The sequence below is a fragment of the Enterobacter sp. A8 genome, from assembly GCF_004296595.1.
Taxonomy (GTDB): domain Bacteria; phylum Pseudomonadota; class Gammaproteobacteria; order Enterobacterales; family Enterobacteriaceae; genus Enterobacter; species Enterobacter cloacae.
In genome coordinates this window covers 167,837-266,753 of the sequence record NZ_SCMF01000006.1, presented here as the reverse complement: position 1 = coordinate 266,753, position 98,917 = coordinate 167,837, and the positions used below count along the sequence as shown (strand labels likewise).

At 53.5% G+C, this 98,917-nt stretch carries 84 protein-coding genes and 1 rRNA gene (1 of these 85 only partly in view); 52 read left to right on the top strand and 33 right to left on the bottom strand.

Going from position 1 to position 98,917, the window contains the following annotated elements; translation table 11 throughout:
* The first annotated feature begins 2 nt into the window (after positions 1-2).
* The 3 genes from rrf to birA all read left to right on the top strand — a co-directional run bounded on the left by rrf (position 3) and on the right by birA (position 2,232).
* Positions 3-118, top strand: a 5S ribosomal RNA gene (gene rrf / locus EQV24_RS20845).
* A gap of 126 nt (positions 119-244) precedes the next feature.
* Entirely contained in the window at positions 245-1,273 is a 1,029-nt protein-coding gene (gene murB, locus EQV24_RS20840) for a UDP-N-acetylmuramate dehydrogenase (RefSeq protein ID WP_130627001.1), read from the top strand.
* Positions 1,270-2,232, top strand: a complete 963-nt coding sequence (gene birA, locus EQV24_RS20835) for a bifunctional biotin--[acetyl-CoA-carboxylase] ligase/biotin operon repressor BirA (RefSeq protein ID WP_130627000.1) — start codon at positions 1,270-1,272, stop codon at positions 2,230-2,232. The genes murB and birA overlap by 4 nt, the downstream gene beginning before the upstream one ends.
* A 101-nt stretch (positions 2,233-2,333) precedes the next feature.
* On the opposite strand, the gene bcsG is transcribed toward birA, so the two are convergent.
* Genes bcsG through bcsE form a run of 3 tightly spaced genes read right to left on the bottom strand, consistent with a single transcriptional unit; the run spans position 2,334 to position 5,759 of the window.
* The gene (gene bcsG, locus EQV24_RS20830) at positions 2,334-4,013 is read right to left on the bottom strand and encodes a cellulose biosynthesis protein BcsG (protein WP_013099223.1); all 1,680 of its coding nucleotides are present in this window, start codon (positions 4,011-4,013) and stop codon (positions 2,334-2,336) included.
* Entirely contained in the window at positions 4,006-4,203 is a 198-nt protein-coding gene (gene bcsF, locus EQV24_RS20825; RefSeq protein WP_130626999.1) for a cellulose biosynthesis protein BcsF, read from the bottom strand. Before bcsF ends, bcsG begins: the two co-directional genes overlap by 8 nt.
* The gene (bcsE, locus tag EQV24_RS20820) at positions 4,197-5,759 is read right to left on the bottom strand and encodes a cellulose biosynthesis c-di-GMP-binding protein BcsE (protein ID WP_130626998.1); all 1,563 of its coding nucleotides are present in this window, start codon (positions 5,757-5,759) and stop codon (positions 4,197-4,199) included. Before bcsE ends, bcsF begins: the two co-directional genes overlap by 7 nt.
* 173 nt (positions 5,760-5,932) lie before the next feature.
* Between bcsE and bcsR the strand changes: the two genes are divergently transcribed.
* The 9 genes from bcsR to EQV24_RS20775 all read left to right on the top strand — a co-directional run bounded on the left by bcsR (position 5,933) and on the right by EQV24_RS20775 (position 21,794).
* Positions 5,933-6,121 carry a cellulose biosynthesis protein BcsR gene (gene bcsR, locus EQV24_RS20815; RefSeq protein WP_013099220.1) on the top strand — a complete coding sequence of 63 codons (189 nt, stop codon included), beginning with the start codon at positions 5,933-5,935 and terminating at the stop codon, positions 6,119-6,121.
* A gap of 11 nt (positions 6,122-6,132) precedes the next feature.
* Complete coding sequence (bcsQ, locus tag EQV24_RS20810) at positions 6,133-6,885, top strand: cellulose biosynthesis protein BcsQ (RefSeq protein ID WP_013099219.1); 753 nt, start codon at positions 6,133-6,135, stop codon at positions 6,883-6,885.
* Positions 6,882-9,497: a UDP-forming cellulose synthase catalytic subunit gene (gene bcsA / locus EQV24_RS20805; protein ID WP_029883686.1), complete on the top strand. Its 2,616-nt coding sequence runs from the start codon at positions 6,882-6,884 to the stop codon at positions 9,495-9,497. Before bcsQ ends, bcsA begins: the two co-directional genes overlap by 4 nt.
* Before the next feature lie 10 nt (positions 9,498-9,507).
* Entirely contained in the window at positions 9,508-11,931 is a 2,424-nt protein-coding gene (gene bcsB / locus EQV24_RS20800; protein ID WP_130626997.1) for a cellulose biosynthesis cyclic di-GMP-binding regulatory protein BcsB, read from the top strand.
* Positions 11,932-11,937: 6 nt separating this feature from the next.
* Positions 11,938-13,041, top strand: a complete 1,104-nt coding sequence (gene bcsZ / locus EQV24_RS20795; RefSeq protein WP_038420784.1) for a cellulose synthase complex periplasmic endoglucanase BcsZ — start codon at positions 11,938-11,940, stop codon at positions 13,039-13,041.
* Positions 13,023-16,502 (top strand): cellulose synthase complex outer membrane protein BcsC, encoded by a 3,480-nt coding sequence (bcsC, locus tag EQV24_RS20790; protein WP_130626996.1) that lies wholly within the window; start codon positions 13,023-13,025, stop codon positions 16,500-16,502. The genes bcsZ and bcsC overlap by 19 nt, the downstream gene beginning before the upstream one ends.
* A 119-nt stretch (positions 16,503-16,621) precedes the next feature.
* Entirely contained in the window at positions 16,622-18,628 is a 2,007-nt protein-coding gene (hmsP, locus tag EQV24_RS20785) for a biofilm formation regulator HmsP (protein ID WP_129327462.1), read from the top strand.
* Between the two features lie 159 nt (positions 18,629-18,787).
* Complete coding sequence (locus tag EQV24_RS20780; RefSeq protein ID WP_013099213.1) at positions 18,788-20,074, top strand: dicarboxylate/amino acid:cation symporter; 1,287 nt, start codon at positions 18,788-18,790, stop codon at positions 20,072-20,074.
* Positions 20,075-20,300: 226 nt separating this feature from the next.
* Entirely contained in the window at positions 20,301-21,794 is a 1,494-nt protein-coding gene (locus tag EQV24_RS20775) for a pitrilysin family protein (protein WP_130626995.1), read from the top strand.
* Between the two features lie 62 nt (positions 21,795-21,856).
* Here the strand turns inward: EQV24_RS20775 and EQV24_RS20770 are convergent, their stop codons facing one another.
* On the bottom strand, positions 21,857-22,786 hold the full coding sequence (locus tag EQV24_RS20770; protein WP_130626994.1) for a sugar kinase: 930 nt from the start codon (positions 22,784-22,786) through the stop codon (positions 21,857-21,859).
* 229 nt (positions 22,787-23,015) lie between these two features.
* Between EQV24_RS20770 and pdeH the strand changes: the two genes are divergently transcribed.
* Positions 23,016-23,789 carry a cyclic-guanylate-specific phosphodiesterase gene (pdeH, locus tag EQV24_RS20765; protein ID WP_130626993.1) on the top strand — a complete coding sequence of 258 codons (774 nt, stop codon included), beginning with the start codon at positions 23,016-23,018 and terminating at the stop codon, positions 23,787-23,789.
* A 66-nt stretch (positions 23,790-23,855) separates the two neighbouring features.
* Positions 23,856-25,898, top strand: a complete 2,043-nt coding sequence (locus EQV24_RS20760) for an AsmA family protein (RefSeq protein WP_061772959.1) — start codon at positions 23,856-23,858, stop codon at positions 25,896-25,898.
* Positions 25,899-25,991: 93 nt separating this feature from the next.
* Here the strand turns inward: EQV24_RS20760 and EQV24_RS20755 are convergent, their stop codons facing one another.
* From EQV24_RS20755 to EQV24_RS20745, 3 genes are all read right to left on the bottom strand, one after another.
* Positions 25,992-27,314: an MFS transporter gene (locus EQV24_RS20755; protein ID WP_013099207.1), complete on the bottom strand. Its 1,323-nt coding sequence runs from the start codon at positions 27,312-27,314 to the stop codon at positions 25,992-25,994.
* A gap of 263 nt (positions 27,315-27,577) precedes the next feature.
* Positions 27,578-28,603, bottom strand: a complete 1,026-nt coding sequence (gene yhjD / locus EQV24_RS20750) for an inner membrane protein YhjD (RefSeq protein ID WP_013099206.1) — start codon at positions 28,601-28,603, stop codon at positions 27,578-27,580.
* Between the two features lie 50 nt (positions 28,604-28,653).
* Complete coding sequence (locus EQV24_RS20745; protein ID WP_020686106.1) at positions 28,654-29,553, bottom strand: LysR family transcriptional regulator; 900 nt, start codon at positions 29,551-29,553, stop codon at positions 28,654-28,656.
* A 119-nt stretch (positions 29,554-29,672) separates the two neighbouring features.
* Here EQV24_RS20745 and EQV24_RS20740 point away from each other — a divergent pair, with 119 nt between their 5' ends.
* Together EQV24_RS20740 and EQV24_RS20735 are read left to right on the top strand one after the other, a co-directional pair.
* On the top strand, positions 29,673-30,431 hold the full coding sequence (locus EQV24_RS20740; protein ID WP_130626992.1) for an SDR family oxidoreductase: 759 nt from the start codon (positions 29,673-29,675) through the stop codon (positions 30,429-30,431).
* A gap of 173 nt (positions 30,432-30,604) precedes the next feature.
* The gene (locus EQV24_RS20735) at positions 30,605-31,207 is read left to right on the top strand and encodes a response regulator transcription factor (RefSeq protein ID WP_130626991.1); all 603 of its coding nucleotides are present in this window, start codon (positions 30,605-30,607) and stop codon (positions 31,205-31,207) included.
* Here EQV24_RS20735 and EQV24_RS20730 read toward each other — a convergent pair.
* Both EQV24_RS20730 and EQV24_RS20725 read right to left on the bottom strand, forming a co-directional pair.
* Positions 31,186-31,512, bottom strand: a complete 327-nt coding sequence (locus tag EQV24_RS20730) for a lysozyme (protein WP_013099202.1) — start codon at positions 31,510-31,512, stop codon at positions 31,186-31,188. The two genes, EQV24_RS20735 and EQV24_RS20730, sit on opposite strands and share 22 nt — an antisense overlap.
* Before the next feature lie 71 nt (positions 31,513-31,583).
* Positions 31,584-32,123, bottom strand: a complete 540-nt coding sequence (locus tag EQV24_RS20725) for a GNAT family protein (protein WP_130626990.1) — start codon at positions 32,121-32,123, stop codon at positions 31,584-31,586.
* Between the two features lie 148 nt (positions 32,124-32,271).
* Here EQV24_RS20725 and EQV24_RS20720 point away from each other — a divergent pair, with 148 nt between their 5' ends.
* Positions 32,272-33,861 carry an STY4199 family HEPN domain-containing protein gene (locus EQV24_RS20720; protein WP_130626989.1) on the top strand — a complete coding sequence of 530 codons (1,590 nt, stop codon included), beginning with the start codon at positions 32,272-32,274 and terminating at the stop codon, positions 33,859-33,861.
* Positions 33,862-33,919: 58 nt separating this feature from the next.
* Here the strand turns inward: EQV24_RS20720 and EQV24_RS20715 are convergent, their stop codons facing one another.
* The 3 genes from EQV24_RS20715 to EQV24_RS20705 all read right to left on the bottom strand — a co-directional run bounded on the left by EQV24_RS20715 (position 33,920) and on the right by EQV24_RS20705 (position 38,019).
* Positions 33,920-35,569, bottom strand: a complete 1,650-nt coding sequence (locus EQV24_RS20715) for an alpha,alpha-trehalase (RefSeq protein WP_013099199.1) — start codon at positions 35,567-35,569, stop codon at positions 33,920-33,922.
* A 183-nt stretch (positions 35,570-35,752) separates the two neighbouring features.
* On the bottom strand, positions 35,753-37,105 hold the full coding sequence (gene gorA, locus EQV24_RS20710; protein WP_130626988.1) for a glutathione-disulfide reductase: 1,353 nt from the start codon (positions 37,103-37,105) through the stop codon (positions 35,753-35,755).
* Positions 37,106-37,176: 71 nt separating this feature from the next.
* Complete coding sequence (locus tag EQV24_RS20705; protein WP_029883697.1) at positions 37,177-38,019, bottom strand: 23S rRNA (adenine(2030)-N(6))-methyltransferase RlmJ; 843 nt, start codon at positions 38,017-38,019, stop codon at positions 37,177-37,179.
* 213 nt (positions 38,020-38,232) lie between these two features.
* On the opposite strand from EQV24_RS20705, the gene prlC reads away from it, so the two are divergent.
* Positions 38,233-40,275 carry an oligopeptidase A gene (gene prlC, locus EQV24_RS20700; protein WP_013099196.1) on the top strand — a complete coding sequence of 681 codons (2,043 nt, stop codon included), beginning with the start codon at positions 38,233-38,235 and terminating at the stop codon, positions 40,273-40,275.
* Between the two features lie 7 nt (positions 40,276-40,282).
* Positions 40,283-41,035 (top strand): 16S rRNA (guanine(1516)-N(2))-methyltransferase RsmJ, encoded by a 753-nt coding sequence (gene rsmJ, locus EQV24_RS20695; protein ID WP_044159163.1) that lies wholly within the window; start codon positions 40,283-40,285, stop codon positions 41,033-41,035.
* Positions 41,036-41,126: 91 nt separating this feature from the next.
* Here the strand turns inward: rsmJ and uspA are convergent, their stop codons facing one another.
* The gene (gene uspA / locus EQV24_RS20690; RefSeq protein ID WP_003861223.1) at positions 41,127-41,564 is read right to left on the bottom strand and encodes a universal stress protein UspA; all 438 of its coding nucleotides are present in this window, start codon (positions 41,562-41,564) and stop codon (positions 41,127-41,129) included.
* Between the two features lie 282 nt (positions 41,565-41,846).
* Here uspA and uspB point away from each other — a divergent pair, with 282 nt between their 5' ends.
* Positions 41,847-42,182, top strand: a complete 336-nt coding sequence (uspB, locus tag EQV24_RS20685) for a universal stress protein UspB (RefSeq protein ID WP_003861224.1) — start codon at positions 41,847-41,849, stop codon at positions 42,180-42,182.
* A gap of 54 nt (positions 42,183-42,236) precedes the next feature.
* Here uspB and pitA read toward each other — a convergent pair whose 3' ends face one another.
* Positions 42,237-43,736: an inorganic phosphate transporter PitA gene (gene pitA / locus EQV24_RS20680; RefSeq protein WP_013099193.1), complete on the bottom strand. Its 1,500-nt coding sequence runs from the start codon at positions 43,734-43,736 to the stop codon at positions 42,237-42,239.
* Positions 43,737-43,964: 228 nt separating this feature from the next.
* Between pitA and EQV24_RS20675 the strand changes: the two genes are divergently transcribed.
* The 8 genes from EQV24_RS20675 to EQV24_RS20640 all read left to right on the top strand — a co-directional run bounded on the left by EQV24_RS20675 (position 43,965) and on the right by EQV24_RS20640 (position 55,287).
* Positions 43,965-45,167, top strand: coding sequence for an NAD(P)/FAD-dependent oxidoreductase (locus EQV24_RS20675; RefSeq protein WP_044159598.1), 1,203 nt, complete (start codon positions 43,965-43,967; stop codon positions 45,165-45,167).
* Positions 45,168-45,309: 142 nt separating this feature from the next.
* Positions 45,310-46,152, top strand: coding sequence for a TnsA endonuclease N-terminal domain-containing protein (locus EQV24_RS20670; protein ID WP_130626987.1), 843 nt, complete (start codon positions 45,310-45,312; stop codon positions 46,150-46,152).
* The gene (locus EQV24_RS20665; protein WP_130626986.1) at positions 46,139-48,262 is read left to right on the top strand and encodes a transposase; all 2,124 of its coding nucleotides are present in this window, start codon (positions 46,139-46,141) and stop codon (positions 48,260-48,262) included. Before EQV24_RS20670 ends, EQV24_RS20665 begins: the two co-directional genes overlap by 14 nt.
* Complete coding sequence (locus tag EQV24_RS20660) at positions 48,262-49,710, top strand: ATP-binding protein (RefSeq protein WP_001049180.1); 1,449 nt, start codon at positions 48,262-48,264, stop codon at positions 49,708-49,710. The genes EQV24_RS20665 and EQV24_RS20660 overlap by 1 nt, the downstream gene beginning before the upstream one ends.
* Before the next feature lie 40 nt (positions 49,711-49,750).
* On the top strand, positions 49,751-51,307 hold the full coding sequence (locus tag EQV24_RS20655) for a TnsD family Tn7-like transposition protein (RefSeq protein WP_001353602.1): 1,557 nt from the start codon (positions 49,751-49,753) through the stop codon (positions 51,305-51,307).
* An 11-nt stretch (positions 51,308-51,318) separates the two neighbouring features.
* The gene (locus tag EQV24_RS20650; RefSeq protein ID WP_130626985.1) at positions 51,319-52,245 is read left to right on the top strand and encodes a hypothetical protein; all 927 of its coding nucleotides are present in this window, start codon (positions 51,319-51,321) and stop codon (positions 52,243-52,245) included.
* A gap of 352 nt (positions 52,246-52,597) precedes the next feature.
* Positions 52,598-52,897, top strand: coding sequence for a helix-turn-helix transcriptional regulator (locus EQV24_RS20645; protein ID WP_001097216.1), 300 nt, complete (start codon positions 52,598-52,600; stop codon positions 52,895-52,897).
* A gap of 563 nt (positions 52,898-53,460) precedes the next feature.
* Entirely contained in the window at positions 53,461-55,287 is a 1,827-nt protein-coding gene (locus tag EQV24_RS20640) for an AAA family ATPase (protein ID WP_001239419.1), read from the top strand.
* A 168-nt stretch (positions 55,288-55,455) separates the two neighbouring features.
* On the opposite strand, the gene EQV24_RS20635 is transcribed toward EQV24_RS20640, so the two are convergent.
* The 4 genes from EQV24_RS20635 to silR form a co-directional block, all read right to left on the bottom strand.
* On the bottom strand, positions 55,456-55,806 hold the full coding sequence (locus EQV24_RS20635; protein ID WP_000647571.1) for a DUF305 domain-containing protein: 351 nt from the start codon (positions 55,804-55,806) through the stop codon (positions 55,456-55,458).
* A gap of 147 nt (positions 55,807-55,953) precedes the next feature.
* Entirely contained in the window at positions 55,954-56,385 is a 432-nt protein-coding gene (gene silE, locus EQV24_RS20630) for a silver-binding protein SilE (RefSeq protein ID WP_000790485.1), read from the bottom strand.
* 244 nt (positions 56,386-56,629) lie between these two features.
* Positions 56,630-58,111, bottom strand: a complete 1,482-nt coding sequence (gene silS, locus EQV24_RS20625; RefSeq protein ID WP_000555736.1) for a copper/silver sensor histidine kinase SilS — start codon at positions 58,109-58,111, stop codon at positions 56,630-56,632.
* Entirely contained in the window at positions 58,104-58,784 is a 681-nt protein-coding gene (gene silR, locus EQV24_RS20620) for a copper/silver response regulator transcription factor SilR (protein ID WP_000697968.1), read from the bottom strand. Before silR ends, silS begins: the two co-directional genes overlap by 8 nt.
* Positions 58,785-58,973: 189 nt before the next feature.
* Here silR and silC point away from each other — a divergent pair, with 189 nt between their 5' ends.
* The 7 genes from silC (at position 58,974) to EQV24_RS20585 (ending at position 68,642) form a co-directional block, all read left to right on the top strand.
* Complete coding sequence (gene silC, locus EQV24_RS20615) at positions 58,974-60,359, top strand: Cu(+)/Ag(+) efflux RND transporter outer membrane channel SilC (protein ID WP_000475506.1); 1,386 nt, start codon at positions 58,974-58,976, stop codon at positions 60,357-60,359.
* Between the two features lie 27 nt (positions 60,360-60,386).
* The gene (gene cusF / locus EQV24_RS20610; RefSeq protein ID WP_001246155.1) at positions 60,387-60,740 is read left to right on the top strand and encodes a cation efflux system protein CusF; all 354 of its coding nucleotides are present in this window, start codon (positions 60,387-60,389) and stop codon (positions 60,738-60,740) included.
* A gap of 113 nt (positions 60,741-60,853) precedes the next feature.
* Entirely contained in the window at positions 60,854-62,146 is a 1,293-nt protein-coding gene (gene silB, locus EQV24_RS20605) for a Cu(+)/Ag(+) efflux RND transporter periplasmic adaptor subunit SilB (RefSeq protein WP_000157620.1), read from the top strand.
* A gap of 10 nt (positions 62,147-62,156) precedes the next feature.
* Positions 62,157-65,303, top strand: coding sequence for a Cu(+)/Ag(+) efflux RND transporter permease subunit SilA (gene silA / locus EQV24_RS20600; protein WP_000574029.1), 3,147 nt, complete (start codon positions 62,157-62,159; stop codon positions 65,301-65,303).
* Positions 65,304-65,389: 86 nt separating this feature from the next.
* Positions 65,390-65,830, top strand: coding sequence for a DUF411 domain-containing protein (locus EQV24_RS20595; RefSeq protein WP_000758228.1), 441 nt, complete (start codon positions 65,390-65,392; stop codon positions 65,828-65,830).
* A gap of 126 nt (positions 65,831-65,956) precedes the next feature.
* Positions 65,957-68,404, top strand: a complete 2,448-nt coding sequence (gene silP, locus EQV24_RS20590) for an Ag(+)-translocating P-type ATPase SilP (RefSeq protein ID WP_130626984.1) — start codon at positions 65,957-65,959, stop codon at positions 68,402-68,404.
* A gap of 40 nt (positions 68,405-68,444) precedes the next feature.
* Positions 68,445-68,642, top strand: a complete 198-nt coding sequence (locus tag EQV24_RS20585) for a DUF2933 domain-containing protein (protein WP_000843494.1) — start codon at positions 68,445-68,447, stop codon at positions 68,640-68,642.
* 33 nt (positions 68,643-68,675) lie between these two features.
* Here EQV24_RS20585 and EQV24_RS20580 read toward each other — a convergent pair whose 3' ends face one another.
* A complete protein-coding gene (locus tag EQV24_RS20580; RefSeq protein ID WP_000287501.1) occupies positions 68,676-69,413 on the bottom strand; it encodes a peptidoglycan DD-metalloendopeptidase family protein in 738 nt (245 codons plus the stop codon).
* A gap of 288 nt (positions 69,414-69,701) precedes the next feature.
* On the bottom strand, positions 69,702-70,151 hold the full coding sequence (locus EQV24_RS20575) for a copper resistance protein (RefSeq protein ID WP_001023257.1): 450 nt from the start codon (positions 70,149-70,151) through the stop codon (positions 69,702-69,704).
* Positions 70,152-70,385: 234 nt separating this feature from the next.
* Between EQV24_RS20575 and pcoA the strand changes: the two genes are divergently transcribed.
* The 7 genes from pcoA to pcoE all read left to right on the top strand — a co-directional run bounded on the left by pcoA (position 70,386) and on the right by pcoE (position 77,237).
* Positions 70,386-72,203, top strand: a complete 1,818-nt coding sequence (pcoA, locus tag EQV24_RS20570; RefSeq protein WP_000925240.1) for a multicopper oxidase PcoA — start codon at positions 70,386-70,388, stop codon at positions 72,201-72,203.
* 5 nt (positions 72,204-72,208) lie between these two features.
* The gene (gene pcoB, locus EQV24_RS20565; RefSeq protein WP_001378118.1) at positions 72,209-73,099 is read left to right on the top strand and encodes a copper resistance outer membrane transporter PcoB; all 891 of its coding nucleotides are present in this window, start codon (positions 72,209-72,211) and stop codon (positions 73,097-73,099) included.
* A 39-nt stretch (positions 73,100-73,138) separates the two neighbouring features.
* Complete coding sequence (gene pcoC / locus EQV24_RS20560) at positions 73,139-73,519, top strand: copper resistance system metallochaperone PcoC (RefSeq protein ID WP_000025662.1); 381 nt, start codon at positions 73,139-73,141, stop codon at positions 73,517-73,519.
* 55 nt (positions 73,520-73,574) lie between these two features.
* Positions 73,575-74,453: a copper resistance inner membrane protein PcoD gene (gene pcoD, locus EQV24_RS20555; RefSeq protein ID WP_229692861.1), complete on the top strand. Its 879-nt coding sequence runs from the start codon at positions 73,575-73,577 to the stop codon at positions 74,451-74,453.
* Positions 74,454-74,507: 54 nt separating this feature from the next.
* Positions 74,508-75,188 carry a copper response regulator transcription factor PcoR gene (gene pcoR / locus EQV24_RS20550; protein WP_001188930.1) on the top strand — a complete coding sequence of 227 codons (681 nt, stop codon included), beginning with the start codon at positions 74,508-74,510 and terminating at the stop codon, positions 75,186-75,188.
* Positions 75,185-76,585 carry a copper resistance membrane spanning protein PcoS gene (gene pcoS, locus EQV24_RS20545; RefSeq protein ID WP_001211180.1) on the top strand — a complete coding sequence of 467 codons (1,401 nt, stop codon included), beginning with the start codon at positions 75,185-75,187 and terminating at the stop codon, positions 76,583-76,585. The genes pcoR and pcoS overlap by 4 nt, the downstream gene beginning before the upstream one ends.
* Positions 76,586-76,802: 217 nt before the next feature.
* Positions 76,803-77,237, top strand: coding sequence for a copper resistance system metallochaperone PcoE (gene pcoE, locus EQV24_RS20540; RefSeq protein WP_000723069.1), 435 nt, complete (start codon positions 76,803-76,805; stop codon positions 77,235-77,237).
* A 354-nt stretch (positions 77,238-77,591) separates the two neighbouring features.
* On the opposite strand, the gene EQV24_RS20530 is transcribed toward pcoE, so the two are convergent.
* Together EQV24_RS20530 and EQV24_RS20525 are read right to left on the bottom strand one after the other, a co-directional pair.
* Entirely contained in the window at positions 77,592-78,545 is a 954-nt protein-coding gene (locus EQV24_RS20530) for an NAD(P)-dependent oxidoreductase (protein WP_130626983.1), read from the bottom strand.
* A complete protein-coding gene (locus tag EQV24_RS20525; protein ID WP_047023353.1) occupies positions 78,545-79,237 on the bottom strand; it encodes a diguanylate cyclase in 693 nt (230 codons plus the stop codon). The genes EQV24_RS20530 and EQV24_RS20525 overlap by 1 nt, the downstream gene beginning before the upstream one ends.
* A 169-nt stretch (positions 79,238-79,406) precedes the next feature.
* On the opposite strand from EQV24_RS20525, the gene EQV24_RS20520 reads away from it, so the two are divergent.
* On the top strand, positions 79,407-80,144 hold the full coding sequence (locus tag EQV24_RS20520; protein WP_038983926.1) for an IclR family transcriptional regulator: 738 nt from the start codon (positions 79,407-79,409) through the stop codon (positions 80,142-80,144).
* 35 nt (positions 80,145-80,179) lie between these two features.
* Here EQV24_RS20520 and EQV24_RS20515 read toward each other — a convergent pair whose 3' ends face one another.
* Complete coding sequence (locus tag EQV24_RS20515; RefSeq protein ID WP_038983925.1) at positions 80,180-81,514, bottom strand: MFS transporter; 1,335 nt, start codon at positions 81,512-81,514, stop codon at positions 80,180-80,182.
* Positions 81,515-81,844: 330 nt separating this feature from the next.
* On the opposite strand from EQV24_RS20515, the gene EQV24_RS20510 reads away from it, so the two are divergent.
* A complete protein-coding gene (locus EQV24_RS20510) occupies positions 81,845-82,870 on the top strand; it encodes a TerC/Alx family metal homeostasis membrane protein (RefSeq protein WP_014833633.1) in 1,026 nt (341 codons plus the stop codon).
* A gap of 60 nt (positions 82,871-82,930) precedes the next feature.
* Here the strand turns inward: EQV24_RS20510 and EQV24_RS20505 are convergent, their stop codons facing one another.
* From EQV24_RS20505 to EQV24_RS20495, 3 genes are all read right to left on the bottom strand, one after another.
* Positions 82,931-83,593, bottom strand: a complete 663-nt coding sequence (locus EQV24_RS20505; protein ID WP_013099181.1) for an HAD family hydrolase — start codon at positions 83,591-83,593, stop codon at positions 82,931-82,933.
* A gap of 106 nt (positions 83,594-83,699) precedes the next feature.
* Positions 83,700-84,494, bottom strand: coding sequence for an SDR family NAD(P)-dependent oxidoreductase (locus EQV24_RS20500; protein ID WP_020687718.1), 795 nt, complete (start codon positions 84,492-84,494; stop codon positions 83,700-83,702).
* 32 nt (positions 84,495-84,526) lie between these two features.
* Entirely contained in the window at positions 84,527-85,408 is an 882-nt protein-coding gene (locus EQV24_RS20495) for a LysR family transcriptional regulator (RefSeq protein WP_029883624.1), read from the bottom strand.
* Between the two features lie 99 nt (positions 85,409-85,507).
* Between EQV24_RS20495 and EQV24_RS20490 the strand changes: the two genes are divergently transcribed.
* The 8 genes from EQV24_RS20490 (at position 85,508) to arnF (ending at position 93,729) form a co-directional block, all read left to right on the top strand.
* On the top strand, positions 85,508-86,014 hold the full coding sequence (locus tag EQV24_RS20490; RefSeq protein ID WP_029883623.1) for a phenolic acid decarboxylase: 507 nt from the start codon (positions 85,508-85,510) through the stop codon (positions 86,012-86,014).
* A gap of 324 nt (positions 86,015-86,338) precedes the next feature.
* Positions 86,339-87,478, top strand: a complete 1,140-nt coding sequence (arnB, locus tag EQV24_RS20485; RefSeq protein WP_130627003.1) for a UDP-4-amino-4-deoxy-L-arabinose aminotransferase — start codon at positions 86,339-86,341, stop codon at positions 87,476-87,478.
* A gap of 1 nt (position 87,479) precedes the next feature.
* Entirely contained in the window at positions 87,480-88,463 is a 984-nt protein-coding gene (gene arnC, locus EQV24_RS20480; protein ID WP_013099176.1) for an undecaprenyl-phosphate 4-deoxy-4-formamido-L-arabinose transferase, read from the top strand.
* Positions 88,460-90,442, top strand: a complete 1,983-nt coding sequence (gene arnA, locus EQV24_RS20475) for a bifunctional UDP-4-amino-4-deoxy-L-arabinose formyltransferase/UDP-glucuronic acid oxidase ArnA (RefSeq protein WP_130626982.1) — start codon at positions 88,460-88,462, stop codon at positions 90,440-90,442. The genes arnC and arnA overlap by 4 nt, the downstream gene beginning before the upstream one ends.
* The gene (gene arnD, locus EQV24_RS20470; protein WP_130626981.1) at positions 90,439-91,341 is read left to right on the top strand and encodes a 4-deoxy-4-formamido-L-arabinose-phosphoundecaprenol deformylase; all 903 of its coding nucleotides are present in this window, start codon (positions 90,439-90,441) and stop codon (positions 91,339-91,341) included. The genes arnA and arnD overlap by 4 nt, the downstream gene beginning before the upstream one ends.
* Positions 91,338-92,993: a lipid IV(A) 4-amino-4-deoxy-L-arabinosyltransferase gene (gene arnT, locus EQV24_RS20465; RefSeq protein ID WP_130626980.1), complete on the top strand. Its 1,656-nt coding sequence runs from the start codon at positions 91,338-91,340 to the stop codon at positions 92,991-92,993. The genes arnD and arnT overlap by 4 nt, the downstream gene beginning before the upstream one ends.
* Positions 92,990-93,328 carry a 4-amino-4-deoxy-L-arabinose-phosphoundecaprenol flippase subunit ArnE gene (gene arnE, locus EQV24_RS20460; protein WP_013099172.1) on the top strand — a complete coding sequence of 113 codons (339 nt, stop codon included), beginning with the start codon at positions 92,990-92,992 and terminating at the stop codon, positions 93,326-93,328. The genes arnT and arnE overlap by 4 nt, the downstream gene beginning before the upstream one ends.
* Positions 93,325-93,729: a 4-amino-4-deoxy-L-arabinose-phosphoundecaprenol flippase subunit ArnF gene (gene arnF, locus EQV24_RS20455; protein WP_013099171.1), complete on the top strand. Its 405-nt coding sequence runs from the start codon at positions 93,325-93,327 to the stop codon at positions 93,727-93,729. Before arnE ends, arnF begins: the two co-directional genes overlap by 4 nt.
* Here the strand turns inward: arnF and acpT are convergent.
* The 7 genes in view from acpT to EQV24_RS20420 are tightly spaced (at most 2 nt apart) and all read right to left on the bottom strand, a layout consistent with a single transcriptional unit that may run on beyond the window.
* Positions 93,662-94,279, bottom strand: coding sequence for a 4'-phosphopantetheinyl transferase AcpT (gene acpT, locus EQV24_RS20450; protein WP_029883618.1), 618 nt, complete (start codon positions 94,277-94,279; stop codon positions 93,662-93,664). The two genes, arnF and acpT, sit on opposite strands and share 68 nt — an antisense overlap.
* 2 nt (positions 94,280-94,281) lie before the next feature.
* Positions 94,282-95,511: a beta-ketoacyl-ACP synthase gene (locus tag EQV24_RS20445; RefSeq protein ID WP_130626979.1), complete on the bottom strand. Its 1,230-nt coding sequence runs from the start codon at positions 95,509-95,511 to the stop codon at positions 94,282-94,284.
* Positions 95,508-96,239 (bottom strand): 3-ketoacyl-ACP reductase FabG2, encoded by a 732-nt coding sequence (locus tag EQV24_RS20440; RefSeq protein ID WP_130626978.1) that lies wholly within the window; start codon positions 96,237-96,239, stop codon positions 95,508-95,510. Before EQV24_RS20440 ends, EQV24_RS20445 begins: the two co-directional genes overlap by 4 nt.
* Positions 96,236-96,709 (bottom strand): 3-hydroxy-fatty acyl-ACP dehydratase, encoded by a 474-nt coding sequence (locus EQV24_RS20435; protein ID WP_013099167.1) that lies wholly within the window; start codon positions 96,707-96,709, stop codon positions 96,236-96,238. The genes EQV24_RS20440 and EQV24_RS20435 overlap by 4 nt, the downstream gene beginning before the upstream one ends.
* Positions 96,706-97,875: a beta-ketoacyl-[acyl-carrier-protein] synthase family protein gene (locus EQV24_RS20430; protein WP_045900976.1), complete on the bottom strand. Its 1,170-nt coding sequence runs from the start codon at positions 97,873-97,875 to the stop codon at positions 96,706-96,708. The genes EQV24_RS20435 and EQV24_RS20430 overlap by 4 nt, the downstream gene beginning before the upstream one ends.
* A gap of 1 nt (position 97,876) precedes the next feature.
* Positions 97,877-98,458: a DUF3261 domain-containing protein gene (locus EQV24_RS20425; protein WP_023620064.1), complete on the bottom strand. Its 582-nt coding sequence runs from the start codon at positions 98,456-98,458 to the stop codon at positions 97,877-97,879.
* Positions 98,455-98,917, bottom strand: partial view of an MMPL family transporter gene (locus tag EQV24_RS20420; protein ID WP_130626977.1) — the final stretch only. 1,859 nt of this gene lie beyond the right edge of the window; 463 of the gene's 2,322 nt are visible here — the last part of the coding sequence; its start codon lies off the right edge, out of view; the stop codon is at positions 98,455-98,457. Before EQV24_RS20420 ends, EQV24_RS20425 begins: the two co-directional genes overlap by 4 nt.

Here is a 98,917-nt window from a genome sequence, read left to right as displayed (position 1 = left end):
TGCCTGGCGGCTTTAGCGCGGTGGTCCCACCTGACCCCATGCCGAACTCAGAAGTGAAACGCCGTAGCGCCGATGGTAGTGTGGGGTCTCCCCATGTGAGAGTAGGGAACTGCCAGGCATCAAATAAGTGAAGAGGCCATCCGAAAGGATGGCCTTTTTGCGTTTCTGCGTTGCACAAACTAATCCCCCACAACGTACTGCTTATACGGTAAACTACCTGCGTTTTTGCATCAGGATAGCGCCTATGAACCACTCCCTTAAGCCCTGGAATACCTTTGGTATTCAACGGAATGCTAATCACATTGTACGCGCCGATACGGCCCAGCAACTGCTGGATGCATGGCAACGCGCAACAGAAAACAACGAACCCGTACTGATTCTGGGCGAAGGCAGCAATGTCCTGTTTCTCGATGATTTTGCCGGGACGGTCATTATTAACCGCATCATGGGAATTGAGGTCGAAGAGTGCGCCGATAGCTGGCGTTTGCGCGTAGGTGCCGGCGAAAACTGGCATCAACTGGTGCAATATACCCTCGAAAAAGGGATGCCGGGACTGGAAAACCTGGCTCTCATCCCGGGCTGCGCGGGATCATCGCCCATTCAAAATATCGGTGCGTATGGCATCGAACTCAAACACGTGTGCGACTATGTCGACTGCATTGAGCTGGCGACCGGTACGGCTCAGCGTTTAATGGCAGAGCAGTGCCGTTTTGGCTACCGTGACAGCATCTTCAAACATGAATATCAGGATCGCTACGTCATTGTCGCTGTGGGCCTGCGTCTGTCCAAAACCTGGCAGCCGGTGCTGACCTATGGTGATTTAACGCGCCTCGATCCGGCAACCGTCACCCCTCGCGATGTGTTTGACTCGGTTTGCCATATGCGCATGACCAAACTGCCCGATCCCAAAGTAAACGGAAATGCCGGCAGTTTCTTCAAAAACCCGGTCATAAGCAGCGAAAACGCGAAAGTATTGCTGGCTAAATGGCCTACTGCCCCGCATTACCCGCAGGCGGATGGCAGCGTGAAGCTGGCCGCAGGGTGGCTTATCGATCAGTGCCAGTTAAAAGGTACTGCCGTGGGCGGCGCAGCGGTTCACCGTCAGCAGGCACTGGTGCTGATCAATCAACACGATGCGACCAGCGACGACGTAGTGCAACTGGCGCACCATGTGCGTCAGCAAGTGGGTGAGAAATTTAACGTCTGGCTGGAGCCGGAAGTCCGCTTCATTGGTCGTACGGGTGAAGTGAATGCTGTGGAGGCTATCGCGTGAAGGACAATACCATCCCGTTAACCCTGATTGGCATCCTTGCCGACGGTGAGTTTCATTCTGGCGAGCAATTAGGCGAGCAGCTGGGCATGAGCCGTGCTGCCATTAATAAACATATTCAGACCCTCCGCGACTGGGGGGTTGATGTCTTCACCGTGCCCGGAAAAGGCTACAGTCTGCCGGCGCCCATTCAGCTCCTGAACGAAGAACTCATCCGCAGCCAGATAGGGCAGGGTAACGTGGCCGTATTGCCGGTCATCGATTCGACAAACCAGTACCTGCTGGAGCGGATAGGCGAGCTGGAATCAGGGGATGCCTGCGTTGCAGAGTACCAGCAGGCCGGGCGCGGCCGTCGCGGGCGTAAGTGGTTCTCACCGTTTGGCGCAAACCTCTATCTTTCCATGTACTGGCGCCTTGAGCAGGGGCCTGCCGCCGCAGTGGGTCTGAGTCTGGTGATTGGTATCGTTATGGCGGAAGTTCTGCATGAACTTGGTGCGGATAAAGTACGGGTAAAATGGCCAAACGACCTTTACCTGAACGATCGTAAGCTTGCCGGTATTCTGGTCGAACTGACGGGAAAAACAGGCGATGCGGCGCAAATTGTCATTGGTGCCGGTCTCAATATGGTGATGCGAAATGTGCAAAGCGATGTGGTGAATCAGGCGTGGACCAACCTGCAGGAAGCGGGGATCACCATCGATCGCAACACGCTTGCCGTGCGTATGATTAAAGAGCTGCGTACCTCCCTGTCTCTCTTTGAACAGGAAGGGCTGGCATCGTTCCTGTCTCGCTGGGAAAAACTCGATAACTTTATCAACCGACCGGTGAAACTGCTGATTGGTGATAAGGAGATCTACGGTATCTCTCGCGGCATTGATGCACAGGGTGCTCTGCTTCTGGAGCAGGATGGCGTCATCAAGCCCTGGGTGGGCGGTGAGATCTCCCTGCGCAGCGCTGAATAAATAAGTATGCGCCCTACAGGATATTCCGCGAGCCTGAAAATGCTCGTCTGGCTCGCGGAACAATAATTCCCTCTCCCCGAGGGGAAGAGGGTCTGGAGAACTTACTGCGGATAAGGTACCCAGTCTCCGCCGTTCAGGCGAACGTACGGTTTGTTCTGGTACTGAATGACAACCGCATTCGCATTCTCTGACACTTCCGCGGTTTGCGGCAGATTGCTGGTGAGCTGATCCCAGTTCACGCTATCTTCCACAAACAGCTTACCATCGACCGCGCGGGCCACGAGCTCAGAGATGGCCAGATAGCTGACTGGCTGAGTGATCTCAATCGGTGCGCCCTGATGCGGTGCCTTCATACCAAAGAATTTAATCCCGGCCGGCACGTTGGTAATGGACGGGCTGGGGATATCGCGCAGGCCGGACACCTGCATTCTGTCGCCTTTCAGCGCCCCACCGTGCTCCGGAACGACAACCACCATCACTTTACGGCCAGATTTTTCCAGCTCAGTGAAGAACGCATCCAGCTCATCAAAGAACTTCTGCGCACGCACTTTGTAATCCGCCGTTTTGCTCACGCCCGGGAAGTGGTTACCGTCGTGAAGGGGCAGGGTGTTATAGAACGTGGCGCTGCGCGGATTGCTGTCTTTTTCAATGGTCTGCAACCAGCGCTGTAGCACGGCGGTATCGTCATAGACTGGCGAGCCATCGAAGCCCAGCAGCGTGACCGGCAGCCCGGTTTGGTCCATCAGCGGTGCCTGCATACCCCCTTCTTCACGTACCTCTTTCAGGAAGTTACCGAACTGACCGTTATGCCCCAGCATCAAGTGCTGCGTAAAGCCCAGTTTCGCCAGGTTATCGAACAGATAACACTGGTTGCCAGCGGGCTGATACAAATTCTTGTGCGATGGCTGGCCGCAGCTTGCTCGCAGCAGGCGGATGGCCGCCGGGCCGCTGTACGAGGTGGCAGAGTTAAAGTCTTTAAACTGGATATCGAAATGCGACCACAGCGGGTGCGACATTAAACCAGCCGCATCAACGTCAGCCCAGGAGAGGGAGCAGATGTTAATTACCAGCAGTTCAAACGGCTGAGCATCCGCCGGGAGTGCATCCGGGAATTTAGTCTGACGCTTATCTTCCGCGGTGTAGAAGCTGGAAAGCCAGGCATTCAGGTTGGTTGAGGTCGGCGGTGCGGTCTGCGCTGGAATATCGCCCACCACCGGCGTGTCGCCAGCCGTGGCAACGGTTGCTGCCGCGCTTCCTCCGGTGGTGGTCACCGTGCTGGTCGGTTGACCGGCAGGCCACAGGGAAAAACTTGGCCCTGCCAGCGTCAGAACGTTCAGCCAGATCATAATGGCAACGACAAACACCGTGACGCGGATCCACTGTGACAGAAACAGCCAGGCAACCAGCAACACAAAGACCGCGCCAATCATCTGCCAGTTTATAAAGCGCTCGGTCAGGTCGAGGATATAGCTGGCGCTAAACCCGGCGACCTGCGACCCCTGGCTCATGATGCTGTCCGGCCCCGGCAGCCAGGTATCATGCCAGAACAGCGCAAAACCCAGCGGGATGGCAACCCAGTGACGCAAGCGATGCAGCCTGATATTGGGCAGCGGCATCAGCAGGAAGGCCATAAACACCAGGTTCAGCAGAGGATGGAAGTTCAGATAGCCAGCCCACAGCAGACCAAACTTCACCAGAAAGTAGAAGTTCCAGCCGGAAAGGCCGCGCCAGTATTGCCACAGAGGCGATGGTGACGAAGCGGTATAAGTTGAGTTAGTCATGTTTTCGGTCTGCCTTGACGTGTGTTGCCCGTGTCAGTGTTCCGGCTGGTTTGACATAGCGAGGTTTGCCAAACGCCATTCTGGCCGTATCGCGAATACGGCGCAGTGAATGGCGTGCATAATAACCAAGCAGGAAAAAGATCAGCGCACAGAATACAACCAGTTGAATGATATCGCTGATATTCATGATGGTGCGTTCTCCCCATTCTCAGTTAATAAGCGAAGGGGTTCCGGAACCCGACGCCAGATATGGCCGTCATGCCGTGCATTGAGGATCGGTTTGACATCGCTCGTGACAGGTAGCGGTTTCACCCAGTTTTCAGGCGCGAGGGCACGCATCTGCACCAGCTCAGCGCTGATCAGATTGTCTTCGAACCAAATCATACGGTTTGAGAAAATATCCCCGGTAGGCAGCGGGAAGATATGGTTCAGCGCGGTATCGAGATCGTTCACCCGACAAAAAGACAAAAACAGTACCAGGCGGTTGTCGCCAATCGTCATGATGTCCCCGGTACGGTTCGGGCGGCATAAGGTGAGCGCCTGCTCAACGCGGATCCCCGGTACAGGACGCAGGGCAACCATTACCCCTTTCCCGTCTGCAGGAAGCAGCGTGTTGTTCATCATGTTGCCAACGGCATCGCAGAAGGTATCCCATTTCTGATAACCACGCAGTTTCATCGGCTGCGTCATGGAAAGCAGCGTGGAAATATCTTCCGGTACGTGGCGGTTGAACTGCTGCCCCTGGACACTTTCGATAAGCGTCAGGCAGCGTGACAGAGGGGCATTCCACGGGATAACCATGTTTGCGCCACAGTCCAAAAGCAGACGCTCATCCGTGGCACGCAGGCTGGTATTGTTTTCGCGTACCACAATTTTTAACGCGCTGCCGCGTTGACGACGTAAGGTATGAATTTGTCGTGCCAGCGTTTCAATCTGATTGTTCTGCATCAGCGAGAAAACAAGGGTTGCCGCCTGCGTCGTGCGGGCTTCATGAAAAAGCGCTTCATTGGACTCAAACAGGGACCAGTTTTCAGACAGCGCGGGCGCCCCCTCCAGTACCGCAATATGGCTCAGGATCCGTTTTTCATCGCTGCGCGGTTGCACCACGGTTTCTTCTTGCTGGGCAAGGTGCCACTCGCCGTCAATATGTTTAAGCGTAAGTTGCTGTCTGGCGCTCACGCCTTTTTCATTACACCAGAATGCAATATCGTAGAGATAGCTGCCCGCCTGGTCGCGCAGACTCGCCAGGCCGAATAGCGAGCGATACTCCGCCATTAAAAGTGAGAACAGCTTGTCGTTATTACTGCCGGGATTGATTATCAATAGCGTGCAATTTTGAAATTTTGCCCATTTATTGATTTTTTCCAGCCACTGCAGCAGTTTCTCCGTCGGGATATTTTGCAGGGCATTATGTGAACATTTAAGAATCAATAAAAAGCGGTCTGGATTGATGGAACACTGAATGTCGCGGGACAAATAGTATAGACTATCTGCTTCCGACGGCATGGAAAACAAGCGTACCGTCTGTGGACCGCGGTCTCGCTCAAGCGTAATAATTTGCTTCGGGTCTTCGCCCATACTAATGACAGCGACCCGGGAGTCCTTACCCTGCGCGGCAATTGTCTGGTTTACCAGACTGATAGCATCTTCATTACGATCCGAATTAACCCACCAGACTCCTCCGACTGGCATGTGGCGCAATTCGTCCCATAATGACTGGATGCCAATAGAAAATATGGAGTCCACGGTGTCCCTCTTTTCGTCTAATTTATCTGTATATCAGTTTACTAGCGAAAGCGTAGAAATAAACCTAACATTGAAATTAAAGAGCATCAGATTTAGCATGTAAATGAAATTTCACAGGGCAGGAAGCCTCGCGACTTCAGAGAGTAAAACGATACTCAAAGGGATGGAAAAAAATGGATAATAACGAACCCGGAACCCCAGTCGATTCGACCCTGGGTTACACATTCCAAAACGATTTTCTGGCGCTGACGCAGGCCTTTTCTTTACCTGAAATAGATTACACCGATATTTCCCAGCGGGAACAGTTGGCTGCGGCTATTAAACGTTGGCCGTTATTAGCTGAATTTACCCAACAACAATAAGGGAGCCATTGATGGCCATACTCGGATTACAGGGCGTCCGTGGTGGAGTGGGTACAACATCCGTTACCGCGGCGCTGGCGTGGTCATTACAGCTTTTAGGTGAATCGGTGCTGGTGATTGACGCCTGCGCCGACAATTTGCTGCGTATGTCATTTAACGTCGACTTTACCCGTACAGAGGGTTGGGCCCGCGCGTTGCTTGATGATAAAGACTGGCGTGATGCGGGTCTGCGTTACACCTCTCAGCTCGATCTCCTGCCGTTTGGTCAACTGACCACGACAGAGCGTGAGAATGAAGCCGCCTACCAGCGTTTATTTTCGCAATTCACACTCGCGCTGCAGAGCCTCAAAGAAAAAGGCCATTATCAGTGGATCCTGCTGGATCTGCCGCACGGTGCCGGCACGCTGACCCGACAGCTGATTGCCCAGTGCGACCACGTGCTCTCCATTGTGAACGTCGATGCTAATTGCCATATCCGTTTACATCAGCAGGGGTTGCCCCAGAATAGCCATATCCTGATTAACGATTTACGCATTGGCAGCCAGATCCAGGACGATCTGTATCAGGTCTGGCTGCAAAGCCAGCGTCGTCTGCTGCCGATTGTGATCCATCGTGATGAGGGGATGGCGGAATGCCTCGCCTCCAAACAGCCACTTGGCGAGTATCGTAGCGATTCGCTGGCGGCAGAAGAGATCCTGACGCTGGCGAACTGGTGTCTGCTGCACTTCGCCCAAGAGGCGGATCCTGCCAGGGGTACGGTATGAGTCGACTCGCCAGCTGGTTACTCATCCCACCGGTCAGTTCGCGTTTAAGCGACCATTACCGGCATTATCGCCGGCATGGTGCCTCGGCATTTAGCGCCGCGTTCGGCTGTTTCTGGATGATTCTGGCCTGGATGTTCATCCCCCTCGAGCACCCCCGCTGGCAGCGCATTCGTGCGCGACACAGTGAATTGTATCCGCACATTAATCCTGACCGTCCACGGCCGTTAGATCCGGCGCGGTACATCATTCAGGCCATCTGGCTGGTGGTTACGTCGCCGCGGCAGGAGAAAAAGACGCCGCACTGGCGCAGCTTCAGCCGGGTCCAGCTTTTACGCGAACGCTATCATCAGTGGCTGGACAGGCTGCCTGACCGCGTGGGCGATAAGACCAGCCATCTGGATAACCATAAAGAACTCGGGCATCTGCACCCGGGTTTACGGCGTTTTATTCTGGGCGTGATAGTTGTCTTCTCGCTCATTCTGGCGCTGGTCTGTATCACGCAACCCTTTAACCCGCTGGCGCAGTTCACTTTCCTGATCCTGCTGTGGGGCGTGGCGCTGCTGGTGCGGCGTATACCGGGGCGCTTCTCCGCCCTGATGCTGATTGTGTTATCACTGACCGTCTCCTGCCGCTATATCTGGTGGCGTTATACCTCAACGCTGAACTGGGATGACCCGGTCAGTCTGGTATGCGGTCTGGTGCTGCTGTTTGCTGAAACGTACGCCTGGATTGTGCTGGTGTTGGGCTATTTCCAGGTGATCTGGCCGCTCAACCGCCAGCCGGTTCCGCTGCCAAAAGATACGTCGCAGTGGCCGACTGTCGATCTCTTTGTGCCGACCTATAACGAAGATCTGAGCGTGGTGAAAAATACCATTTACGCCGCGCTGGGTATCGACTGGCCCAAAGATAAGCTCAAAATCTGGATCCTGGATGACGGCGGTCGGGCCGCGTTCCGTGAGTTCGCGCAAGAGGTGGGCGTTGAGTATATCGCCCGTACCTCTCACGAACATGCCAAAGCCGGGAACATCAACAACGCGCTGAAGTATGCGACAGGGGAGTTTGTCTCCATCTTTGACTGCGACCACGTGCCGACGCGCTCGTTCCTGCAGATGACGATGGGCTGGTTCCTGAAAGAGAAAGCGCTGGCGATGATGCAGACGCCGCACCATTTCTTCTCGCCGGATCCGTTTGAACGTAACCTCGGCCGTTTCCGTAAGACCCCGAACGAAGGCACGCTGTTCTATGGCCTGGTGCAGGACGGCAACGACATGTGGGATGCGACCTTCTTCTGCGGTTCCTGTGCGGTTATCCGCCGTAAACCGCTGGATGAAATTGGCGGCATCGCGGTTGAAACGGTTACCGAAGATGCCCATACCTCGCTACGCCTGCACCGTCGCGGCTATACCTCTGCCTATATGCGTATCCCTCAGGCGGCCGGTCTGGCGACGGAATCCCTGTCGGCGCATATCGGCCAGCGTATTCGCTGGGCGCGCGGGATGGTACAGATTTTCCGTCTTGATAACCCGCTGTTGGGTAAAGGCCTCAAGCTGGCGCAACGTCTGTGCTATGTCAACGCCATGTTCCACTTCTTATCCGGTATTCCGCGGCTGATCTTCCTGACCGCGCCGCTGGCGTTCCTGCTTCTTCACGCCTATATCATCTACGCGCCCGCGCTGATGATTGCGCTGTTTGTTCTGCCGCACATGATCCACGCGAGCCTGACCAACTCGAAGATTCAGGGCAAGTATCGCCACTCATTCTGGAGTGAAATCTACGAAACGGTGCTGGCCTGGTACATCGCGCCGCCAACGATGGTCGCGCTGATTAACCCGCATAAAGGCAAGTTTAACGTCACCGCGAAGGGTGGCCTGGTGGAAGAGGAGTATGTCGACTGGGTGATCTCCCGTCCGTACATCTTCCTGGTGCTGCTGAACATTGTGGGGGTGATTGCCGGTATCTGGCGCTACTTCTACGGTCCGGAAAACGAAATCCTGACGGTGTTCGTCAGTATGGCTTGGGTATTTTACAACCTGATTATCCTTGGCGGCGCGGTGGCGGTGTCGGTGGAAAGCAAGCAGGTACGTCGCGCGCATCGTGTTGAAATCAGCATGCCTGCGGCGATAGCCCGTGAAGATGGTCATCTCTTCTCCTGTACCGTTCATGACTTCTCCGACGGTGGTCTGGGTATCAAAATCAACGGACAGGCGAAGGTGCTGGAAGGGCAGAAAGTTAACCTGTTGCTTAAGCGTGGCCAGCAGGAGTATGTCTTCCCGACACAGGTTGTGCGTGTGGCAGGCAATGAAGTGGGTCTGCAGCTGATGCCGCTGACCAGGAAGCAACATATTGATTTTGTGCAGTGTACGTTTGCCCGCGCGGATACGTGGGCTCTCTGGCAGGACAGCTTCCCGGAAGATAAACCTCTGGAAAGCCTGCTGGATATTCTGAAGCTGGGGTTCCGTGGCTATCGTCACCTTGCAGAATTTGCCCCGTCGTCGGTGAAAATAATTTTCCGGTCACTTACTTCGCTGGTTTCCTGGGTCGTGTCGTTCATTCCTCGTCGTCCTGAGCGGGATGAGGCGAAGCAGGCGGACCCGGTTATGGCTCAACAATGATGATAACGCGATGAAAACAAAACTTTCCTGGTTATGTGCAGTGGCAATGGGGATGAGTACGCTCCCTGCAACAATGGCTAACGCAGCGCCTGATAACGCCGCGGCCACGCCAGCTCCTACGGTGCCTGTGGTGTCGCAAGCGACCGAACCGGTAGTCACCGCGGCGCCCGGTCAAACAGAAAACGTCGTTCCCAACCAGCCGACAGCGGGAAATACCCTGCCGGCCGACGCACAGGTTGTGGGACAGGTGATGCCGGGTGTTCCGGGGGCTAATGCGCCTGTTGTCACGGAGAATGCCCCGTCGCGGGACGTGAAGCTCACCTTTGCGCAAATTGCGCCGCCTCCGGGCAGCATGGTGCTGCGCGGCGTCAATCCTAAAGGCGGCGTTGAGTTTGGTATGCGCAGCGATGAGGTTGTGTCGAAGGCGGTGCTGAACCTGGAATATACCCCTTCTCCTTCGCTGCTGCCGACCCAGTCTCAGCTGAAGGTCTATCTGAATGACGAGCTGATGGACGTGCTGCCGGTCACCAAAGAGCAGTTGGGTAAGAAAACCCTGGCTCAGGTGCCGATCAACCCGCTGTTTATCACCGACTTTAACCGTATCCGTCTGGAATTCGTGGGCCATTACCGTGACGTGTGCGAAAACCCGGCCAGCAACACGCTGTGGATGGATGTCGGGCGTAACTCATCGCTGCAGATGACCTACCAGTCGCTGGCGCTGAAAAACGATCTCTCCGCGTTCCCGGTGCCGTTCTTCGATCCGCGTGATAATCGCCCGTTAAACCTGCCGATGGTCTTTGCGTCCTCACCGGACGTCACGGAGCAACTGGCAGCGACCATCGTGGCCTCCTGGTTCGGCTCCCGTTCCGGCTGGCGTGGGCAGAACTTCCCGGTTATGTATGACAAGATCCCTGACAGAAATGCCATCATCTTTGCGACCAACGCGAAGCGTCCTGCTTTCCTGCGTGAGCACCCGGATGTCAAAGCGCCGACCATTGAGATGATAAGCCACCCGGATAACCCGTATGTGAAACTGCTGGTGGTTTTCGGGCGTGATGAGAAAGACCTGGTGCAGGCGGCAAAAGCGATTGCACAGGGGAATATCCTGTTCCGCGGCAGTAGCGTGGTTGTCGATGAGGTCAAGCCGCTGTTGGCACGTAAACCTTATGACGCGCCAAACTGGGTACGTACCGACCGCGCCGTCACCTTCGGCGAGCTGAAAACCTATGAAGAGCAGCTGCAGTCGACAGGGATTGAGCCGTCTCCTGTCAGCCTGTCGCTGAACCTGCCGCCGGACCTGTATCTGCTGCGCACCACCGGTATCGATATGAACCTCAACTATCGTTACACCGCGCCGTCAACCAAAGACAGTTCGCGCATGGATATCAGCCTGAATAACCAGTTCCTTCAGTCGTTTAATCTGATGAATAATCAGGAAACGAACCGTCTGCTGCTGCGTTTGCCGGTACTGCAGGGGCTGCTGGATGGTAAAACCGATGTCTCCATCCCGGCGCTGAAGCTCGGGGCGGTAAACCAGCTGCGCTTTGATTTCCAGTACATGAATCCAATGCCGGGCGGTTCGGTGGACAACTGCATCACCTTCCAGCCGGTGCAGAACCACGTCGTGATTGGCGATGAATCGACCATCGACTTCTCGAAGTACTATCACTTCCTCGCCATGCCGGATCTGCGGGCGTTTGCTAACGCGGGCTTCCCGTTCAGCCGTATGGCGGACCTGTCTGAATCCATTGTTGTGATGCCAAAAGCGCCAAATGAAGGGCAGGTGACGACGCTGCTGGACACCATGGCGACCGTAGGCGCGCAAACGGGCCTGCCGGCGATTAACGTTACCCTGACGGATGATGGCGCTCAAATTCAGAACAAAGATGCGGACATCATGGTGATCGGTTCCATCCCGGATAAGCTGAAGGATGAGAAGCGTATCGATCTGCTGGTTCAGGCAGCCCAGTCCTGGGTTAACACGCCGCTGCGTCAGACCGAGTTCCCGAGCATCATGCCGGATATCAACGATCGTAAAGCCAGCGCGCAGACGGCTGTCACGTCTCAGGGGGCGATGGCGGCCGTGGTCGGCTTCCAGTCACCGTACAACGATCAGCGTAGCGTGATTGCCCTGCTCGCAGACAGCCCGCGTGGCTACGAACTGCTCAACAGTGCGATGAACGACAGCGGTAAACGTGCCGCGATGTTCGGCTCTGTGTCGGTGATACGTGAGTCGGGCGTGAACAGCCTGCGCGTAGGCGATGTGTACTATGTGGGGCATCTGCCATGGTTCGAACGTCTGTGGTATGCGCTCTCTAACCATCCGATTCTGCTCGCTATCCTGGCCGCCGTCAGCGTGGTGCTGCTGGCCTGGGTGCTGTGGCGTCTGCTGCGTATCATCAGCCGTCGTCGCCTGAATCCGGATCATGAGTAAGATGTGATGAAAGCCTTTCGCTGGTGTGTCATTGCGTTGATGCTGGCGGCGGCGCCTCTGCGCGCCGCCTGTACCTGGCCTGCCTGGGAGAAATTTAAACAGGATTACATCAGCGAAGGCGGGCGGGTCATTGATCCCAGCGACACGCGTAAAATCACTACCTCGGAAGGGCAAAGCTACGCGCTGTTCTTTGCCCTCGCTGCGAATGACCGTAAAGCGTTCGACAAGGTGCTGGCATGGACGCGGGATAACCTTGCCGGGGGGCATCTCGACGACACGCTCCCCGCCTGGTTATGGGGGCAAAAAGACAAAGACACCTGGGCGGTTATCGATACCAATTCCGCCTCGGATGCCGATATCTGGATCGCCTGGTCCCTGCTTGAAGCGGGGCGGTTATGGAAAGACGCTGACTATACCCGTACGGGCAAGACGCTACTCGAGCGCATCGCCCGCGAAGAAGTGGTGAAAGTACCTGGCCTCGGTCTGATGCTGCTGCCCGGTAAAGTTGGCTTTGTCGATGAGAACGCCTGGCGTTTTAATCCCAGCTATCTTCCTCCACAGCTCGCAAGCTACTTCACGCGTTTTGGCGCCCCGTGGACCACCCTGCGTGAGACCAATCTGCGCTTGCTGCTGGAGAGTGCGCCGAAAGGTTTTTCGCCGGACTGGGTGCAATACCAGAAAAACAAAGGCTGGCGGTTACAGCAGGAGCCGCCGCTGGTGGGGGGATATGACGCCATCCGCGTCTATCTCTGGGTGGGGATGATGAACGATAACGATCCTCAAAAAGCCCGGCTGCTGGCGCGCTTCAGGCCGATGGCCGCCACCACAACAAAACAGGGTGTACCACCGGAAAAAGTGAATGTGGTGAGTGGAGCACGCACGGGCAATGGCCCGGTCGGCTTCTCTGCCGCCATGCTGCCTTTTTTACAACAGCGTGATGCGCAGGCCGTCCAGCGCCAGCGCGTGGCTGACCACTTTCCTGATAATAATGCTTACTACAGTTATGTACTGACTCTCTTTGGACAAGGATGGGATCAGCATCGTTTTCGTTTCACCACAAAAGGTGAATTAATACCGGATTGGGGCCAGGAATGCGCAAGTTCACAGTAAATCTACTCAGTTTATCGCTTGGCCTGGCGCTGATGCCGCTGGCTCAGGCCGTCAACTCTCCGCAGCAGCAACAGCTGCTGGAACAGGTGCGCCTGGGGGAATCGACGCAGCGTGAAGATTTGGTGCGTCAGTCGCTCTATCGTCTTGAGCTGATCGACCCGAACAACCCTGACGTTATTGCGGCACGTTTTCGCTATCTGCTTCGTCAGGGCGACAACGCCGGCGCGCAAAAAGAGCTGGATAGACTGAAAGGGATCGCCCCCGGTTCCAGCGCGTACCAGTCCTCGCGCAACACGATGCTGCTTTCCACGCCGGATGGCCGCCAGCAGTTACAACAGGCTCGCTTACTCGCCACGACAGGCCATACCCAGGAAGCGATTGCCGCCTATGACAAGCTGTTCGACGGCAACCCGCCGGGCGGCGACGTGGCAACAGAATACTGGAATGTGGTGGCGAAAGATCCCGCCCGCCGCAATGCGGCCATTAATCAACTGAAAAAGATTAACAGCAGCAGCCCCGGCAATACGCAGCTGCAGTCGACGCTGGCCCAGCTGCTGTTCCAGACCGGGCGCCGTGATGAAGGCTTTGCGGTGCTGCAGGAGATGGCCAAATCTAGCAATGGCCGAAGCCAGGCGTCGGATATGTGGTATGCGCAGATCAAAGACCAGCCTGTCAGCAATGCCAGCGTCTCCGCGCTGCAAAAGTACCTGAGCGTATTCAGTGACGGTGAGAACGTAACCGCAGCGCGTTCACAGCTTGAAGCGCAGCAAAAACAGCTCGCCGATCCAACTTTCCGTGCGAAAGCACAAGGCCTGGCAGTGGATGCCGGACAGGGTGATAAGGCGGTGGCGGAACTGCAAAAGGCGGTCAGCGCAAACCATGCCGACAGCGAAGCCATTGGCGCGCTGGGCCAGGCATACTCCCAGAAAGGCGATCGTGCTCGCGCGGTGGCACAGTTTGAAAAGGCGATCGCCCTCGATCCGCAGAGCGATAACCGCGGCAAATGGGACAGCTTGCTGAAGGTGAACCGTTACTGGCTGCTGATCCAGCAGGGGGATGCGGCGCTGAAAGCGAATAACCCGGCACAGGCGGAGCGCTATTATCAACAGGCGCGCACTATCGACAATAGCGACAGTTATGCGGTGCTGGGGCTGGGTGATGCCGCAGCGGCACGTAAAGATAACGACGCCGCCGAGCGCTATTATCGCCAGGCATTACGCATGGACAGCGGCAACAGTAACGCGGTCCGCGGACTGGCCAATATTTATCGTGCACAGTCGCCGGAGAAAGCCTCGCAGTTTATCCAGTCGCTCTCCGCCAGCCAGCGTCGCAGTATTGATGATATTGAACGTAGCCTGACCAACGAACAGCTCTCCGCCCAGGCCGAGCAGCTGGAGAACGAGGGCAAATACGCCCAGGCCGCCGAGGTTCAGCGTCGTCGTCTGGCGCTCTCTCCAGGCGACGTATGGATCACCTATCGCCTGTCGCGCGATCTCTACAGCGCGGGCCAGCGCAGTCAGGCAGATACCCTGATGCGTCAGCTTGCCAGCCAGAAACCGACCGACCCGGATCAGGTGTATGCCAACGGGCTCTATCTTTCCGGTAACGACCAGGATCGTGCCGCGCTGGCCCATCTGGAGACGCTGCCGCGCAGCCAGTGGAACGGCAATATTCAGGAGCTTGCCGACCGCCTGCAAAGTAATCAGGTGCTCGAAACCGCCAATCGCCTGCGCGACAGCGGCAAAGAGCAGGAGGCGGAAAATCTTCTTCGTCAGCAACCTGCTTCTACCCGTATCGATTTAACCCTGGCGGACTGGGCGCAGCAGCGGGGCGATCTCAGTGCAGCAAAAACGGCATACAGCGGCGTGTTGCAGCGCGAGCCACAAAACGAAGATGCGATCCTCGGCCTGACCGAAATCTACAGTGCGCAGGGCGACAAAGACGCTGCGCGTGCCGAACTGGTGAAACTGCCTGCGACGCAAAATGGCCAGCCGTTGTCGCTCAACATGCAGCGCCGCATCGCGATGGCGCAGGCGGGGCTGGGTGATTCTGCTGCCGCAGAAAAGACGTTCAACAGCATCATTCCGCAGGCAAAATCACAGCCTGCGTCAATGGAAAACGCGCTGGTGCTGCGTGATGCGGCACGTTTTCAGACGCAAAATGGCCAGCCTCAGCAGGCGCTGGAGACCTATAAAGATGCCATGGTCTCCTCTGGCATCACCACCACCCGTCCGGCAGACAATGACACCTTTACGCGCCTGACGCGTAACGACGAAAAAGATGACTGGCTGAAGCGCGGCGTGCGTAGCGATGCCGGTGACTTGTATCGCCAGCAGGATGTTAACGTTACGCTGCAGCACGACTACTGGGGCTCCAGCGGTACCGGCGGCTACTCCGACCTGAAAGCCCACACCACCATGCTGCAGGTGGATGCGCCGCTCTCTGATGGACGGATGTTCTTCCGCAGCGATCTGGTCAATATGGATGCCGGTTCGTTTGCCACTAACAACGGCACCTACGATCCCAAATGGGGGACCTGTGCCGAAACGCCATGTCGTGGCAACACCAGTCAGACGTCAAACGGCGCAAGCGTGGCCGTGGGCTGGCAGAATAAAACCTGGGCATGGGATATCGGCACCACGCCAATGGGCTTTGACGTGGTGGATGTGGTCGGCGGGGTGAGCTATAGCAACGATCTCGGTCCTATCGGCTACACCATTAACGCCCACCGTCGCCCGATCTCCAGCTCTCTGCTGGCCTTTGCCGGGCAAAAAGACACCAATACCGGCACCACCTGGGGCGGCGTGCGCGCCACCGGCGGTGGCGTGAGCATCAGCTACGATAAAGGCGAGGCGAACGGCATCTGGTCAAGCCTGAATGCGGAATCGCTGACCGGGAAAAATGTAGAGGATAACTGGCGCGTCCGCTGGATGACCGGTTACTACTACAAGCTGATTAATAAAAACAACGAGCGCCTGACTGTCGGTGTCTCTAACATGCTCTGGCACTACGATAAAGATCTGAGCGGCTATACCCTGGGTCAGGGCGGCTATTATAGCCCGCAGGAATATGTCTCCTTTGCGCTGCCGGTCACCTGGCGTAAACGCACGGAGAACTGGTCCTGGGAGCTGGGCGGGTCTGTCTCATGGTCTCACTCTAAAACCAACGATGTGCTGCGCTATCCCCTTCAGGGACTCATTCCCGTCGATGAGCCAGGCCGCTACACCGACAGGGGGGCGATGGAAACCGGCAGCAGTTCCTCAGGCACCGGTTATACCGCGCGGGCCATTGTCGAGCGCCGGGTCACGTCCAACTGGTTTGTGGGTCTTGGCGTGGATATTCAGGAAGCGAAAGACTATACCCCAAGCCATGCGCTGCTCTATGTACGCTACTCCGCCGCAGGCTGGCAGGGTGATATGGACTTACCGCCACAGCCGCTCATTCCCTACGCGGACTGGTAATCGGATTTTACTTAATCCATTTGTAAGTCTCTCTTAAAAGTGCGTCGATCGGGTATACTCAGGCGCGCCAGGTTTACACCCTGGTGCGCCCTGCGCTTCGAGTTCTGTGGAGAGTCATTTTGCGTGTCAGTCGTTCCTTAACGATCAAACAGATGGCGATGGTTTCTGCTGTCACCTTGCTGTTTGTACTGCTATTTTGCGTCATTTTGCTGTTTCATTCCGTACAGCAGAATCGCTATAACACGGCTTCGCAATTAGAAAGTATTGCCCGCTCGGTGCGTGGCCCGCTTTCGGCTTCTATTCTGAAAGGCGATATTCCCGAAGCGGAAACCATTTTAAAACGTATTCAGCCTGCGGGCGTCGTCAGCCGCGCAGACGTGGTGCTGCCGAACCAGTTCCAGGCGCTGCGGATGAGTTTTATCCCCGAACGTCCCGTCCCGATGATGGTGATGCGCCTGTTTGAACTGCCGGTACAAATTTCGCTTCCCATCTACTCGCTTGAACGCCCTGCGAATCCGCAGCCGCTGGCCTATCTTGTTCTGCAGGCGGACTCGTACCGCATGTATAAATTCGTCATGAGTTGGTTTATCACGTTAGTGACCACTTGCTTACTTATGACGCTGATACTGAGCGTGGCGCTGACCTGGTGCATTAACCGGCTGATTGTCCACCCGCTGCGGCGTATCGCCCGGGAGCTGAACGCGCTTTCTCCCCAGGAGCAGATGGGTCATCAGCTTGAGCTCCCCCGCCTGCATCATGACGATGAGATCGGCATGCTGGTGCGCAGCTATAACCTGAACCAGCAGCGCATTCAGCGTCAGCAGGATGAACTGAACAGTAGCGCCACCCGTTTCCCGGTGTCGGAGCTGCCTAATAAAGCGTTCCTGATGGCGATGCTGGAGCAGACCGTGGCGCGCCAGCAGACCACGGCGCTGATGGTCATCGCCTGTGAAACCCTGCAGGATACCGCTGGGGTGCTCAAGGAGAGCCAGCGTGAAATGCTGTTGCTGACGCTGGTCGAAAAGGTTAAATCGGTACTTGCTCCACGTATGGTGCTGACTCAGGTCAGCGGTTATGACCTGGTGGTGATTGCGAACGGCGTGCAAGAGCCGTGGCATGCGATCACATTAGGTCAGCAAGTACTCACTGTCATTAATGAGCGGCTACCCATTCAGGGTATCCAGCTTCGCCCCAGCGCCAGTATCGGGATTGCCATGTTCTATGGCGATCTGACCGCAGAGCAGCTCTATCGTCGCGCCTTCTCGGCGGCATTCACCGCCCGTCGCAAAGGGAAAAACCAGATCCAGTTCTTCGACCCGGATCAGATGGAAAAGGCGCAGCAGCGTCTGACGGAAGAGAGCGACATCCTCACCGCGCTGGATAACCACCAGTTTGCCCTCTGGCTCCAGCCGCAGGTCAATTTGCTGACGGGTGAAGTGGAAAGCGCGGAAGCACTGTTGCGCGTGCAGCAGCCGGATGGCAGCTGGGAGCTGCCGGAAGGGTTAATCGAACGTATTGAGTCCTGTGGTCTGATGGTCACGGTGGGCTACTGGGTGCTTGAGGAGTCATGCCGCCAGCTTGCCGCCTGGCAGGAGCGTGGTGTCAACCTGCCGCTGTCGGTCAATCTCTCTGCCCTGCAGTTGATGCATCCCACTATGGTCTCGGAGATGCTGGAGCTCATCAATCGCTACCGGATCCAGCCGGATACGCTGATTCTGGAAGTGACGGAAAGCCGTCGTATTGACGACCCGAATGAGGCGGTCGCGATCCTCAAACCGCTGCGCAACGCCGGTATCCGCATCGCGCTGGATGATTTTGGCATGGGCTATGCCGGACTGCGTCAGCTTCAGCACATGAAAACGCTGCCGGTGGATGTCCTGAAAATCGACAAAGCGTTTGTCGATGGGCTGCCGGAAGACAGCAGCATGGTGCAGGCCATTATTCAGATGGCGCGTAGTCTCAACCTGAATCTGATTGCTGAGGGTATCGAGACGGAAGCACAGCGCCGCTGGCTGGCTGAGGCGGGTGTCGGTAAAGGCCAGGGCTTCCTCTTTGCCCGTGCCGTCCCGTCGGATGTCTTTGAACAACGGTACCTTTCCGGCGCTGGCAATAACGCAAAAGTGTAATTTTGTTGCTGGCTTGTGCGAGCCAGCTCAAAGTTCTTAACATTTGTGTTTCAAATTTGAACTGAGTTTATTTCTGTCCTGTTATGCGGGTGTTATTTTAGAGCCGCAGGTTAACCATAACCTTACAAAGCCTGTGGTTTTTCTTCCCAAGGACATTCTATGAAAACCTCACTCTTCAAAAGTCTTTACTTCCAGGTCCTGACAGCCATCGCAATCGGTATTTTACTGGGTCACTACTACCCGGAACTGGGTGCGCAAATGAAACCGCTTGGCGACGCGTTCGTTAAGCTCATTAAAATGGTCATCGCCCCGGTGATCTTCTGTACGGTGGTGACCGGTATCGCTGGCATGGAAAGCATGAAGGCGGTAGGGCGTACCGGTGCAGTGGCGCTGCTTTATTTCGAAGTGGTCAGCACCCTGGCACTGATTATCGGTCTGATCATTGTTAACGTGGTGCAGCCTGGCGCTGGCATGAACGTCGACCCGTCGACGCTGGATGCCAAAGCGGTGGCGGTTTACGCTGAGCAGGCGAAAGATCAGGGCGTGGTCGCCTTCCTGCTGGACGTCATTCCCGGCAGTGTGATCGGGGCGTTTGCCAGCGGAAACATTCTGCAGGTGCTGCTGTTCGCCGTCATGTTTGGTTTTGCCCTGCATCGTCTGGGCAGCAAAGGCCAGCTGATCTTTAACGTCATTGAAAGCTTCTCGCAGGTCATCTTTGGCATCATCAATATGATCATGCGCCTGGCGCCGATTGGTGCCTTCGGGGCAATGGCGTTCACCATCGGTAAATACGGCGTCGGCACGCTGGTACAGCTCGGCCAGCTGATTATCTGCTTCTATATCACCTGTATTCTGTTTGTGGTGGTGGTGCTGGGTTCGATTGCCCGCGCGGCTGGTTTCAGCATCTTCAAATTTATCCGCTATATCCGCGAAGAGCTGCTGATTGTGCTGGGAACCTCCTCCTCTGAGTCGGCGCTGCCGCGCATGCTCGATAAGATGGAGAAGCTGGGTTGTCGTAAATCGGTGGTGGGGCTGGTGATCCCGACAGGGTACTCCTTTAACCTCGACGGTACCTCGATATACCTGACCATGGCGGCAGTGTTTATTGCACAGGCAACCAACAGCCATATGGATATCTTCCATCAGATCACCCTGCTGGTGGTGCTGCTGCTCTCGTCGAAAGGGGCTGCGGGCGTAACGGGCAGTGGCTTTATTGTGCTGGCGGCGACCATTTCCGCTGTGGGACATCTGCCGGTGGCCGGTCTGGCGTTGATTCTCGGTATTGACCGCTTTATGTCTGAAGCGCGTGCGTTAACCAACCTGGTGGGTAACGGCGTGGCTACGGTTGTGGTGGCAAAATGGGTTAAAGAGCTGGATCACAAAAAGCTCGACGATACGCTGAATAATCGCTCTTCTGATAGCAAAAACCCGGGTTTATCCTCCTGATTTTCCGCTAAATTCCCGCATTCCCTTGTCGGAATGCGGGCTCCTGCGCATAATGACTGTTCGTACCTGTCATAATTCGACAAGATTTTTTTTGGGTATATTGCACTTCTCACCGTGACGTTTTGCCGAACGCGCGGTCTAATCGACGTGTTTTCATCGTCATCTTTTAGAGTGAAGCGCGTCGCGAGACACTCTTTTTAACCAGGAATGTTGATCAGGGGTTCACATGCAGGGCACAAAAATTCGACTCTTAACCGGCGGTTTGCTGATGATGGCAGCAGCCAGTTATGTGCAGGCAGATGCGCTCCAGCCAGACCCGGCATGGCAACAAGGGACCCTGGCGAATGGTTTTCAGTGGCAGGTGTTAGCCACGCCGCAGCGTCCCAGCGATCGTATTGAGATCCGTCTGTCTGTGAATACCGGCTCCCTCACCGAAAGCACCCAGCAGACCGGCTTTAGCCATTTTATTCCCCGACTGGCGCTCACCCAGAGCGGCAGTTTACAGGCTGTTCAGGTGCGTTCGCTCTGGCAGCAAGGCATTGACCCGAAGCGCCCATTGCCGCCGGCCGTCGTCTCGTATGACTACACCATGTTTAACCTGAGCCTGCCGAATAACCGTAACGATCTGCTCAAAGAAGCTCTTACGTATCTCTCCGATGCCACTGGCAATCTGGCGATCACGCCGGAAACCGTTAACTATGCGCTGAGCAACAGCGATATGGTGGCGACCTGGCCTGCGGATACCAAAGAGGGCTGGTGGCGTTATCGCCTGAAAGGCTCAGCGCTGCTTGGGCACGATCCGGCAGAGCCGCTGAAACAGCCGGTCGATGCCGAACAGGTAAAATCGTTCTATCAGAAATGGTACACCCCGGACGCGATGACGCTGATCGTGGTCGGGAATGTGGATAGCCGCGCGGTGGTTGAGCAGATCAACAAAGCCTTCGGCGAGCTGAAAGGCAAGCGTGAAACGCCTTCTCCTGTCCCGAGGCTCTCCCCGCTGCGGACAGAGCCAGTCAGCATCTCCACTGATGCCGTGCGTCAGGACCGGCTCTCCATGATGTGGGATACCGCCTGGCAGCCTATCCGAGAATCCGCCGCGCTGCTGCGCTACTGGCGTGCGGATCTGACGCGTGAGGCGTTGTTCTGGCACGTTCAGCAGAGCCTCAGTAAGAACAGCGTGAAGAACATTGCGCTGGGCTTCGACTGCCGGGTGCTGTTCCAGCGCGCCCAGTGCGCCATTAATATCGAATCGCCTGGCGATAAGCTGAATGCCAATCTGGGTGTGGTGGCGAAAGAGCTGGCAAAAGTGCGCAAAGAGGGCCTGTCTGAAGAAGAGTTCAACGCGCTGGTCGCGCAGAAAAAGCTGGAACTGCAGAAGCTGTTTGCCACCTATGCCCGCGCCGATACGGATATCCTGATCAGCCAGCGTATTCGCTCCTTGCAGAATCAGGTGGTGGACATCGCGCCGGAACAGTACCAGAAGCTCCGTCAGGACTTCCTGAATGGGCTGACCGTCGATATGTTAAATCAGGATTTACGTCAGCAGCTGTCGCAGGATATGGGATTAGTCCTTCTGCAGCCGAAAGGCGAGCCGGAATACAACATGAAGGAGTTGCAGGCGACATGGGATTCAATCATGACCGCCGCGCCGCAACCTCCACAGGCGGCAACGTCTGATGATCTGCATCAGGACGCGACGGATATTCCACAGGGGCAGTAATCCAAAAAATTCCCTCTCCCGGTGGGAGAGGGTCAGGGTGAGGGCATCAGCCCGCACCTTATTTAAGCAGGCATCGCCTCACGCGGAATAATCGCCCCGCGATACTGGATCACCGTGCTGGCCGTCAGGTGCCCGCGCTGTGCAGCCGCTTCAGGCGTGCCGCCCGTCAGGCGCACCGCCAGATAGCCCGCGCTGAAGGAATCACCCGCCGCCGTAGTATCCACCACTTTGTCCTTCGCCAGTTTCACCGCCGGGACGTCAATCACCGCCTCACCTGCTACGGCCACCAGGCACGATGCCGCGCCGCGCTTAATCACCACTTCGCTCACGCCAGCAGCCTGGGTGCGCGCAATAACCTCATCAACAGGCTTCTCGCCCCACAGGGCATCTTCGTCGTCGAGCGTCAGGAACGCGATGTCGGTGCACTGCAGCATCTGCTGGTAAACCTGCTGCGTCTCTTCACGGCTGGCCCACAGGCGCGGACGGTAGTTGTTATCAAAAATGACCTTCCCGCCATTGGCGCGGCATTCGCGCAGCAGCGACAGCAGCTTTTCACGACTGGTCGGGCTTAAGATGGCGAGGCTAATCCCGCTCAGATAGAGATAATCAAACGTCGCCAGCGTTTCGCAAATGGCGGCTGCGTCGTCGCTTTCCAGCCAGTATTTGGCCGCGGCTTCGTTTCGCCAGTAGTAGAAGGTGCGCTCGCCGGTATCATCGGTCTCAATGTAATACAAACCCGGCAGGCGTTTTTCCATGCGCTGAATCAGCGAGGTATCAATGTGTTCGCTCTGCCAGGCGTCCAGCATTTGCTGGCTGAAACTGTCCGTACCCAGTGCGGTGACGTAGTTCACGGTGAGGGCCTCCGGCGGCACCTGACGGGCAATATACACGGAGGTGTTTAAGGTATCGCCACCAAAACCGCGGCTAACGTCCGCGCCTTTTTGTGACAGCTCAATCATGCATTCGCCAATAACGGCAATTTTTTTGGACATAATCATGAACCTGAACAGAGTATTTAAAAGCAGTGTGCGCTGTGTGAATTATCAGGTCAACTATATTAAAACATCGTTCCATTATTTTTTTTGAACCAGCGCGTGTTCCTGTTCATTTCTGTCATCTTAATTTCATTTTCCCGGTGAATTGAACATAAAGTTCTCAATTATCGCGCCGATAACCCAGTGACGAGTCCAGAAAGGCCATCCCAACAACAGGACATCTGAAATGAAGTCAGAGCAGGTTATCCAGCGGCTGAGCACTACGCCTGAGGCAAGTATTGAGAACTTGCAGGAGCATCGCTACTGGCTGCAATGTGAGCGTGTGTATACCTACCAGCCGATCTATCGTACCGACGGTCGACTGATGGCGATTGAAATTTTGACGGTCGTTACGCACCCTTCTAACCCTTCACAGCGTATCGCGCCGGACCGCTATTTTGCCGAAGCCGCCGTGCGCCAGCGCCTGGACGTGCTGGAAGAGCAGTTGCGCATGCTGGAAACGAAAAAGGCCTTTTTCGAACAGCACGATATTCTGGCCTCGGTCAACGTGGATGGCCCAACCCTGCTGGCGCTGCGCCAGAACGCGAAGTTGCAGGAGCTTATCGCCACCCTGCCGTGGATGCGCTTTGAACTGGTGGAGCATGTCCGCCTGCCGCAGGAATCCTCTTTTGCCTCGATGTGTGAATTTGGCCCCCTGTGGCTGGATGACTTTGGCACCGGCATGGCGAACTTCTCCGCCCTCAGCGAAGTGCGTTACGACTACATCAAAGTGGCCCGCGATCTGTTCATTATGCTGCGCCAGACCCCGGAAGGGCGGAATCTGTTTACGCTGTTATTGCAGCTGATGAACCGCTATTGCAAAGGCGTCATTGTGGAAGGTGTGGAAACGCTGGAAGAGTGGCGTGATGTGCAAAACTCACCCGCCGCCGCCGCGCAAGGCTATTACCTCTCACGTCCGGTGCCCATGGATACCCTCGACGGTGTGATAACCAACCTCTGAACCGCCCGTTTCCCTTTGTCTGGACTATAGTTTTACAGGACAGGTCATCAGGAAAAGGGGATCAAAATGACTAAAACAACCAGGGTAATCTCCTGGACAGCAGGGATTTTCTTGTTGTTGATCGTGGTCGCTATCATCATTATTGCGACATTCGACTGGAACCGTCTTAAGCCGACCATCAACCAGAAAGTCTCAACTGAACTGAACCGCCCCTTCGCGATACGCGGTGATTTGGGCGTGGTCTGGGAGCGTCAGAAAGAAGAGACCGGCTGGCGAAGCTGGATCCCCTGGCCGCACGTTCACGCCGACGACATCGTTCTGGGCAATCCGCCGGATATTCCTGCCGTCACCATGGTGCATCTTCCGCGGGTTGAAGCCACGCTGGCGCCGTTAGCGCTTCTGACAAAAACCGTCTACCTGCCGTGGATCAAGCTTCAGCAGCCCGATGCACGCCTGATCCGTCTCTCGGAAAAAAACAATAACTGGACCTTTAACCTCGCCAGCAGCGGCGAGAAAGATCCCAATGCCCAGCCCTCTTCGTGGTCATTCCGTCTCGATAACATTCTGTTCGATCGCGGGCGGATCACCATCGACGATAAAGTCAGCAAGGCCGATGTGGAGATCCTGGTCGATCCGCTGGGTAAGCCGCTGCCGTTCAGTGAAGTGACCGGCACCAAAGCGAAAGGGGATAACGCCAGCGCGGGCGATTACGTTTTCGGCCTGCGGGCCACCGGGCGCTACAACGGACAGCCACTGACCGGCACCGGTAAAATTGGCGGCATGCTGGCGCTGCGAAGCGCTGGTACCCCGTTCCCGGTGCAGGCGGACTTCCGCTCCGGCAACACGCGAGTCGCCTTTACCGGCACGGTCAACGATCCAATGAACATGGGCGGGGTCGATCTGCGGCTGAAGTTCGCCGGAGATTCGCTGGGGGAGCTCTACGAACTCACCGGCGTGCTGCTGCCGGATACGCCGCCGTTTGAGACGGACGGGCATCTGGTGGCCAAACTCGATACGGAAAAATCGTCTGTCTTTGACTATCGGGATTTCAACGGCCGTATCGGCGACAGCGATATCCACGGTACGCTGACCTACACCACCGGCAAACCGCGTCCGAAACTGGAAGGGGATGTGGAGTCCCGCCAGCTGAGGCTTGCCGATCTGGGCCCTCTGATCGGCGTTGATTCCGGCAAAGGCACGAAGTCGAAAGAGGTCAAAAAAGACCTTCAGCCCGCGGGGAAAGTGCTGCCCTACGATCGCTTTGAAACCGACAAGTGGGATGTAATGGATGCGGATGTGCGCTTCAAAGGGCGAAAAATCGAGCACGGCAGCACGCTGCCGATCAGCAACCTCTCAACCCATATTCTGCTTAAAAATGCCGACCTGCGTCTGCAGCCGCTGAAGTTTGGCATGGCGGGCGGAACCATCTCCTCGAACATTCATCTGGAAGGCGATAAAAAGCCGATGCAGGGTCGGGCTGATATACAGGCGCGCAGGCTTAAGCTGAAAGAGCTGATGCCCAACGTGGAGCTGATGCAGAAAACCCTTGGTGAAATGAACGGTGACGCGGACATTCGCGGGGTGGGGAACTCCGTGGCGGCGCTGCTCGGGAGCAGTAACGGCAACCTCAAGCTACTGATGAACGACGGGCTGGTGAGCCGCAACCTGATGGAAATCCTGGGGCTGAACGTCGGGAACTACATCATCGGGCAGATCTTTGGTGACGATGAGGTGCGGGTGAACTGCGCGGCGGCGAATCTGGATCTGGTTAACGGCGTGGCGCGGCCGCAGATTTTTGCCTTCGACACGGAAAACGCGGTAATCAACGTGACCGGAACCGCCAGCATGGCCTCTGAGCAGCTTGATTTAACCATCGACCCGGAAAGCAAAGGGATCCGTATCATCACCCTGCGCTCGCCGCTCTACGTGCGCGGCACTTTCAAAAATCCGCAGGCGGGGGTAAAACCCGGGCCGCTGATTGCACGCGGTGCGGTGGCGGCAGCGCTCGCAACGCTGGTCACGCCAGCCGCGGCGCTGCTGGCGTTGATTTCGCCATCAGAAGGGGAAGCCAATCAGTGCCGGACGATTTTGTCACAGATGAAGAGGTAAGGTGCGGTCTGTATTTGCCGGGTGGCGGCTACGCCTTACCCGGCCTACGATTCAAATGTAGGCCGGGTAAGCGCAGCGCCACCCGGCATTAGCTTAAAGCGCCTGATGCTTAGTCTCGTGCGTCAGCAGCAGCGCAATCAGCGTCAGTGCCGCCATGGCCGCCAGATACACGCCCACGTAGAACAGGCCATAATTTGCCTGCAGCCAGGTGGCGATGTACGGTGCAACGGACGCTCCCAGAATAGACGAGACGTTATAGGAGAACGACGCGCCGGTATAACGCACTTCCGTCGGGAACAGCTCCGGCAGCAGCGCGCCCATCGGGCCGAAGGTTAATCCCATCAGGCTCAGACCAATCAGCAGATACGCCATCACCAGCGCCGGGCTGCCCGAGCCTAACAGCGGCGGGAAGACAAACAGGGCGAACAGAATGATAAGCGTCGTGATGGTGATCATGCTGGAGCGACGGCCAAATTTATCCGCCAGCAGGCCGGCAATCGGCACCATGACACCAAACCCAATCACCGCCATCATCAGCATCCACAGCACTTCGTTACGCGGCAGACCCAGCCCAACCGGCGCGGCAGCGGTGCTGAACGTCATGGAGTAGACGGTCATGATATAGAACAGCGTATAGGTAGCCAGCATGATAAAGGTGCCCAGCACCGTCACGCGGACATGTTTGGTCAGCAGCGTGCCCAGCGGCACTTTTACCTGTTTTTTTGCCGCCGCCACTTTCGCGAACACCGGCGTTTCGTGCAGAGAAACGCGAACATACAGACCAATCAGCACCAGCACGGCCGAGAAGACGAACGGAATACGCCAGCCCCAGCTCATGAACTGTTCATCGGTCAGCAGCCAGGAGAGCAGCAGGAAGGTGCCGTTCGCAAAGAAGAAGCCAATCGGTGCGCCAAGCTGCGGGAAGGAGCCATACAGCGCCCGTTTACGCGCCGGGGCGTTCTCGGTCGCCAGCAGTGCCGCACCGCCCCATTCACCGCCCAGACCCAGACCCTGACCAAAACGCGCCAGCGCCAGCAGCACCGGTGCCAGAATGCCGATGGTCTCGTAGGTGGGCAGCAGGCCGATGGCGACGGTAGAAATACCCATCGTCAGCAACGAGGCCACAAGCGTCACTTTACGCCCGATGCGATCGCCAAAATGACCAAACAGCGCAGAGCCAATCGGACGCGCGACGAAGGCGATAGCAAAGGTTGCCAGAGACTGTAGCGTGGCCGCCGTCGGGTCGCCCTGCGGGAAGAAAATATGCGGAAAGACGATGACCGCTGCGGTGGCGTAAATGTAAAAGTCGAAGAACTCGATGGCGGTGCCAATCAGCGAGGCGACGACAACTTTATTGCGTGAGTTGACCGGAACGTTTTCGCTCCCGGAATCGAGTGTTGTGGCGGTTGCTTGCATAATATTTTCTTATTTTATGTCGGACGAAAGGCCATATTACGCACAGCAAAAGCGACATTTCAATCTGTAACAAAGCCGCGAACCGGTGATAAAAGCAACAAAAAGCGGATAATGTTCAGACCAGCCAAAACACTTCCATGAAATGCTTCACAGATTTTAAATATCAGTGGATATAACTGGTTTTCAGTTAAATAAAAGTTACGGACTGGATATATATGCTGAAATGATGAATCGGGCTGAAACTTTCAGCCCGAAAGGGGGAATTAGCGGTGGGTTTTCCCCGGCATGCGCGTGTCGCCTTTATATTCGGCGGTGGCAATCCACGCCGCGCAGAACAGCGTCAGGCGGGCAAAGAAGTAGAAGAACGCCATCAGCCCCAGAACGGAGCCAAACGCGGCGCCAGAAGGGGATTTCACCAGTGACGGCAGGGTATAAGTCATCACGATCTTAATCACCTCAAAGCCTATTGCCGCGAGCAGTGTTCCGCGGATCAGCGCTTTTTTGCGCGGACGATGACGCGGCAAGCGCCAGAAGATCCAGAAGAACAGCAGGTAGTTGGCGAAAATGGAAATCGCCAGCCCGATGCCGCGCCACGCAGGCTTGAGCCAGTCGATGTAATCCAGATAGAGCGCGGAGATAATCATCTGCTGCGCGGAACCGGCGACCGAGGTGATGGAGAGCGTGACGACCAGCGCCACCAGCAGACCAATCAGCGAAACAAAATCGCGGAAATACTTAACCCAAATTTTCTCCTGATCCTGAGGCTTACGCTCCCATACCTCGCGCGACTGGGCGCGAATGGCCTCGCGCAGGTTACCCATCCAGTTCACACCGGAATAGAGCGCAATCAGCAAACCGACAATACCCACCGTGGTGCGCTGCTGCACGGCAGTATTGATGGTGCTTTTTAGCGTGGTGGCGAGGGTCGGGTCACTGACGTTATTCAGGATCTTATTGAAAATATCCTGCAGCAGCGTCGGATGAGACGCGAGCACAAAACCGGCTGCCGCGAACGAGACCATCAGGATCGGGATCATCGACAAAAAGGAAAAATAGGTAATCGCTGCACCAAACTGATTCCCCATCCGGTCGTTGAAACGTTCCGCGGCGCGTATCAGGTGCGCAATCATGGGGATCTGCTGAACTCTCTCTGCCAGCGTAGTGACCGTCCCCAGCGCTTTGCTGGCTTTGCCGGGTGTGCTGGGCTCTTCGGGCCCAGTCTCCATCTTCTTGATGGGATCGTAATCTAATTGTTGAGTCGGTCGTTGCGGGTTATTTTCCGGCGTCACGTGTTTTTTCCTTTTCGTTGAGCTGGATGTCATTGAATTATAGCTTGCGACTAATCCACGTAAGCTTTTGTGATTTCCGTAAGCCACTCCATAAACAGGTGTACCCGGCGGGAGAGGTTACGGCGGTGGGGATAAATCAGGGAAACCGGCATGGGTTCAGCCCGGTATTGCGGCAGAACTTCAATCAGCTTTTTCGTGCGCAGAGAATCACGAACGCCCACGCGGGGAACCTGGATAATACCCAGCCCGGCGATGCAGGCGGCATGGTACGTCTCGGTACTGTTGACCGTTAAGACGCCGCCCGTTTTAACCCACTGGGTCGCACTGCCGTTATAAAACTCAAAGCCCTGCGGGCGCGTGCCCAGCATCGCGGCGTAGTGGATTACCGCATGTGAGGCCAAATCGTCCAGCGTTTCCGGATAACCAAACCGCGTCAGATAATCCGGGCTGGCGCAGTTGATAACCGTAAGCTTGCCCAGCGGGCGGGCGATAAGCCCGGAATCTTTCAGGGTGCCGACGCGCACCACGCAGTCGAACCCCTCGCGGATCACATCCACCAGACGATCGCTGCTGCTGAGCTCCAGTTCAATACCCGGATACTGCTGCAAAAACGCAGGCAGTTTGGGGATGACTAAATTTCGTGCAACTCCCACCGGCATATCGACGCGTAGCCGCCCGCTGATACTGGAGGGATCGTGCTGAAACATACCGTCCAGTTCATCAAGGTTCGCCAGCAGATCTTTTGCCCGTTCGTAATAGACCATGCCGTCCTGCGTGAGGCTGACGCGGCGCGTGGTGCGGTGCAGCAGTTGAGTGCCCAGGCGGTTTTCCAGCGCCTGAATCTGCCGCGACACGCTGCCTCTTGGCAGGGTCAACGTCTCCGCTGCGCGGGAAAAACTCTCCAGCTCCGCGACCCGAACAAACAACTGCATTGCGTTAATTTTATCCATCGGTAGCGCTCATTGTTGTTGTAAATGAAACAGTGAAGCGTTCTGTCACATCTTTATTGATCTTCTATCAGCTAATAAGCTCTTTCTCAATCTCCCTGACAACCGAAATGAGGTTTCTTATGACTGAACGTATCGCTTTAGTGACCGGTGGTAGCCGTGGTTTGGGTAAAAACGCGGCCCTGAAGCTGGCAGCAGAGGGAACAGGTATTGTCCTGACTTATCATCACAATCAGCAGGATGTGCTGGATGTTGTGCAAGAAATTCAGGGAAAAGGGGTAAACGCGGCGGCATTACAGCTTAACGTCGGAGATATCACCCATTTCGAACATTTTGCTCAACAGTTGCAGGAAACGCTCCGAACCGTCTGGCAGCGTGATACCTTTGATTATTTATTGAACAATGCCGGAACGGGTTTATACGCCCCCTATACCGAGACGACAGAAGCACAGTTCGATGAGGTAATGAATGTACATTTAAAAGGGCCATTTTTCCTGACCCAGCGCCTGCTGCCGTTGCTGAAAGATGGCGGACGGATCCTCAACGTCTCCAGCGGACTGGCGCGTTTTACACAGCCAGGCTCCGCGACCTATGCGGCCATGAAAGGGGCGATGGAAGTACTGACCCGCTATCAGGCCAAAGAGCTGGGCGCACGCGGCATCTCCGTCAATATCATCGCGCCGGGGGCAATTGAAACCGATTTTGGCGGCGGACGCGTACGCGATGACGAGCAGCTTAATCAGTTGCTTGCGTCGCAAACCGCGCTGGGGCGTGTTGGCCTGCCGGATGATATTGGTGATGCCATCGCCGCGCTGCTCAGCGACAAACTGGGCTGGATGAATGCGCAACGTATTGAAGTGTCTGGTGGGATGTTCCTGTAATACGCCTCCTTAAGGGGACGGAACCTCTTAAGGAAATCCTTAAAAGAGATGTGTCCAGATACGGGCAGATATAAAGAACGGCGATGAATTTGTAACCTCTCCGTTCATTGAGTTTTTTCTCAAATAACGCCTCTATACAATCCTCCCTCGCTATTCTCAGAGGGAGAAAAACGATGCGAGTAATCATGTTTGACAGGCAGTCGATATTTATTCATGGAGCGATAAACAGTTTGCAGACGTTAATTCCTGAAATAAATATGACAAGAACCCGTCAGGCAGATGAATTATGGGCGCAGTTGTCCGCGTCGCCATCCGCTATCGTCATGATTGACGGCGCATTAATTCAGAATGAGGGCATCAGCTTTCTGAAAGACATTATCACGCGTTTCCCTGCGATACGTGTCGTGATGGTGCTGACGAAAAAAGAGACCCGATGGGCTGAACAGATGTTTCAGCGCAACGTGAAGGCGATTATTCCCCGTAATGCCAGTCCCGAGCGGTTTGCCGCAGTGCTGGATTCGGTCTCCCGGGGGATGGTCTGTTTTCCCGGCGAATGGCTTGCGCAGCAGGCGTCACACCAGGCGTTGTTATCCTTAAGCGAGCGCCAGCGTGAAGTGCTCAAGTTACTGGCCGCCGGGGAGTCGAATAAAGAGATTGGTCGCACGCTCAATATCAGTGCGGCAACGGTAAAGGCCCATCTGGAGTCACTTTTCCGGCGGCTGGATGTGAAAAATCGCACGCAGGCGGCAATGTGCTATACCCGGCTCACCGCCTGAGCGATGGCGTTTATCGGACACGGTGTGTCACTAAAACTGAACATTAACAACACCAGCGCATCGTGCTGGTGTTGCGTTAATGGCTGGGCGATATTTTCCTGAATTAACGTCTCATAAATCTGAATATCGTTATCTAACAAGCGCTCTGCTTCAGCAACGGTAATAAGACCATGGAACTTCTCCCATTGCTGAATAACGTGACCATACCCAATAACCTCAGTACCGTGCTCATCACGGTATTTTTCCAGAGACAGCCCTTGCTGTTTTTTAATTAATTCAACGGCAGCAGAAGATAGCTTCAACATGGTATTTTCCTCTTTCAGACGCTACTGTAGAGGAAATACGGCACGAGACATATCCGCCAAATGGCCGTTGCTCAGCTGATATTTTCCAGATAGTCGCGCTGTAATAAACCGAATAGCCAGTCATTATGCCAGCGGCCGCCAAGGTAATAACTCTCACGCAGCTCACCCTCCAGCCGGAAGCGGGCTTTTTCCAGCAGAAGCCGGGAGGCGATATTCCCTGCCGTGACGGTGGCGGTGAGGCGGCGGATCCCCCCCTGGTGGAAGGCATAATCACAGAGTGCCTGCAGGGATTCAAAGCCGTAGCCTTTTCCCTGGGTCGCGGGAGCGAAAAGGAAACCGACTTCGGCGCAATCCGCTTCGTGGTGTTTGTAGCCGGTCACCCCCAGCGGAGTCTGGCTGGCGTTATCGCGAACCACGAGGCAGAGCCAGTGCATGCAGCCGGGCGTCCATGGCGTCAGTCGGGAGTCGAAGGCCTCACGAATGTCCGCCACAGTGCGATCCTGCGCGACAAAGCGCATCACATCCGGGTCTTGCTGTAGCGCCAGAAAAAAGGGCCAGTCATCTTCCTGTAACGGCGAGCAGATAAGACGCGAGGTGGTTAGCTGAGGCATTCAGATTCTCCTGAAACAATATAAATGATTTTAGGACTGTCACTTTATTTCAACAGAAAGTCAGGTATGGTTAAGCGCGTATAAATAAAAAGAAAAACGGCCGTTCCGGGCCCCTTTTGGATGTCTTCGTGGTCTTTTAAGGAAAACAATGACGCTCAGCACATCACACCATAACCGCGAACAGTTTGAACACTGTCTGGCGGTCATTCGTCAGGCCTCTGTGGAAATATTGCTTCTCCTGAATGTACATGTTTCTGAGGGAAAAGATCCACGCTGGTTTCTGGAGCAGCTGGATAGCGCCCGTTTAGGCCTGGGCGGATGGGGGGCCGTGGCGAAGAAGCTCAACCTGAACGATGCCGAGATGTCAGAATTTACCCTGCAACTGCGCCTGTTGCAGCAGCGCGTACCACAGTATGAAAGCGGGCAGGATGTCAGTGAAAATCAGCTTATTGCGGCAATGCGGTTTGTCACCGCGCTGGAACATCTTCGTCTGCAACAGCCTCTTCTCACCTACAGTACCGAGCTGGCGCCGGGCAGCGATCTTGAACAGCAGCAGGCGCACAAGCAGGTGCGTGCAATTGAACTGATGATTAAAGGGCTTATCCAGCAGGCGTGGCCCGATCAGGTCCGTCTGAACAACCACCTGAAGACCCTGTTTAACGCTGACCGCGTGCGGCGCTGGCTGAAGCTTGGCGACATCAACGATGTGCTAAGCGGCATGATGTTCAGCGAGCTGGCCCAGATGCTGGTGGATAAAAAAGAGTACAGCCGCTACTACGCGTCGCTGTTCAGCGATCCGTCCATGCTGACGCTGCTGGTGGAGCCGCGCAAAACGCTGCAAACCTTCCTTGATGACATCCGCCAGATCCGCAACAGCCTTACCGTTCAGAAAGCGTTAACCTCGGCGCAAATCCAGCTACTCGACAACTACTACACCCAAATCACCCGGCCCGTTCAGCGTGCGTTTGAAGAGGGGCGAACCCGCGTCAACCCGGCCGGGATAATGGCGGTGGATGCCAGCGAACTGCACGCTTTCTGGGAAAAAGCACAGAAAAGGGATCGGGTCACCGGCGGGGATTTATTTGAAGTACGTGACACCATCGAAAAACCGACCCAGCGCGCCCCGCGCACGCCAGAACAACGCGAGCAGCTCATCTCCGGCGTGTTATGGGGCGCAGTGGGCGTGATGGTCATTGCGATTGTTGTGGGAGGATTCTGGCTGGTGACCAGCAGCGCGCCAGCAGAGACTGCAGTGGCCGCCACCGAAACGCCTGCGCCGCAGGAGATGCGGGAAACGCCCTCCTCGCGGGAGACGCTGACGCGCATGGGCATTACCTGGGACGAGAATAATTTCCGCTCGGCCATCAACCGCAACGACACCCGCATTGCGCAGCTCTTTTTGCAGGGTGGAATGGACTGGAAGCTGTCATGGACCGAAGAGGCGATGTCATCCAACCATGACGACGTACTGGAGCTGATGTTGCGCTACCGACAGCACATGGTGGAAGAGAAGCCGTGCCGCCGGTTTATCAATACGCTCACCCATGCCATGGCGAATGGCGAATCGCTGACATCCCTGCGTAAACAGTACCTGAAAGCGTTTTGTACCGTCCCGGCCGTGGTGAAACGCCAGCAGCACGATTTGGATATGGCGACGCGCCGCGCCGAGTCACAGCCGAATGCCAGCACGAAAAAATGGCAGGCTATTCAGTCTGCCATTTATGAGGTGATCCGCTGATCGTAACGCCCTTTCCCTCTGGGAGAGGGCGGGGTGAGGGCACCAGACCGCACCCCACTCAAGGCTCCCCATACAACCCAATCAACCGCCGCACCACGCCATTCGTCCAGCCAAAGCCATCCTGCAATGGATACTCACCGCCGCCCCCTTCGCGTGGGGTACTGCTGGCGATGTGATACTTCTCAATCAGCTTATGGTGAGTCTTATAAAAATGATTCACCGTGTGCAGCCAACTCCAGGCGATCTCATCGCCCAGCGAGTCGTTGCCGTACTGCTTGAAGCCCTGAATGGCCATCCATTGCAGCGGTGCCCAGCCATTGGGTTTATCCCACTGCTCGCCGGTTTCGTACTCGGTCGCCAGGATACCGCCCGGGGTGAGCAGACGTGATTTAACCGCATCAGACAAGCGTTCTGCCTGCTCATGGGTCGCCATTCCGACATACAGCGGCACAATGCTCGCCGCAGAGAACAGCGCCATATTTTCCCGACGCCAGTCGTAATCGCGGTAGCAGCCATTTTCTTCATCCCACAGGTAGCGGTTCACCGCTGCCCGGCGATCGCTGGCTTTCTGGCGGAACAGGTCAGCCGTCTCCTTATCTCCTTTCGACGCCGAGATATTGGCGATAGCGCTTTCCAGCTTGAACAGGAAGGCGTTCAGGTCGATAGGGATAAACTGCGTGGTGCGAATGCTGGCCAGTCGGCCCGGTTCGCGCAGCCAGCGGGAGGAGTAATCCCAGCCGGAGGCCGCCCCTGCACGCAGATCGCGATACACCTCATTGGGTGGTCGACCGGAATGGCGGGCCGTCTCCACGTCCTCAATCCACGATTCGTCGCGCGGAGTGTCACGGTCATCCCAGTAGCGGTTCAGCAATGAGCCATCCGGCATACGCACCGCGCTGCGATAGGCCTGATTCAGCAGTAGCGACTCCGCGCCGTCCATCCAGAAGGCGTGCTCCATTTTGAGGTGCTCAAGGTAGCGCTTCGCACCGCGCACCCCGTCCTCTTCAAACAGCTCCACCATCAGGGCAAAGACCGGCGGCTGGGAGCGGCTGAGGTAGTAGGTTCGGTTGCCGTTCGGGATATGGCCGTAACGCTCGATCAGCCACGCGAAGTTATCCGCCATACACTTCAGCAGATCGTTACGGCCGCTCTCGGCCAGCCCCAGCATCGAGAAGTAGGAATCCCAGTAGTAGGTCTCACTGAATCGTCCGCCGGGGACGATATAGGCCTGCGGCAGGGCCAGCAGGGAAGACCAGGGGATATGGTCCTGCGGCTCGCGCGTCAGCACGGGCCACAGGCTGTCGATATGCTCTTTAAGCGACAGCCCCGGGTCGGACACATACTCTGTGCTATAGGTCTCGGGCAGCCAGAAGTGATTCTCCACGAACTGGCGCAGGTCGAAATCCCGGTGGCGTCGCACCTTACGATAGCGGATCAAAATATCCAGCGGATCCATCTTCGGCGCGCAGTCGGGAAAGGTTTTGCTATCCGCAAACAGCCTTGTTGACTGCACATGTTCGAACAGCTCAAGGTAACGGTCAGCGGGGGTCAGGGCATCGGAGGCGGGTAGCCCCTCGATCATTTCTGGCTCCGGCTCCGCCTCAATCATCTCATCCAGTTTCAACTCGCAGGGATCGGTCTCGTAGCGCAGCTCTTCTGCGATCTCGAACGCGATGTTCTCGTTAGCCTGTAGTTTCTGGTTGAACATAATGATAAGGACCTCCGGTTAGGTGTTCTTGAAGACAGGTTTATCCGGGCGTCTTATAAGCGTAGACATTCGCTTCGGTAGATGGGGAGGAATATGTGCGGTAGATCACTCTTTTCGGAGCATTCGTTTTGCAACGATTTGTGAATGTAAAAAAGAATGCCCCTCAGTGGAGGGGCATCAAGACTAGCGCATGGTCACAAACTCTTCGGCCGCGGTGGGGTGGATCGCCACGGTGTTGTCGAAGTCTTTCTTCGTCGCGCCCATCTTCAGCGCCACTGCAAAGCCCTGCAGGATCTCATCCATGCCAAAACCAATGCCGTGGATACCGATAATCTTCTCTTCCGGACCCACGCAGACCAGCTTCATGCGGCACGGCTGACGGTGCGAGGTGACGGCGGTATACATTGCGGTAAACGCAGATTTATACACTTTCACCTGATCGTCGCCATACTGCTCGCGCGCCTGCGGCTCGGTTAAACCGACGGTGCCGATAGGCGGGTGGCTGAAGACCACGGTCGGGATGTTGCTGTAATCCAGGTGCTCGTCCGGCTTGTTGTTGAACAGACGCTCGGAAAGGCGACGCCCCGCCGCAACGGCCACCGGGGTCAGTTCAACGGCACCGGTGTTATCGCCCACCGCGTAAATGCCCGGTACGCTGGTGTTCTGGAATTTATCGACGACGATATAGCCTTTTGCGTTGGTTCCCACCCCCGTTGCCGCCAGATTCAAATTGTCAGTCACCGGTTCACGGCCAATCGCCCAGATCAGGCAGTCGACGGTCTGGCTGCGACCATCTTCCAGCTCCAGGGTCAGGCTGCCGTCTGCATTTTTAATCACCGCTTTTGGCACGGCGTTGGTATGCAGGGTTGGACCTTCGGTGTTCATCACTTCTACTAAGGTGTCGACGATCAGCGGATCAAAGCTGCGCAGCGGCGCATGTTTACGCACGAACAGGTGCGCTTCAACGCCCAGACCGTTAATCACACCGGCCAGCTCGACCGCGATATAACCCGCGCCCACCACCGCAACGCGCTCTGGCAGGGCTGGCAGTTCGAAGAAACCGTCGGAGTCGATGCCGTATTCGGCACCCGGGATGTTCGGGTGGCTCGGACGGCCGCCGGTAGCGATCAGGATATGATCGGCAGTGATCGTCTCCCCGTTCACTTCGATCGTTTTCGCGTCCACAAAGCGGGCGAAGCCGTGGATCACATCTACGTTGTTCTTACCCAGCACGTTATCGTACGAGGTGTGAATGCGGTCGATGTAGGCGGTACGGCTGGCGATCAGCTTCTCCCAGTCGAAGTGGTTGATCGTGGTGTCAAAGCCGTAATCCGGGCCATACATATGGATGGCTTCACGGATTTGCGCCGCATGCCACATCACCTTTTTCGGTACACAACCCACGTTGACGCAGGTGCCGCCCAGCGCTTTGGCTTCAATCAGCGCACACTTCTGGCCATACATGGCCGCACGGTTGATGGAGGCGATGCCGCCGCTACCGCCGCCGATTGCGATGTAGTCATAATGCTTAGTCATAGCTTTTATCCTTAATCGTGAATTGCCGCGATTGTATACCTGAAATCAATAGTTTCCACCGATGGCTGCGATTACTCTGGCACAATCCAGCTGACGGTGGCGTGACCTGTCCCGGCAGGTACCAGCGTTTTATGCAGCCACGGCAGAACGTTGTTCATCTGCGCTTCGAGCTTCCATGGCGGGTTAATGACAATCATGCCGGAGGCGGTCATGCCGCGCTGGTCGCTGTCCGGACGGACGGCCAGCTCAATCTGCAGGATTTTGCGGATGCCGGTCGCTTCCAGGTCTTTGATCATGCGCTTGATCTGCGCGCGCAGAACCACCGGGTACCACAGGGCGTAGGTGCCGGTCGCAAAACGTTTGTAACCTTCGTTAATGCCGGTGACCACCGCCTGATAGTCGGTTTTGATTTCGTATGGCGGGTCGATCAGCACCAGGCCGCGACGGGAGACCGGCGGCAGTTTGGCTTTCAGCTGCAGGTAGCCATCGGCTTTGTCCACGCGGGCGCGGCTGTCTTTCTGAAACTCAGAACGCAGCAGCGGGAAATCGCTTGGGTGCAGCTCGGTCAATTGCAGGCTGTCCTGCTCACGCAGCAGCTGACGGGCAATCAATGGCGAGCCCGGGTAGTAGCGCAGCTGGCCGTTGCGGTTGAAATGATTCACCACACCAATGTACGGTTCCAGTTCGGCAGGCAGATCGTCCTGCTGCCAGATACGGGCGATCCCTTCGAGATATTCACCGGTACGCTCGGCGTGTTCACCGCTCAGCTGATAGCGGCCCGCGCCTGCGTGGGTGTCCAGATAAAGAAACGGCTTCTCTTTCTCTTTGAGTGATTCGATGATCAGGCTCTGAACGGTGTGTTTGAGGACGTCGGCGTGGTTGCCTGCGTGAAAGCTGTGGCGATAACTGAGCATGGATGAATGTGTTCCGGGTAGTCAACGTAGGCCCGATAAGCGTAGCGCCATCGGGCAAAAATAGAGCGTATCGCCACAGTATACAGAAAAGTTTCCACGGCCGCGAAAGCGCAACGCCCGGCATTGAAATCCTCTACACTTAACCCCATTACTGAACCATATGCACAGCGCCGGATGCGCGCTTCATTCATCAAATTCAACAGGACAGCGTTTATGACCAATCCATTACTGACGCCTTTTTCGTTGCCACCGTTTTCTAAAATCCTCCCTGAGCATGTGGTTCCAGCCGTTACGCAAGCGCTGGACAACTGCCGCGCGGCGGTAGAAAGCGTGGTCGCGCAGGGCGGGCCGTACACCTGGGAAAATCTGTGTCAGCCGCTGGCCGAAGTGGATGACGTGCTGGGGCGTATCTTCTCCCCGGTAAGCCACCTCAACTCGGTAAAAAACAGCCCGGAGTTGCGTGAAGCCTACGAACAAACCCTGCCGCTGCTCTCCGAGTACAGCACCTGGGTCGGCCAGCACGAAGGGCTCTACAAGGCGTATCGCGATCTGCGCGACGGCGACCACTATGCCGAACTGAACACCGCACAGAAAAAATCCGTCGATAACGCCCTGCGTGATTTCGAGCTTTCCGGGATTGGCCTGCCAAAAGAGAAGCAGGTTCGCTACGGCGAAATCGCGGCGCGCCTGTCTGAGCTGGGTAACCAGTACAGCAACAACGTGCTCGACGCCACCATGGGCTGGACGAAGCTGATTACCGACGAAGCAGAGCTGGCGGGTATGCCGGAAAGCGCACTGGCGGCGGCAAAAGCCCAGGCCGAAGCGAAAGAGCAGGAAGGTTTCCTGTTAACGCTGGATATCCCAAGCTATCTGCCGGTGATGACCTACTGCGACAACCAGGCATTGCGTGAAGAGATGTACCGCGCCTACAGCACCCGCGCCTCCGATCAGGGGCCGAATGCCGGTAAGTGGGATAACAGCCCGGTGATGGCGGAAATCCTCGCCCTGCGTCACGAGCTGGCACAGCTGCTGGGCTTTGACAGCTACGCGGACAAATCCCTCGCCACCAAAATGGCCGAGAACCCGCAGCAGGTGCTCGATTTCCTGACCGATCTGGCGAAACGCGCCCGTCCTCAGGGTGAAAAAGAGCTGGCCCAGCTGCGCGCCTTCGCCAAAGCGGAGTTTGGCGTGGATGAGCTGCAGCCGTGGGACATCGCGTATTACAGCGAAAAACAGAAGCAGCACCTCTACAGCATCAGCGACGAGCAGCTGCGCCCGTACTTCCCGGAAAACAAAGCCGTTAACGGCCTGTTCGAAGTGGTGAAACGCATCTACGGCATCACCGCCAAAGAGCGTACTGATATCGACGTCTGGCACCCGGACGTGCGCTTCTTCGAGCTGTATGACGAGAAAAACGAACTGCGCGGCAGCTTCTACCTCGATCTCTACGCGCGTGAGAACAAGCGTGGCGGGGCGTGGATGGATGACTGCGTCGGCCAGATGCGTAAAGCCGACGGTTCCCTGCAGAAGCCGGTCGCTTACCTGACCTGTAACTTCAACCGCCCGGTCAACGGCAAGCCTGCTCTGTTCACCCACGACGAAGTGATCACCCTGTTCCATGAGTTCGGTCACGGTCTGCACCATATGCTGACCCGCATTGAAACCGCAGGCGTGGCCGGTATTAGCGGTGTGCCGTGGGATGCGGTCGAGCTGCCGAGCCAGTTTATGGAAAACTGGTGCTGGGAGCCGGACGCGCTGGCGTTTATCTCCGGCCACTACGAGACCGGCGAACCGCTGCCGAAAGAACTGCTGGATAAAATGCTGGCAGCCAAGAACTACCAGGCGGCAATGTTTATTCTGCGCCAGCTGGAGTTCGGCCTGTTCGACTTCCGCCTGCACGCCGAGTTTAGCCCGGAGCAGGGGGCAAAAATCCTCGAAACCCTGGCTGAGATTAAAAAGCAGGTCGCGGTTATTCCAGGGCCAACCTGGGGTCGCTTCCCGCACGCGTTCAGCCACATCTTCGCGGGCGGCTATGCGGCAGGTTATTACAGCTACCTGTGGGCCGATGTCCTGGCGGCGGATGCTTTCTCTCGCTTCGAAGAAGAGGGGATTTTCAACCGTGAAACCGGTCAGTCGTTCCTCGATAACATCCTGACCCGCGGCGGCTCAGAAGAGCCGATGGAGCTGTTCAAACGCTTCCGTGGCCGCGAGCCGCAGCTGGATGCGATGCTTGAGCATTACGGGATCAAAGGCTGATTGCTACGTGAAGATCTGCTTAGTGGATGAAACAGGCGCCGGAGACGGCGCCTTATCTGTTCTGGCCGCCCGCTGGGGGCTGGAGCATGATGATGACAACCTGATGGCGCTGGTGATGACGCCAGAGCATCTCGAATTACGTAAACGCGACGAACCGAAACTCGGCGGGATTTTTGTCGATTTTGTCGGGGGCGCGATGGCGCACCGGCGCAAGTTTGGCGGCGGACGCGGTGAGGCTGTTGCAAAAGCCGTCGGCATCAAAGGGAGCTATCTTCCGGACGTGGTGGATGCCACGGCGGGGCTGGGGCGCGATGCGTTTGTGCTGGCGTCTGTCGGCTGCCGCGTGCGGATGCTGGAGCGCAACCCGGTGGTGGCCGCGTTGCTGGATGACGGCCTGACTCGTGGCTATGCGGACCCGGAAATCGGCCCCTGGTTGCAGGAACGTTTACAGCTGATCCACGCCTCCAGCCTGACGGCATTGACCGATATCACCCCGCGCCCGCAGGTGGTCTATCTCGATCCGATGTTCCCGCATAAGCAGAAAAGCGCGCTGGTGAAAAAAGAGATGCGGGTGTTTCAGTCGCTGGTGGGGCCGGATCTGGATGCGGACGGCCTGCTTGAGCCTGCCCGTCAGCTTGCAACGAAGCGGGTGGTGGTGAAACGCCCGGACTACGCGCCGCCGCTGGCGGACGTTGCGACGACCAACGCGGTGACCACCAAAGGGCACCGGTTTGATATTTATTCGGGTACGCCGGAATAAAAAAGCCGGGTGGCGGCTTCGCCTTACCCGGCCTACGTTCAGTGCCATTTGTAGGCCCGGTAAGCGTTAGCGCCACCGGGCTTTTTTGCACTTACTCGTCTTCTTCGTCACGCAGCGGAACAATCAGCATATCCACGTGAACGGTATTGATGAGCTGACGCGCTGAGGACATCAGCTTGCTCCAGAAGTCCTGGTGATGACCGCAAACCACCAGGTCCATATCGTATTTCTTAATCGCATCGACCAACACCTGGCCCAGATCGCCGCTACCGCTTAAGGTTTCAGTGATCGGGTAACCTGCGTTGGTGGACAGCTCGCTCAGGGCGTGGTGTGTCTCTTCGGAGATGCGTTTTTGCATATCGCCGAGATTCACGTCGATCAGACCGGTATAAAGGTCGGAGTAATTCACATCAACGTGAATCAGCGAAACTTTCGCGTTGTAAGGGCGTGCCATGGATACTGCTTTATCAACCAGCACTTTGCTCTCCGGGGAGAGGTCTACCGCGATGAGAATGTGTTTGTAAGCCATAGTGTTACTCCTTCCTTAAGTTATCGATGACTAAACAGAAAGCCGTCGTCTGATGCTTTCATTACGGCCCAGTTAAACATATTTTTCAAGCTTTGGTGTTGATAACGATTAACCTTGTGGCAAAAAAATTAACGGATCTCCTACACTATTTAATGAACCGTTCGGATATTAAAACGCGAACCGGATCGACTTTTGGTCATTCTTTCACTGAACTGTCTGTCAGGGCATTGGGGTGCGGTAGCTCAGAAGCCTTGCTTCGTGGGCGGACGCCGGGGAGGATGTATGATTAGCACCGTCGCATTGTTTTGGGCGTTATGCGTAGTTTGCATAGTGAATATGGCGCGCTACTTCTCATCGTTACGTGCGCTGTTAGTGGTACTTCGTGGTTGCGATCCGTTGCTTTATCAGTATGTGGACGGTGGAGGGTTCTTCACCTCGCATGGACAGCCCAGCAAACAGATGCGCCTGGTCGGGTATATCTACTACCAGCGCTACCGGGATCATCACGATGAAGAGTTTATCCGCCGCTGCGAGCGCCTGCGTCGCCAGTTCATTTTGACCAGCGCCCTGTGTGGCCTGGTCGTCGTCAGTATGATTGCCTTAATGATTTGGCACTGAGCATAAAAAAAGCGGGTCAGTTTCCTGACCCGCTTTTTTGTAGCCTTCAGCCGATTAAATCAGCTTCAGCGCAATCCAGTACAACCCACCCGAGAGCAGGATAGACGCCGGAAGCGTAAACACCCAGGCCATCAGAATGTTGGTCACGGTTTTGCGTTGCAGACCGCCGCCATCAACAATCATGGTACCTGCCACGGACGAAGAGAGTACGTGGGTGGTGGAGACCGGCATACCGGTGTAGCTTGCCAGACCGATAGAGACCGCTGCCGTCATCTGCGCGGACATGCCCTGCGCATAGGTCATGCCTTTCTTACCGATCTTCTCGCCGATGGTGGTTGCCACACGACGCCAGCCAATCATCGTACCGATACCCAGTGCCAGCGCGACAGCCATGATGATCCAGATTGGCGCGTACTCAATGGTGTTGAGCATATCGCTTTTCAGTTTCTTCAGCAGACGCTTGTCGTCAGCATTCACGTCTGGCAGCTTCGCGACTTTGTCGGTCACGTCAGAGATGCAGAGCATAATGCGACGCAGCTGACCACGTTGCTCAACGGCCAGTTTGTCGTAGCTTTCGATATCGCCCAGCATGCCTTTCGCACGTTCCAGCGCGTTAATCGCGTTTGCCGGGTGGCAGTGGAACTCGCCCGGCGCGGTGGTCGCACCCGCTTCAGGCGACGGGATCAGCTGGTCAACGCCGGTCGCTTTTTTCAGCAGTTCAGGGTGCTGCTGGAAATAGGTTTCAACGTTATTGACCGCATCACGGGTTCGGGTGATTTCATAACCGGAGGCATTCATGTTAACCACGAAGCCCGCCGGTGCAACGCCAATCAGAACCAGCATCACCAGACCGATGCCTTTCTGCCCGTCGTTCGCGCCGTGAGAGAAGGCCACGCCGATGGCGGAAATGATCAGGGCGATACGCGTCCAGAATGGTGGCTTTTTCTTGCCGTCTTTCTTCTCACGCTCTGCTGGCGTCAGGTGGATACGCGCACGTTTTTTCGTGTTGCTCCAGTAGCGACGCAGGATGAAAATCAATCCACCCGCAACTACCAGACCGACGATAGGGGAGATGATAAGAGAACCGAAAATACCCAGTACTTTAGGCAGGTTAAGCGCATCAACAACCGAGGTACCGGTCATCAGGGCGTTGGTTAACCCGATACCGATAATGGCGCCGATGAGGGTGTGAGAACTGGATGCAGGCAGGCCGAAATACCAGGTACCGAGGTTCCAGATAATTGCAGCAAGCAGCATTGAGAACACCATAGCGAGGCCATGGCCAGAACTTACGTTAAGCAGCAGATCCGTTGGCAGCATATGCACAATGGCATACGCAACGCTCAGTCCGCCCAGAAGGACACCAAAAAAGTTAAATACCGCCGCCATAACGACCGCCAGTTGCGATCGCATTGCGCGAGTGTAGATAACCGTTGCTACTGCGTTTGCAGTGTCGTGGAAGCCGTTGATCGCTTCGTAAAACAGTACAAAAACCAGAGCAAGCAATAATAAAAGCCCGGTATGTAAATCCAGGCCGGCAAACAAATGTAGCATAGGACGTTACGCCATTTTGAGGACATGAACGCGGCGCATTATCCAGGACAAATGCGCGGCGGGCAAAGTGAAATATAGACTTTTTTTGACATACCACCTGATTTGGGAAAAGTGCCTGAAAGGATATTCTTTAAATTTCAATGAAATGGCTTTGTAATATCTTTTTACGCTGGTGTGACCACAGAGGAAACTTTACAATCCGCGGCAGTGAACAACGAGGGTTTTGACGTGGAAAGGTTTGATGCCGTGGTAATTGGCGCCGGTGCGGCGGGTATGTTTTGTGCGGCGATGGCCGGACAGGCGGGTCGTCGTGTGCTGCTGCTGGATAACGGTAAAAAGCCTGGGCGCAAGATCCTGATGTCTGGCGGCGGGCGCTGCAACTTTACGAACCTGTATGTCGAACCTGCGGCCTATCTGAGCCAGAACCGCCATTTTTGTAAATCTGCGCTGGCGCGTTATACCCAGTGGGATTTTATCGATCTTGTGGGTAAGCACGGTATCGCGTGGCATGAGAAGACCTTGGGGCAGCTGTTCTGCGACGACTCCGCGCAGCAGATTGTCGATATGCTGGTGGCCGAGTGCGAGAAGGGCGGCGTGGTAATGCGCCTGCGTACGGAGGTGCTGGACGTATCCCGCGACGAGCAGGGCTATACGCTGCAGCTCAACGGCGAAAGCGTCAGCGCCGATAACCTGGTCATTGCCAGCGGCGGTCTGTCGATGCCGGGACTGGGCGCCTCGCCGTTCGGCTACAAAATTGCCGAGCAGTTTGGCCTGAAGGTGCTGCCAACGCGTGCGGGACTGGTTCCTTTTACTCTGCACAAACCGCTTCTGGAACAGCTTCAGACGCTTTCTGGCGTTTCTGTTCCTTCCGTTATTACCGCCGAAGACGGAACGGTGTTCCGCGAAAATCTCCTCTTTACCCACCGCGGCCTCTCCGGCCCGGCGGTGCTGCAAATCTCCAGCTACTGGCAGCCGGGCGAGTTCGTCACGGTTAACCTGCTGCCGGAGTGCGATCTGGATGCGTTCCTCAATGAACAGCGTGCGGCGCACCCGAATCAGAGCCTGAAAAATACCCTCGCGATGCAGTTGCCGAAGCGTCTGGTGGAGTGTTTGCAGGGGTTAGGGCAGATCCCGGATGTTTCCCTTAAGCAGCTTAACAGCCGCGAGCAGGAGACGCTGGTAGAGACCCTGACAAACTGGCGCGTGCAGCCCAACGGCACCGAAGGCTACCGCACGGCGGAGGTCACGCTGGGCGGTGTCGACACGAATGAGCTCTCCTCGCGCACGATGGAGGCACGCAACGTGCCGGGCCTCTACTTCATCGGTGAAGTGATGGATGTGACCGGCTGGCTCGGCGGGTATAACTTCCAGTGGGCGTGGGCCAGTGCCTGGGCGTGTGCGCAGGCGCTGGCAGATGTCCGAGGACAATAAAGTTGTACACAAAGCACTAAAGTTGTAACCATTCTCAAAAAACGACGCTAATGTTGTATACTTACTGAATGTGTGGTTATAGGGTTGGAGACTATAAAATGCACATATAGGTACGTATCAATGTCGTTTTTAGGGTACGATCATGGCTAGGGGTAGGCGTCTCAAATCCTATTTGGATTATGAAAATGCGCTAGGTGACGGCATAGGAGTGGGCTATGGCCAAAGTTATCAGCCCTGGCTTAGAGCTCAGGACGTTAAATCCCGTGGAAACCGTTCGATAGTCTTTGGCCTTAAGACGTTTCGAAACCATCATCTCCTTTCTTCTGTCGAAAGTAACTTTTTCTATCTGGCTGAGTTTAATGACTCGGTGATTGATATCCGGGAACAATTCCCACTCTTTCCTCTCCGGCTTACCCAACAAATAGCAAATCATCTACATTTTCAACATCCTATGGTGAGGGGAGTAAGAGGAGTACCTGTCGAAGTTCTGAATGTTATGACAACCGATTTTTTACTGACCTTGAGAACTCCTGAAGGCGGACTTCGATACAAAGCTATAGCAGTAAAACATAACGAGAGCATACCTGAACGCGAAGCCCAAAAACTTGAAATAGAGAGGATGTTTTGGCAGTTGATTGATGTTGAGTTTCAAATTTATGTTGGCTCGGAACTCAATAACGTCGTCGGTAAAAACATTTGCTGGGCTACTTCTGTATTAAGAGATGGTTCTGAATTTTATGATAAATATCCTCTTGATAAAATCCTATGGAAGCTTAAACCAGATGTTTATCCCATAGTAGGACTACGTGCAATGATTTCATCAATCTTTGGGGTAGATGCACAAGAAGCGATGATGTTATTGCAGGCAATGATTGGATTAAAAATGATAAATGTTGATTTATTATATCCAATACTCGAAACCGGTCTGATAAAGATAATTTCCAATGACCACTATATAGGACTGAACGCAAATGGATATTATTAGGAATTCAGTCTGGCTCTCTCAAGGCACTGATTTGCTTGCAGAGGGACTTTACCGTGTTTTGGATTTTGACAGAAAGGTCGATTTGTTAATTTTGTTTAAAATAAAATCAGAAAGAACGGGTAAGCCAATCCCTTTCTCATTTTCAATGTTTAAATATTATATTGAATCAAATAGCATAACTTGTAAAGATTATATATATCCTTCATATATGTTAGTAGATGAGAAAGAATTAACAGATAAAGACAGAGGAAGGCGAGATGAAAATTACAATATCATTAAAGATCTTGTAGATGACAGAATGTTTCTGTTCGACTATGCATTACATAAAAAGTCGCACCTTTTAATGGATTACTCAAGAAATAAAAAAATATCACAATATACTATCAGAACGCTTCTGGCGTTGTATTGGCGACATGGGCAGGATATTTATGCATTGCTACCCGCATTCTCGAACTGTGGCGCCGCTGGGAAAAGTAGAATCAAACATGAAATTAAACTTGGGAATTCCAAAAAAAACAGAGCATTACCTAATGAACGATCACGTGTTTTCATTCTTAATGAAAGAGATATAAATAATATTAGAAAATCTCTCATTACGTATCATTATAAAGTTAACGGAGATACGATAAAGAAAACATTAGAGAGACATATTGATTTGTATTTTAGGGATGAAATTAAAACAGCAAACCTAGAAAATAGAGCTCCATATGTTCCTTCTTTAAAACAATTTTCATACTGGAATAAAAAACTCTTCACTAAAGATTTCTCGATAAATAAGAAGAACACGAAAAAAGAAATAGACCTCAAAATGCGGGCGCTTTTAGGTAGTGTGGCTAATACAACTGTTTTGCCGGGTGATGTTTTCGAAATAGACTCAACTGTCGCTGATGTACATCTTATTTCGAGTTTAAACAGACGAAAAGTCATTGGGCGTCCTACTATTTATACAGTGGTGGATCGTGCAACAAGAATGATTGTTGGCCTTCATGTTTCTTTATACCATGCTTCATGGCGAGCCGCCCGACAAGCGTTAGCAAATTGCTTTATGCCAAAAAAAGAATATTGTAGATTATTTGGAATCTCTATTACTGATGATGATTGGCCTTGTTCTCACATTCCATTAACATTGATGTGTGACAACGGGGAGATGATTGGTCTTAAACCTCAGGAAGAGATGACCCCCCTGACAAAACTTGAGTTTGCGCCAGTCGGTAGAGGCGACAGAAAAAGCATTGTTGAACGCTGTTTCGGCATTCTGAATGATGAGGTTATTCATAGGCTTATTGGAACAACACGAAGGGGAAAGATTGTTAAAGGAGAGCCAACACCGCAATCCAGGGCTTGTTTAACGATTCAGGAGGTCACGTCTTTACTGATTCGGGAGATACTTGCACATAATCAGAGAACGTATGAGGAACTGGCTTATATCAATCCCTTACTGATTGAAAATGATCTCGTAATATCACCAAAAAATAGTTGGATGATAAGCTTAAAGCACGGGAGATTCAGCGCAAGAGCCGTTGGGGCCGACGAAGTGATCGCACGATTGTTAATCCCTGTGAACGCTAACATTACCGCCGTTGGGATTCAGTACAATAATCTTTTTTATGAATGTGATCCTGAAATTGCATCAGGTGTCAGAGTATTTGGAAGAACCACTTGTGAAGCAAGAATAGATGACAATTGCGTAGATTATATATATGTAAGATTTGACAAAAATAGCATTTTCAAAAAACATTACCTACTTAAGAAAAGAGATGTATTTAAAGGGAAAGCTCATCTTGATACAGATGTAATGGCTGATTGGGTAGATACTCAAAAAGAAATTAATTTATTTACTCTGGATTCGCTCAGCAATATCAATAATAAAGATGAATTTAACAGGAAAGGTAACGAAAGATTAAATGAAATATACGAATCTCGCCGGGTACATGGTAAAGATATTAAAAAGAACAGGAAAAATGAACTTGATTCATTAGGGCGAACTCATGTTGCTAATGGAAGATCTGAACCCCTACTTCCTTCATCCAGTAATGTTCTGCTTTTGCCTGGCCGGGAGGAGAAACAAAGATGGTTAAAAGGTAAGAAGAAGACTGAGGACGCAGAATAATGAATCTTATACGGCGCGTTTCAGCGATATATAAAGAACAGGAGTTACCTGAGTATCGTGGCAATCCCTTAATTGAAGCACTTCCTGAAGCGCTTACGGAAGATGAAGTACTTCTGGAAATGAGTTATTTCCCCGAAATTGACGAAAAAATCCGCTGGACTGCCCCGGCGAATGTTAGAGAGCAGTATGTCGAACGTATAAAGAAATTCCGTTGCCCTCAAACCAATCTTATCCAGGCTTATAAGATGATCTTACGGGCACTTAGGGAAAGCTATGCAGCTCGTAATCCTTTAAAAAGCGGAACAATTCAATATCTTCATTACTATGGAAATGAGCGTCCTGATATTGAGCCAGAAAGTGGATATTTTAAATCCCAGGCTGAAACTATTACGATAGTTGGAATGAGTGGTTCTGGAAAAACTACCATGATTGAGCAAGTCATGGATCATTTCCCTCAGATTATAGAACACAGCAGCTATAAAGGAGTTTTTCCCGGCTTCAGTAAGCAAATTGTATGGGTAAAGATTAATTGTCCATACAATTCAAGTGTGAGAGACCTTTGTGAAGAGATTTTACAAAAATTAGATGATGCAATTGGTATTGAACGAACTACACCTGAGATTAGAAATGGTGCTCTGGCTCGCCAGATTGCACAAAGAATTAAATCATCATTTTTGGGTATCCTTGTTATTGATGAAATGCAGAGGCTTAAATTTTCAAGAACCGGGGGTGAGAGTAAGTTGATTGATTTTTTACATGAAATTGTAGATTCCATGGGGGTATCTATGGTTTTTTGTGGAAATCATCCTTTTGACGAGACGCTGACAAAGAAAATGAGAATTGCCAGGCGGGCAGAGTCTGGTGGTTACATGAAAATTAAGAATGTTAGATACGATTCACAAGACTGGCAATCGTTTATTCATTATTTATGGCCATTACAATGGACAAATGTTGAAACTCCATTAAATGATGAGTTAAACGAAAAATTATTCATTTTATCTAAAGGCAATATTGGATTGGCTCAGATGATTTATCGGGGGGCACAATTAAAGGTTATCGGTAGCGGCAATGAAATCATCACTGGCGCAGTCTTGTCGGCCTCTGTACCGGTACTCGTGAGTCATACGGAGGAATATAAGGATACTCCACTCCCGGGGGCCGCGACTGAAGATGAGGAAGCTAAATGGCTCTCTGCATCTAATGAGGGTGATGCTTCGGCTAAAATCATGGCAGAGAAGTCCCTAAAGTCTTTGATCCCTGGGGATATAGACAGGCCACAGCACAAGGAATTCGTAGGAAAAATAGACGAGGTTTTGCGCAATTTCGACGAGAAAATACTGTCTCTTGACCACGATCTTGTTATCAACAGAACAGCTGAAAAGAAAAATACCTACGATGCTCTTCAGCGTTGCGGGCTTATAAATATAGATCCACTTAATAAATTGTAATGAGGTAACAGTTCGTAACGGTCAAAGAGAGGTGTGGGAAATGAGAATGTTGCCTGTTTTGCCTGATGAATCCTTGTTCAGCCGGTTTTGTCGGACAACTACCGTGTACGGTATGTCCCTATCTTCTCTGTTAACGATCATTTTCAACAAACCTGATATGAACGTCCATCCAATTCTCAATTCAGGATTAAAGGCTATTTCTCTTCATACATCCGAAAGTGCAGATCAGCTCTGGCATGAACAGACTTTACTCCCTCTTTTTGCCTGGGCACTACCAATCAGTCGTAATGAAATTATGGATTTCAACACGACCCCTGCCAGGCTTAATCGATTGTGCCGCCTTAGTAATTTTTCACTAGGGCAGCGCACACTATTGAAGTTTTGCCCGGTTTGCGCTCGTGAAGATACTTTTCATTATGGTGTTACTTATTGGCATCTGGCGCATCAGCTTCATGGGGTTACAACCTGCCATCGGCATCCGGTAGCGCTTGAAAGCATCCATGTCCCTTCTTCACCGCACATACGTATTGGACTGATGCCTCCTGTTTCGTATACAGAACAACTTAGCAATGAGATAGACTTCGATTTTGCTAAGTTTTGTTATGAGTCCCTAAATATAATCAGAAGAAAAGATATTACACACCCCAATTACATGGATGTACTTAAAAAGTTGAATTTATTATCATTGGATGGAAATTTAAAGAAAAATGTATTCTACGCACATGTTTATGCTAAGTGCCAGTTATTTGGGGAGGGTTCATCGGGACTTATACCAACATCCCTAACTGATTATCATTACTGGGAGCCTATACTCAAAGACAAATGTTGTCAGCATCCCACAAAGCATCTTTTGCTTTGTTATTGTTTGTTAAATACTTGCTGGCCAACGTATGCAGGAAGTCGTACTAATAAAAAGAAAGAAATCTTTAAAAGTCATAAGAAATACAGTTTTCATATAGTTGAAAATAATACTAGTGTTAGCAACCTTGGGAAGGAATTTAGTCGCAGCAGATGTTACATTAAAACACTTATTTATAAAAAATACCTGAGGGCGTTTAAGCGAAACACAAAAATTAATATATTCACTGAATTGCTTATCAAGTCTATGGCTGTAAGGGGGTTTAGTCTGGCATCCATAGCTGAGAAAAACTCATTATCGGAAGGAGCTGTATCCTCTGTAATTTCATCTTGTTACGGTTTATGCTCATGGCGTAAAAAATGTAAAAAAGATTCTTTAAGACGGCGTCATAAGCAGAAAATATTAAGATTTATACATAATCAATCCGTTTCTATAACACGAAAGTTAGTCAAAGAAAGTTGTTATGCAAGTTTCTATTGGCTAAATAAACATGAATGTGACTGGCTTAATTCCTGTCTTCCTAAAACAATACGATGCTATAAAAATAAAAGAGTAGACTGGAGCGAGAGAGATATTATCTCATCATCATTAATAAATGATGTTTTATCTCAGGGGCAGTACTCGATGTCACTTACAAGTCTAGATGCTTTACTGGGAGGGCATGGCTGGCTTTTGAAATACAGAGATAAACTACCAATGACAATGATACTTCTCAGAAAAATGGAACTAATTAAATAAGAGGGAGTTATATGGTTTACGAAAATGAATTGTGGCACAGTTTTCTTCTGCGTTCACAGATAATGTATAACTTATCCAATTGCAGGAACATAATATCAAAGCATGGCGCACTAAGGTACGATGCCTTTCCTCGTTTCGAACTGATTGATATGTACAAATTGCATAGCTTGCAGGATATATATGACATTCTTGCCACTAGAAATGGTTATATACTAACTTCCAATATAGTGTCGTTATCTTCTGGTGTTTACGGGTATTTTAACGCTGTTGAAGATGCCTGTCGGAAAAATTTTCACATAACTAATTCATATCCATTGGTAAACATCTCAAACATTCGTTACTGTCACAAATGTATTGTTGAAGATATACACTCTAAAGGCATTGGTTATCTGCGTCATAGATGGTTGTTTGAATCTAAATGTGCAGTTCATAGTACCAGTTTATATGAGGTTTGTTTTGATAACTATTTGAATGCAGTGAAAGGACTTAGTGACTTAATTATAAGTGGAATAAATCCTCATGGTTATTGTTCCCTTGTGGTTGACGTTTCAAACCCTTTCAAAAATCCAGTGTATATATTACCATGTGCACGTAATAAAATTTTAAAATGGATTTCGGACAATAAAAATATGCTGATTTACTTTCTCTTTGATCTCTTCAAATGTAAGTCGCATTCAAGTTTATCTAAGGTTATCGAAGTCAAGATAATGCATGATAGATATATTTCTGCGGTGTTCAAGATGTTAAGTGAAGTTAATTTTTGTAATTTCAACTCATTTATTTCTGATATTTTTGAGGACGTAAGTTATGCCTCTATCGGACTTGATGATTATTCTGTTAATGTGCATTTTCTCAGGCTAAGGGCTGCAGATTGTAAATTTTGCCAGTTGAATGGTAAATATTTTTGCTCACTTTACAATGTAAAACTTTTTCGCTAATTTCACTTCATTTATAAAATACTAAGAAAGCTAGTTAGATAAGGTTTTATATTTTGACTGGGGCAGGAATAAATTATCACTCATAGAGTTTCCCTGGGGGTTACCACCTGTGTATGATGCCGGTTAGCAACAACGTCTAAAAGACCTGCGATCACGTGGGTCCCTCTCCAGCAAAGGGGCAAGGGGTGCTATATAACGGTGTACTGCTTACCCAATACGGCCTTGTATTTGAAAGATGCCGCATCTTGGCAGGATTCGTATTACAGCCTATAGTCTGTTAATGAGCATTACAGCCTATATGCTGTAAATCCCTGCGTTATGCTTGTTAACTCGTCGATACGGAAGGTCACTTATGAACACTCAATACGCTTTGAAGACTTTGAATCAGTTACGTCCTGTTTTAATCGGCTTTCGCAAAGCCAATGGACTGACGCAAAAAGATGTTTCTGAACGTTTGGGTATAACACAGCAAACTTATGCCCGACTAGAGGCCAACCCTGCAAGTGCGGGTTTTGAGCGTTTGTTTAGGGTGTTCAGCGTCCTTGGAGTGGAGATCGTACTTTCATCCAGGGAACCATTGTCAGATGCAAAGCCCGAATACGGAGCTATGCACAATTATTCTTCACTTCCAGCCAGGCGGGAGAAATGGTGACGCCTGGCGCTTCCCGGTCTAATTTTTCTTCAACAAGATTAACCCCTTAGCGGCCTGAAGTATCAGGTTGCGATAGAGCCTTTCATTTCTTCTGTTATGTTAAATACACCATTTTGAGCTATTTCGCTCGGCCTTAAATTATCTCTTCATTCTTCAGTGAAAATTTTATGTCGATCACATTATCGATGAATTTAGGAAATAATCCGTAAATGAAAATCTATCTTCTTTTAAATTCATCAGTGTCAGTAGCAAATATTACGCATAAAAGAATGGTTATTATTATCATTTAAATTATAAAGCTCATGAGTCAATTCCAAAAAATATAATAAGCATTGAAATCATTACCCGTGATTCTGGAGTTTTAACTTTGCCATGTAACCAACCACAAGTTAGTTTCCGGTGTTTTGAGGGGCAGTAAAGTTCTGAAAGCGCGACCAGATCATAATCCCGAAATGTCGTTAAGATATTCTGAATAACGGTTATCCCTGCTTGTTGGCAGGCATTTGAAAATATATTTTGTATTCAGGTTGCAGCAAAACGCTTTCTTACACACAGGACTTCATATGCGGCTCAGAAAATTAAAACTGAAAAACTTCAGAGGCTACAGAAACTCTACTGAAATCATTATTGATGAAAGCATGACGGGTATTGTCGGTCGTAATGACTTTGGGAAATCAACGCTTCTGGAAGCGCTGGCTATTTTTTTTGAAACAGAAGGAATGAAGGCTGACAAGAATGACATGAACTGTTTCAGCCTAAGAGAAGGGGACGGCCGTTTTGAAATAGCCTGTGAATTTGATGACCTGCCCGATTTTATCATGATCGACGACAGGGTGCAGACCACGCTCGCCTCAGAACATCTGCTGAATGAGGACGGCAATTTTGAAATCGTCAAAACGTTTAAAGCAACGACCTCAGGAAAACCGGAGCAGACCTGCATCCGCTGCATCCACCCGGATGAGGAGCCCCTGAGAAATTTACTGGGCATGAAAATTTCTGAGCTCAAGGCGGTGGGAAAAGAAGTTGAAAAAAATGTGGCGGATAAACGCACTGCATCGTTATGGCGTCAGGCCATCAGGGAAGCCGCAGCCCCCTATACCTGTTCGGAAATTATGCTGGATGTCGATAAAGAGTTCGGAACCGACACAAAATCATTATGGGGTAAGATCCTCGATTTGCTGCCCACGTATGCGATTTTCAAAGCCGACAGGGAAAGCAGCGACGGGGATTCCGAAGCTAAAAACCCCTTACAGCAGGCCGTAAAAGACGCTCAGGCTGCGCTGCAGGACAAAATTACAGCGCTGGAAAATGAGATTCAGGACAGCGTCCTGGATGTCGCACAGAGAACGCTGGATAAATTACGTGAAATGGCCCCCGAACTCGCCAGTGAACTGACTCCACGATTTAAGGAGAAACCCAAGTGGACCTTCAATTTCACCCTGGACGGGGAAAATGGCATCCCCATCAATAAGCGCGGCAGCGGGATAAGGAGGCTTATCCTGTTGAATTTTTTTCGGGCTGAGGCTGAAAAGAATGTCGCGGGGACGCCCAGAAATGTGATTTATGCCATAGAGGAGCCTGAAACGTCACAGCATCCGAACTATCAGATGATGCTGATGAAAGCGTTACTGGCACTGGCAGGCCAGCCGCACCGTCAGATTATCGTCACCACCCATGTCCCGGCGCTGGCCGGATTAATCCCTGTCGAAGGCGTACGTTATGTTACCCGAAATGAGGCGGGTGAACCCGTAGTAAAAATGCCGGATGACGCAGTGCTGAAGGAAGCCACTGAAAGCCTGGGGGTGCTGCCAGAGACCGGTATGGAAAGGGCGCAGGGGATTGTTCTGGTAGAGGGAAAGTCGGATGTTACTTTCCTGAGGCATGCGGCCAGTTCATTAAAACAGTCAGGTGCGCTGCCAGCCTCTCTGGAGGACGTGAAAATAGTGCCAGTCCTCATAGGAGGGTGTGGTAGCGTCAAACACTGGGTTACATTGAATCTGGCCAAAGATCTGGGGCTTCCCTGGTGCGTATTTCTGGACTCCGATATTGGGGGAGACCCTGCACAGGTTCTGTCCATCCAGAAGCGTAAAAAAGAAGTAGAGGAGGCCGGTAAGGTATTTTTCGCTACGCGCAAACGTGAGATAGAAAACTATCTGTGCCCGGATCTTATCGAGGAAATTACTGGTGTAGCCGTCACGTTTACGGACACCTGTGACGCTAAAAAAATAATCGGCCGGGCTGTGGGAATGAAACCCGATAATGTACTAGATAAATTCTGGCCTCAGATGACATCAGAAAGAATCATCTCAAGATCAACCTATCATGACGGAACGCAGGAGAGAAGCGAGCTGGTTGAGATCCTGAGCGACATTGTATCCATGACGAGATAATGTATTAAATAAGCATCTCAGGTGCATATATTCCGGTCCTCAACAAAGGACCGGAGTACAGAGTAGTAAAAACCCGAAATTAATCGGGTTTGAATTATATAAAGATTAACCGACTCCCGCGCCCAGGAACGATGTAAAATCACGCTTGTCGTGACATTTCTACAATGTTTACTTTTGACTATCAAGCCATTTATTCATCTGCTCAATTTCACCTTTTTGAGCTTTAATGATGTCCTGCGCGAGCTTTCTCATTTTCGGATCTTTTCCGTATTTGAGCTCGGTCTCAGCCATTGCTATTGCCCCTTCATGGTGCGCTACCATGCCTTTCGCAAAAGCCTTGTCGGGATCGGACTCATTTACGGCAGCCATCATTTTGTCATGCATGTCTTTCATGCCAGCCATATATTCCTGTGACGAAGCCGAGGTAGACATATCAGTCATTTTCATTTCTGAATGTTCTGCTGAAATCGCTGGCAGGGATAACATTAATACTGCAAATAAAGTGTTTCTGGCTTTCATAAAAAATATCCTTTTAGCGTTGATGCCCGTTAACTGTAGCAGAATCTGATAAAAATGCCCCCTGTAGGGGGCAAAGATGTTGCCATATATCCGGTTACGGAAAAATCTATCAAGGAAATAAGGACAGCACAGATACTTCCCTCGCCGTCAGCCTGCACTGAGCATGCGACGATGCGCTTCGGCCATGGCCTGATGTGGGCCAGACTGACCGTTATTCATAAATTCATGGGCAACTGCAGCTCTTTCATGCTCATTCATTGCCGCTAATGACTTCGACGGCCCGGTAGGGGAAACGGTCTGACTTCCCATCATCCTCTGATGACTTTCCACCATTTTCTGGTGCGCATCCGCCGACCCGTTCGTCATGGTTTCATGAGCAATAATGGCCTGTTCATGCTGGTCCATACCGGCCATACGAGGTGCAGTCCCCTGGATCCCGACAGGAGCCGCAGCAGACTGCATCTGGTGAGCAGGTGCCTGTGCATTGTTGACCCGCTCATGGATATTCACGGTTTCAGTGGCCCAGGCCGAAGAAATTAAGCCAAAGCCCAGCAAGGATGCTAATACGATATTTTTCATGATAACTCTCCATTTCTTAATTAGTGATGTCCGGGGGAGTACAACCGGTGTTTTCAGTTCCATAACTGAAACAGGTTCGGAAGTGTTTATTTCTCCGGGAGGGGACTGGATATTCATTTCCTGGCGTCCACTGACGCCGGATATTGATAAAGCAATCCAGCCTTCCTGATAAGTTGCACTAATTATATCGAATGGCTTCTGTTTGCTGCATGACAGGCTAATGACATCTTTGTCATTTAAATCTTTATTCCCAGCACTGGGTGTCCGGAATCATTTTCTCCAGTCTGGGCACGGATAAGATAAAACGCGTTGAGTGTACGTCCGATTCCACCTGCACTCTTCCGTGATGTGCTTCCACGATTGACTTCACAATCGCAAGGCCGATGCCGCTGCCTTCTCCTTTTCGTTGTCTGGACGGATCCACCCGATAAAAACGGTCAAACAACCTTGATAAATGCTCTTCAGGGATTGGTTTCCCCGGATTTTCAATCACAAGGTCAAAAAAGCTCTCCTGCTCTCTTATTGAGACGGTGATTGCCTGTCCCTCCGGGGTATAACGCAGGGCATTGGATAACAGATTATTGATCGCCCTTCTGAACATTTGTGGATCTCCCTCAACCAGGCAGGGCATCCCGTTAAATTTGAGCGTGATATTGCGTTCTTCGGCCCAGGCTTCGAAAAACTCGAAGACTTTCATGACTTCCGCTCTGAGGTCAAACATGACCCTGTCAGGTATCAGCTGATTATTATCTGCCTGTGCCAGGAACAGCATATCGCTGACCATTTTGGTCATCCGGTTATACTCTTCAAGACTGGAATAGAGGACATCCTCAAGTTCCCTCTGTGTTCGATCCTGACTCAGTGCGATTTCAGTCTGCGTCACCAGATTGGTGATGGGCGTTCTGATCTCATGCGCGATATCGGCAGAGAAATTGGCCTGGCGGGTAAAGACATCCTCAATCTTTCCAATCATATGATTGAACGAGATAACCAGTTGCTCCAGCTCAATGGGAACGCGTGTCGGTTCCAGTCGCGCATCAAGATTCTCGGAGGTGATGTTTTTAATGGCATTGCTGACATTACGAAGGGGCAGGTGCCCCTGACGGACAGCGATTCGAATGATCAGAACAATCAACAGGCTTATCACGACGGCAATCGCAATCAGGTTCTTTTTCAGCGCATCGAGGTAATGGAGATGGAAATTAATGGATAGGCCAGTCAGCATGACATAGTTCTGCTGTTTGCCCTGAAATATCGCCTGACCAGAGGAGGCGATAATCCTGTATGTTTCCATCTTCATTTCGGACCCGGTATCCATCGGTCCCGCAGGATCCTCCACCGTCCAGAGAAAGACATCCCGTGCGCGGCTGTGCTCGCTAAAATCTGCTGAATTCACTGCCGGGCGTAGTGCCGCCCCCTGAGCTGAGCTAAAGAGCACTTCCCCCCTGGGATTGAGGAGCAAAAGGGCAACGTTGCGGTAGCTGGCAATTGATTCCTTTATTTTGCTTATTTTTTTATCATCCGGATCCACCGGGGACTGCAGTATACGGTTCAGTGTGGTGCTGATTTGTTGAAGATCGCTGACATCCTGCTCGGCAAAATGATTTTCAACAGAATGCAGCATAAACCAGGTGAATGCGATAAAAGCCAGTATCGTGGACAGGCTGATAAAAAAGGTCAGCCGCAGAGCGAGTGAGAAAGGGCGTCTGGAAGGTTTGCTATGCATCCGGGACCTCCAGCATGTAGCCCACGCCCCGGACTGTCTGGATCAGCTTTGTCTCGTAATCGTTGTCTATTTTAGCGCGGAGTCGCTTTACTGCGACATCGATCGCATTAGTGTCGCTGTCAAAATTCATGTCCCAGACCTGAGAGGCAATCAGGGAGCGGGGAAGAACCTCTCCCTGATGGCGAATGAAGAATTCCAGCAGGCTGAACTCTTTACTGGTGAGCACAATGCGGTTTCCGGCGCGACTGACTTTTCTGGATACGAGATCAATCGAGAGGTCAGCCACCTTAAACTGGCTTTCCGTGATCATCGTGTTTCCCCGCCTCAGAAGGGTTCTCACCCGGGCGAGCAGTTCGGCAAACGCAAAGGGTTTAACCAGATAATCGTCCGCACCCAGTTCCAGTCCTTTGACCCTATGTTCGATCGTGCCGAGGGCTGTCAGCAGTAAGACCGGCATACCCTTTCCGGCAGTGCGCAGCATGCGGATGATATCCCAGCCGTTCACATCAGGTAGCATGATATCCAGAATGACTAAATCATACTCGGCTGTCATGGCGAGATGATATCCGGTAAGACCATTATCAGCGTGATCCACTACGAACCCTGCCTCTGTAAGCCCTTTGCTGAGATATTCACCTGTTTTAATTTCGTCTTCGACGATCAATATTTTCATCTTGCTCCCCGGCTGGCTGCTAATGTCATTCTATTGCGCCCACGATCGTTATCAACGGATTACAGCAAAAATGACAACATTGTCATTATCCTGTCACCCGGCAAACAGAGAGCGTTAGGTAAAGTACCCCTATCAATACTCTGGACTTCATTTGAACCATTTACCAGGTCTGCCTGGACGAGAAGCGTTATGTTCAAATTAAAATTACTCAGCATTAGCACGATATTCATCCTGGCAGGCTGCGTGTCGCTTGCGCCTGAATATCAGCGGCCCGCAGCACCGGTACCCCAGCAGTTTTCACTGTCCCATAACAGCCTGACGCCAGCGGTAAATGGCTATCAGGATACGGGCTGGCGTAACTTTTTTGTCGATCCCCAGGTTACCCGGTTGATCGGTGAAGCTCTGACTAATAACCGTGATTTGAGAATGGCTGCCCTGAAGGTTGAAGAGGCCCGAGCCCAGTTCAACGTCACGGATGCAGATCGTTATCCCCAGCTGAATGCCTCATCCGGGATAACATACAGCGGTGGTCTGAAAGGTGACAAGCCGACCACACAGGAGTACGACGCGAGACTGGAGCTCAGCTATGAGCTCGATTTTTTCGGCAAACTTAAGAACATGAGTGATGCTGATCGCCAGAACTACTTTGCCAGCGAAGAAGCCCGTCGGGCCGTACACATCCTGCTGGTATCCAACGTTTCACAAAGCTATTTCAGCCAGCAACTGGCGTACGAACAACTTCGTATTGCGCGGGAAACGCTGAAAAATTATCAACAGTCCTATGCTTTCGTTGAGCAGCAGCTCGTGACCGGGAGTACGAACGTTCTGGCACTTGAACAGGCGCGAGGACAAATCGAAAGTACCCGCGCCGAAATAGCCAAACGAGAAGGCGATCTGGCTCAGGCAAACAATGCCCTGCAACTGGTGCTGGGAACGTACCGCGCACTTCCGTCAGAAAAAGGGATGAAAGGCGGGGAGATAGCCCCAGTAAAATTGCCACCAAATCTGTCTTCACAAATTTTGCTGCAGCGACCGGATATTATGGAAGCGGAATATCAGCTGAAAGCGGCTGATGCCAATATTGGCGCAGCGCGAGCGGCCTTTTTCCCCTCAATTACCCTGACCAGTGGTCTTTCCGCAAGCAGTACGGAGCTGTCCAGCCTGTTTACGTCAGGAAGTGGAATGTGGAATTTTATCCCTAAAATTGAAATTCCTATATTTAATGCTGGCAGGAATAAAGCCAATCTGAAGCTGGCTGAAATTCGCCAGCAACAGTCGGTGGTTAATTACGAACAAAAAATTCAGTCAGCCTTTAAGGATGTTTCCGACACGCTTGCGCTGCGCGACAGCCTTAGCCAGCAACTTGAGTCACAGCAGCGTTATCTTGATTCACTTCAGATAACTCTCCAGCGTGCCAGAGGATTGTATGCAAGTGGTGCTGTCAGTTACATCGAAGTGCTGGATGCAGAACGTTCCCTCTTCGCTACCCAGCAAACCATTCTCGATCTTACCTATTCCCGGCAGGTTAACGAAATTAATCTGTTTACCGCGCTGGGTGGCGGTTGGGTAGAGTAAATTTATTTAATTAATCAGGAAATTAAAATGCGTAATTCACTTAAAGCCGTTTTATTTGGTGCCTTCTCTGTCATGTTTTCTGCCGGTCTTCATGCTGAAACACATCAGCATGGCGATATGAATACTGCCAGTGATGCTTCGGTACAGCAAGTTATCAAGGGCACCGGTGTCGTTAAAGACATTGATATGAATACTAAGAAAATCACCATTTCGCATGAAGCAATTCCAGCGGTGGGCTGGCCTGCAATGACCATGCGCTTTACTTTTGTTAATGCAGACGATGCTATTAATGCCCTGAAAACAGGCAACCATGTCGATTTCTCGTTTATTCAGCAGGGCAATATCTCCTTACTCAAAAGCATTAACGTGACGCAGTCCTGATTGGCTGTCCGGAGCGATTACATCCTGTGCGCCTGTACATTCACATAGGTATATGTGTGAGTTAACCGTCAGGCGCATATGCCAGGTGTTTTGATTTTTTAGCGGAAAATTGTATGGCTTCTTTAAAGATAAAATATGCTGCAATAATTATCAGCAGCCTCATAGCAGGGGGGCTGATATCGGTTACTGCCTGGCAGTATGTAAACTCAGCACAAAAGACAGAAAAAACAGAACAAAAGGCACCGGAACGAAAGGTGCTTTTCTGGTATGACCCAATGAAACCGGATACCAAATTTGATAAACCCGGAAAATCGCCCTTTATGGATATGGACCTGGTGCCAAAATATGCTGATGACAGTGGCGATAAAAGCAGTGGCGGGATCCGTATCGACCCAACCCAGGTTCAGAATCTGGGATTAAAAACGCAAAAAGTCACGCGAGGAATGCTGAATTATTCTCAGACAATCCCGGCTAATGTCAGCTATAACGAGTATCAGTTTGTTATTGTGCAGGCGCGTTCTGACGGGTTTGTCGAAAAAGTCTACCCCATGACGATTGGCGATCATGTGAAGAAGGGGACGCCACTTATCGATATTACCATTCCGGACTGGGTGGAAGCACAGAGTGAATTCCTTCTGTTATCCAGCACCGGTGGTACTTCCACGCAAATTAAAGGCGTTCTGGAACGGCTTCGCCTGGCAGGTATGCCGGAAGAGGATATTCAGAGACTGCGTTCTACCCGGAGCATTCAGACCCGTTTTACCATTAAAGCACCTATTGATGGTGTCATTACTGCATTTGACCTGCGCACCGGCATGAATATTTCGAAAGATAAGGTGGTGGCTCAGATTCAGGGAATGGACCCGGTCTGGATCAGCGCTGCAGTGCCAGAATCTATCGCCTATCTGCTGAAAGATACGTCGCAGTTTGAAATTTCGGTACCGGCTTATCCGGATAAAACATTCCATGTCGAAAAATGGAATATTCTTCCCAGCGTGGATCAGACAACCCGTACGCTTCAGGTCCGTCTCCAGGTTTCTAATAAGGATGAGTTTCTCAAGCCGGGCATGAATGCCTATCTGAAACTGAATACCAGAAGCCAGGAGATGCTGCTGATACCAAGCCAGGCCGTTATCGATACCGGCAAAGAACAGCGCGTGATTACTGTTGATGATGAAGGCAAGTTTGTGCCGAAACAGATCCACGTTCTGCATGAGTCACAGCAACAGTCCGGCATCGGCTCCGGCCTGAATGAAGGCGATACCGTGGTGGTCAGTGGCCTGTTCCTCATTGACTCTGAAGCCAATATTACGGGCGCACTGGAACGTATGCGCCACCCTGAAAAAACAGAAAGCAGTATGCCAGCAATGTCTGACCAGCCTGTAAATATGCATTCAGGGCACTGAGGAGACGACGATGATTGAATGGATTATCCGGCGCTCTGTCGCCAACCGTTTCCTGGTCATGATGGGGGCCCTGTTTCTCAGCATCTGGGGCACATGGACGATTATTAACACGCCTGTCGATGCCTTGCCTGACCTGTCAGATGTGCAGGTCATTATCAAAACCAGCTATCCCGGCCAGGCCCCGCAGATTGTAGAAAACCAGGTCACCTATCCACTTACCACCACCATGCTGTCCGTGCCTGGCGCAAAAACCGTGCGTGGTTTTTCACAGTTCGGTGATTCGTATGTGTATGTCATTTTTGAAGACGGCACCGATCTGTACTGGGCCCGTTCCCGCGTGCTGGAGTACCTGAACCAGGTACAGGGAAAACTGCCCGCCGGTGTGAGTTCTGAAATCGGTCCGGACGCCACGGGGGTGGGCTGGATATTTGAATATGCCCTTGTCGATCGCAGCGGAAAACACGACCTTTCAGAACTGCGTTCTCTGCAGGACTGGTTCCTGAAATTTGAGCTGAAAACCATCCCGAACGTGGCTGAGGTCGCTTCGGTTGGCGGCGTGGTGAAACAGTACCAGATTCAGGTCAATCCGGTAAAATTGTCTCAGTATGGTATCAGCCTGCCCGAAGTGAAACAGGCCCTTGAATCGTCTAACCAGGAGGCCGGTGGCTCATCCGTTGAAATGGCCGAAGCTGAGTATATGGTCCGTGCCAGCGGTTATCTTCAGAGCATTGATGATTTTAATAACATCGTCCTGAAAACAGGCGAGAACGGCGTGCCGGTTTATCTGCGGGATGTTGCCCGCGTGCAGACCGGGCCTGAAATGCGGCGTGGTATTGCCGAGCTGAACGGCCAGGGCGAAGTCGCTGGCGGCGTGGTGATCCTGCGGTCGGGTAAAAATGCACGCGACGTTATCACGGCAGTGAGGGATAAACTTGAGACGCTGAAGGCCAGCCTGCCGGAAGGCGTTGAAATCGTGACCACCTACGATCGCAGCCAGCTCATCGACCGGGCGATTGATAACCTCAGTTCCAAACTTCTGGAAGAGTTTATCGTGGTGGCCATCGTCTGTGCCCTGTTCCTGTGGCACGTACGTTCTGCCCTGGTGGCGATTATCTCTCTGCCGCTTGGTCTGTGTATCGCCTTTATCGTCATGCACTTCCAGGGACTGAACGCCAATATCATGTCGCTGGGAGGGATAGCGATTGCCGTCGGTGCGATGGTGGATGCCGCCATTGTGATGATTGAGAATGCGCATAAGCGGCTTGAGGAGTGGGATCATCAGCATCCGGGTGAGCAGATTGACAACGCCACCCGCTGGAAGGTGATTACCGATGCCTCCGTTGAAGTGGGACCCGCACTGTTTATCAGCCTGCTGATCATCACCCTGTCCTTTATTCCTATCTTTACCCTGGAAGGTCAGGAAGGACGTCTGTTTGGCCCGCTGGCATTCACGAAAACGTACTCCATGGCGGGCGCGGCCGCGCTGGCCATCATCGTCATTCCGATTCTGATGGGATTCTGGATCCGGGGGAAAATTCCTGCAGAGACCAGTAACCCCCTGAACCGGGTACTGATCAAAGCGTATCATCCATTGCTGTTGCGGGTTCTCCACTGGCCAAAAACAACCCTGCTGGTTGCGGCCTTGTCCATTTTCACCGTTATCTGGCCGCTGAGCCAGGTGGGCGGTGAGTTTCTGCCGAAGATTAACGAGGGCGACCTGTTGTATATGCCGTCGACCCTGCCGGGTGTCTCTCCGGCTGAAGCTGCAGCGCTCCTGCAGACGACGGACAAGTTAATCAAAAGCGTTCCTGAAGTGGCCTCTGTATTTGGCAAGACCGGTAAAGCAGAGACCGCCACGGATTCCGCACCGCTCGAAATGGTTGAAACCACGATCCAGCTCAAACCTGAGGATCAGTGGCGTCCAGGCATGACGATTGACAAGATTATTGAAGAACTCGACAGGACCGTCCGTTTACCGGGGCTGGCAAACCTCTGGGTGCCGCCAATCCGTAACCGTATTGATATGCTCTCAACCGGGATCAAAAGCCCGATAGGTATCAAGGTGTCCGGAACGGTTCTGTCCGATATCGATGCAACGGCGCAGAGTATCGAAGCGGTCGCCAAAACCGTACCCGGCGTAGTGTCTGCTCTCGCAGAGCGACTGGAAGGCGGGCGCTACATTGATGTGGATATCAACCGGGAAAAAGCCTCCCGCTACGGAATGACGGTGGGCGATGTGCAGCTGTTCATCTCATCAGCCATCGGCGGCGCGACGGTAGGGGAAACGGTTGAAGGCGTGGCCCGGTACCCGATTAATATCCGCTATCCGCAGGATTACCGGAACAGCCCGCAGGCCCTGAAACAGATGCCGATCCTGACCCCGATGAAGCAGCAGATCACGCTGGGCGATGTTGCGGATATTAAGGTCGTTTCCGGGCCGACTATGCTGAAAACGGAAAATGCCCGTCCAGCCAGCTGGATTTACATTGACGCGCGCGGCAGGGATATGGTGTCGGTGGTTAATGACATTAAAACGGCGATCAGTCAGAAAGTGAAACTGAGACCGGGTACCAGCGTGTCATTCTCCGGACAGTTTGAACTGCTTGAGCATGCCAACAAGAAACTGAAGCTGATGGTGCCGATGACGGTGATGATCATCTTCATCCTGTTGTATCTGGCATTCCGCCGGGTTGATGAAGCCCTGCTGATCCTGATGAGCCTGCCGTTCGCCCTGGTTGGCGGGATATGGTTCCTGTACTGGCAGGGCTTCCATATGTCTGTCGCAACCGGAACGGGGTTTATCGCTCTGGCCGGGGTGGCAGCAGAGTTTGGCGTGGTCATGCTGATGTATCTGCGTCATGCCATTGAAGCGCACCCGGAATTGTCCCGTAAAGAGACGTTCACACCGGAAGGCCTTGATGAAGCCCTCTATCATGGTGCCGTACTGCGTGTCCGGCCGAAAGCCATGACCGTGGCGGTGATCATTGCGGGTCTGCTGCCAATACTCTGGGGAACCGGTGCAGGTTCAGAAGTCATGAGCCGTATCGCGGCACCCATGATTGGTGGGATGATCACGGCTCCGCTGCTGTCCCTGTTCATTATTCCTGCCGCCTACAAATTAATCTGGCTGCGCAGACATAAAAAAAGCGTGTCCTGAACCTGAAAGGGCACCCCCTGTGGGTGTCCTTCTTTACTGATTCACCCTGACGTCAGGGTTTAAATCGATAATATACAGAGGTGAGTATGAAAAAAGTGGTTCTGATGGCGCTGGCTCTCGGCCTTTCACTGCCCGCGATGGCGAGTGAAAAAGTGATTGATATGTACAAATCTGAAAACTGTGGCTGTTGTTCCCTGTGGGGCAAGGCGATGGAAAAAGACGGGTTTGAAGTACGAACTCACGTCATGAATGATCAGGCGCTGTCAGCCCTGAAAGAAAAGCATGCTATTCCTGCAGGACTGCGAAGTTGTCATACCGCGGTTGCCGGTAATTTGATCATTGAAGGCCATGTGCCTGCGACAACGATACATAAGGCAATGCAGTCTGGTTCAGGTATATACGGTCTCGCCACCCCCGGTATGCCAGCAGGAAGTCCTGGAATGGAGATGGGAGCCCGAAAAGAGGCTTACGATGTTATCGCATTCTCACCGGATGGAAGTAAAAAAGTCTTCCAGCGAATCGAATAGTCAGCGGAACGGCTGATAACGGGACGCCGGTAGCAGGCACTCCTGTGCCGGCGATATTCGTGGTAATCGCATCCATGACATACCCTGAAGACAGAAGATGCTTCGGTATGCATAAGGAGAGTTACTGTGAAAAATGACAATGCAGTGCAACACAACAACCAGACTGCTTCTGAGCAGACATTATCCCCGGACGAGGGCCACGTATTGCATAAGGTGAGAGATCCCGTGTGCGGGATGGCCATCCTGCCCGACAGGGCGCACAGCAGCATTCGATACCAGGACCATCAACTTTATTTCTGCTCCGCCAGCTGTGAGAGTAAATTTAAAGCCCATCCCGATCGTTATCTTACCGAAGATGCCAGTGAACATTCCCATCACCATCACCACGATCATCACGAAGTCAGCCCTGATCAGATAAAACAGCCTCACCACCAGGCGGAAAAAGAGAATTCTGAAGGTGTGTGGACATGTCCGATGCACCCGGAGATACGCCGCAGTGGTCCCGGAAGCTGTCCTGTCTGTGGAATGGCACTGGAGCCGCTCGTAGCTACGGCATCCACGGGGCCGAGTGATGAACTTCACGACATGACAAGACGCTTCTGGCTGGGGTTGTTGCTGGCGTTTCCGGTTCTGGTACTCGAAATGGGATCTCATCTGTTTCCCGAGTTGAGGAATACAGTACCGCCACAGTACAACACATGGCTGCAGCTGCTTCTGGCCTCCCCTGTCGTGTTGTGGTGTGGCTGGCCATTCTTCGCCCGGGCCGGAATGTCGTTACGTAACCGCTCCCTGAATATGTTTACCCTTGTTGCAATGGGGACCGGCGTAGCCTGGGTTTACAGCGTCATTGCAACCGTCTTCCCCTCCTGGTTTCCTGCATCGTTCAGAAACATGGATGGCCTGGTGGCCGTTTATTTTGAAGCCGCAGCAGTTATTACGGTGCTTGTTCTGCTGGGACAGGTTCTTGAGCTGCGGGCACGGGAACAAACCTCAGGCGCCATTACTGCGCTTCTGAACCTTGCCCCCAAAACCGCCAGACGGCTGGATCATGAAGGTCATGAAACGGATATTAATGCGGAAGATGTCCTGCCTGGCGATAAGCTCCGCATCAGACCTGGAGAGAGTATTCCGGTCGACGGTATCGTGATCGAAGGCAAAACAACCGTTGATGAATCGATGGTGACCGGGGAATCTATGCCGGTTACCAAAACGGAGGGTGACCCTGTCATCGGGGGGACCATTAATCAGACAGGGAGTCTCATCATCCGTGCAGAGAAAGTCGGTGATGAAACAATGCTCTCACGAATTGTTCAGATGGTCGCTGATGCACAGCGTTCGCGTGCCCCCATCCAGAGAATGGCTGACAGCGTTTCAGGCTGGTTTGTTCCTCTGGTGATACTTATCGCGGTTGTTGCTTTCGTGATCTGGTCTGTCTGGGGGCCCGAGCCCAGGATGGCGCACGGTCTCATTGCGGCTGTGTCGGTCCTGATTATTGCCTGTCCCTGCGCGCTGGGGCTGGCCACGCCGATGTCGATAATGGTGGGGGTGGGCAAAGGAGCCCAGGCCGGGGTGTTAATCAGGAATGCCGAAGCCCTTGAGCGTCTTGAAAAAGTGGACACGCTGGTTGTCGACAAAACAGGCACGCTCACGGAAGGTTCGCCTACGGTGACAGGGATTATCAGTCTCAATCCGGGTGGGGAAACATCTCTTTTGCGTGTAACAGCCGCAGTGGAAAAAGGCTCGCAGCATCCGCTGGGTATGGCAGTAGTTAAAGCAGCACAGGAAAAGGGGATCGCAATACCCGCAGTCACTCATTTCGATGCACCGTCGGGTAAAGGTGTCTCAGGCGATGTCGAAGGTCAACGGGTTGTTATTGGTAATGAACTGGCTATGCAGGAAAACAGTATAGTTATTGATAATCAAAAGGCCGTTGCGGATACGTTGCGGATGGAAGGCGCTACCGTTATCTATGTGGCCACAGACGGGGACCTTGCAGGCCTGATAGCTATCTCGGATCCCGTGAAAACAACCACGCCGGATGCGCTTAAAGCTTTGCGTCAGGCGGGGATCCGCATCGTTATGCTCACCGGGGATAACCAGCTTACTGCTGAAGCAGTCGCACGGAAACTGGGAATAGATGAGGTTGAAGCCGGAATTCTGCCGGATGGCAAAAAAGCAGTGATAACCCGACTGAAAGAGTCTGGCCATGTGGTTGCGATGGCCGGAGACGGTGTGAATGATGCCCCGGCGCTGGCAGCGGCTGACGTGGGTATAGCCATGGGAACGGGTACAGATGTGGCAATTGAAAGTGCCGGAGTCACCCTTCTCAAAGGCGACTTGATGATACTGAACAGGGCCCGTCATCTGTCAGAGATCACCATGAAAAATATCCGTCAGAATCTGTTTTTTGCATTTATCTACAACGCACTTGGCGTGCCTGTGGCTGCAGGTCTGCTTTATCCTGTGTATGGAATACTGCTGTCGCCAGTTATTGCGGCGGCGGCCATGGCTCTTTCCTCCGTCAGCGTCATTGTGAATGCGTTGCGTCTGAAAAGTGTCAGGCTCGGGAAATAACACTGAGTGAAGGGTCAGTTACGAACAGAAGGAGTCCAGTATGAAAAGTACCACCTATGCGCTTATTGCTGTCGCCGCGATCGCGGCATTTGCCCTCCTGCGCGAACACTGGTCACATGTGGCAGGTTACTGGCCATATCTGTTATTGCTGGTCTGCCCGCTAATGCATCTTTTCCACGGCCACGGAGGGCATGGAGATCATCAACATCACGGAAGTGAAAACGATAAAAAAAATTAATCCGGCAGACGGGGCCGCGTCGCGGTCCCGTTATCAGTCCAGGTATCGTTCGTAGTCTCTGGCATGCGCAAAGGCATGCTGTTCGAGTTTGTTATCAGCGGGTGCCGCTGCCCGGAACGCCAGAGAGTTAACAGGGTTGTTATTGATGACCAGCTCGTAATGCAGATGAGGACCGGATGAACGTCCGCTGTTACCGGATAACGCAATAGCACCTCCCCGTGTAACCCTGGCCCCTTTAGTAACGAGTATTTTATTGAGGTGGAGATAGCGAGTTTTAACACCGGCTTTTCCCGTTACTTCAACAAAATATCCCATGGTACTGTTGTATTCGGCCCGGGTGATTTTTCCGTCGATGACGCTGACTATTTTCGTGTTCATGGGCATGGAATAATCAATGCCATTATGGGGACTCACTTTTCCCGATACCGGGTTAAGTCTTGCAGGATTGAAAGGCGAACTGAGTCTTGCTGTGGCCGGTAACGGATAATCGAGACTGCCTTTCCCGGAAGTATCGGAAAGGTTATAGAACTTTTTATCTGATATACGATACGCCGTGTAATTAAATGAACCGGACGTAAATTTATAGGCCACGACACGTGATTTTCCCGCTTTCTTTTGCAGTACGAGTTTTAATGATTCATTTTTTTTCAAATGCCGCAGATTAAACCGGGAAGGCAAGGAGCGCTGAAGAGTAGCGATCTCGTTCGATTCCAGCCCCGAGCGGGTGGCTGAAAGGTAGGCATTTTCTTTTACGACATCGGTAGAATACATTTACTGGAATTCGCCGTTAGCATGAACACTGCGGCGTATGCTAGGGGTTTTCAGGAGGCGTGTCATCTGTCAGTTAATCGGGAGCACCGTTGATGGTCGTCATTTTTGTAACATATCTTGTTTCCCGTTTGCTCCTGAAGCTCTGGGAACTGTATGACCAGCCCGACGGTGATGATTAACGGGACTGAAACAGGTTACGGCAGAGCAATATGGGGCTCATGTCCTGCTACGTAACCCGTCAGTAAAGCCCTGCTGCGCACCTGACGCTAAGCACTAACCCGCCTGCAGTTACCTGGTCGAATACAGCCCGCGAAGCTTTCTTGCCTGCGTCTGATGTGCTTCCGCACCGGCATTATTGACCTGCTCATGCACGAGAGCGGCTTTTTCTCCGGCATTCAGTTCGTTAAAAGAAGAAGACGAGGTCTTTGAATTTGCATCACTGCCGGACAGCATTTTTTTATGTTCCTCAATCATTTTCTGATGCGCATAGGACGCGCTGTTGTTCATAAATGAATGAGCAACAATGGCCCTTTCATGTTCATTCATTTCAGAGAATGAGGGCGTGTTGTTTTTATTAACCCTGTCCGGTAAGTTTTCATGCGTCGAGGAATTCACATGACTGACGGCTGAGGCATTATTAACAAATCGATGTGCTTCATGGGCAATATCACTGGACTGAGCAAAAGCTGCCCCACAAAATAAAGCTGTAAACGCAGTGGTCGTGATTAATATATTCATGTGTAATTACCTTCTGAGGTACATAAAAGATGTCCTTATGATCATATATAAAAATAATCAACCTGTGGGGAAGATGACGTAAATGTAATACAGCTATGTACATTACACGATTGTAATGAATTTGTTTCTTAAGGTGTGCTAGATTCATTTCATTGTAAGTGGATGAACCAGTAATTTAATTTAAATCGGTTCTCGAATCCTGTCAGTAACCATACTTTAAATAAGGGAATGCGCATGCTGTTGAAAACGTCTCGACGAACTTTCCTGAAGGGGTTAACCCTCTCTGGCGTAGCCGGAAGTCTTGGCGTATGGAGTTTCAATGCGCGTTCCAGTCTGAGCCTGCCAGTTGCCGCATCCCTGCAGGGTACTCAGTTTGACCTGACCATTGGTGAAACGGCCGTCAATATCACGGGCAGTGAGCGTCAGGCCAAAACAATCAATGGAGGCCTGCCGGGGCCCGTTCTTCGCTGGAAAGAAGGTGACACCATTACCCTGAAGGTCAAAAACCGTCTTAATGAACAGACGTCCATTCACTGGCACGGCATTATTCTTCCGGCCAATATGGATGGTGTTCCGGGGCTGAGTTTTATGGGCATAGAGCCTGATGATACCTACGTTTACACCTTTAAGGTTAAGCAGAACGGGACTTACTGGTACCACAGCCATTCCGGTCTGCAGGAACAGGAGGGGGTATACGGTGCCATTATCATCGATGCCGGGGAGCCAGAACCGTTTACTTACGATCGTGAGCATGTGGTCATGTTGTCTGACTGGACCGATGAAAATCCTCACAGCCTGCTGAAAAAATTAAAAAAACAGTCGGATTACTACAATTTCAATAAACCAACCGTTGGCTCTTTTTTCCGCGACGTGAATACCAGGGGGCTGTCAGCCACCATTGCCGATCGGAAAATGTGGGCTGAAATGAAAATGAATCCGACTGACCTCGCGGATGTCAGTGGCTACACCTACACCTATCTCATGAACGGGCAGGCCCCGCTGAAAAACTGGACCGGACTGTTCCGTCCCGGTGAAAAGATACGCTTACGGTTTATCAACGGCTCGGCAATGACCTATTTCGATATCCGTATCCCCGGGCTGAAAATGACGGTCGTGGCTGCAGATGGCCAGTATGTAAACCCGGTTACCGTTGACGAATTCAGGATTGCCGTTGCCGAAACCTATGATGTCATTGTGGAGCCTCAGGGTGAGGCCTATACCATCTTCGCACAATCCATGGACAGGACCGGTTACGCTCGAGGGACACTGGCCACGAGAGAGGGGTTAAGTGCTGCCGTTCCCCCCCTCGATCCCCGTCCTCTGTTGACCATGGAAGATATGGGTATGGGGGGAATGGGACATGATATGGCAGGAATGGACCACAGCCAGATGGGAGGCATGGATAACAGCGGAGAGATGATGTCTATGGACGGTGCTGACCTTCCGGATAGCGGGACATCCTCCGCGCCCATGGATCACAGCAGCATGGCCGGTATGGATCATTCCCGGATGGCCGGAATGCCGGGTATGCAAAGTCATCCTGCGTCAGAAACGGATAACCCACTGGTTGATATGCAGGCGATGAGCGTCTCTCCGAAATTAAATGATCCGGGTATTGGTCTTCGAAATAACGGAAGAAAGGTTCTCACGTACGCGGATTTGAAAAGCCGCTTTGAGGATCCTGACGGACGTGAACCTGGCCGTACCATAGAACTGCATTTAACCGGCCACATGGAAAAGTTTGCCTGGTCATTTAACGGAATCAAGTTTTCAGATGCCGCACCGGTGCTGCTGAAATACGGTGAGCGGCTCAGGATCACGCTGATCAACGATACCATGATGACTCACCCCATTCACCTGCATGGTATGTGGAGCGATCTGGAAGATGAAAACGGTAATTTCATGGTTCGTAAACACACAATAGATGTTCCCCCTGGTACAAAACGCAGTTACAGAGTGACAGCAGATGCGCTTGGCCGCTGGGCGTATCACTGCCATTTGCTCTATCACATGGAAATGGGAATGTTTCGTGAAGTCCGGGTGGAGGAATGATGCGAATGAAGAGAAATTTGAAGGCCATACCTGTTCTGGTCGCCGGTTTGTTTACCTCACAGCTTTCTATTGCGGCGGGCTCCGTCTCTGCAGATCCCCACGCCGGGCACGACATGTCTGCCATGCAGATGCCAGCAGATGAGAATTTCACTGAGATGACGTCAATGGAGCCCATTGTAACTGAGAGCAGAACGCCAATTCCGCCTGTTACCGATGCCGACCGGAAGGCTGCATTCGGCAATTTACAGGGGCATGCGATTCACGACAGTGCGATTAATTATCTGGTTCTGCTGGATCAACTGGAATGGCAACGGTCGGATAACACCAACAATTTCAGCTGGAGTGTTAACAGCTGGATTGGAGGCGACACAGATCGGATTTGGCTAAAGAGTGAAGGTGAACGAAGCAATGGGGAAACGGAGGCGGCTGAAGCGCAGTTACTCTGGGGACATGCGGTTGGCCCATGGTGGGATTTGGTTGCGGGTGTCAGGCAGGATTTCAGACCTGCTTCTGCCCGGACCTGGGCTGCTGTCGGTTTTCAGGGGCTGGCACTCTATAATTTTGAGTCTGAAATTACGGGTTTTGTCAGTAATGGCGGAAAAGCAGCCCTTCGTCTGGGAGGAGAATACGACGTTTTACTGACTAACCGGCTCATACTCCAGCCATCCTATGAGGTGAATTTCTACAGTCAGGATGATGAATCGCGGGGTCGCGGCAGGGGACTGACTGACACAGAGCTGGGGCTCCGGCTGCGCTATGAAATACGCCGTGAGTTTGCACCCTATATAGGCGTTTCCTGGAATCAACTTTACGGGAAAACATCCGATATGGCGAAAAGAGAAGGTGAGAAAGACCATCAGGTAGTATTCCTGGCGGGAGCCAGAATCTGGTTTTAACGCACTGATATAAAACACTCAACTAAACAGGTAAATAAAATGTCGATTTTAAATAAAGCCATTCTTACAGGTGGCCTCGTTATGGGCGTTGCTTTCTCTGCTATGGCCCATCCGGAATTAAAAAGCTCTGTGCCACAGGCTGATTCAGCCGTAGCGGCCCCGGAAAAGATTCAGCTTAATTTCTCGGAAAATCTGACCGTGAAATTCTCAGGTGCAAAATTAACGATGACGGGTATGAAAGGCATGTCATCACATTCTCCGATGCCGGTCGCGGCAAAAGTGGCGCCAGGCGCTGACCCTAAATCGATGGTCATTATTCCGCGAGAGCCTTTACCCGCTGGCACTTATCGTGTTGACTGGCGCGCGGTTTCTTCAGATACGCACCCTATTACCGGTAATTACACCTTTACAGTGAAGTAATATTATGAACGACCTGATTATGATTGTTATTCGTTTTCTTCTTTATCTGGATTTGATGGTAATATTTGGATTGCCATTTTTTCAGATATATGGAATAAGCGGTGTCAGACATGAAACCTATAACCTGACTAATTTCAGGTCGTTTATAACTTTTGCTGTTGTTACAGGCATCATTCTTACTGGCATTAATATGCTCCTGGTATCTAATGCCATGAGTGGAGTAACTGACCTCAGAGAATTATCCATCCATGTTATCGAGATGGTGATAGAAGAAACTGATGTGGGTATTAGCTGGATTGTCAGGCTCTGTGCCCTGTTTACCACACTCGGTGCTTTGTTCCTTTACACTAATAAGAGAGTATTGTCCTGCCTGCTGATGACGATGAGTGGGGGCGTGGCGCTGGCTACACTTGCCTGGGGAGGACACGCCGTTATGCATGACGGTCTGCATTACTATCTCCATTTACTGAGCGATCTGACCCATCTCGGCGCTGCAGGTGCCTGGACAGGTGCTCTGGTTGCATTTGCTATCCTGCTGATGCGCAGAAACGAGCATAATGCACAGAGCGTCATTGTGATATCTGACTCCCTGGCAAAATTTGCCACGGCAGGAACGGTGATTGTTGTAGCCCTGATCCTGAGTGCGCTGGTCAACTATCTGTATATTGCTGAGGGTAACTTAACTCCCTTATTCAACAGTTCCTGGGGGAGGATATTGCTTGCCAAGACGGCTCTGTTTGTTCTGATGCTTCTTCTGGCTGCAGCAAACCGGTTTCACCTGGGTCCCCGGCTTGAAGTTATGGTCAGGGAAGGGAATTATGATCGCAGCGTTGCCCTGATGCGAAACAGCATCCTGACAGAATTCGTTGTTGCGATTATCATTCTGGGCGCCGTAGCGTGGCTCGGAATGCTTGCTCCGTCTCAGGTCAGCTAGGGGACAGCCAAAGCTCATGCGTGAGATTTTTACTTTCATATCAGCGAGTTGACCATGCAGCGTATTTTAATCGTTGAAGACGAACAAAAAACAGGTCGTTACCTGCAGCAGGGACTGGTTGAGGAAGGCTATCAGGCCGATCTCTTTAATAATGGCCGCGATGGTCTCGGGGCCGCGTCGAAGGGACAGTATGATTTGATAATACTGGACGTGATGCTGCCTTTCCTCGACGGGTGGCAAATCATCAGCGCACTGAGGGAGTCCGGGCACGAAGAACCGGTCCTGTTTTTAACCGCAAAGGACAACGTGCGGGACAAAGTGAAAGGACTGGAGCTTGGCGCAGATGACTACCTGATTAAGCCCTTTGATTTTACGGAGCTGGTTGCACGTGTAAGAACCCTACTGCGCCGGGCACGCTCGCAGGCCGCAACAGTCTGCACCATCGCCGATATGACCGTTGATATGGTGCGCCGGACCGTGATCCGTTCGGGGAAGAAGATCCATCTCACCGGTAAAGAATACGTTCTGCTTGAGTTGCTGCTGCAACGCACCGGAGAAGTGTTACCCAGGAGTCTTATCTCGTCCCTGGTCTGGAACATGAATTTTGACAGTGATACGAATGTGATTGATGTCGCCGTGAGACGTCTGAGAAGTAAAATTGATGATGACTTTGAGCCAAAACTGATCCATACCGTTCGCGGTGCCGGATATGTCCTGGAGATCAGAGAAGAGTGAGGTTCAAAATTTCCCTGACCACACGCCTGAGCCTGATTTTTTCTGCGGTGATGCTTACGGTATGGTGGTTATCAAGTTTTATCCTGATTAGCACCCTTAATGGCTATTTCGATAATCAGGACCGCGATTTTCTGACAGGTAAACTTCAGCTCACCGAAGAGTTTCTTAAAACAGAGACGTTCAGGAACAAAACGGATATTAAGTCATTATCAGAAAAAATAAACGATGCGATGGTGGGGCACAATGGCTTATTCATTTCTATAAAAAACATGGAAAATGAAAAAATTGTTGAACTCTATGCCAAAAATTCTGTTGTTCCAGCGGTCCTGCTTAATAAGTCGGGTGATATTCTCGACTATATGATCCAGACGGAAGAAAATAACACCGTGTACCGCAGTATCTCGCGGCGGGTTGCCGTGACGCCGGAACAGGGTAAAAGCAAACATGTCATCATTACGGTTGCCACGGATACTGGGTATCACACCCTGTTTATGGACAAACTCAGTACCTGGCTGTTCTGGTTCAATATCGGTCTGGTCTTTATTTCTGTTTTTCTGGGCTGGCTGACCACACGTATTGGTCTGAAACCGCTACGGGAAATGACCAGTCTGGCTTCCTCCATGACCGTACACAGCCTGGATCAGCGTCTAAATCCCGATCTGGCTCCGCCGGAAATCTCTGAGACCATGCAGGAGTTCAATAATATGTTTGATCGCCTGGAGGGGGCATTCCGGAAACTGTCAGATTTCTCGTCTGACATCGCGCATGAGCTGCGCACACCAGTCAGTAATCTGATGATGCAGACGCAGTTTGCACTGGCTAAGGAAAGGGATGTTTCGCATTACCGCGAAATTTTATTCGCTAACCTGGAAGAACTGAAAAGGTTGTCACGAATGACCAGTGACATGCTTTTTCTGGCACGTTCAGAGCATGGTCTGCTGCGGCTGGATAAACATGATGTGGATCTGGCAGCCGAACTGAATGAATTACGTGAGTTGTTCGAGCCCCTGGCAGACGAAACAGGAAAGACAATCACGGTTGAAGGAGAGGGCGTTGTTGCCGGAGACAGCGATATGCTCCGACGTGCTTTCAGTAACCTGCTTTCCAATGCAATCAAGTATTCTCCCGATAACACCTGTACAGCGATACACCTTGAGCGTGACAGTGACTGTGTGAACGTGATGATTACGAATACGATGTCCGGCCAGGTTCCCGCTAATCTGGAACGTTTGTTTGACCGGTTCTATCGCGCAGACTCATCAAGGTTCTACAACACGGAAGGCGCGGGGCTGGGATTATCAATTACAAGGTCGATCATTCATGCTCACGGCGGCGAGCTGTCAGCAGAACAGCAGGGGCGTGAAATTGTGTTCAAAGTGCGCCTGTTAATGGATTAATCCCGTTGTTCAGGAGAAACCTGGAAGGTGACAAAATTGTCATCATTCAGTCACGCGATAAACAGAGGCGGTTTTTTATAATTATTCATAAATCAGGAGCAGCGTGATAACACAATCACCTGGTTCCTGGAGTGATGATTAACCCGCCCTGAGATCAACTGCTTTCTCTGTTATAAGCCATTGATTGTTTGGGTATGTAAACACCGGAGACCCAACCATGAAAAAGATTCTCGTATCATTTGTTGCCATTATGGCTGCCGCTTCATCTGCCATGGCTGCAGAGACAATGAACATGCATGACCAGGTAAATAATGCACAGGCACCTGCCCACCAGATGCAGTCATCTGCTGAAAAAAGTGCAATTCAGGGAGACAGCATGACAATGATGGATATGAGCAGTCACGATCAGGCCGCAATGTCCCATGACATGATGCAAAACAGCAATTCTGCTGCCCACCAGGACATGGCTGAAATGCATAAAAAAATGATGAAAGCTAAACCCGGAGCTACCAACGAAACAGCAAAGTCATTTTCTGAAATGAGCGAGCATGAGAAGGCCGCAGCTGTACATGAGAAGGCGAATAATGGTCAGTCTTCCGTTGTTCACCAGCAGCAGGCTGATAAGCATCGCAGTCAGATCACCCAGAATTAACCCGCAGCTCCACTTGTTAGACCCTCATTTGACGCCGAAGTCACTGGCTTACGCTCCCGTCCGGGAGCGTTTTTTTTCCCATATATCAAACTTTAACTCTGAAGAGGTGGAAGTATCTGACCAACACTGTCACGTAACGCCAGATAACTACAAAAACACCTTTTTCCTCCTGTAAATTGCAGTTCCTGCAAGAACATCAAGGCATAATGTTGGAACAGCGTGTGATACACACTTAGCATCATGTTTTGTATGTGTTTTTTTAAAACTTTACAACTTTAAAGTCTTTTTCAGGTTAAAGGATACAACTTTAATGTCTCTACACAGCAGAGAAGCCCTGAGGGAGTTCATTTTGGATTAGCGGCTCGCGGTAAGCGTTGTTTCTTCAGCTTCACTTACAACGTCTACAATATTGCTGGCCGCCACGGTGCCCATTTTGATATACGATGCTGCGCTGACGCCGCCAATATGCGGAGAGATAATGACGTTCTCGACCCCCTGCCAGAGGTGCGGAGCGGCCAGTGGTTCGCTGGTAAAGCTGTCCAGCCCCGCGCTGTGCAAGGTTCGATTCTCTAGCGCCGCGAGCAATGACCGATCGTCAATCAAGCCGCCGCGTGCCGTATTCACCAGAATAGCGTTTGGCTTAACGTATGCGAGCGTTTTCGTATTGATCATGCCCCGATTATCGTCGGTGAGCGGACAATGCAAAGAAATCACATCGGAACGGGAAAGTAGGTCGGTCAGAGTATCAGTACGCTCGCATATGGAAGGCATTGATTGAGCATAGGGATCGTAAGCAAGAACCCGCATACCAAAGACGTGACCGATCTGTGCTACCCGTGAGCCAATAGCCCCCAGCCCGATCAGTCCCAGCGTGAGTCCTTCCAGTTCGATGGATTTATGCGTGGCTTTATCCCAGTGCCCCTGGCGCAGTCGCGTATCCAGCGACACCACCGATTTGGCGCAGGCGAGAATTAATGCCCAGGTGTGTTCAGCCACCGCCGCCGCGTTAGCTCCCGGTGCAGAGCGGACGGCGATATTACGCTCAGCCGCTGCCGCCTGGTCTATCACATCGATCCCGCTTCCGTGCTTGGAAATAACCTGCAGGGCTGGTGCTGCATCCATGATTTTCGCGCTAATCTTGCCGTAACGTACCAGTATTGCCACCGGATTATGCTGTTCACACAGTGCAATCAGCTCATCCTCCGTGGGCTGACGACCCGCAAACACCACCTCAAAGTCGTGCAATATCGCCATGGCCTGCTCTGCCAGGTCGCTCCCGGTTACCAGGACTACCTTCTTATTTGCCATTACAGCGTCTCCCCGTCTGCCAGCATGCCCGCCTTACGCAGCGCGTCATTGAGCCAGTGTGGGCGTAAATCGCCCTCACGGATAGCAGCAAGACGTTTGGTCTCCATCTCCAGCTTCCCTTTTGCCAGACTGATAATCTGCTTAACTTCCTCGCGTGGGATCACCACCACGCCGTCGATATCGGCCACTACCAAATCTCCGGCATGCACTGTCGCCCCGGCAACGGAAATGGGATGGTTCACCCGGCCAGAAATGGACTTTGTCGGGCCGCAGGGATTCAGACCAGCAGAGAAAACGGGATAGTTACCCTTGCCCAGTGTGTCGGCGTCACGTACCGCTCCGTCGATAATGATCCCTGCAATACCGCTCGCCTGAGCCTGGGTGGCCATGATTTCACCCAGTAGCGCGCAGCTCAGATCGCCTTTTCCATCGACAACCAGGACATCGCCGGGCTGGGCAACGGCCATCGCGGCATGAATGGCAAGATTATCTCCCGGACGCACCTCAACGGTAACAGCCGGACCCGCAACGGACATGTGCGATGCCAACGGTTTGATTCGTCCATGCAGCGTACCGCGGCGCCCGGCGACATCCGCCAGTATGGCTGCCTGATATTCGGCGGCCTGGCGTACCTCTTCAGCCGATACGCGTTCGAACTGGCGGTTTATCAATGATTTTTCAGAAACGGACATGACTCTCTCCATGTTGTTTTACTGTGTACAATGAAGGTGTACAATACAAAACAACTATAGCGGTGTTGCTTTCCTTTTAGCCAGACCTGAGAAGGGGTTTGTGATGTAAACACGAAGTGACTCACAAAATTTGAGGTACACTCTCTGCCGGGCTGAAAAGGAGATAATGATGGGGAATGAAGGCGTTGTAGCGGTTGAGAAGGCGCTGGCTTTACTGGATTGCTTCCGTCCTGGCGATGAAAGCCTGACGTTAACCGCCCTGGCGCAGCTATCGGGTTACCACAAAACCACGGTTTACCGCTTAATGAACTCTCTTGAACGGATGAACTATGTCGTCAGACATGATGACGGCAATTATGCGCTTGGTCCTCGTCTGCTTTATCTCGGTAAGCTTTATGAACAGTCTTTCCATCTTTCCCGGGTGGTGCAGCCTGAACTTCAGGCCTTATCCATGGCTTCCCAGGAGAGCGCCAGCTGGTATGTATTAGAGGGCGGACAACGTCTGTGCCTGTTTCGGGCAGAAGCCTCACATGGGCTCCGACACAGCAATCTCCCCGGCACTCAGTTCCCGCTGGATGATTCTGCTATCAGTAAGGTTCTACGCCATTGGGGCCTCAATGAGCCCCTGCCGGGCGGTGAGCCTGCGCTTCCGCTCTACACGGCAGGTGCCCGCGATCCCCATACCGCGGCGTTTGCGATGCCCGTCTTCGGCGTTCATGACAAACTGATTGCGGCGCTGGCATTGACCGGCCCCATCTCGCGACTGACGGAAGATCGCAGGGAGCAAGGTATTCGTCAGTTGATGCACGATACCGCCAGCCGCCTGTCACAGAAAATGGGGGCCAGCAAGCCCTTCTGTCAGCAGTTCTACGGGGAAACGAGCGATACAGCGGAAGAAAACGGTTAACGAAAAGCGGGACACGCGTCCCGCTTTTGTCATCACTAATGCGTGACCTGTTTTTCGTGTAGCTGAGCGTTACGGGCCTGTCGTCCCATAATGAGAACTGCGATACCTCCCGCCACACACAGCGTGGCCAGCGGAAGCATAGCCAGCGTGTAGCTGCCCGTCCGCTCATTGATAATACCGTATGCATTGACCATGACCGCGCCGCCGATCAGGTTAGCAATAGCGCCAATCGCAGCCAGCCCTGCAGCCGCTGAAGTACTGCTCATCCAACTGGATGCCAGCGCCCAGAAAGGCCCTTTCATGGAATACGCACCTATCAACATGATGCTGAGGATCACAATAGTCGCCGGCAGCGACACGCTCACAAATGCAGCGAACACGCCTGCGGCAATCATGAACAGTGTCAGTGCGGTGTGCCAGCGGCGCTCGTTGGTACGATCCGAGTTTCGCCCCCAAATAATCATGAGAACGGATGCCAGACCGTAAGGGATAGCGTTGAGCAGGCCTGTTTCCAGGTTATCGAGGTGGAAGGATTTAAGCAGTTGAGGAGACCAGACGCTGATGGTAGTGCCTGCAGACGATGCGCCCGCGTAAATGAGTGCCATCAGCCAGATTTGGCGATGCTTCAAAAGCTGCCACGTCGTTTGATGTCCAATGTTCTTTTGCTGATTACGCTCGCTCTCCAGCGTGCTTTCCAGCCATTGTTTCTGCTCACTGCTGAGCCAGTTCGCCTGATGAGGACGATCGCGAAGAATAAACCAGGCGGCAATGCCCAGCAGCACGGCGGGTAAGCCTTCAATAATAAACAGCAGATGCCAGCCGCGAAGACCCAACCAGCCATCCATTGACAGAATCAACCCGGAGAGTGGGGAGCCGATGAAGTTGGCGAGCGGGATGGCAACCATAAATGACGCAATAATGCGTGCGCGGTAGCGGGAAGGGATCCACCAGGTCAGATAAAGTACGACGCCCGGGAAAAAGCCCGCTTCAGCAGCGCCGAGCAGAAAACGTACGATATAGAGCGACGTAGTGTTCTGAACCAATGACATACACATTGAAACGACGCCCCAGCTGATCATAATGCGCGGGATCCACAGTCGTGCGCCGACTTTTTGCATCGCCAGATTGCTTGGAACTTCAAACAAAAAATAGGCCACAAAGTAGAGACTGCTGGCGAAACCAAATGCCGCTTTGCTAAGACCGAGATCCTCATTCATCTGCAGCGATGCCATGCCGATGTTCCCGCGATCGATAATGGAGATCAGGTAGCTGACGATGAGAAACGGGAGGATACGCCAGATCACCTTTCGCATCGTCTCCTTTTCTATCCCCTCACTGGTGGTAGCGCCATAACGCGTTTGTTCTGTCATTGTGTCCTCGCAGGGTCTGTTCTTAGTTTTATCAGGTACAACTCAGTTTTATTTAACAAAACCACTATAGCGACGTTGCGTTATTTTTATCCAGTGAATGGAAGGTTTAAATTATGTAAATAAGAGGTGACTCACATATCAGGCGCGTTACGCAAAGCGCCTAAACGGCAGATGCGTCACCCCACGTTGTGAGGTAAAGTACACGCCTTGCGCAGACACAGAGCTGCGGTTTGAAGGGGGGAACCGTTGTAAAACCGTTCCATCTTTTTCTCTGCTGGCATATGCCAGTCTGCATGGTTTTTGTGTTTTGCCTCTACAAAAGGGTTGTGTATGTCTGCTGCTCATCTCGGTTTCCCGACGGAAACCGTTGTTGTCTTTGTGGTGATGGCTGTCGGGGCGATGTTTATCGACCTCTTCATGCACCGTCACGATAAGCCTGTCTCGCTGAAAAGTGCCGCAATGTGGTCCGTTTTCTGGTTCTCGATGGCGATGGCGTTTGCCGGGTTCCTGTATGTTCACCACGGTGCCGAGATGGCGAGCCTGTTCCTCACCGGCTACGCGCTGGAAGAGGTGCTCTCGGTCGATAACCTGTTTGTGATGATGGCGATTTTCGCCTGGTTCGGCGTGCCGGATAAATACCGTCACCGCGTACTCTACTGGGGTGTGCTGGGGGCGATTGTCTTCCGCGGTATCTTCGTGGCTATTGGGACCAGCCTGCTGAGTCTGGGGCCGTACGTGGAGGTTATTTTCGCGCTGGTCGTTGGCTGGACGGCGGTAATGATGCTCAGGCGTAACGAAGAGAGCGACGAGGTTGAAGATTACTCCGGACACCTGGCCTATCGCCTGGTGAAACGCTTCTATCCTGTCTGGCCGAAAATCAGCAGCCACGCCTTTATTCTGACCCAGAAAGAGGTGGATGCGGAACTGGAAAAACCAGAAAACCAGGACGTAATGGTTGGGCGCGTCAAAAAAGCGAAACGTTACGCGACGCCATTATTACTTTGCGTGGCGGTCGTGGAGCTGTCTGATGTGATGTTCGCGTTTGACTCCGTACCGGCCATTATCGCCGTCAGCCGCGAGCCGCTGATTATCTACAGCGCCATGATGTTTGCCATCCTCGGCCTGCGTACGCTCTATTTCGTACTGGAAGCGCTGAAGCAGTATCTGGTTCACCTGGAGAAGGCGGTGGTCCTGCTGTTGTTCTTCGTGGCGTTCAAGCTCGGGTTGAATGCAACAGATCACTTCTGGCATCACGGCTACAGCATTGGCGCGACGACCAGTCTGTTCGTGGTATTAGGCGTGCTGGCGCTGGGGATTATTGCGAGCGTGATGTTCCCGGGGAAACGTGAGGCCTGATGCAACGCTCTTCTCCCTCTCCCTGTGGGAGAGGGCCGGGGTGAGGGCACCAGACCGCACCTAACCCTTAATCGGTGAGTTGCGGCGCTTGCGCGGTGGGTGGAAGTGCCGCCAGTGTGGATCCTGCGCTGCGGCCAGCAGTTCGTGGTCGCCACGGGTATCTCCCCAGGCGCGCAGGTGGTACTCGTTCAGATTGCCATACACCTTTTCCAGTCTGGCGACTTTCTGGGCGCAGCGGCAGTTGTTGCCGGTAATGCGCCCGGTCAGCTTACCGTCTTTCACTTCCAGTTGTGTGCCAATCAGCTTGATGCCAAGCTTGTCAGCCCACGGCTGGAGCACCAGTGCCGGAGAGGCGGAACAGATGGTCACTTCCGCGCCAGAGTTCACCTCCGCCGCCACCGCCAGCACCCCCTCGGGGCGCATCAGCTTGTTCCAGTATTTTTCGCAAAACGCTTCCGCCTGCTGACGTAACCAGTGTTCATCCACCCCCGTCAGGAACGTTTTGATCAGCACCTCTTTTAGCTCATCACGCGTTAGCTTGCGGCGTACGCAGTGGAGCGTCGGCAATGCCATACGCACCAGTCGTCCCGCGAAGTAACGTTTCCCGAAGGCAAAACGCAGGAAAGGGATGAAGCTATCGTGGTGTGTTAACGTTCCATCAAAGTCGAAGACAGAGAGCACGTTAGATTTGGCCACGGTCTCGTCGGCAATCATATTGGTCATAAATACGTCTTAGCTGAAATACACATTCTGCTCGTTAGTTTACCTGCTTTGGCGCCACAGTCCTTAAACCTCACGCTTTTTTTCTCATTCTTGCGGCCTGAGCCACTCAGATAATGTCATCCACCACGCCACCGTCGACGCGCAACGCCGCGCCAGACGTGGCGGAGGCCTGCGCTGAGCAGACATAGACCACCATATTGGCGACCTCTTCAACCGTGGCCGCTCGCTGGATCACCGAGCTGGGGCGGTTGGCCATCACAAACTCTTTTGCCAGCTGTTCCAGCGACTTACCGGTCTTCTCGATCTCGTCTTTCATCATCTCTGCGAATCCGTCAGACATCGTCGGCCCCGGCAATACGCTGTTGACCGTCACGCCGCTACCCGCCACGAACTTCGCCAGTCCGCGTGCCAGCGAGAGCTGTGCCGTTTTGGTCACGCCGTAGTGGATCATGTCCGCCGGGATATTGCAGGCCGACTCGGAGGAGATAAATACCACTCGGCCCCAGCCTTTCTTCACCATGCCGGGAAGCAGCGCACGGGAGAGACGCACGCCGGACATTACGTTGGTCTGCCAGTAACGTTCCCAGGTGTCATCGTCGGTGGCATAGAAATCCTGCGGCCCGTAAATCCCGGCATTGTTGACCAGAATGTCCACGTTATTCGCCACCTTCAGCAGCGACTCGACCCCTTCCGGCGTGCTGAGATCGGCTATCGCGGCACGCACCTGCACGCCCGGCACCACCTGCTGCAGCTGCTGAATACCTTTATTCACCGACTCGGTACTGCGGCCATTGACGATCACTTCCGCACCGCTTTCTGCCAGCCCTCTGGCAATGGCGAAGCCAATTCCACCCGTTGAGGCGGTGACCAGCGCCACTTTCCCCGTAAAATCGATTTTCATCCTCTGCTCCTTATCGTTTTAACGTTCGGACCTTAAAGCGTAGCAGGTGACGATGACGGCTCCTGGCTAAAAAGGCGCAATAGCGACTCAACCTGTTCGTCCAGCGGGCTAAGCGAGCGCTTCACAATCAGGTGCAGCGGCGTGGCTCGCCGCACGCCATGGCTGAGCGGCAGCATCTTCAGTACCCCTTGTTCCAGCTGAGTCTGAATGCGCTCCTCCGGCAGCCAGCCGTAACCCACCTGCGACATCACCGCCTCAATGGCCGCGTCAATGGTGGAAAAGGTCCACGAGCCACTGGCGGAGTGCGCCGCGGTCTGGTTGTCCGCAATTTTAATCAGCGGCCACGGGCGGAGCATGTCGTCGTTCAGCGGCGCGTCGAGCTGAAAGAGCGGATGCTGGTGATGGGCCACGGCAACAAAGTCGATATTCATCAGCCATTCGCCAAGCCCGGTCATATCCTGGCGGCGGGTTAAGACCATCACATCGGCTTCATCATTGATGGCATCGGCGCGGGTATTTTCCAGCACTTCGGTGAGACGGACCTGAGTCTGCGGATACTGCTGCTGGAACTGACGCAGGATGGCGAACAGACGACGGCGGGGGAAGATATTGTCCACCACCAGATCCAGCCGCGTGCGCATTCCGTTACGCAGGGTAAGCGCACGTGTCTCAACGTACGCGAAGGCTTTCAGCAGCGGTTTGACCTGGTTGAGCAGCAGTTCCCCGGCAGGGGTCAACACCGCCCGACGGCCTTCCTGCACCAGAAGCGCCACCCCCAGCCGTTCCTGCAGTAGCGCCAGGTTATAGCTGACGGAAGACTGGCTGCGGTGCGTCTCTTCCGCGGCTCTGGCAAAACTGCCCGCATCCACCACCTTCTCCAGCAAGGACCATTGTTCGAGCGTCGTCTTGTGCATAATCAATCTAAAATTTGGATGAATTTGATTCAAAAATAGCGTTATTCATTCATTTTTTGAAGGGATAGGATCGTCTCATCAAAACAAAGGAGACATTATATGAGCACCTTCGACAAACACGACTTAAGCGGCTTCATCGGCAAACATCTGGTTTATACCTACGATAATGGCTGGAACTACGAGATTTATATCAAAAATGAAAATACCATCGACTACCGTATTCACAGCGGCCTGGTGGGGAATCGTTGGGTAAAAGATCAGCAGGTGTATGTTGTTCGCGTAGGTGAGAGTATTTATAAAATTTCCTGGACTGAACCCACCGGCACCGACGTTAGCCTGATTGTGAACCTTGGGGACAAACTGTTCCATGGCACTATCTTCTTCCCGCGTTGGGTCATGAACAACCCGGAAAAAACCGTCTGCTTCCAGAACGATCACATTCCACTGATGAACAGCTATCGCGATGCAGGTCCGGCCTATCCAACAGAAGTGATTGATGAATTTGCCACCATTACCTTCGTGCGCGACTGTGGGGCCAACGATGACAGCGTAATTGCGTGTGCGGCCAGTGAATTGCCCGCTGACTTCCCAAATAATTTAAAATAAGCGCGACAATTAACTAAAAAGAAAAGTTCCCGGTTATTTCTGTTTTTAAAGAAATAACCGGGATTTTTTTTGTTTGTTGAGCTTTGGTTTAAACGTTACATTTTGAAAAAATTGAGTGCTGTCACAAAATAAATAATTCATAATTTTATAACTTTATGTTTTTAAAGGTGTTTATATTCATATGAAAACATTTTAATTCCCTCTCTTAATTTTTCCCTAAGAAATGAGCGCTACCTTGATATGAGTTTATGAACCGTTGAAATAAACGGTCCGCTAATTGGTTAATATCAAAAGCATGCCATTCTTATTGCAAGGAAATTAATGATGAGTGATTTTTTGCCTTTTTCCCGCCCCTCAATGGGTAATGAGGAAATCGCGGCGTTGCAGGAGGTATTAACCTCTGGCTGGATCACGACCGGGCCGAAAAATCAGGCGCTTGAAGAGGCATTTTGTCAGCAGACCGGGAATCACCACGCCATTGCCGTCAGTTCGGCAACGGCCGGGATGCACGTCACCCTGATGGCGCTGGGTATTGGCCCTGGCGATGACGTCATCACCCCCTCCCTGACCTGGGTCTCCACGCTGAATATGATCGTTCTGCTGGGGGCAAACCCGGTGATGATCGATGTGGACAAAGATACCCTGATGGTCACCCCGGACGCGGTAGACGCCGCGATTACGCCGCGTACCAAAGCGATTATCCCGGTGCATTACGCCGGTGCGCCGTGTGATATCGATGCTATCCGCGCGGTGGGGGAACGTCACGGTATTCCGGTGATCGAAGATGCGGCACACGCCGCGGGCACGTACTACAAAGACCGTCACGTGGGCTGGCAGGGCACGGCAATTTTCTCCTTCCACGCCATTAAAAACATGACCTGCGCCGAGGGCGGTCTGGTGGTGACGGATGACGAACAGCTGGCACAAAAAATCCGCAGCCTGAAATTCCACGGTCTGGGCGTCGATGCCTATGACCGCCAGACCCACGGCCGCGCGCCGCAGGCCGAAGTGATCGTGCCCGGCTTTAAATACAACCTCGCGGATATCAACGCCGCGCTGGCGCTGGTGCAGTTGGGCAAACTGAAACAGGCCAATAAACGACGTCAGGACATCGCCGAACGCTACCTGCGCGAGCTGGCCGACACGCCGTTCCAGCCGCTCACTATTCCATCATGGCCGCATGTGCACGCCTGGCACCTGTTTATTATTCGCGTGGATGAAGCCCGTTGCGGGATCTCCCGCGATAACCTGATGGCGGCCCTGAAGGAGAAGGGCATCGGCACTGGCCTGCATTTCCGCGCGGCACACACCCAAAAATACTACCGCGAGCGTTTTCCTGATGTATCGCTCCCGCATTCTGAATGGAACAGCGCGCGTATTTGTTCTCTCCCACTTTTCCCGGACATGACTCATGACGACACAACCCGCGTCATTACCGCGCTCCATCAGCTTGCAGGACATTGATATGTTCAGTGCGCCGCCTGTACAAAAAGTTTCTGTGGTGATCCCCGTTTATAACGAGCAGGAGAGTCTGCCCGAACTGATCCGCCGCACCACCGCCGCCTGCGAGACGCTGGGCAAAGCCTACGAAATCCTGCTGGTGGATGACGGCAGCAGCGATAACTCCGCCCTGATGTTGACCGAGGCTGCGCAGGCCGAAGGCAGCCATATCGTCGCGGTGCTGCTTAACCGCAACTATGGCCAGCATTCGGCCATTATGGCCGGGTTCAGCCACGTGACGGGGGATTTGGTCATCACGCTGGATGCCGATCTGCAAAACCCGCCGGAGGAGATCCCCCGGCTGGTCGCCAAAGCCGACGAAGGGTACGACGTGGTGGGTACGGTACGGCAGAATCGTCAGGATAGCCTGTTCCGCAAGCTGGCTTCCCGCACCATCAACCGCCTGATCCAGCGCACCACCGGCAAAGCGATGGGCGATTACGGCTGCATGCTGCGCGCCTATCGCCGCCATATTGTCGACGCCATGCTGCACTGCCATGAACGCAGCACCTTCATTCCGATTCTGGCGAATACCTTTGCCCGTAAGGCGACGGAGATCCCGGTGCTGCACGCCGAGCGTGAGCATGGGGAGTCGAAGTACAGCTTTATGCGTCTTATCAACCTGATGTACGACCTCATCACCTGCCTGACCACCACGCCGCTGCGCCTGCTGAGCGTCTTCGGCAGCATTATCGCGCTGGCCGGGTTCACGCTTTCCGTTTTGCTGGTCGTCCTGCGTCTGGTCTTTGGCCCCCAGTGGGCGGCGGAAGGGGTGTTCATGCTCTTTGCCGTGCTGTTCATGTTCATCGGCGCCCAGTTTGTCGGGATGGGCCTGCTCGGTGAGTACATTGGCCGTATCTATAACGATGTTCGCGCACGTCCGCGCTACTTTATTCAACGTGTTGTCCGCCAGGAACACAAAGTCTCTCAAGAGGAAAAACACCCATGAAAGCTGTTGTCTTTGCCTATCACGATATGGGGTGCGCGGGCCTGCTTGCCCTGCTTGAAGCGGGTTATGATATCGCTGCCATCTTCACGCATCCGGACGCCGCAGGCGAGAATAACTTCTTTGGCTCCGTGGCGCGTATCGCCGCCGAGCGCGGCATTCCGGTCTACGCGCCGGACGATATCAACCACCCGCTGTGGGTGGATCGCATTCGCGACACCGCCCCGGATGTCATCTTCTCGTTCTACTACCGCAACCTGATTTGCGACGATATTTTACGTCTGGCGACGAAAGGGGCATTTAACCTTCACGGCTCATTGCTGCCCGCCTACCGTGGCCGCGCGCCGCTGAACTGGGTGCTGGTGAATGGCGAAACTGAAACCGGCGTGACCCTGCACCGCATGGTGCACCGCGCGGATGCGGGCGCCATCATCGCGCAGCAGCGTGTTGCCATTGATGCGGATGAGACGGCGCTGCAGCTTCATCAGAAACTCTGCTCGGTGGCACAAAGCCTGCTGCGCGATGCACTGCCGACCATCCTGAACGGCACCTTCAGCGAGACCGCTCAGGACGAGAGCAAGGCGAGTTGTTTTGGCCGCCGCACGCCGGAAGACGGCCGTCTGGACTGGAACAAGCCCGCCCGCCAGCTGCACAACCTGGTGCGCGCAGTGACCGACCCCTGGCCGGGGGCGTATAGCTTTGCCGGCGTCAGCAAATTCATCGTCTGGAAATCCCGCGTGCGCGACGATGTCCCGGCCGCGAAACCGGGCACTATCGTCTCTGTCTCTCCGCTGATTGTTAGCTGCGGCGAGCAGGCGCTGGAGATCGTGACCGGTCAGACCGACAACGGCATTTATGTGCAGGGCGCGCAGCTGGCGCAGTCTCTGGGACTGGTTCCCGGCGCCTTGATCACCAGCGCCCCGGTGGTGGCAATTAAGCGCCGCACCCGCGTGCTGATCCTCGGCGTAAACGGTTTTATTGGTAACCACCTGACCGAGCGTCTGCTGAAAGACGATAACTACGAAATTTATGGCCTCGACATTGGCTCCGATGCCATCAGCCGTTTCCTTGACTGTCCGCGCTTCCATTTCGTGGAAGGGGATATCAGCATCCACTCCGAGTGGATCGAGTACCACATCAAAAAATGCGACGTGGTGCTGCCGCTGGTCGCCATTGCCACGCCGATTGAGTACACCCGCAATCCGCTGCGCGTATTCGAGCTGGATTTTGAAGAGAACCTGAAGATTATCCGCGACTGCGTGAAATACGATAAGCGCATCATCTTCCCGTCCACCTCCGAAGTGTACGGCATGTGTACTGATAAAAACTTCGATGAAGATACCTCTAACCTGGTGGTCGGGCCGATCAACAAGCAGCGCTGGATTTACTCCGTCTCTAAACAGCTGCTGGACCGCGTAATTTGGGCTTACGGCGAGAAAGAAGGGCTGCGCTTTACCCTGTTCCGGCCGTTCAACTGGATGGGGCCACGTCTGGATAACCTGAACGCGGCGCGCATTGGTAGCTCCCGCGCCATTACCCAGCTGATCCTGAACCTGGTGGAAGGCTCGCCCATTAAGCTCATTGAAGGCGGTAAACAAAAACGCTGCTTCACCGACATTAGCGACGGCATCGAAGCCCTGTTCCGCATCATTGAAAACAAGGATGGCCGCTGCAACGGGGAGATCATCAACATCGGCAACCCGGATAACGAAGCGAGCATTCGTGAACTGGCCGAAATGCTGCTGGCAAGCTTCGAGCGCCATCCGCTGCGTAACCAGTTCCCGCCGTTTGCAGGATTCCGCGAAGTGGAAAGCAGCAGCTACTATGGCAAAGGCTACCAGGACGTTGAGCACCGCAAGCCGAGCATTCGCAATGCGAAGCGCTGCCTGAACTGGACGCCAACGGTGAAGATGGAGCAGACCATTGATGAGACGCTCGATTTCTTCCTGCGCACCGTGGAGCTGTCGGAACAGGCCTCATGAAAAAAGTCGGTTTACGCATTGATGTCGATACCTTCAGGGGAACGCGTGACGGCGTTGCCGGACTGCTGAGGCTGCTGAGCAAGCACGATGTGCGTGCCAGCATCTTCTTCAGCGTGGGGCCAGACAACATGGGACGTCATTTATGGCGTCTGGTTAAACCGGCATTTCTGTTCAAAATGCTGCGCTCGCGCGCAGCATCGCTCTACGGCTGGGATATTTTGCTGGCCGGTACCGCATGGCCCGGCAGGCGTATCGGCGCGGGTAACGAAGCCATCATCCGTGAAGCGGCTCAGCACCATGAGGTCGGCCTGCATGCCTGGGATCACCATGCCTGGCAGGCCTGGGCGGGCGTCTGGGACATTCCTCGCCTGGCCCGGGAAATCGAGCGTGGTCTGCGGGAGCTGGAGGCCATTATCGGGCAGTCGGTGCGTTGCTCCGCCGTGGCCGGATGGCGTGCGGATCAACGCGTCGTGAAAGCCAAAGAGCCGTTCGCGTTTCGCTACAACAGCGATTGCCGGGGCAGCGGACCATTTTTACCGCAGCTCGGTGAAAACCGCGTTGGCACGGTGCAAATCCCGGTCACACTGCCCACCTGGGATGAAGTGGTGGGGCGCGAGGTGACCGCCGACGGCTTCAACCGCTACATTCTGGACTGTATACATCGCGACACCGGCACGCCGGTCTACACCATCCACGCCGAGGTGGAAGGGATTGCGTATCAGCATGATTTCGATGCGCTGTTGACGCTGGCGGCGCAGGAGGGGATTCAGTTCTGCCCGTTGATCGACCTGCTGCCAGACGATCTCAGTACGCTGCCCGTCGGCAAAATTGTGCGAAGTGAAATGGCTGGCCGGGAAGGCTGGCTTGGCTATCAACAAACCGTGAGTCCGGTACCATGAAAGTCGCCCGTTATGGCTTAGGGCTTTTCGCCCTGTTTATTGTTTACTATCTCATTCCGGTTGATATCCGTCTGTTATGGCAGCCTGATGAAACGCGCTATGCGGAAATCAGCCGTGAAATGCTCGCCTCCGGCAACTGGATTGTGCCGCATTTTCTGGGGCTGCGTTACTTTGAAAAGCCGATTGCTGGCTACTGGGTCAACAGCCTCGGGCAACTGCTGTTTGGCCATACAAACTTTGCCGTGCGCGCAGGGGCCATCTTTTCCACCGGCCTGACGGCGCTACTGGTTATCTGGATGGCCTGGCAACTCTGGCGCGAAAAACGCGTTGCCCTGTTCTCCGGCCTTATCTTCCTGACGCTGTTTCTGGTCTATGGCATTGGCACCTATGCCGTGCTCGACCCCATCATCTCCCTGTGGCTGGCGGCGGCGATGTGCAGTTTCTGGCTGGCCTCGCAGGCGCAGACCCTGGCTGGCAAAGCGGGGGGCTACATCGTGCTGGGGCTGGCCTGCGGCATGGGGGTGATGACCAAAGGCTTTCTCGCCCTGGCGGTGCCGGTCCTTGGCGTCCTGCCGTGGGTGATTACCCAAAAGCGCTGGAAAGAGGTGCTGAGTTTTGGCGGGCTTGCGATCCTGAGCTGCGTGCTTATTGTCCTGCCCTGGGGGCTGGCGATTGCCCAGCGTGAACCCGATTTCTGGCGCTACTTCTTCTGGGTTGAACACATTCAGCGTTTTGCCCAAAGCGACGCCCAGCACAAAGCCCCGTTCTGGTATTACCTGCCATTCCTGGTCGCGGGCAGTCTGCCGTGGCTGGCGCTGTTGCCCGGTGCGCTGCGTCTGGGCTGGCGTGAAAAACATCCGGCAGGCGGCGGGCTTTATCTGCTCGGTTGGGTGGTGATGCCGTTTTTATTCTTCAGCATTGCCAAAGGCAAGCTGCCTACCTACATCCTGCCGTGTTTTGCCCCGCTGGCGATCCTGATGGCGCGCTATGCCTGCCTCGCTGCGGAAAAGGGGGCCAGCGTGTTACGCATCAATGCCGGGATCAACCTGGCGTTCGGTACCCTCGGTGTCATCGCGGCGTTAGTCGTGTCGCCGTGGGGGCTGGCTAAGCACCCGGTCTGGACATCGGTCGAGCTGTTTAAAGTCTTCTGCGCGGTGGTGGCCTTCCTCGTCTGGGCCGTGGTGGGCTGGTTTAGCTTCAGACGGAGCCAGCAGCGCTGGTGGCTGGCGGCGCTGTGCCCTGCCGGGCTGGCGTTGCTGATTGGTTTTGCCATTCCCAACCTGGTGGTGGACTCCAAACAGCCACAGTCGCTGGTGGATACCGTGCGCGACCCGCTCCAGCAGAGCCGGTTCGTGCTGGCCGATAACGTCGGCGTGGCGGCAGGGCTGGCGTGGGAGCTTAAACGTAATGACATCATCATGTTTGGTCAGAGCGGTGAGCTGCGTTACGGGCTGGATTATCCGGACGTGAAAGACCGCTTTATCACTAAAGATGACTTTGCGCAGTGGCTGGCGAGGCATCGCCAGCAGGGGAGCGTGTCGCTGGTGATCCTGCTGTCGAAGAACGACGATCTGAACCGGGATAACCTGCCAAAGCCGGACTACCTGTATATCCAGGGGCGGCTGGCTTACCTGCAGTATTTGCCGCAATGATGACCTGGCTTTGGCTGGTGCTGGCAAGCCTGCTGACCTGCGCGGGACAGCTCTGTCAGAAACAAGCGACCCGTCCGGCGAAAACCGGGCGGCGTGGCGCGCATATTGTGCTGTGGCTGGGGCTCGCCTTGCTGGCGCTGGGCTGCGGCATGCTGGTCTGGCTGGTGGTATTGCAGCGTCTTCCCGTCGGGGTCGCCTATCCCATGCTGAGCCTTAATTTTGTCTGGGTGACGCTGGCAGCGAAGGGGCTCTGGCATGAGAAGGTGGCCCGACATCACTGGCTGGGCGTAGGGTTGATTATGATCGGGATTGTTCTGCTGGGAGGAAGCCTGTGAAAGGGGCGTGCTGGGCGTTATGCAGCGTGGCGTTAGTCAGTGCCGCGCAGTTGCTGCTGCGCAGTGCCATGCAGGCGCTTCCGCCCGTCGGCGAGGCGCTGGCATTTTTCAGGGCTCTCTGGCATTTTTCGTCCGGTACCGGCGCGCTGCTGCTGGGGCTGATGGGCTATGTGGCCTCTATGGGCTGCTGGTATCTGGCGCTGCATCGCATGGCGCTCAGCAAAGCGTACGCCTTGCTGAGCCTCAGTTATATTCTGGTGTGGGGCGCGGCGATCCTGCTGCCCGGCTGGGGCGAGTCGTTCTCGTGGCAGGGGCTGGCGGGTGTCGGGTTGATTATGCTGGGCGTGCTGGTGATATTCCTGCCCCGGACATCTCGTGGTGAAAAATCGCCCCGGGGGTAAGGGTGAACGGAGTGGGCGTGCAGACGGCGAGACTCAGCGAGCCAAACTGAAGCTGGCTGACCGAGTGGGCCTCAGAGGTACTGTCGATGCTGACAATCTGCCAGGCGCTGCCGCCTCGTTGCTTCACAATCGCCTCTTTACGCGTCCAGATCCCCCAGAAAGCCGGGAGCTTCGCTTCCTGCGCTTCGCGTTCCAGCTCTGCATGCTCCGCCACGCTGAAAACCGCGTTCGCCAGTGCCTGCCAGTTTTCACGCGGGCGTATCACTTCGATATCGCAGCCTACTTCACCTTCATCGCTCACCAGCAGGGCAATGTCGTCCCCGCTGTGGCTCAGGTTAAACCAGAGCCGATGATCTTTCGCAAAGGCGGGTTTCCCCTGTTCACCGTACACAATGTCGGGCAGCGGAGACGGGGATAATGTCCGGGCGAGCAGCGTCCTGCCTGCCAGCCAGGAACGGTTTCGCGCACCCTGAGGTGCCATATCTGCGAGCGTTGACGCCAGCGGGTCCGCGCAAAGGGTGGAGATTTTTCCCAGTATAAACTGGTACATAGTTACGCCCAGCGTTTGATAATGATTGAGGTATTGATGCCGCCAAACGCGAAGTTATTGCTTTGCAGATACTCGCAGTCAATCTGACGGGCTTCCCCCATAATATAATCTAAAGCACCACATTGCTCATCCGGTTGTCTTAAATTGAGCGTCGGGGCAAACCAGCCTTCACGCATCATCTGCACGCTCATCCACGCTTCCAGCGCACCGCAGGCACCTAACGTATGGCCAAAATAGCTCTTCAGCGACGAGATGGGGACCCTGTCGCCAAAGATGGCCGCAGTGGCCTGGCTTTCGGCGATATCACCCCGATCGGTGGCGGTGCCGTGGGCGGAAATATACCCGATGTCCGTGGCGCCTAAACCGGCCATTGCCAGCGATTGCTCCATGCAAATCTGCATGGTTTCACGCTGCGGCTGGGTGATATGCGCCGCATCGCAGTTGGTGGCAAAGCCCACGATTTCGCCGTAGATGGTCGCCCCGCGCGCTTTGGCATGTTCCAGCTCTTCCAGAATCAGCGTGCCTGCCCCTTCGCCGATGACCAGACCATCGCGCGCGGTATCGAAGGGCGACGGCGTGGTTTTCGGCGCGTCGTTGCGCTGGCTGGTGGCGAACAGCGTATCAAATACCGCCGCCTCTGAAGGACAAAGCTCCTCGGCGCCCCCGGCGACCATAACGGTCTGATAACCATGGCGAATGGCTTCCCAGGCGTAACCAATCGCCTGGCTGCCGGAAGTACAGGCACTCGACGTGGGAATGACGCGCCCCCGTAGACCAAAGAACAGGCCGGTATTGACCGCGGTGGTGTGCGGCATCATCTGCACATAGGTGGTGCCGGTGATGTTGTTGGTGTGTTTTTCCATCAGCATGGAGGCAAAGTCGCTTACCGGGCCCGTGCTGCCCGTGGACGACCCATAGGCGATGCCGGTTTGCCCCTGCGTCAGTACCGGGTCATCGATCAGGCCCGCCTGCTCAAGCGCCAGTTCGGTGGCGCGGGTGGAGAGCAGCGACACGCGGCCCATGGCGCGAATGCGCTTGCGGGTATAGTGTGCCGGAAGGGTGAAATCCTCGATGGGGGCGGCCAGCAGCGTTTGCAGACCGGCATACTCTTGCCACTCCGTCATGGTGCGCACGGCGTTTTCGTAGCCGAGCAGCCGCTGTGAAATGGTCGGCCAGTCCTCGCCAAAGGCGGTCACGCCTCCCATTCCCGTAATCACCACCCGACGCGTCATAACATCCCCCCGTTGATCGAGATCACCTGGCGTGTCACATAGCCTGCCCGGTCCGACATCAGATAACTTGCCAGACCGGCCACCTCGTCCGCCTGACCCATGCGCTGCATCGGGATCATGGACATGGCCTCTTTCAGCGCGGCCCCTTCCATCTCGATCATGCCGGTATCAATCAGCCCGGGCGCGATGCAGTTGACGGTAATTTTGCGTTTTGCCAGTTCAATGGCCAGCGCTTTGGTGGCGCCGATAATACCGGCCTTGGCGGCACTGTAGTTCACCTGTCCGCGGTTGCCCATCACGCCTGACACGGACGACAGGGTGATAATCCGCCCGCCGTTGCGGGTTGTGATCATCGGCATGATGCAGGGATGAATAACGTTATAAAAACTGTCGAGGTTGGTGTGGATGACGCTATCCCAGTCCTCGTCGCTGAGCGCCGGAAACGCGCCATCGCGGGTTATCCCGGCATTGCTGACCACGCCATACCATGCGCCAAAGGTGCTGATTTCCTGTTCCAGAACCTCGCGGCACTGCTCGCGGTTGCCCACGTCAAAGGTCAGTAAACGACCCGTTCCGCCAGCCTGAACAATGGCCTCCAGCGTCTCATGCGCCCCATCAGCATCGCGATGGTAATGCACGCCTACGGTGAAACCGTCAGCGGCAAGCTGACAGGCGATGGCGCGGCCAATGCCTTTGCTGGCGCCCGTGACCAGTACGGAACGTGTCATGATGAAGCTCCCTGAGAGAAAAGTGAGGTTAATTCGTCCTCGCTGGGCTGGAACGTATTCACACGGCCCGTGGCAAGGGGGACGTTATCCGTCTGGATTGTGCATTCAAAGCTGCCAAAGCGTTCGTCCTGCATCAGGCGCTCAATGGTAATGGTTAACGTAGTGCCTGCAGCAAAGCGGCCCGTGCTGCACACCAGCTCGCGCGCGCCCAGCACCATGCCCAGCGGGCTGTGGGGCAGGCCTTTTTGCAGACGGTGCCATTCAGACCAGACGCCCACGGTCTGGGCCATCAGTTCCAGCGCAAACCAGCCCGGCAGATCGCCGTCAACGTTCAGGAACGGCGCAAGCACACCGTGCCCGTCGACCGTGACGCTGCACACCGCGCTGCTGTCGGTGACACGCTCAACGCGCTCCAGCAGCATCATCGGTGCGTCGTGAGGCAGGTAGTCGGCGGGGGATAAATAACTCATGACACTCTCCCCAGCAGAAGGCTGGCGTTGTTACCGCCAAAGGCGAATGAGTTCGATAAAATCACCGGTTTTGTCAGCGGCGCATGCTGATGCAGCAGGCCGCAGGGCGGCAGCGTATCGTCCGGCGCGTAGCGGGAAAAATCCTGCGGCGGCAGCGGCAGGTCACGGGTCAGGATCAGCCAGCTTAATGCGGCTTCAGTGATCCCGGCCGCGCCAAGCGTATGGCCAGTGAGGTGTTTGGTGGAGCTGCACGGTACCCGGTCGCCAAAGAGGGCGTTAATCACGTGCGCCTCAATCCGATCGTTGAGGGGAGTGGCGGTGCCGTGCAAATTAATATAGCCCACGTCATCTGCCGTCATGCCTGCCTCCTTCAGCGCCTGGGTAATGGCGCGAATGGCGCCTTCTCCCTCGGGATGTGGGGCAGAGATATGGTACGCATCGCTCGATTCACCCGCCCCCAGCAGCGCAACCTGATCCGGTTCGCGGGTCAGCACCATGAGGGCCGCCGCTTCACCGATGGTGATCCCCCGGCGGTCTCGGCCAAACGGTTCGCACTGCGTGGGCGAGAGCGATTCAAGGCTGTTAAAACCATTGACCGGCATACGGCTTAAGCTGTCTGCCCCGCCTACAAGGGCGACGTCAACCAGTCCGGCCTCAATCAGACGCTGTCCGCTGATGATCGCCCGGGCGCTGGAGGAGCAGGCAGTCGAAATGGTATACGCCGGGCCATCCAGCTGCAGCCAGCTGGCGAGGAAGCGGGAGGGATCGCCCAGCTCCTGCTGCGGGTACTGCCATTGTGGGCTGCGTTCGCCGTTCAGGGAGAGGCGCACGTACTCATCGCCTTCATCCAGCCCTGAGGTGCTGGTGCCCAGCACCACCGCCACGCGGTCGCGGCCCACGCGGGCGATGGCTGCCTCAACGGCAGGCTGAATCTGTGCCAGCGCCGCCAGCAACAGCTGATTATTACGGCTGCGGTGTGCTGCCAGGCTATCCGGTATCGGCGGCAGTTCACCCTCAACGCCGCCCAGCATGGCATCAGGTAATCCTTGCAGCCATCCGGCGCGATGACGCATACCCGGCGCAATCCCGGCGTTCAGGTTGGCCGCGATCTCATCGGCCGAGTTGCCCAGCGCGTTGACCATGCCAACAGCAGAAATGTAAATCATCTCAGTCACCCAGATATTGAATGGTGATGTGGTATTTAAAGACGTGCTGCGCAATGCTGATCGGCTCGCGCTTACCGTTGCGTTGCAGGTAGACAATCTCGGTGACCAGCTTGCCGTCAGGGTTACGCAGTTCGCGTCGGGTGCCAGTATCCTTTAGCGTCCATCCCTTCGGCAACTGCGGCTGCCAGGCGCTGAGCGGCCAGTGGCTGAGCATCACATCCGCCAGCACCTGGCTGGCGGGCGGTAGCTGGGGCATAACGACCGACTGCTCGGTATGGATCCCGGTGTTGTCATAGGTCGCGAGAAACAGGCGGATCCCCACCGACGAGAGCCCGGCAAGCGTCACTTTTTGCCCGTCAGCGTTCAGCAGAACCAGCAGCGACTGGGTCTGACCGTTAAACCGGCCGGTCAGCAGCTGCTGAGAACGGATGGCTGGCGTAATGCCCGGCGGTGGCAGCGTCACCTGCGTGCCCGGCTGAAGCCAGGCCAGCGGGCGAGTTTCTTCAGTATCGGTCGAATGGCTGCAGCCTGCCAGCAGCAGCGTCGCAGCCAGCGCGGCGGCGCGGTAAAAAGCGTTCATCATGGTTTTCTCTCGTTCCTGGCCGGCATCGCCAGCGGGGCCAGCAGGAAGGCGGTGAAAATACCGCTTACCAGCACAATTCCAAAGCTGCTGATGGCCTGCGTCGCGCTGAACACCAGCATGCCCAGCGTCAGCAGCGTGGTCATCATCGCCAGGGTGATAGCCAGCATCGACGTCAGCGGCGTGCCGCGCGGGTTGCTGAAAAACAGCGTGTAGTTGATGCCAATGCCGAGTACCAGCACCAGCGCCAGCAGTGAAAACAGATTGACGGAATGCCCGGCGACGGCCAGCGCCGCCAGCCCGCAGCTGAGCGACAGTACCGACGGCACCAGGCTGATAAGCCCCTGACGCCAGCCAAGTCGGATTATGGCGCCGCAGGCAATCGCCGCCAGCGCTACGCACAGTAGCCCCGTCAGCAGGGTGCGGTAGAGGGCAAACAGGCTGTCAAAACTGGCCTTACGA

Bases quoted from the DNA above. Each gene is read 5' to 3' on its own strand.
- arnT (WP_130626980.1), top strand. From the start codon at position 91,338: ATGAAAGTCGCCCGTTATGGCTTAGGGCTTTTCGCCCTGTTTATTGTT.
- EQV24_RS20595 (WP_000758228.1), top strand. From the start codon at position 65,390: ATGAAAAAAGTGGTTCTGATGGCGCTGGCTCTCGGCCTTTCACTGCCC.
- EQV24_RS20775 (WP_130626995.1), top strand. From the start codon at position 20,301: ATGCAGGGCACAAAAATTCGACTCTTAACCGGCGGTTTGCTGATGATG.
- pcoD (WP_229692861.1), top strand. From the start codon at position 73,575: ATGGTAATATTTGGATTGCCATTTTTTCAGATATATGGAATAAGCGGT.
- EQV24_RS20770 (WP_130626994.1), bottom strand. From the start codon at position 22,786: ATGTCCAAAAAAATTGCCGTTATTGGCGAATGCATGATTGAGCTGTCA.
- EQV24_RS20645 (WP_001097216.1), top strand. From the start codon at position 52,598: ATGAACACTCAATACGCTTTGAAGACTTTGAATCAGTTACGTCCTGTT.
- silA (WP_000574029.1), top strand. From the start codon at position 62,157: ATGATTGAATGGATTATCCGGCGCTCTGTCGCCAACCGTTTCCTGGTC.
- arnA (WP_130626982.1), top strand. From the start codon at position 88,460: ATGAAAGCTGTTGTCTTTGCCTATCACGATATGGGGTGCGCGGGCCTG.
- acpT (WP_029883618.1), bottom strand. From the start codon at position 94,279: ATGTACCAGTTTATACTGGGAAAAATCTCCACCCTTTGCGCGGACCCG.
- EQV24_RS20435 (WP_013099167.1), bottom strand. From the start codon at position 96,709: ATGAGTTATTTATCCCCCGCCGACTACCTGCCTCACGACGCACCGATG.
- EQV24_RS20515 (WP_038983925.1), bottom strand. From the start codon at position 81,514: ATGACAGAACAAACGCGTTATGGCGCTACCACCAGTGAGGGGATAGAA.
- EQV24_RS20635 (WP_000647571.1), bottom strand. From the start codon at position 55,806: ATGAAAGCCAGAAACACTTTATTTGCAGTATTAATGTTATCCCTGCCA.
- EQV24_RS20665 (WP_130626986.1), top strand. From the start codon at position 46,139: ATGGATATTATTAGGAATTCAGTCTGGCTCTCTCAAGGCACTGATTTG.
- uspA (WP_003861223.1), bottom strand. From the start codon at position 41,564: ATGGCTTACAAACACATTCTCATCGCGGTAGACCTCTCCCCGGAGAGC.
- arnB (WP_130627003.1), top strand. From the start codon at position 86,339: ATGAGTGATTTTTTGCCTTTTTCCCGCCCCTCAATGGGTAATGAGGAA.
- pcoA (WP_000925240.1), top strand. From the start codon at position 70,386: ATGCTGTTGAAAACGTCTCGACGAACTTTCCTGAAGGGGTTAACCCTC.
- cusF (WP_001246155.1), top strand. From the start codon at position 60,387: ATGCGTAATTCACTTAAAGCCGTTTTATTTGGTGCCTTCTCTGTCATG.
- EQV24_RS20760 (WP_061772959.1), top strand. From the start codon at position 23,856: ATGACTAAAACAACCAGGGTAATCTCCTGGACAGCAGGGATTTTCTTG.
- prlC (WP_013099196.1), top strand. From the start codon at position 38,233: ATGACCAATCCATTACTGACGCCTTTTTCGTTGCCACCGTTTTCTAAA.
- pcoB (WP_001378118.1), top strand. From the start codon at position 72,209: ATGAAGAGAAATTTGAAGGCCATACCTGTTCTGGTCGCCGGTTTGTTT.
- EQV24_RS20660 (WP_001049180.1), top strand. From the start codon at position 48,262: ATGAATCTTATACGGCGCGTTTCAGCGATATATAAAGAACAGGAGTTA.
- pitA (WP_013099193.1), bottom strand. From the start codon at position 43,736: ATGCTACATTTGTTTGCCGGCCTGGATTTACATACCGGGCTTTTATTA.
- EQV24_RS20650 (WP_130626985.1), top strand. From the start codon at position 51,319: ATGGTTTACGAAAATGAATTGTGGCACAGTTTTCTTCTGCGTTCACAG.
- EQV24_RS20525 (WP_047023353.1), bottom strand. From the start codon at position 79,237: ATGTCCGTTTCTGAAAAATCATTGATAAACCGCCAGTTCGAACGCGTA.
- EQV24_RS20585 (WP_000843494.1), top strand. From the start codon at position 68,445: ATGAAAAGTACCACCTATGCGCTTATTGCTGTCGCCGCGATCGCGGCA.
- murB (WP_130627001.1), top strand. From the start codon at position 245: ATGAACCACTCCCTTAAGCCCTGGAATACCTTTGGTATTCAACGGAAT.
- EQV24_RS20510 (WP_014833633.1), top strand. From the start codon at position 81,845: ATGTCTGCTGCTCATCTCGGTTTCCCGACGGAAACCGTTGTTGTCTTT.
- EQV24_RS20740 (WP_130626992.1), top strand. From the start codon at position 29,673: ATGACTGAACGTATCGCTTTAGTGACCGGTGGTAGCCGTGGTTTGGGT.
- EQV24_RS20520 (WP_038983926.1), top strand. From the start codon at position 79,407: ATGGGGAATGAAGGCGTTGTAGCGGTTGAGAAGGCGCTGGCTTTACTG.
- EQV24_RS20730 (WP_013099202.1), bottom strand. From the start codon at position 31,512: ATGTTGAAGCTATCTTCTGCTGCCGTTGAATTAATTAAAAAACAGCAA.
- pdeH (WP_130626993.1), top strand. From the start codon at position 23,016: ATGAAGTCAGAGCAGGTTATCCAGCGGCTGAGCACTACGCCTGAGGCA.
- EQV24_RS20735 (WP_130626991.1), top strand. From the start codon at position 30,605: ATGCGAGTAATCATGTTTGACAGGCAGTCGATATTTATTCATGGAGCG.
- EQV24_RS20725 (WP_130626990.1), bottom strand. From the start codon at position 32,123: ATGCCTCAGCTAACCACCTCGCGTCTTATCTGCTCGCCGTTACAGGAA.
- EQV24_RS20575 (WP_001023257.1), bottom strand. From the start codon at position 70,151: ATGAATATATTAATCACGACCACTGCGTTTACAGCTTTATTTTGTGGG.
- bcsA (WP_029883686.1), top strand. From the start codon at position 6,882: ATGAGTCGACTCGCCAGCTGGTTACTCATCCCACCGGTCAGTTCGCGT.
- EQV24_RS20720 (WP_130626989.1), top strand. From the start codon at position 32,272: ATGACGCTCAGCACATCACACCATAACCGCGAACAGTTTGAACACTGT.
- pcoC (WP_000025662.1), top strand. From the start codon at position 73,139: ATGTCGATTTTAAATAAAGCCATTCTTACAGGTGGCCTCGTTATGGGC.
- silC (WP_000475506.1), top strand. From the start codon at position 58,974: ATGTTCAAATTAAAATTACTCAGCATTAGCACGATATTCATCCTGGCA.
- arnC (WP_013099176.1), top strand. From the start codon at position 87,480: ATGTTCAGTGCGCCGCCTGTACAAAAAGTTTCTGTGGTGATCCCCGTT.
- silR (WP_000697968.1), bottom strand. From the start codon at position 58,784: ATGAAAATATTGATCGTCGAAGACGAAATTAAAACAGGTGAATATCTC.
- uspB (WP_003861224.1), top strand. From the start codon at position 41,847: ATGATTAGCACCGTCGCATTGTTTTGGGCGTTATGCGTAGTTTGCATA.
- bcsB (WP_130626997.1), top strand. From the start codon at position 9,508: ATGAAAACAAAACTTTCCTGGTTATGTGCAGTGGCAATGGGGATGAGT.
- EQV24_RS20705 (WP_029883697.1), bottom strand. From the start codon at position 38,019: ATGCTCAGTTATCGCCACAGCTTTCACGCAGGCAACCACGCCGACGTC.
- EQV24_RS20655 (WP_001353602.1), top strand. From the start codon at position 49,751: ATGAGAATGTTGCCTGTTTTGCCTGATGAATCCTTGTTCAGCCGGTTT.
- EQV24_RS20530 (WP_130626983.1), bottom strand. From the start codon at position 78,545: ATGGCAAATAAGAAGGTAGTCCTGGTAACCGGGAGCGACCTGGCAGAG.
- EQV24_RS20425 (WP_023620064.1), bottom strand. From the start codon at position 98,458: ATGATGAACGCTTTTTACCGCGCCGCCGCGCTGGCTGCGACGCTGCTG.
- EQV24_RS20445 (WP_130626979.1), bottom strand. From the start codon at position 95,511: ATGACGCGTCGGGTGGTGATTACGGGAATGGGAGGCGTGACCGCCTTT.
- bcsC (WP_130626996.1), top strand. From the start codon at position 13,023: ATGCGCAAGTTCACAGTAAATCTACTCAGTTTATCGCTTGGCCTGGCG.
- silE (WP_000790485.1), bottom strand. From the start codon at position 56,385: ATGAAAAATATCGTATTAGCATCCTTGCTGGGCTTTGGCTTAATTTCT.
- EQV24_RS20670 (WP_130626987.1), top strand. From the start codon at position 45,310: ATGGCTAGGGGTAGGCGTCTCAAATCCTATTTGGATTATGAAAATGCG.
- silB (WP_000157620.1), top strand. From the start codon at position 60,854: ATGGCTTCTTTAAAGATAAAATATGCTGCAATAATTATCAGCAGCCTC.
- EQV24_RS20500 (WP_020687718.1), bottom strand. From the start codon at position 84,494: ATGAAAATCGATTTTACGGGGAAAGTGGCGCTGGTCACCGCCTCAACG.
- bcsR (WP_013099220.1), top strand. From the start codon at position 5,933: ATGGATAATAACGAACCCGGAACCCCAGTCGATTCGACCCTGGGTTAC.
- EQV24_RS20640 (WP_001239419.1), top strand. From the start codon at position 53,461: ATGCGGCTCAGAAAATTAAAACTGAAAAACTTCAGAGGCTACAGAAAC.
- EQV24_RS20430 (WP_045900976.1), bottom strand. From the start codon at position 97,875: ATGATTTACATTTCTGCTGTTGGCATGGTCAACGCGCTGGGCAACTCG.
- EQV24_RS20580 (WP_000287501.1), bottom strand. From the start codon at position 69,413: ATGTATTCTACCGATGTCGTAAAAGAAAATGCCTACCTTTCAGCCACC.
- EQV24_RS20505 (WP_013099181.1), bottom strand. From the start codon at position 83,593: ATGACCAATATGATTGCCGACGAGACCGTGGCCAAATCTAACGTGCTC.
- bcsZ (WP_038420784.1), top strand. From the start codon at position 11,938: ATGAAAGCCTTTCGCTGGTGTGTCATTGCGTTGATGCTGGCGGCGGCG.
- bcsG (WP_013099223.1), bottom strand. From the start codon at position 4,013: ATGACTAACTCAACTTATACCGCTTCGTCACCATCGCCTCTGTGGCAA.
- gorA (WP_130626988.1), bottom strand. From the start codon at position 37,105: ATGACTAAGCATTATGACTACATCGCAATCGGCGGCGGTAGCGGCGGC.
- EQV24_RS20495 (WP_029883624.1), bottom strand. From the start codon at position 85,408: ATGCACAAGACGACGCTCGAACAATGGTCCTTGCTGGAGAAGGTGGTG.
- EQV24_RS20715 (WP_013099199.1), bottom strand. From the start codon at position 35,569: ATGTTCAACCAGAAACTACAGGCTAACGAGAACATCGCGTTCGAGATC.
- bcsQ (WP_013099219.1), top strand. From the start codon at position 6,133: ATGGCCATACTCGGATTACAGGGCGTCCGTGGTGGAGTGGGTACAACA.
- EQV24_RS20490 (WP_029883623.1), top strand. From the start codon at position 85,508: ATGAGCACCTTCGACAAACACGACTTAAGCGGCTTCATCGGCAAACAT.
- EQV24_RS20755 (WP_013099207.1), bottom strand. From the start codon at position 27,314: ATGCAAGCAACCGCCACAACACTCGATTCCGGGAGCGAAAACGTTCCG.
- arnE (WP_013099172.1), top strand. From the start codon at position 92,990: ATGATGACCTGGCTTTGGCTGGTGCTGGCAAGCCTGCTGACCTGCGCG.
- pcoR (WP_001188930.1), top strand. From the start codon at position 74,508: ATGCAGCGTATTTTAATCGTTGAAGACGAACAAAAAACAGGTCGTTAC.
- EQV24_RS20745 (WP_020686106.1), bottom strand. From the start codon at position 29,553: ATGGATAAAATTAACGCAATGCAGTTGTTTGTTCGGGTCGCGGAGCTG.
- EQV24_RS20780 (WP_013099213.1), top strand. From the start codon at position 18,788: ATGAAAACCTCACTCTTCAAAAGTCTTTACTTCCAGGTCCTGACAGCC.
- pcoE (WP_000723069.1), top strand. From the start codon at position 76,803: ATGAAAAAGATTCTCGTATCATTTGTTGCCATTATGGCTGCCGCTTCA.
- EQV24_RS20440 (WP_130626978.1), bottom strand. From the start codon at position 96,239: ATGACACGTTCCGTACTGGTCACGGGCGCCAGCAAAGGCATTGGCCGC.
- silS (WP_000555736.1), bottom strand. From the start codon at position 58,111: ATGCATAGCAAACCTTCCAGACGCCCTTTCTCACTCGCTCTGCGGCTG.
- arnD (WP_130626981.1), top strand. From the start codon at position 90,439: ATGAAAAAAGTCGGTTTACGCATTGATGTCGATACCTTCAGGGGAACG.